We start from the raw sequence: 115,343 nt of genomic DNA on the forward strand, positions 1-115,343 counted from the left end.
TATAGTAGACATATAATAGATAACCTGTGAGCTTACGACGGCATAATGGCGATAGTAAATCGTGATAAATAAAAAATAAATGGACAGCCAAACTAGCAGTTAAAGCACTGTCGTTATGACCATTTTCATCATAGCATTATTACATAAAGCTGTACGGATACTGAATATGATTGGTGAATAAATTTGCGTGATGTTGGATATTTTCTAAAACATTAGTCGAATTTTTATAGTAATATCGTCTGCGAGCTTAGATATGAATGTATGATATATGGGTGTCTCGACAATATTTCTTACAATTTCGTGAGCAATAGCCCTGTTATGCCACCCATACAAGTTATCCATTTATAGTTCTATAACTCACTGAATATAATTGATTTATTTTCTATTTAGCCATTTATTAATCACACATTTTAAACCTTGCCCCTGTCGTGGTGTAGAAACAAAAATGTGTTACATTATATTCCCAGTTTGCGGCGGCAATAGGATGCTAGCCTGAGATGCATACGCATTACCTCATGAGCATGGATGCATAGCACTGTCAGAAATAGTAGCCCAAGTATAAACAAAATCGCCAATATACTTGCTTGATATGACCAGCATAGATATGGCTGATTTTTATTTACTCGACGGTTATCAACTTCATCAATTCCATATAATAATGACATCATGTCTCAGTGACCTTTACTACAGCAGTTGAGATATCAGCGATGTAGTATTTGATGATAATAAAACAGGACGTGGCAATAGACGTCTTTTTTGTATCGAACCAACGATATAATTGATTTGCCCTTTATAAAAACCAATCTAAGGATAGAGTATGAGCGCCAACCTAAGTACCACTTTTGATGATAAGAACAGTGAAACATCAACCCTAACTAGCCCCACTTTAGTCCTCAACTGCGGTTCGTCTTCTATCAAATACGCGTTGATCAGCGATGACAACTCTACTCGTATCACCGGTCTTGCCGAAAACTTAGGTCTCGATACAGCCCGTATCAAACACACCACGCTAAATGGCGATAAGTTAGAGATCTCTATTCCTGGTGGTAGTCACAAACTCGCCTTACAAAAAATTCTAGAGCTACTAGAGCAATATCACTTTATCGCAGTCGGGCACCGCGTGGTACATGGCGGCCGTGAGTACTCTGAAGCGGTTCGCGTTGATCAGCATGCGCTAGAAGAAGTAAAACGCTTAAAGATACTAGCTCCACTACATAACCCTGCAAATGCTTTGGGTATTGAAGCGGTTCAAGCTATTTATCCTGATATCCCACAAGTTGTGGTATTTGATACCGCCTTTCACCAAACTATGCCACCCGTCGCCTTTCGCTATGCGTTACCAAAATATCTATACGAAGAGCACAAAATCCGTCGTTATGGCTTCCATGGTACGTCTCATGCCTACGTCTCAGAACGTGCTAGCCAGGTTACTGAAGCAAAAGGTCCTCATGGCTGGATAACCGCTCATCTAGGTAATGGTTGCTCAGCAACTGCCGTATATGATGGCAAAAGTCTCGATACCAGCATGGGTCTGACTCCACTCGAAGGACTGATGATGGGCACACGTAGCGGCGATGTCGACCCAAGCTTACATATGCATCTGAAACGTCAGCTCGGTATTAGTTTGGAAGAAACGGATAAGATGCTAAATAGCGAAAGCGGTCTGCTTGGTATCTCTGGTCTATCAAATGATTTGCGTACTATTGAGCAAGCCGCGAGCGAAGGCCATAAAGATGCGCAGCTCGCCATTGAGATGTTCTGCTACCGCGCCGGTAAATACCTCGCCAGCTTAAGCTGTGCACTGCCTGAGTTTACCGGTATTGTTTTCACTGGTGGTATCGGCGAAAACTCTGTCACCACGCGCGCAAGTATTTTAGCCGTCATGCGTCATTTCGGTATCAAGATGGACGCTGAAAAGAACGCTGGATTGTACGGTGGCCAAGAAGGCAGCTTCCAAGCAGAAGGTAGTAGTGTCGAGCTGTGGGTTATTCCTACAGATGAAGAATACCGCATCGCTCAAGAGACTCGTCAAGCATTGAACTTAGTATAAGCCTATTGATTATAATGCCTAGCGCTTATCGTTCTAGAGGCTTATAAAAAGCCGAGAACAAATAAAATAAAGCGCTTCGTGTTTTTATACTGCACTGCTTATACTGCTCAAAACGACTCGACGTCTAAAATAAAATAAATTGTAGGACACATTATGCAAACCATTTTACTTGTTCCCATTAGTCGCGGTATCGGTGTAACATCAGCCGCGCTAGGGCTAATCCGTGCCTTTGATTACAACGGTATCAAAGCGGGCTTTATGAAGCCGTTTTTGCAAGATGATACGCTAGACAAACAGCACAGCTTAGACAGCTCAAGCGCATTGACCATGCACGCATTTGGCCTAAATCCGCCTGATTCTATCAGCCGTCAACACGTCGAGCGTATGCTAGGCGATGACAATCTTGATGACTTGATGGAAGAAGTGATTGCCAATTTTCATACGATCGATGATGGTCATGACGTGATTATCTGTGAAGGTCTGGTGCCAACCACTGAGACCTCTTATGCTTCACAAATCAACCGTGCACTTGCTCACGCGCTAGACGCCAAAATTATATTTGTCAGTACCGCTGATATCAGTAAACCTGCTTATTTAGCGGATAAACTGGATGTCCATGCCCGTGAGTTTGGCGGTGTCATCGATTCACGGACACTAGGCGTGATATTGATGCGGGTACAAGACGTGCCGAACACCTTTGATAATCAACCTGTCGCGCCTGGTGAGGCCGTTGTCAGCTTAGATCCAATTTTTCTACAAGAGGTTCAACGCTTATCGCCTTCGTTCAATACCGAAGTGTTCCGCCTTATTGGAGTGGTGCCTTTTAGTGACTCTCTATCTGTGCCCCGCACATGGGATATCGCAACAGAGCTTGATGCGACTTGGCTAAATGTTGGCGAAGCAAAGACACGTCGTATCAATCGTATCAGCCTAACCGCTCGTTCAGTGGCACGTGTCAACGAAGTCTTTAAGCGTGGTACGTTAATGGTCGTGCCCGGCGACCGTGATGACTTGCTGTTAGCTGCTGGATTGGCCTGTATCAATGGAATTCCATTGGCAGGTCTAGTGTTGACAGGTGGTATCACTCCAAGTGAGACAGTTGCTGAGCTTTGGCAATCAGCGCTCAAAACTGGCATCCCTGTCATGAGTGTCGAAAGCGACAGCTACGAGACAGTACAGAGCCTGATGCATATGAGTTCTGAGATTCCAAGTGATGATACAGAACGTGCTGATGAGGTGGCTCGTTATGTGGCGGCGCATTTGGATCTGAGCTGGATTAAAGAATACTTCAGCCGTAATCATGAGCCGCGTCTGTCACCATCAGCGTTTCGCCATCAGTTGGTCAAAAAATCACAGCACGCCAAAAAACGTATTGTGCTGCCAGAAGGCGCGGAACCACGTACGGTCGAAGCAGCCTGTATCTGTCAGAGTCGCAGTATCGCCAACTGCGTGTTACTTGCTAAGCGTAGTGACGTTGAGCAAGTGGCCAAAAACCGTGATTTGACGTTGCCTGAAGGGTTAGAGATCATTGACCCTGACAACCTCGATATGAGCAAATATATCGCTGCTGTCGTAGATCGTCGTAAAGGCAAAACCACTGCAGAAGTTGCTGCTGAATATCTAAAAGACACGGTCTATCTAGGTACTATCATGCTCCAACTAGATGAAGTCGATGGTCTGGTCTCAGGTGCGATTCATACCACTGCCAACACAGTACGTCCGGCATTCCAGCTGATTAAGACCGCGCCGCAATACTCACTCGTGTCATCAGTGTTCTTTATGCTGTTGCCTGAGCAAGTGGTCGTCTATGGTGACTGTGCGATCAACCCAGATCCTAACGCTGAAGAGCTGGCAGAGATTGCCATTCAATCCGCACAGTCTGCTGCTGCCTTTGGTATCGATCCAAAAGTTGCGATGATCAGCTACTCTACTGGCTCATCAGGCGCAGGCGCGGATGTCGAAAAAGTCGCCCGTGCCACACAAATCGTTCGCGAGCGCGCACCAGACCTCAAGGTCGACGGCCCACTACAGTATGATGCGGCGTCTGTCATGAGCGTCGGTAAGCAAAAAGCACCTGACTCACCTGTCGCTGGACAAGCCAACGTCTTTATCTTCCCTGACCTTAATACTGGTAACACGACGTATAAAGCGGTACAGCGTAGTGCCAACGTCGTCAGTGTCGGCCCTATGCTACAAGGCTTGAATAAACCCGTTAATGATTTATCACGTGGTGCCTTGGTCGACGATATCGTTTATACCATCGCGTTAACCGCTATCCAAGCGTATAGCGATTTGATTTAATCGCTGTAAGACTCGCTAATTAAAGTCCTATACAAAGCCGACTATCATTATGATGGTCGGTTTTTTATTGGGGCTCTGTGACAGACAGTGGTGACAGATGCTCGTCTGCCCTCTACAATAGCGCTATCATCAAATCATTTAATCTAAAAAGGCCAGCCAGTAAAAGAGCAAGGTGCATCAATGTTAACGTGCACCCTATCTACTTTTATACATTTATTTATGCCAAATACGAGCAACAGCCCTCAAGAGAAAACACCTGCACCTGCCATTCGTGCCTATCTTGGTGGCTCGTTCGATCCCGTACATAATGGTCATCTAGAAGTAGCAATGTTTGTCTATCAGCACCTACTACCAATCGCAACGCGGCTACATCGTACACTGCATGTGTCCTTATTACCCAATGCACGCTCGCCATTTAAGACCCAAAGTACAGACCCTAACCATCGTTTAGCGATGCTAAAGCTAGCGACGGAGAGTACGCCGATACAGATCAATGAGTTAGAGCTATGGCAAGCGCCGCCTGTCTATACGATCGACAGTGTACGCACATTAAGACAACAATATCCTAATGACAGTTTGATATTTATCATGGGTATGGACAGCGCCCATAGTTTAGATAAATGGAAAGATGGCTTGCGTCTCACTGACCATGTCAATTTATGGGTGTTTAATCGTCAGAGCAGTACCGATGTGAGTGATGGTATTAGCGAAAAATTTACTGACCGCACTATCTCTTCTAAAAATAATACAGCGACTACCCAAGATGTTAATTTCTTAAAAACGCAATTGCCGTTGTCATTGCAGCCCCATATAACGGACTCACCTATCGAGCTATTAACTCCAACCATTCAGCAATCGTCAGATAGCTTAAACTCAAATAGTACTAATCCAAATAACACTGATCCGACTAGCACTGACTTGAAAAGCCCTGACTTGAAAAACGCCAATCAAGGACGCATTTATATAGATTCGCGACCTATTACTGCGGTATCGAGTACGCAAATACGTGAACAACTACAGAAATTAGACGATCAAACAAATAAAATGCCAGTCGCTCAACGGCAAATCGCATCTATAGCATCAATAAATGATATCATTAGCAATACTGAATCTAATCCATTAGCTAAATGGCTAAATCCTGCTGTTTATCAATATATTATCGCCCATCAGCTATATTCTGCTGCTCAATTCCGTTAAAATCGCCTTATCTATGTCATTTTGCCTATCCTGTCTCTATGCGTGACTGACAATATATGATCAGTCGGATAAGACAAATTGACGTTTTACCCCTTTATTTTACATATTTACGATTCAAGAGATTAAAATTTATGACCAACACCATGACTGCAGAACGCCTAACAGAATGCTTGACCCTAGTACAAAGCGCTCTAGATGATATGAAAGCAAAGAACATCACTGTAATGAATGTAGAAGAGTTGACTGACGTAACAGAGCGCATTATCATCGCTGATGGTACCTCAAAGCGTCATGTACGTGCGATGGCTGATAGCGTCGGCGCTGAAGCTAAGCAAGCGGGCTTTATGCCACTTGGCCGTGAAGGTGGCATCGACTCTGACTGGACGTTGATTGATTTGGGCGCAGTTGTCGTCCACATGATGACGCCGCAAGCACGTGAGTTTTATGACTTAGAAGGCCTATGGTCATCACCTGAGCAGTTGGCTGAGCTGGTTGCTACGCCGCGCGAAAAGAAAACTGCAGGTCGTCGTAACAAAAACAAATAAGCTTGTCAGTGACGATACTCGTTACTCGTTCAAAATTAAGAAACGCTCCATCAAAAAGACCAGAATACTTATTCTGGTCTTTTTTTATGTAAATTTTATGGTTGTGAACCAGTATAATCAGATACATCATTGAGTACAGATAAGCTCATTTCGTATTAGTATTTATTAGCCACTAAAATTAAACCGCCAAAATTAAGCCGCCTTAGCCTATTCATTCTACTTATTAGGAAACCATATGAGCGCAGAATCGATTACGTCACCACCTGAGCAAACCTTAACAGATTTTAACCAAGACTTGCCCCTACATATCGCTACCCTCACTTGTGTTCGCGCTGGTAAGTCTATGCCATTCGCCCGTGAAGAAATGAGCGCCATTGATAAAGCACCTATCAAATCTCCTGTCGCCGTCTACTTTATGGGCTTAACCACTGATGAACAGGCTGACCGCAAACATCATGGTGGCCCATTAAAAGCCGTGCATCAGCTAGCGCCTGCGACGTATGAAAAAATCAATGGCGAGTTTGGCCTGAAAGTGCGCGTCGGTACGCTAGGAGAAAACCTTACGACTGAAGCTATCAATGGTTTGCCTGAAATGACCGAATCTACCGTTTGTATTGGCGATGTTTTTCAATATGGTGGACATTTTGAAAATGGCCAAGATAACAGTAATGATGGTGATAGCGTTCAACTACGTATCGTCCAACCACGCCGCCCCTGCTACAAAATTAATGATCAAATTGGCCAATTTACCAAAGTACCAAATATCGCGGCATGGGTCAGCAAGCAAGGTATCTCTGGTTGGTATTTCCAAGTTGTACGCGATGGCATTATAGACGCTGATTTGCCCGTATATTTGGTTGAGCGCCCTTATCCGTTTGCGACATTAGAGACGCTATGGCAACTGTCCAACTCAAAAGAAAAGTTTGATGCTAATGTGATTGAACCGTGGCTCGCGATTGACTGTTTAGAGGACAGTTGGAAAAAGGTTCTGGCTAAAAAAATCCAACAGGATTGAAAAGGTAACACTCAACAAAAACCTTTAATATGACTTTTCTATTTATAAAAGATAGCCACTACCCTGCGTAATGGCGTCACAAGGTTTTTCATGTTCTATGTCAGCTCCATAATAAACATTCTATCCTTCTCCATCTTTGATCGTGAAGGAGCACTTTATGAGTGAAAAGACAGAAAGTATCAGCTACCTACAAGCGATAGCGATTAGCGTCGGTGCGATTATCGGCTGGGGCGCTTATGTCATGCCAGGTGATTTGTTTTTGCCGCAGTCACAGCTATTAGGCTCTTCTGTTGCTATTATTATTGGTACTTTAGCCATCTATATGGTTGCGCGTGCCTATATTAATTTGCTGACCCAAACGCCAGAGAACGAGTCAGGCGGTATCTATTGGATTGAAAAATACATTAATCGCAAGCATGCCTATATTTATGGTTGGGGCGTCACGATAGGCTATATTTCTATTATCGCGCTCAATATATCAGCCGTCGCTTTGCTACTGCGCTATCTGCTACCTAGTGGCTTACAATTAAGCTATCTGTATACGATTGCTGGTTGGGAAGTCTACGCCAGTGAAGTGTTCCTATGCAGCGCGGCTATTATTCTGTTCAGTTATATCAACCTAAAAGGCGTACGAGTCGGCGCAAAAATCCAACTCTATATCGCCCTCTTTATGATTCTATCAGTCACTGCGCTGTTTTTTGCCTCGCTTTGGATGACACCAACTACCCAAGCATTTTTGCCAACTGATATGTCTAGCGGCTCTATCACCAGTCTGGCATGGTTACCTATCTTGGCCGTTATGCCGTGGGCGTATGTTGGTTTTGAGACCACACCGCAGATTTCAAAAGCCATCAGCGATTCAAAAACCAAGACCAAAAGTATTATCCTAATTTCACTCATAGCTGGCGTGTTGTTTTACTTTTTGATCAACTACTTTACCGCGCTGAATATGAGCTTTGACTATCAAGCAATTAAAGACAGCCACTGGGCGACAGGTGAAGGCATAGACAATCGGATTGGTAGCATCGGCATTTGGCTGCTATCGATCGCTATGATTGGCTCGATAATGAGCGGTATCAACGGCTTTATATTGTCATCGGTTAAGCTCTTAGAATCTATGGGCGACACGTCATTACTGCCCAGTATATTTACAGATAAACACAACCAATTCAGTAAGCAAAAAACCGTTATATTGATATGCTTGGTGTGCCTACTCTCTCCTTGGCTAGGTAGAAACTACCTACTCGATATCGTGACAATGGCGTCCTTGGGCATTACAGTTGGCTTCGCTTATGTCACGACCGCCGACCTTATCAATGAGCGAAAAAAGAAACAGGCAAGTCCGTTAAATTATCTCTCTGTATTAATCAGTATGGTCTTTATATCGCTGTTACTGCTACCATTTTCACCAGCAGCGCTGTCATTCAATGCTTATGTCTTGCTAGGATTCTTTATTCTGCTCGGGGCAATTGGTTATAAAAAAATCGCAGTCAATTCCAACGTTAATTAACCGCAACTATTCCCACACAGAGCATTTCATGGTAAAAAACATTTCCTCGATTGCATTGGCATCAGTACTAGTATCATCCTCTATACTATCGCTCGTGGGCTGCGTATCAACGTCAGAGCCGCAATATGTAATCGACAGCGATAGCTACCAAGCTACTGGCAAAAGCGAGCGCATCAAAACCATCGTATTGCACTATACGGTTTCAGATAATGAGCGCTCGATAAAGACATTGACCACGGGCAATGTGAGCGCGCACTATCTAGTATTAGACAACGACGACAATAAAATCTACAACTTAGTACCAGAGAGCGAGCGCGCATGGCATGCAGGTGATGGCGGTTTTGCAGGACGAACGATATTAAACGATACTTCTATCGGTATAGAAATCGTCAATGCAGGGATTACGCCTGAGTATCAAAATGCACTGAAAGACGGCCAGCTGGCATATCATCCTTATGACCATTATGTGGCTTTTGACGAGTTACAGATTAAAAAGGTCGCGGAGTTAGTACAAGACATCACTGCGAGATATGACATCTCACCAAAGAATATTATCGGTCACTCGGACATGGCACCCTCGCGCAAGATAGACCCCGGTGCCAAATTCCCGTGGGAGCGACTGTATTTCGATTACGGTATTGGCGCTTGGTATGATGAATTTGATAAGCAGTTCTTTATGAATCAAAATGGATTTGCGTCGGCAACGATACCTGAGATTAAGCAAGCGTTTCGCAAGTATGGCTATCAAATCAACGATACTGATACGTGGGACAAAGCCAGTCGCGATGTCGTCTATGCGTTTCAGCTGCACTTTAGAGCGCAGCAGCCAACGGGTAATATGGATAGCGAGACCTATGCGATATTGCAGGCACTAAATAAGAAGTATGCTGGTCGGGATGATTTTTATTAAAGAATACAGGCTATTAGGAGACATAAACCATGAATAACTCTCAAAAAAATGAGCAAGACGATCTGCAAAAGTATTTAGAAGAAAAAGCCAAACAAGAGCAAGAGCAGGAAAAGAAAGAGGAGCAAGAACCTGAGCCACTTTCTGCCTATGATGCTTGTGTGCTAAAGGAAAGTACCAAGATTCATGAGTTGATCGCTGAGGCTCAGAAGCGTCCCAAAGATGACTAACTGGATAGACGGTAGTTAACGATCAAGATTATAAAGATGCGCAAGTTGATGTCTTATGTTTTGAGACATAGCTAAGCCGCTATGAGACCAACACTACAACTAAACAGTACTATATAGCTTTATAAAAGAAGGCCTATCTACCGACTATTTAGGCTATTTATTGCGATAGGCTAATGATAAAATCACCGCTCACAGGGTTATAGATAGTATCACTGCTCGCACCATCTCGTTGGCTTCCCGCCTCTTTAGTTTTATCGTTGATTTTAATGATAGCTTGGCTTTGATAACTTGATTCTATTACCAGTCCCAATATCTCTATTATCAAACGAACACCAATAATACTAAAAAAGGAATATTTATGTATCAAGCCTTTCAAAAACACCTACAACAAGAAATCAGTGATATACGCGCGGCAGGACTGTATAAAAACGAGCGCGTTATTACCTCTCCGCAAGATGCGCTCATCAAGATTGCCGATGGCCGTGAGATGCTTAACTTCTGTGCCAATAATTACCTTGGATTGTCTGACCACCCTGAGATTAAAAAGGCGGCGATCCAAGCCATCGAAAACTCAGGTTACGGCATGTCATCGGTGCGGTTTATTTGTGGTACGCAAAATTTGCATAAGCAATTAGAAGCAGCGATCTCTAAGTTTTTTAATACCGAAGATACCATTCTTTATGCGGCCTGTTTCGATGCCAATGGCGGTGCCTTTGAACCACTGCTGACTAGCGAAGACGCCATTATTTCTGATTCGTTAAATCATGCCTCAATCATCGATGGTGTACGCCTGTGTAAAGCCGCGCGTTATCGCTATGCCAATGCAGATATGCAAGATTTAGAAACGCAATTGCAAGCGGCGCAAGCACAGCGTTTTCGTTTGATTGTCACTGATGGTGTGTTTTCAATGGATGGTAATGTAGCGCCGATGGATGAGATTTATGCGTTGGCACAAAAATATGATGCCATGGTCATGATTGACGAATCACATTCAGCAGGCGTGGTCGGTCGCACTGGTGGCGGCGTGACTGAATTGTTTGATCTACGTGGCGATATTGAGCTGATCACTGGCACTTTGGGCAAGGCATTTGGCGGTGCTATTGGCGGCTTTACCACGGGTAAAAAAGAAATGATTGAGATGCTGCGTCAACGCTCACGCCCGTATCTATTTTCAAATTCTATTCCTCCTATGGTGGCTGCCGCTGGGGTAAAAGCGTTTGAAATGCTATCGCAAGACAATACTCTACAAGACCAATTGCATGAAAATACTGCCTATTTTGTGAAGCAAATGCAAGACGCGGGCTTCGACATCAAGCCCACCGAATCGGCCATTTGTGCAGTGATGCTGTATGACGCCAATGTCTCGCAGCAAATGGCAAATGCACTGCTTGAAGAAGGCATTTATGTGATTGGCTTCTTTTACCCTGTCGTACCCAAAAACGAGGCTCGCATTCGTGTCCAGCTCTCTGCCGCCCATACTCGCGAGCAGCTCGACCAGTGTATCGCCGCCTTTATCAAAGTCGCCAAGCAAATGAAAGTGATTGATTAAGCGTCGTTCGATATTTATCTAGGGCGTGCCCTCAATTCAAACGAGCGTTCTCTAAATGGGCTAAAAATAGCTAAATTTTGCCAAACATCGTCAAATAGTTGGTCAATATCTCGATATTATCTGCACTATTTTCCTCGTTTGACGGCAATTTATCTCATTTTTATCACCATTTTTAAAATGAGGACACCCCAGATTCAACCATAAAATATAATGCAGCTAAATAAGAGAAAACTATGAAAGCACTGGTTAAAGCTCATGCCGAAAAAGGCATCTGGATGCAAGACATGCCAGAACCAACGGTCGGCATCAATGACGTTAAAATAAAAATTAAAAAAACCGCCATCTGTGGCACAGATTTGCACATTTATAAGTGGGATGAGTGGTCACAAAAAACCATAAACACGCCGATGATTATCGGACATGAATACGTCGGTGTCATTAGTGAAATGGGCGATGGCGTCAAGCATCTTGAAGTAGGTGACCGAGTCACAGGCGAAGGCCATATCGCTTGCGGGCATTGCCGTAACTGCCGCCGTGGTAAGCTACATGTGTGCGAAAATACCATCGGCGTGGGCGTTGACCGCGATGGCGCGTTTGCCGAATATTTGGTGATACCTGCCGACAATGTCATCAAACTCGATGAGCGTATCAGCGATGAGATGGCCGCCATTATGGATCCCTTTGGCAACGCCACTCATACCGCTTTATCATTTCCTGTCCTTGGTGAAGATGTGCTAATCACGGGTGCAGGATTGATTGGTTCAATGGCAACGGCGATTTGCCGATTTGCCGGAGCACGTAACATTGTGGTCAGTGATATCAGTGATTATCGTCTAGAGCTTGCCAAAAAAATGGGCGCGACGATGACCATCAACCCAGCCAAGGGTGAAACCATCGAAGGTGCTATTGCTGAGTTAAAAATGCACGGTTTTGATATTGGGCTTGAGATGTCAGGCTCGCCTCAGGCCTTTGATTCGATGATTAGTAACATGTATAACGGCTCTAAAATTGCGCTCTTGGGCATTTTGCCTAACACTACCACGGTGGATTGGAGCAAGATTATTTTTAAGGCGTTAACCCTAAAAGGTATTTATGGGCGCGAGATGTGGGAGACGTGGTATCAGATGGAGCAAATGCTGATTAGCGGTATTGATTTGACACCAATCATTACCCATCGCATGCACATTGATGATTTTCAAGAAGGCTTTGATATCATGGAAAGTGGGCAATGCGGTAAGGTGATTTTAAGCTGGGATTGATTTTGGCGATTTAGTATTTGACGAGTCGTGATTAGGGTTTACATTGTCATGACTGATAAAACGGCACTGATTTCAGCGCCGTTTTTTTTGGATAATGAAAAGTAATGAGAAGGATAAAGTATAAATAGTTAGGTGAAAATATTTTTTATCCGTTAATCGTGCGTTTACGGTAAAATCAACCTATGTTGATAAATGATACAAAACTAAAACGTCTTACTTAAAAGATAATAAAAAGGACTTACCATGAGCGCAGGATTAATCAAACATCTAAGAAAGAAAACTGATGAAGACAGCAATACTAAAATATTGATGTCGCAATGGGAGTTTGATGAAAAGCTCGTCGGTAAGTCGCTCGAAAATGTGGGCAGTTATTACCCACACTTTAGTAGTCATAATGAATCCCACTCTCAGCAAATCCTCGTCAATATCGAGCGTCTGTTAGGTAGCAATATTGAAAAGCTGACAGCGACAGATACATGGTTAATTCTAGAAGCGGCGTACTGGCACGATATCGGTATGTTATTTAGTGCTGATGAAGTTCAAAAAGTTTTTGATGAAGATGACTTTAAAGAATATGTCGAAAGCCTAGCTAATGATAATACGCAAGACTTACATGAATTTGCCAAAGTCTGGCATAAAAATGGTTGGAACAAAGCTCTTGTTAATCATTCAGACCCACATACGGGCGTTGAAAAATATCGTCAAATGATAGCTGAATGGTATCGTCGTGGTCATGCCAAAAACTCAAATTCAGTGGTTTTAGATCCTTTTGAGAAACTTGGTATTAGCTCTCCTCGCACTGAACTACTTCCCAAACGTATTTATCGTTATCTTGGTCAAATATGCTGGGCGCATGGGCTTGGTTTTGAAGATTATGTGATGAAAACACTACCCTTCCGTCAAACGGGAATGGGTACAGAAAACTGTCACCCTCGTTTTGTCGCTTGCTTACTACGCTTAGGTGACTTATTTGATATTGATGACAACCGCTTTTGCCCTGTCATGTCTAAGCAAGCAGGGAATAATATGCCATCTCTTAGCAAAACACATGAACAGAAGCATCAAGCTATCCGTGAATTTCAGTTAGATAACGAAACTGTTAGCGTGACTGCTATCTGTAGTACAGAAATGGCATATATTGAATGTCGTAGATGGTTTGATATGATTCAGAGCGAAATTCAAGATCAAATGTCACAATGGAAAAATATCGTACCGCATCGTGATTTTGGCTTATTACCAACAATCAATAAACTCGATGTTGAAATGGATGGCTCAAAAATTTTGCTTAATGATAAACCAATGAGATTTTCATTGGATGAACGTAGCGCTATTGAGTTATTGCAAGGAAAAAACTTGTATGACGATGAAATTAACATTTACAGGGAGTTGTTTCAGAACGCTATCGATGCAACTTATATTAGAGTTTGGACTGAATTCGGAGATAACTCTCCTAAACCTAAGCTGAATAAACAGTCAAATCCATACAGTGAAGAGTTTTCGAATGTAATTCGAGATTATCCTATTTCTGTAAATTTCACTAAAATTAAAGATGAAGATAATTCAGATTATAGTATTTGGAAGTTTAGCATTAGCGATATGGGTACTGGAATTAGTATTAAAGATCTCGAATATATGCAAAAGATTGCTGGTTCTAGCAAAAATCTAGAAAGAAAGAAAATTATTAATGACATGCCATTGTCCATACGCCCTTCTGGTACATTTGGTATTGGTTTACATAGTGCTTTTCTCCTTTTAGAAGGGAACGAATCTCCATACAATAAGGTCTATATTGAAACGAGAAGTATTTTCGATAGTAATTCCTATAATATTGAAATGACTTCTCCAATTTCTAACAATCAAGGGTATTGCTTCATCGAGAAAATGGACAGCAATACTTCTAGAAATTTTGGTACTACATTATCTTTATATCTTAGGCTTAAAAGAAGAGGAATGAGATACAATTCGCATCTTTTTAATCCAAACGACGAAGAAAAATTAGTTGATGAAGTTCAAAACTCATATGATCCAATTGAGCAACCTATATTTGACTATTTACAAATAATAACTAAAATAGGTGATATTAAAGAGAAAATTATAAAAAATATTCCTGTATCAGTTAGTTTGAACAAGGATTTTAATAATTATGAAAGCATATCCCGTCATAAAGACGAATTGATATGGGATAGTAAATATAATTTATTTTTTGGAGTATTTAATTGTGAGAAAGTCAGTTTCCTAAAGGGTCCAAGTTATCGTCTAAATAATTTATTTAAAGGACAAAGTGTTGAGTCTTTAGCTAGTTTCTTCATAATGCCAATATTTATTGATTTTTACGGGTTCGACGCTAGAGATGCTCTACAGTTAGACAGAAATACGTGGAGAAAAGAGTTTCAGAAAAAAATGAATAGGAATGAGTATTTTGAAGATCTTATCGAGCATCTTTTAAAGAATCATTTAGAAGCTATTAGAAATCAGCTTAAAAACGATAAGTTTCTTAGCTCTATACTATCTATATTCAGTATAGAAGATCCTAGGATTAATAATGACTTATGGACTGAGCTATCTTTATTCGATGATTCAGAGGTTAAGTTCTCATCTGATCTCAAAGATAAGCACTCATTTAAGGAGCTATTAAAACTTTCTAAACTTGACATAATTAAAGTTAATTCCAAAAACAACCATAATTATATCAAGTTCAATGCTGATGGTTATAAAGAAACAATTATGACAACTGAGTTTAAAAAAGATTCAATTTGGACTAATAAGTTTTTAGAAAAATGGTATTTAAATTCAGGATATATGGTTAGCGACGAATCTAATAAAGACATGATTACATATAGCTTTAAAAAATCATCTAGAGTAGAAAATAATTTATTAATGCTATTATGCCAAAAATTTTTGAGTGATGACAACTCAAGAATGTCATTATCTAAGTCCAGTCTAAAACGTGTAAATTTGGACAAATTTATTTACCTCTGTTGCTTTAGTAAGGCTCACAAAAATATCTTTGGTAAAGATAATACAAGCGTTTCAGAGGAGTGCCTTCTACTACCTTTTACCAAGCTTTTCAAGAACGATAACAAATATCTTAATACTTACAATTTAGAGACTCTTATTGATTTAGTGTTTGAAGACTTGAAACAAGAAAACCTCTCATTGAAAAGAGATCAAGTCGAGAAATCTTATAAAGAAATTATAGTTTTAGTTGATGAAACGATGAAAGATGATATGTTATGGAAAGAGGCTCGCAAACGTGGGGAGGGTTTTGAACCACATAATATTTCTGAGCTACAAAAGAGGTATAATTTTAAATAGTGGCCTTAGTGTGGAAAATAACGTCCCTTACTTTTTAAAACTCCAAACACAAAGAAGGTGAGCATTACGCCCACCTTTTTTCATACCTAAAACAATTGTCTAAACTAACTCAGTTGATCCTAAAGAAGCAATTGAGAACGTCAAAAACTTTATATATTACTCAGCTCTTTTAACGCTGATAGCGCCTGCTCCGCTTTATCATTCGATACAAATATATGGTCATGATAATAGGCAGCGATCACATTGGCACTGATACCTTTTGAGGTCAGTTTGGTTGACACTGCTGCGGTTAGACCTACCGCTTCTAAACTTGAATGCACCGTCAGAGTGATTTGTCGAAACACGCCTTCGTAATGCAAACCCGCTTCGTCAGCTTTGTCTTTTGTCAAAACCAAAGTCAGCCCTTCTGTCTCCATAAACGTCGCTATTGGCGCTAGGTTTACGTATTCTGCTAGCTCCCCTTTTACAGTACAAAATACAAATAATTCATCAACCAGTGCTGGCTGCATCGAACTCAATAGCTCATTGATATCCGTAATTCCTGACATGTTATTAATCCTTATTTTGCTTAATACTAGTCTTTATTCACCGCAATTTTAACATGGGTGTCACCACCTATACTCGTGAAAGCACGGTATAAACGCTAGTCTTTATTTCCAAACACTCAACTCTTAAACACAAAAAAGGTGAGCCTAAGCCCACCTTTTTATTTTAAACAACAGCTATCTCAAACTATAAGCAATTGCTAGAGGTTTGAGTAGCGACTAGCGCAACCAAGCGCGAGCATTACGGAACATACGCATCCACGCGCCGTCTTCGTCCCACTCTTCTGGTTTCCAGCTATGGTTATAAGCTTTTAGGTTACGCTCAGGATGCGGCATCATGATAGTGACGCGACCATCAGTGCTACATAGACCCGTGACACCGCCGAGCGAACCGTTTGGATTGAGCGGATACGTCTCGGTTGGATGACCTTGGCTGTCGACATAACGCATCGCCAGCTGACCGTGTTTTGCCATACCGTCGATTTCGTTGTTGTCTAGTGTGGCATAGCCTTCACCATGCGCCACAGCGATTGGCAAGATACTGTCTTGCATGCCTTTGAACAGGATCGACTTGGTACGCTCAACTTTTACGTTGACCGTACGCGCTTCAAAACGAGCTGATTTGTTCGCGACGAAACGTGGGAAGTTTTCTGCACCTGGGATGAGGTCTTTTAACTGAGCCATCATCTGACAACCGTTACAGACACCCAAGCTAAAGGTATCAGGACGGGCAAAGAAGCGGACAAACTGCATGCGTAGCTCGTCATGGAACAAGATAGAGTTCGCCCAGCCAGAGCCAGCGCCCAGTACATCACCATAACTAAAGCCACCACAAGCGACCAGACCGTCGAAGTCACGTAGATTGATGCGACCATTTAGTAGATCACTCATGTGTACATCGACTGCTTCAAAGCCAGCTTGGGTAAAGCCTGCTGCCATCTCTGTCTGACCGTTGACGCCTTGCTCGCGGAGGATAGCGACTCTTGGCTTATTCTCGCGGCTTGCCAAGTATGGCTCTTCAACCTTTTGATTCAGATCAAAGTTCGGCGCAGCGATCAGACCTTTATGGCTCGCATTAGCAATCAAGTCATACTCTTGCTGTACGCACGCTGGATTGTCACGGCGACGCGCGATTTGATAGCTGACCTGCGTCCATGCTTGCTGTAATTCAGCACGGCTAAAGCGTAGAGTGTCGTCACCCATGAGCGTTGGCGTTTGGATCAGTAGGCTGTCTTCTTCCGAGCTTTGACCAACAAGGCTCAGCATATCAGCAACGTTAAACTCTTCTGCCAATTGCATGAGAGCAGCGACATTTTCTGGTAATACTTGAATCACCGCGCCCAGCTCTTCACTGAACAGCTGACCGAGTAAATTGTCGTCATTTAATGACAGCTTGATACCCTGACGGCTAGTGAACTGCATCTCAGCGATGGTTGCTAGTAAACCACCATCACCGATATCGTGATAAGCGCTGATGACGCCTTGCGCGTTACCCGCTTGGATAAAGTTAAAGAAGTCGATCAAGTCGCTCGGCTGCGCTAAATCTGGGCAGTCGTTGCCTAGTTGACTCAGCGTTTGCGCAAGGATTGAACCACCTAGACGCAATTTACCTTTTGACAAGTCAATACGATAGAACGCGCTGTCGCCATTGATTAGCTCAGGGGTTAGCGTTTTTGCGACGTCAACGACAGGGGCAAACGCAGTCACGACCAAGCTCATTGGCGACACAACGGACTTATCTTTATTTTCACTATTCTCGTTGGCATTGTCAGTCCAGTTAGCACGCATCGATAGCGAGTCTTTACCGACTGGGATAGCGATACCCAGTGCTGGGCAAAGCTCTTCACCAACGGCATGGACAGCATCGAACAATGCAGCATCTTCTACGTCATCACCACACGCTGCCATCCAGTTCGCTGACATCGTGATATCAGACAATTGAGCGATACGCGCACCAGCGATGTTGGTAATCGCTTCACCGACCGCTAGACGCGCCGAGGCTTTTGGACTGATAAGCGCAACAGGCGTACGCTCACCGACACTCATTGCTTCGCCAGTCATTGGCTGACCATCTAATGCCACTAAGCCAGAAGCCGTCACTGCACAATCTGATACAGGCACTTGATAGCGACCCACATATTGATCACGCACGACCATACCAGTGATAGAACGGTCACCGATACTAATCAAGAATGATTTGCTCGCCACGGTTGGGTGACGCAATACATCGGTGATTGATTCAGCTAGATTCACATCATCAAGCTCTAATGCTGGTAACGTGCTATCAGTACGCTCAAAGCTGCGTTGCATTTTCGGTGTACCGCCGAGCAGTACTTGCATCGGCATATCGACTGGTTGCTCTTCCAACAGCTCATCATCAACGATTAGCTGACGGATATCCGTCGCCTCGCCCAAGATAGCATATGGGCAGCGCTCACGGGCACAGATCGCATCGAACTGATCTTTGCTCTCTGGGCGAATCGCTAGCACATAACGCTCTTGCGCTTCGTTTGACCAGATGGCCATTGGTGACATGCCAGCTTCTAATGATGGAATCTTACGCAAGTTCAGATGCGCGCCCATTTCATGGTCATTGACCAGTTCTGGCATCGCATTAGACAGACCACCTGCCCCTACGTCATGTAGTGAAACGATTGGGTTGCCGTCTTTACTGTTATTGCTTACATCGACATCATCGCCCGCTAGTGCCCAGCAGCGATCAAGGACTTCTTGGCAACGACGCTCCATTTCAGCGTTATCGCGCTGAACTGAGGCAAAGTCTAAACCTTCATCAAGGTCACCACTATCGACTGACGATGCGGCACCGCCGCCCAGACCGATTTGCATCGCAGGGCCACCAAGGACGATTAGCAAATCGCCTTTTGTGATTGCATTTTTTTCAATCAGATTGCGTTTGATATTACCGTAACCACCTGCCAACATGATTGGCTTATGATAGCCGCGCATCTCGCTACCGTCTTTTTCCGCAGAGGTATCTAGCTGAAAACTACGGAAGTAACCGCATAGATTTGGACGACCAAATTCGTTTGAAAAATTGGCACTGCCTAACGGCGCTTCGGTCATAATCTCAAGGCTGGTTGCCATACGATCTGGCGTACCATAATCCTGTGTGCTCAATTGACCTGACTGCTCCCACTTTTCGCTAAGCTCTGGGATATGCAAATGTGACACGTGGAACCCTGTTAGACCCGCTTTTGGCTTACCGCCGCGGCCTGTCGCACCTTCGTCACGAATCTCACCGCCAGCACCTGTTGCCGCACCCGAATACGGAGCAATCGCTGTGGGGTGATTGTGCGTCTCAACTTTCATTAAGATATCGATGTTTTCTTGATGAAAGTCGTAAGGATGGATTGAGTTGGCATCCATCGCGTCAGTTGAGATAGGATAAAAACGCATGCCATCAGACCCTGCCATCACCGCAGCGTTGTCTTTATAGGCTGACAAGATACCTTGTGGATTCGACTGGTACGTGTTTTTAATCATTTGGAACAGTGACTTTGGCTGTATTTCGCCATCGACTGTCCACTGAGCATTAAAGATCTTATGACGGCAATGCTCTGAGTTGGCCTGTGCAAACATCATCAGCTCAACGTCAGTTGGGTTGCGTTTCAACTCATTGACATAGGCATTCATTAGATAGTCGATATCTTCACTTGATAACGCAAAGCCGAATTCTGTATTGGCTGATTCTAGCGCTGCCTGACCTTGTCCTATTACATCGATATGGTTCAATGAGGCTGGCGCTTGATCATCAAATAATTTGCTGACATCGCTCAAGTCATAAACCAAGCTCTGAGTCATACGGTCAAACAATAACTGCTCAGCGTCTACTGGTAGTTTTTCGCCTGCGTCACCGTCTGTTTTTTCATCGAGGGTTAACGTATAAACGACAACACGTTCAACACGATTGATCTCGATTTCACAGTTATTAAAGATATCTGTCGCTTTACTTGCCCATGGCGATATCGTACCAAAACGTGGCCCAACGATGACTTGTAATTGGTTGTCTTGCGGCGCATTTAGCGTTGCTGACTGGTCAACCGCCAGTAAATCTAGCGCTTTTTTATGTTCATCACCAGATAGCTCTCGTGATAGCACATACACTTGCTGTGTACTTATTTGACTGACATTTAGCTCGGTTTTTTGCTGAAACTGACTGATGAGTTGCTGCGTCTGAAAATCGGTAAGAAACGGTTGTCCGGCGATGGTCATCATAAAGGCATAATCCGTAAGATCAAGGCATCTCTGCCATGCTAAGTAAATGGTCTGGGTATTATAACAAGAAGACCTGTAATAAGCAGGTCTAAACCGAGATAAATTGCTGATAAGTTGCGTTCTATCGCGACTTACTATTTGCGAATCGATAATTCAAAAAATTATCTTTTATAAGTCGTTTTTGAATTATCCATCGAAAAATAGAACGCTCAAATCTACGCTGTCACAATTTTTACCTAACCTTCATATTCCTTACAAACACTCACATCGCATTACTGGGAACCTATATAAATCTAGGGTGACAACTCGGTATTCTAGTCTCAGTTGTTAAGGCGACGATGACGTTTAACTTTTAGATTTATTTAATGGTTAGACATATCTAGCCTAAAGAAAAATTACTATAAATAATCAACTGTTCAATTCGGCTAATTAAAACAACGCTATATAAGCCCAATTAAATCACTATAAAAAAGGAAATTTATTATGAGTAGACAAGACCATATCGATAAAGTACAAGAACTGGTAAAAGAAGTGAAATTTGCCATGATGACCACTCGTACTCACGAAGGCCATTTACATGCCTGCCCGATGACTACTAGTGAGACGAGCATTGGCGCAAAAGAGATTTGGTTCATTGGCGATAAGACTACCGAAACCATCAAAGATATCGAAAAAGACCCACAAGTAAACTTGGCCTATGTCAGTCAAGACTCGAAAGATTATGTCTCAATTAACGGTAAAGCAGAATTGGTAGAAGACCAAGAAAAGTTAGATGAACTATGGTCGCCAATTTATAATGCGTTTTATGAGCAAGGTAAAGAAGATCCAAACGTCCAGTTAATCAAAGTCGTCCCACATGGTGCAGAGTACTGGCTAAGCGGTAGCTCAGTAGTTAATATGTTCAAGATGACTACTGCTGCAGTAATGGATGGCAAAAAAGCGACCAACCTAGGTGAAAATAACTCAGTGACACTATAAGTCGTCTGATTTGTAGGCAGTAGAAAAAAAACGCCAGTGGCTAATGCGACTGGCGTTTTTTATTATCTAAATTTCGGGCTAATTACTTTCGTCTTATGCAGTTAACCGCTTTGCTTTAAATAAGGCCAAGCAGCTTTTAGATAAATCATCATCGACCATAGGGTAAGTATTACAGCGGCGACCATCAATACATAACCGATGGTTTCAAGCGACTGCCAGTTAAGGAGTAGTACGGTAATCGCTACCATCTGAAACGTGGTCTTTAATTTGCCAACATAAGATACCGCGACGCTAGTGCTTTTACCCAGCTCCGCCATCCATTCGCGTAATGCAGATACAGCGATTTCACGCGAGATAATGACGATAGCCGCTATCGCCATGATGATATTGGGATGCCACTGTACAAGGACAATGAGTGCGACAGCTACCATTAATTTGTCAGCGACAGGGTCCAAAAAGCGACCAAAGGCTGACATGACATTTAGTTTACGAGCAAAATAGCCATCGAGCCAATCGGTAATCGCGGCAATAATAAAGACGCCAGTCAATAATAAATGGCGCAACAAACTATCGCTAAACTCGCTCATCCCAACGCGCGCAATAACATTGTCTGAAATCGCAGGCATACCAATACCCATGGCTGGCGGCCAATAGGCAATCGCGACGAATAGCGGAATCATCAAGATACGCGCAATCGTAAGGTTGTTAGGCAAGTTAAAAATACTCTTGGTATTTTGCGAACTTGGCGGTTCTTCCTGCGTATGCAAATGCGTGCTGTCAGTCATGGCAAACCCAGTTTAATATGAACATAATAATGGCAGATAGCTTAGCATTTTTCGGACAAGGCGTCATGCCATCTCTGCAGCGATTAAGTTATCAAAGATATCAAGAAAGGTATCAAGGCTGACTAGATGACCTTCTATCGACATAAGGTATTGAAATTATTGAGAGCCTTTATGAATGATTTCACCATAAAGCTCCGCTACTTACTCTAAATATCAGTGCTTCATACCAGTCTTTGCGTCTTTTGGATTTTTACAACGTAATATACTGTAACCAAAACCGCCAGACAGCACTCAATTGCGCTATCATAGCGACTGTACCAGAACACTTGTACACTTAAATCAGTAGATGTAAATAGCTAAGTAAATATCTCCACCTATTGTATTGATAATTATTACCCTTATAAATAACAGTAGAGAGCACCAATAATTACAACAACTCTTGACCACGGCCTGTGTAGCTAATACATGACCCGTTTTCCTCAGCCCACAGTACCTCCTCTGTGGGCTTTTTTTTGGCTGGTAAACCATTGATTTATATATACTTATTATTTTTAATTAGTAAATTGACCACCAATTTGACCACCATTTGCTCAAAATTTTAATGTTTTGACCACCAATATTAATATAGTCATGACTGCCATTTACTTGACTGTGTTTTGAGTTTCAACATTTCTCGACACGGTAGGGCGGTGTAATTGTTCAGGACTTCGCAAGCGGTGACCGCAGCCATCTACATATTTTTACGACCGCGTAATTAAAAGTTTAGCCCCTTGACTTTCTGTTTTAACCTTACTTAACTTTTTAACCTGCTCACTTTAATCTGTTGTACGCTTTAGGGTATATGCTGCCAGTGTTCGGCGGTGGTGATCGCTTTAACTTCTTTTTGAAACGGTTTTTATTTTGTGTGTGTGAATGGTGGCGGTGTCCTCTGTCGATACGCTCAACACTAAAAATAGCGCCCCCCCTCGATACCTGTCCGAAAAGTCCCTTATGCTGCCTCGCGATACTTGTCGCGAAACTATCCAGCATGGGCAAAATATGCCCCGTGCGCGTACTGTTCCATAAACTACCCCTTAACGTGTCCAACAATTCATTTTTATCCGCTGCTTAAGATGTCCAAAAAGTCCCTTACGATACCTGTGCATAAAGTCCTTTTTTATGGACTCCAAAAACTACCCTCTACGATGTCCAAAAACCCCCTTTTATGGTGTATGAAAGCCCTAAAACGTGCTGTTATTCTCTTTTAAAGCAGTCCGAAAAACCACCCCTTTATGGACTCCGAAAACTCCTTTTTTATATTGCTCAAAAACCCCTGTAATTGGTGTCTGCCTCGCGTGCGCGCGCGATACTTGTCCATTAATTAGCTAAGCCCTTATACTGCATAGCTTTGTGACATTGGCAATGATGATTGATTACCTTGCAAAATGTTAGCATTTGTCAACATTAGGCGGCGTGTGATTTGGTTTTGAATGTAAGGTTTTATCAGGTTTTGAATAACAAGTTTTGACAAGTCGGTGCCTGCATTAATCGGTTTTGAATGTGAGGTTTTGTGAGGTTCTAACCTTGTGGTGATCTTGGGGTGATCCTCACGCGCGTACTGTTCCATAAACTACCCCTAACGTGTCCGAAAACCTATGGAAAACCTTAGTTTCTTTACACTATAAAAAGGGCTTGGCAGTGATCGCCTACGTTGTCCGAAAATTCACACGCTATCATGAGATAGGCTCAAAACTGAGCGCATCAATTTAGGTTTACAGCCCCTTATTAATTTGACGCTAAAATCACCTCTTAAACCATACCTAGCAAGCGTTTGCGCTTCATTCGTGTTTTAGTGATCCGTAAACACTGGTAAACCTAAATCATGCTTAACGCCCCCAGCTTTGGGGTTATCTATTTTACTTTGACGGCTCTATGCTGTTTTAGTGAGTCTATAACGCTGTAGGCTAATATGGTCATGCTTTGGGCTTAACTTACCCCATTGGGGGTTGGGCAATCGGTAAAACGTGGTAAAAGTAATTGCACGTTTAAACCTTAACATTTATTAACATGCTGCCAGTGCTCAAACTGGTTTGAATGTAAACAAATGACAACATGCAGCCCGTGATTATTGAGCGCCTAACCTTAGGTTTCCCTAAGGTTTTTGCAGTCCATAAAAAAAGGCAGACGATAAACGCCTGCCAATATAGTTTTATACCTGTAAAAAGTCGCTAAAGTTGCTAAAGTTCCCGTAAGCCTTATCAGCTATAGCCTGTAGCTTAGATTGCACCTGCTAAGGTGCTGCTAAAGTTGCTAAAGTTCCGCTAAAGTTAGCCATTCTTAGCTAAAGTTTAGCAAGTTTAGCAATGCTTAGCAGCGCACTACCTAAAGTTAAGCCCTTGACTGGCAAGGGCTAGATGAAGTTTAGCAAGTTTAGCAGCTTTTTAGGGGTAGCTATGTTATAGCTAAGGTTAGCTATTCATTAATTAGCTTTGGATTAATACACACTAAACGCCTGCGCCCCTCACTTTCTAGCCGAACATGCCCCATACTTTCAAGATCATCAAGTAAGCTATTAAGTTTCTTACCTCTTAGGGTATTGGGTGCGTTCTGTGACACAAACGACTTATTCAAGATAGGCGGATTTTTACCCCTCGCTTTATCTACTAGCCAGCTGCTTAACTTCTCACTGTCGTTCTGCTCACCTGTAGGCGTTGCATCAAGGTAGCGTAGGCGCTCGCTGGTTGAGTATTCCACAAGCATAAACGCCCGTTTAATATCATCAGTGGTGATTGCCTTACGTCCATCAAAGAACGCCATTAATGACGCTATACGGCTGGCGTTTTCTGCCATACGTGACGCATACGCTTTTAGATACTCCAACGGCTGCCCCTGTGCTTGTCTATCCTCTATCGCCTGTTTGAAGTCGTTAAAGACTTGCCTAGTCTGATTGTCTGCCCATTGCATCTTAATGCGCTGCGGTGTGCCTGTGCTGTCATTGGGTAGGCTGGCTGGTAATGGATCAAGTAAGCTCTGACAGCGTGACCAGTAGTCTATTAAGTAAGGGTTATCATACGGGCTGTCGTTATTGCGCTGCTCATCGTTCCATACTCGATGACCGCGTAAGTCCTCAGGGCAAGCAATCAAGGCACGGGCTAAAAACCCCTGTCCATTCATCACGGGGTCGGCTAGTGCTGGCTCTAATATCACGCGCTGCCCTTGTAGTAATAGCGTCATACGCACGTTGTAAGCGTCTGTGTGCGGTGTTGCATAGGCAGACTTTTGCGAACGTAAACGGGACACTTCACCATCACTGTATAGCGTTGTTAATGATGATAAGGCATTGCCTGCGGTATCACCTTTCATGGTATGACCATTAAAGAATTGGGCTGCTTCGTCTGTCGTCCATGACGCATTACTGATACTACCATCAATAAATTTATCGAGTATCGGCTCAATGGTTGCTTCTTTAAACATGGTCTTAGGGTTTTGGGGCTTTGGGTTGGACTCTAAGAAGTCGGCTAGCTCTTTACCTTTTAGGCTTGTCTTATCATTCTCCCATGATGACAGTTCAATAAGATAATCAGCATATAACTGCTTTTCATACTCACGTATTTTGAAGTGAGTTAAGCCCATAGCCTGTGACTTACCGCTACCACTTTCGCCCTCTGTGATTAATATTAAACTGGTCGGCATGTGCCCATGTCCCATTGGTGCATCAATAAACCGCTGCCCCATGTGTGCCAGTGCCCCTAAAACGCACTGACCTGCAATAGCTGTCGGTGCTTGCGTGTAGTGTGCCACTGCCTTAACAACGTGCTGTAGTAAGCCTGTAAACGCATCTATAGGGTATGGCGTGGGCTTGTTTGGGCTATTGGCTAATGGCTCAGGTTCGCCCCATATCTCAGCCTGTAGATCAAGTATGGCTGTATCATCAAGGGCTAGTATGTCCCTATAGCTTAGATTGCCATATTCTAAATGCTCTAAGACGTTTCTATCACTGGTAACAATGGCTTTTACGTTCTCACCTTTGAACGGCTTACAAACTTTGTCTTTTTGATCTAAGGTAGTAAAGATAGTCACGGGGTAGGCTTCGGCAAAATGACTAACCATGCTATTAAATAGCAGCTTATCAAGGCTTACCAGTAGCGTGACATTATCGGCTATGAGGTAGTAAGACAGCTTTACTACGTCCTCCAGTGGGTCATCAATCGCTATAAGCTCATTAACACTGTCTAACGTACCAATGATTAAGGCAGACGGCTGCATACGGTCAATGATTAACGGCTTATGATTGCTGTTAGGCGTGACACTGGCAAGGGTTACGGGTTGATCTTGGTTATTACTCAATACTAGCCCTATCGTGCCAGCTGTGGGCACTATCGTGCCTGTATCAATTCCTGTGGTTATGGTAATATCACTATCAAGGTGCAATAGCTTGTCTTGTACGCCTAACTGCTCACATAGGTTATAAAGATTAAGCAATATATTGTCGTCTGCCAGCCCTTGCCGTGTGGCTGCATCAAAACTATTCAGCAATTCCGTAAAGCCTGTGCTAGATGCACGGGCTTTTTCATGGGTGGCGGTTTGTAGTGTGGTGGTCATCTATTCCCCCTTGCGTGTGACTGTTTAGGCTGGCGCGTGGCTCTGTACTTCTTGTAGTAGCTTTTGCGCTTGGCGTGCTTACGGCTTTGCTTTGGTGGGTAGGTTTTCATTATTTACCCTCCTTACCGTAACCTGTCAGTGCTAGGGTGTCGTTGATACGCTCTAATTTTTCATATAGTAGGCTTGCCCATGTGTCGGTGGCATCATGTGCAAGGCGTGCCATTGCTGGGACTGTGTGCGTTTCTATCTTGTCATAGTGAATGAGTGCCAGTAATTGACCAACATCATACAAGGCAGTAGCAGCCCCGTTAATGTCACAAGCAATATCCCTTAGATCAAAAGCTGATAATAAAACCGCTTCTTTGTCGTCTGCTTCGGTGGTGTCGATAACTTTACGCTGGTTTGATTGGCTGCCATTGTATAGCGTGGCTATCGCTTGGCGGTTGGCTGGCGTGTCGTGGAATAACTGGGGCAGTGCGTAGCAGTCATCATGATAAGCCCTACCATCAGCGCGATATAGGCATTCAACACTACCAATATTGATAGTAAGACAGTCTTTTGACTTTTGGACTAGGGTATAAGTGCCATTACCCACAGACGGGCATAGCACGCTATCACCTGCCTTGAATGTGGCTGGTGTGTGGTTGGTAGTGGTTTGGGTGTTTGAGGTCGTACGGATTGATTTAGGCATGATTATGCCCTCCTATTAGATTAGTTAGTTTGTTGTCACCCATAAAAATAGGGTGACGGGTCTTAACTACCGCTAATAGACGGTTGAGCTTATTTACCGTAAAGGCTTTTGTATTAGGCTCTATCAACCCGTCATAGATGTTCGCACCAATAAAGGCGCTAAATATATGACGTGCCTGTATAAAGACAGACGTATTTTTATTCATGCCCGTAGTAGCTTGCTGGTTAGTAGTCAGGCAAGTTTTAGGCACAAAAATAGCCAATGAATGACGGCTTGGCTTAACCGCTATTAGTTTAGTAGTGTGGCTATGATAACCGCTGTTATCATCACTTGCAATCGGTTTTGCTTGTACTGGCTGGCAAGCTACCAATGACAGTAGCAAGCCAATACCTATCACCCATGCCATAAAGATGATAAATCTCAGTAGTAAGCCTCGTTTGTGGGGCTGGCTGTCGCTGTGCTGCCCGTGGTCGGCTTTTAGATTGGTTTTGGTGTCATTATTACTCATGGCTTTTCACCTCCACTGGTGGCATCACAATAAGCTGATCTAGCATCTCGCTAATATCGCTAGCTGATTGGCTATTGTGGAATAAAGCGCCTTGTATTGCAGTTATAACGCCTTTGCTTGCGTCATCATCTGCAATGATTGTATTAAGCGCCATTGATAGGTGTTCGCTATTGCTTGATAGGTCTTGTATGCGGTCATTAATGACAGACAGATAATAGCTATCTACTGCCACTAGGCGCGGCTCTAAAATGTCGTTTGATTGGCTCATGATTGCACCCCACTAGCGTTGTTATCGGTATCGGCTGGCGTGTCTATCCAGTAAATTTTGAACGTCTTACCATTGCGTTTGACTGTCTTATCTTGAATAACTACGCCTTGCGCTCTTAGCTCACTGATCCGCTGTAAAAAGCATGTGATTTGCCATAGATCAAAAGCCTCATAAGTAGATAGGCTGTTACCTGCCAGCATGTGATTATGGATAATCTGCTTATAGCTCTTTTTTGGTTGCCGTGTGTTCATGTCTTACACCTCGCTTGCTGAATGCTGACGATCAAGCCATGCCAATAGGTCGGCATTTTTAAATAACAAAATGCCGTTAATGTCGGTTGGTTTTGGGAATTTGTCCGCTTTCCACCAGCGGCGTAACGTTTGGTGGTGAACGCCTATGAGATCGGCGGCGGCTTTGATGCGCGTCTGCCCTTGTGGGTGTAAGGTGCTAGGGGTTTGGGGATTGTCTGCAATGTTTAGCATGATTGCTAACTCCTATGTAATGCCAGTGATTGGCGTTAGTAAGTGTTAGCAATATAGCTTTTTGATTGTTGGGTCAGGTAAGTGGGGTAAACAAAAAAATACCTTAGGTAAGCTACCTAAGGTATATATAAATCAAAGACTTACGGATAAATTATTTTTTAACCTCCTTTGGTCTTTGTCCTCCAAAATCCTTTAAAGGCGTTGTGATCTCTCTTAATCTTTTAACTGGGCTGCTTTCCGTGCTACTTTCATATCCTGTATTGCCATATATCCAATTATTCGCCATAGCAGAATGCGAGCCGCCGCCTACACCTTTGTTAATATATAAATCAATCCATAAGTTAATGGCGTGCTTTAAATCGGGGGCGTGTTCATTATGGCTTTCATCTAAGATGGTTTGCAAGGTGAGGTCATCGGCTGGCGCGTCTATCTTATTGCTTAGCTGCTCGTTAAGGACTGCATTATCGGCGTTCACTTTCTTAAGCTGCGCTTTGAGTTCTTTAATCTCGCTTTGGTTCTGCCTGTAAATGTCACTAGCTTTGTTCAATCTAGCGTTAAGTTTGTCATTTTCAGTTTTTAAACTGTCTAACTGTTTGAGCTTATCGTCATTAACTAATTTCACATGCTCAATAAAGTAATCATCATTATCATTGTCAGGTTGGATTGAGGTTATATAACTTTCTAGTTCTCGCTTTGAAAACCTAATCTCATCAGCTTCCATATGTGTTAGCTTCAATTTCTCAGCATCATCTAGGTTTGATGGTTTTTCAAAAAATAAGAATAAACCATCATCATAATCTACATATTCTCCAGTTTGCTTTTCCAACAATCTATAGATTTTAACTCCGTCGTTTGGTAGCTTCATGTAGTCATCAGAATTATAAACTTCCTCAGTTAGCAGTCTATATGTGAAGTAACTCGTTATAATTTCTGTATGTAAAGAATTATCGTGGCCACCTGTAAAGCTGCCAACATAGCCACTAAAATAAAAGCATGGAGTTATGAGCTTTTTTCTTGCTAAATCTCTTAGCTTTTTATAATCATAACTTGAAATATTAATGTCAGTATTGTGATTAAGAAAATCTAAAGCTTCACTTGATGTTAGGTAGTCGTCCTCACGATTTTTCTTATACTGACTAATATCATAAGTCCGCCCATAAACATCGTTAACTAAAGGGGTTTGCTTGTCGTCAAAAATACCGTGCTTTGTGATTGGCTCAAACGCTACTATATCGGACATTCGAAAGTAAGTTGTGTTTGCGTCATTACCTACGTTTACTAGGAAGCCATTATATTGGTAGAAATTATAATTCTCACCCATATAAAACACGGTGAGATGTTCATCAACATCATGGGCATTAAGATACTTTACTACATCATTAGGTTTGCTATTAGTTGCATTTGCCATTGCTTCTATTACATCTGCTACTAAAATATAATCATTTTTACGCGCTTCTAGTTCATCAATTAAGATACTCACATTCACACCCCTACACCCTTAATCAAAATAGGTGCAAGGCGGTGACAGCATAAGGGTGTGAATAGCTGTCGTTCGGGTAATTAGTCCTAGCCTTGCATAGTTGGTGCTAAGCCTTAACCTAGCTTTTGTGATTGTTGTTTAAAGCTGGCGTGTATGACGTTATCAAACTTGCCAGCCTTAATATTATCTAAATAGTTCGCCCAGTCCGTCATCATGCGCGTGCGCTCAGGTATGGCTTGCATACGGTTATAAGCCTTGCCGTACTTGTTAAGCATTTGGTGCCCTAACTGTATCTCTGTTAGCAGTTCGTCATAGCCTAATCGTTCCATCAGCATAGTTTTTGCGCTGGCTCTAAAGCCGTGGGGCGTGTGAACTTCTTTATAGCCTCTACCCTCGTAATTGGCACCAATGCCGCCGCCGTTCATAGATGGGTCGTTTAAGACTTTGTTCACTGCCTGTGGGTCTTGGTAATTACCTTTCTTACGTTTAGGGTTATAAAACACATATTCATGCCCACCTGTCAGTGGCCGCAATCGCTCAAGCACTGCTATTGCTTGCGGTGCTAGTGGAATAACAAGGCTTTCTACCATGTCATCGCGCCTCTGCCCTTTTTGAGGGGTAAAAACCCATTGCTTAGCGTTCAGATCAATATCTGCCCATTTCATCGCGCATATATCGCCCACACGGGCAAAGGTTAAGGCTAGTAACTGCAATATAGGCTTATTGTATGGTTGGCTTGTACTGCTTAGCAGCTCAATATCGTTTAGTAGTACAGCAAAGTCTTTGGGGTCTGTCAGTGACGCATGGTGCTTGGTTCGTGTGGCCTTCAATGCTTTGGCACCTGATAGCTGCGTTACTGGGTTGTACTCAATGAAGCCTTTTAGCACAGCATGGGCAAAGATACGCTGCGCCATATGCTTCACACGGTTGCCTTTATGGACGTATTCCTTTTGTATTTCACGGCATAGGGCAAGCACTTGCTGACTTGTGATCTCACCAACTGGTAATTGACCGAAAGCAGTTACTAATGGCTTAAGGTAATTATTGATATTCCTTAGGGTGCTGGTCGCTGGCTGGTGGTCAGGGTTGCTTGTCAGCTCATAAAGCCAATCATCAGCCACCGCTTGAAAGGTGTTGGTTATAGCAGTAGCTTGTCTTGCACGTTCATTATCACGCTGGGTGATAGGGTCAATCATTTGGGCAAGCATTCGCATATTATCGGCGTGTGTCTGTCTTGCCTGCTCAAGCGTCAAAGCTGGGTATTGTCCTAGCGTCATCTCTTTACGCTTACCAGTGATAGGGTGCGTGTAGCGGTGCTGAAACTCTATACAGCCACCACGTAAGCGCAAACGTAAGCCAGCATAGCCACCAATGGTGTGATAAACGCGCTTTTGTCCCTGTGCGTCTTTGATCGCTCGCTTGATTTGGGTATCAGTTGTTAATGCCGCCATGACTACACGCCTCTATTGCTCATTTATCGCGTTAAAAATCTGACCACCACTTTGACCACCATTTATGTAACTAATTGGTGGTCACTTGTGATAACGCTAGATAATAGATATTAGCATGTAATGCACGTAATATATAGCTTTAAGCTAACAATAGATAACGTGAGATAGCCCCACAATAACCCCCTCTGTGGGCCTTTTTTTGCTTACGTTTTGCTAAACCTAAATATCGTTAAACGATGCAAAATAATGAGCATGGATATTACCCTTACTGTGTTTGCACGATGGCCTTAACAGTTTGCTGCGCTATTCGATAGCAGCTCTCAATATTACCTTTTGCACACCAGTCACCACTGACGATCCATTGCTTGGTTGCATCGATTAATATGCCTAGCTCTTCAGCATCCTTATTTACAATAGTAGCTGCATAGCGCCAACGATGACAATCTGTTTGGCTAGGTGCGCTGTCTTCATTCCAATTTAATGCTTGTTTTGCCGCCTGTAATAATTGTTTTTCGACTGACTCCATACCATCATCGACGTGGGCTTCTGACCAGTCATTACGTGCATGAATGGTGACACTTGGTAGTAGCTCATCATGAGCCGGTTTTTGATGTTCAATAAATACCCTATCGAGAATAGCGCTATTTAAATAAGCGACATCCCATTGCGGTGTTAGCTGACCCTTTAATGTTTCAGGTAACTTTTGTACATCATCCCAACCAAGCATCAGCGTATAGCAGGCTTGCATTTGCGGTTTAGTAATTTTGTCTTGTTGACTAAAGCCGCTATCTGCCATCAGCTCTACCGCCTGACCATTTGGCGCTGTGCAGATCACCCAATCAAACCAACCGAGACTGGCTCCAGTTTCGTCGAATAGCTCAGTTTTCTTGCTGTTTTGATTAAAAGTTTGGTGCTGAGACTGCTGCTGATTTTGATACTGTAAATACTGAGCGAGCGGTGCGACACGGGTCTTAAATACTATGGTCGTGTACTTAAGCGCGGCAGCCAATTCACGGCCCCAACTGGTCATTTTCGGTGTGCTGATATAGCGTGCATGCACCGCGTCCCATTGCTCTTTGCTTTGGATATTAGGCGGTTGCTCATTGTCACTTGATGGCGTTAACTCAACCACTTCGGCACACCACGGCTGTAGTAACCCTGTATCTAACCAAGGCGCGATAAATTGTTGAAAGTCAGCAGTTTTCGCAGTAAAAAACTGCGCACCGAACGACCATTGCCAGTTTTTATCAGTTTTACTATCGCTGCGATAGCGGGTCGCTAAACGGCCTACACTGCGTGATTTTTCAAAGATAGTGATTTGCGGGGTGTTAGATGACGAGCCTGTCTGGTTTGACGCGTGCTCTAATAGTGTTGCGGTAAGCAATCCCGTTAGGCCACCACCGATGATGGCGATTTTTGGGGCAGATAGAACAGTTGAGCACAAAGCATGATCAGTCATAATGACAGTAGACCTTATAAAGTATTTATGAGTCGCTACTATATTAATTAGTTAGCCTAGTAAGTACCGAGTGACTCGTCAATTAATCGTCAATTAAAATGGTAGCGATGTTGTCTTGTTAGCATTATTGAACCTTCAAAGTGACTCAATATCAATATCGTCTACGTAAAAAAGCCATGCTATTCTCGATAACATGGCTCTTATTCAACTTTGATATGTAAATATTAATGGCTAGTATTGAATAACTATCCTTAACACTACAGGTTCGTTATCAGACTGACTTACTCTCCACGACCCGCTTTTACTTCTTCGACTAAGTCATTAATTACCGAGCTATCGGCAAGCGTAGATAGGTCGCCCAGTCCCACATATTGCCCTGCTGCAAGGTTACGCAAGATACGGCGCATGATTTTTCCTGAGCGCGTTTTTGGTAGTGCATCGACCATATAGATGGCATCTAAAGTCGCAATTGGTCCAATCTCGGCACGCACATGACGTTTTAGTTCTGCTTTTAGATCGTCAGTTTTTTCTTCACCTGACTTTAGAATGATAAATGCACAGATACCTGTACCGCGTATCTCATGCGGCATACCGACGATCGCAGCTTCAGCAGTTGCAGGATGCGCAACCACGGCGCTTTCAATCTCTGCTGTGCCCAAGCGATGCCCTGCAACGTTAAGTACATCGTCGACACGACCGGTAATCCAGTAATGCCCATCTTCATCACGTTGAGCGCCATCACCTGTGAAATAATGACCCGGATAATCGCTAAAGTAAGTTTTCAAAAAGCGTGGATGGTCATTGTAGATAGTACGCATCTGCCCTGGCCAACCGCTACTGATCACCAAATTGCCTTCTGCAGGGCCTTCTAAAATCGCACCATCACTATCGACGACTTCTGGTTTTACCCCATATAGCGGTGTCATTGCCGCGCCCGGTTTGAGATCGACCGTACCTGGTATTGGCGCCATTAAGATACCACCAGTCTCGGTCTGCCACCATGTATCGACGATAGGACATTTACCATCGCCGACGACATTGTAATACCAGTCCCACGCTTCTGGGTTGATGGGCTCACCGACTGACCCTAGCAGACGCAAACTAGAACGATCCGACTCTCGAACGAAAGCATCGCCCTCTTTCATCATTGCACGAATGGCTGTCGGTGCAGTGTATAGGATAGTCACGTCATGCTTATCGATAATATGACCGATGCGCGCCCATGTTGGATGCTCTGGCACACCTTCGAACATTACCGTCGTCGTCCCATTGGCCAATGGTGCATAGGTTGAGTACGTGTGGCCAGTAATCCAGCCCACATCTGCCGTACACCAATAGACGTCATCTTCTTTAATATCAAACACATCACGGAACGTTGAGATAGCATAGGTGATATAGCCGCCTGTAGTATGCACTACACCTTTTGGCTTACCAGTAGAGCCAGACGTATATAATAAGAATAGCGGGTCTTCGGCATTCATGACTTCAGGCTCGCAGATCTCTGATTGACCATCGACCAAATTGTGATACCACACATCACGGCGACCACTCATCGGTATAGAGTTACCCGTACGATGAACGACGATGACTTTTTCGACACTCTCAGTGCCATCCATGTCGAGTGCGTGATCAACATTGGCTTTAAGCGGTGTGTGCTTGCCGCCGCGTAAACCTTCATCAGCGGTAATAACAACTTTTGAGCGACTGTCTATCAAGCGATTACCCAAACTCTCGGCAGAAAAACCACCAAACACCACTGAATGCACCGCACCGATACGCGCACATGCCAGCATCGCTACCATGGCTTCCGGTATCATCGGCATATATAACGTTACGCGGTCACCTTTTACAACGCCAAGCTTGCGCAATGAATTACCTAAGCGGCAGACAGCTTCATGTAACTCTTTAAAAGAAATGATTTTGTGCAATGAAGGGTGATCACCTTCCCAGATGATAGCCGGCTTGTATGGGTTTTCTTCAAGGTGACGATCAAGACAGTTGACTGAAATGTTCAGCTCACCATCTTCAAACCATTTGATGCGAAAATCATCTAAGTCATAATTGACGTTACTGACCTTGGTTGGTTTTTTTATCCAGTCGATTAGCTCAGCACGCTTCGCCCAAAAAGCATCAATGGCTTCGGCTGATTCGATAGATTGCTGGTAGTCTGTAAGGTACTTATCAGGTGTGGTATTGGCAGCAGCCATAAACTCGGCTGAGATAGGAAATGATTTCTGAGTCATAGTATTGGGTCCCTTTTAATTATTATGACCTACACGGATAAACGTCTATGACGCGCCCCATGTAAGCGATAAGAGTCATCTTCCATAATGTGTGACACTCATCGTTAGTTTGACAAATAAGCGTGACGGTTGCAAGACATCAAAAGCCAAACATAACAATTTCACTGTACATCTGTATGTTTAGGCACAAATAATCTAGTCGCTATAAGGAAATTGACTCATTATTCCAGTCAATTTTTATTGTCTATGACTTATGGCTTATTTTTATTGAGAAGGGTTTTGGACTTATAAATAATCGTAAAACAGTTAACATATAAAATGAAATTATTGCCAAACCCAAAGCGTATAAACGACACAAGCCATACTTATGTATGGCTTGCTGCTATCGAAAATTCACTAAACACCTAGGACGTATTATTTAAGCTGCGTCACCGTTTTCCATTGACCATTTTGTACTTGCGACAAGTAGATGTCATTGATCGCGACATGGCTCTCAGGCGTGATGGCAACTGTAGATCCTGTAACCCCATCGACAAAGCTGACGGTCTCTAGACCCTTATTGAAAGTGTCGGCATTTAAGTCAGGACCTGCTGCGCTTAGACCATCAACGGTTACTTTAGCGGCTAGATAACCAAGAATAGCACCTGCTGATACTTCCTCTCCTGTGGCTTTTTCAAACTTCTCAACCCAAGCTTTAGTCTCAGGTTCATTCGCTCTTAGTGCCAAATCATTATAGTAAGACACAGAGTATAGGCCTTCACTTGCGCCACCTGGCGCCGCTGCAACTGCAGGATGGAAACCCGTTACAGGAGCGATAAATTTCACGTCACTCCAGCCCATAGCATTTGCCGTACCGACCGCTGTGATAGCGCCTCGGATGGTTAGAGATAAGGCAATAAGCTCACATTTAGCGTCTTTTAACTTGGCCATTGCGCCAGCAAAGTCTGTTTCATCAGGACGATGTGAGCTGGACTGAACTAGGGTGACGTTAGGATTGCTATCGCTGATATCTTTAGCCGCCTCATTGGTCTCTTCACCATAGTCTGATGGGATATACATGACACATAAACTGCTAACTTTGTTCTCGGCAATAAGATACTCCATACCTAGCTTTATTGAATCATAATAAGTACTACCAGCGGTATAACGACGATTGAAATCTCCTTCTTCTTGCATAGCCCGAGCAAAAGTGAGCGGCATGATGCTAGGAACATTGGCACGATCCATAATAGGGAAACTTGCTAAGTTGTGCGGTGTGCCAAGCGACATCAGCATAGCAAACACTTTATCACGGCTGACCAGTTTGTTCGCAGACTGTACGGCCTTTGGTACTTGATAAGAATGGTCCTCAACGATATAGCGAATCTTTCGTCCATTGACGCCGCCTGCCGCATTCACCTCATCAAAATACATATTGGCTGCGGCGACTGCAGGATTACCAAATCCAGCAAACGGACCGGATAGATCGTTTGCACCGCCTAAGATAATCTCAGTATCGGTCACGCCTTGTACTGGCATATCGCTTGTAGAAGTAGATGTAGCAGCCTCAGTATCAGTACCCGTCGCTGCGGTCGTTTCTGGATCACTACACCCTACTAGACCCATCGTACCGACTGTGAGTGCTAGTAGCGTCGTCTTGAATGTCCATTTCATTGCCTTTCTCCTTGCGACTCAGTCGCTGTTAGTTTGATGCTCTTGAGATTAATACTTTCGAGGTTGAGACGACTTCAAAAAAGCTGAACGGTGCTAAACTAAACTGTATTAGAGAGCTAGATCAGTACATAGAGTCGATGAGAGCATGATGCTTTTTCTCAACTAAGTTTCTTTTCAATTTCATCGTCGCGGTCAATTCGTCATCTTCAGGACTGAGCAGTACATCTATAAGCCTGAATTGCTTTATGGTTTCTACCTGAGCTAGGGTCTCGTTAGCAGACTGTACGACGTCATCTATCAAGGCAATGACTTCTGGCGCATGACACAACGAACGAAAATCAGAAAACATCACTTGATTGTCTTGTGCATATTTTTCGACGTTTTCTTGATCTATCATGATCAGACAAGTTAGATACTTTCGCTTATCGCCAATGACGACCGCATCTGAGATATAAGGTGAGAATTTAAGTTTGCTTTCAATCGCAGCTGGTGTGACGTTCTTGCCACCTGCGGTGATAATAATGTCCTTGATACGACCTGTGATGAATATATAACCATCTCTGATCTCGCCGACATCCCCCGTATGTAGCCAGCCATCACGTAAGTCCTCAGCCGTTTTTTCTGGCTTATTCCAGTAGCCTGCAAACACGTTAGCCCCTTTTACGAGTATCTCCCCGTTGTCGGCGATACGAACTTCAGAATCAGGTAATGCCTTGCCTACACTGCCGGCCATCTGCGCTTCAGGGGTATTAACCGATATCACGCCCGCACTTTCGGTCATGCCATAGCCTTCATAAATAGGCACCCCTATCGCATGAAACCAGCGGATAATATCTAGCGATATAGGCGCAGCACCAGTAGTAGCACGGCGAATATTACTCATACCTATCAGGTCACGAATTTTATATAGCACCAGTCGGTTCCAAAACTCGTAACGCAGTCGTTGACCTGTCGTAGGAGTATTGCCTGCCATCACGATATCAGCATAGTCATGACCTGCTTTTATGGCTTGATCAAATGCCCAGCCATTGAGTGCACTGGCGTCGCTACGCATATTACTGATAGAGGCATATATTTTTTCCCATAGTCTGGGCACAGCGGTAAAGGTATCAGGTGAGACTTCTTTCATATTCTCAAATACCGTTTCTGTGCTCTCAGCAAAATTGACGATACAGCCTCGATGGATAGGCAGATCTACTGACGTTAGACGTTCGAGCACATGGCATAGAGGCAGAAAGCAGAGCTGCTCATCAGTAGGCAAAATAGGGAGAATATCTATACTTGTTTTTAGCTCAAAGAGGACATTGGCATGCGTCAAAATCGCGCCTTTTGGGTTGCCTGTTGTGCCAGAGGTATAGATTAAAGTGCGTATGTCGTTAGGCGTACCTTGATCGATATAATCGCTAAAGCGCTCTCTTGCGTTATCAACACTTCGACCAATCGTATATAGCTCATCGAGGAAAATAACCTGATTATCCTCTAGACTCCGCAAGCCTTTACGGTCAAGGACAATGACTTTTTTGACATTAGGCGTCTGTTCACGAGTCTCTAAAAACTTGTGCAATTGCTCATCGTTTTCTACAATCAGAAACTTTGAGTGGCTGTCATTTAGAATATAAGCAAGCTGCTCGGGACTGTCGGTCGTATAGACACCATTAGGTATCCCGCCTACACCGCAGACACCCATATCAAAATAAAGCCATTCTTTATTGTCTTCACTCAAGATAGAGACAGTATCGCCTTTATTCAGACCAAGCTCGACAAGAGCCATGCCGATATCGCAGCTATGATGATAATAGTCTAGCCAACTATAACTCTGCCAAATACCAAAGCTCTTTTCGCGATGCGCAATCCTGTCCCCTCGGCTCAAGCAAACTTGTCGCCAAAGTTTGCTCAACGTATCGCATCCTTCTAGGATTTGAGGCGCATGATCAAAAGGTGCATTATGTATCTGTTGACCAGTATTGTCAGCATGACTTTTAGCATGGTCTTCAGAATGGTCTTGAGACGTTACTGGCGCGGCAGATGTTGCATTCATATCCACCGTATCCGCAGGAGAAAGTAGAGTATTGTTTTCAGTATTAACATCAATATCAATAGAGGTCGTCATGATTATTATCGCCAAGTCTTTTTGCGTTTCCACCGAGTGGCTTCCGCAGTGTTATCTTTGGTTTGTCCCAAATAGAACTCTTTAATATCATCAGAGTGCATCAGTTTGTCTGCTGAACCTGCCATGACAATACGCCCTGTTTCTAACACATAACCGTAATCCGCTGCTGCCAAGGCAACTCTGGCATTTTGTTCTACTAGTAGAATTGTGACGCCTTGCTCTTTATTTAATCGTCGAATAATGGCAAATATCTCTTGTACCAATAATGGAGACAGTCCAAGAGACGGCTCATCGAGTAGCATAAGAGAGGGTCGTGACATTAGCCCTCGACCGATAGCGAGCATCTGCTGCTGACCACCAGACATCGTGCCAGCTGCTTGTGTACGGCGATCTTTTAGAATAGGAAAATACTCATATATCATCTCGACATCACGCTGTATCTCAGACTTGTCACGCCGAGTATAAGCGCCCATCGCTAAGTTTTCGGCGACATTCAAAAAAGGAAATACCTCGCGTCCCTCGGGTACATGCGACAGTCCTTTTTTGACCAAGCGATCAGGTTCAGTGCCATCGATACGCTCACCGTGGAACCATACTGCGCCCTTACGAGGATTGATAACCCCCGAGATGGTTTTCATTAGCGTCGTCTTGCCCGCCCCATTCGCGCCCAAAATCGTGACCACTTTACCTTCGGGTACCTCTAGACTCACGCCTCTCAATGCCATCACTGGACCATAAGCGGATTCTAGATTTCGCACCTCTAGCACGTTATTCTTTACTTCAGAGTCGACCAAATTCATTTCAGTAGCTGGCGCGGCAGAGGATAGTGATTTTTTGATAGATGACATTACACACTCTCCTGTCCAAGATAGGCTTCAATAACCTGTGGATTGGCTTGCACCTCAGCTGCCGTGCCCTGAGCCAAAAACTTACCTTCAGCGACGGCCAATACTCGATCTGAAACCCGATTAACAAGACTCATGTCATGCTCTACCATCAAGATAGTCAAGCCAAGATCTTTTTGCATATCCTCAATCCACCATGCCATCTCGGACGTTTCCTCTACGCTGAGACCAGAGGCCGGCTCATCGAGCAAAATAAGTTTTGGATTAGCGGCTAGTGCGCGCGCAATCTCAACCACCTTTCTAATACCGTAAGGCAAACCTGCAATGAGTTTATCTCGATAAGGCGCTAACTCTAAAAAATCTATAATCTTCTCCACTTGTAGACGATGCTCACGCTCGCTACGGCGCACCTTTGGCAAAAACAGCAAGTCCTGTATCCACGACGTATTACGCTGTGAATGTCGACCGATAAGCAGGTTTTGAAGCACGCTTGAGTGATCAAACAACTCAATGTTTTGAAACGTACGGGCAATACCCAATTTTGCGATATCGTGAGCTGGGAGCTTAGTAATATCAGTGCCATCAAAAGTAATACGACCACTAAGCGGCTCGTATAAGCGACTGATTAAGTTGAAAATGGTTGATTTACCAGCACCATTAGGCCCTACGATAGTAAATACCTCGCCCTCGTTTACCTCAAAACTAATATTATCAACGGCTTTTACACCACCGAACGCGATAGATAAGGAGTCAACTTTTAATAAGCTCATCGCATACGCTCCGTTTTAAGATAAGTTTTAGAACGGCGAAACAGTCCTTTTCGATATAACGGAAACATCTGAAACCAAGTCCGTATCTTTATCCAAATGCCGTATATACCGCGTGGCTCATAGATGATCATGATGACAATGACTAAGGCAAACAGCGCCGTATCAATACCAGGAATACTGGTGATACTAGAGCCCGCACCTTGACCAACCATATCGCCTAATATAGCAATCACTTGTGGCAATAAGACAACGACGACAGCACCAAAAAACGCACCATGTATGGAGCCCAAACCGCCAATGACAATTTGCAGTAGGATGGTGATAGAGATGATAACGGTGAAGCTCTCATAATTGACCGCTTGCACAAAATGCCCGTACATAGCGCCGCCAATAGCGGTAATCGCGCAAGATATGCTAAAAGCTAGCGTTTTGGCTTGCGGTACATTGACGCCAAGCGCGCGGGCGGATACTTCGCTGTCTCTGATGGCTAAGAACGATCGTCCTGTGCCGCTTCTGAGTAAGTTGATATACCCTAAGGTAACTAGCACCACGAGCGCGAGGCATAAGTAATAAAATGCTTTTGGCGTGATATAACGATCGATGGTGTAGCCAAAGAGGTTAATGGGAGAAGCAAAGGTACCAGAGATGCCGCCAGTAATAGGCTCAGCTACGATAGCGATGTCCTCGACGATAATACTAAGCGCTAAGGTTGCGATGGCTAAGTAGATGCCGCTGGTTCTTAAGATTGGTCTGGCAATGATCGCACCGATAACCCCAGTGATGAGTGCACAGGCAATCAAAGCAGGGAAAAAATTCCACCCTCGAGCCATGAGTGCCATATGGCTAAATGCTCCTATCGCCATAAAGGCAGCATGCCCTAAGCTGACCTGTCCGGTATGCCCCGTCAAGAGCATCAGACCCAGTCCAGAGATAGACCAAATCAATATGGCGCTAAGCTCACTGATGTAATAGTTGCTCAATAACCAAGGCGCCATCAGTAATAGCAAGAGGAGCACGCCATACTTTATGAGTTGGCTTTTGTCATCGAAGATATTGATATCTTGATCATAGCTGTGTTTAAACTGAGCTTTCATGGGCAGTACTCATCCTTGAAAAGTTTTGGAGGCCGCTTTGTCATCCTTGAATCAAAGCTGCCTTGGATCAAAGCTTCTATACTTTTTTCTGTTTGACCTGAGAAAAAATACCGCCCGGACGTACGATTAGTACGATCAACATAACCACATAAGGCGCAATTTGACTAAGACCTAGCGGTAGATAACGACCAGCAAAGGGCTCTATCACCCCTACTAGCAATCCGCCTGCCAGCGCACCAGGCAAGGAGCCTAACCCACCGATTACCGCAGCGGCAAAGGCTTTGATACCAAACAGTAATCCGACAGAGGGTTCGATAGCGCCTTTGGCCGCAAATAGTATGCCAGCAAGTGCGGCAACCACCCCTGACAACGCCCAAACGATACCATTGACCCGCTTGACGGGAATACCCATATAATAGGCTGCCATCTGGTTTTGACTACTGGCTTGCATCGCAATACCAAGCCGCGTATGGGCAAAAAAGAAGTACAAAATAGAGGTTAATGCGATAGTAGATATGATGATAATGATGTCAACATAAGCGATACTCAGCGAGCCTAATGCCAACATCTTGCCTGAAAACGGTGTCTGTAATGAGACTGGGCTATGTCCCCAGATGACACCAGCGACAAAGCGCATCAAGAAACCAAGCGAGATGGTAAGGATGACCATCGCAAATTGCGGCTGACCAAAAATACCACGTAGGATAAAGCGATCGAGTAAGTAGCCAAATGCGCCCATGATGACAGCAGCAAAGGTGATGCCTAATAAGAAGGGAAGGTTTGCCTGATCGGCATTGATGAAAGATATGCCCAGAAAGGCACCGAGCATAAGCATGTCGCCTTGAGCGAAATTGACCGCTTCTGAGGCTTTGTAAATGAGTACAAAACCCAGCGCTAACAGCCCATATATACAACCATTAGCAATCCCGCTAATGAGCAGTTGTAGGATATCCATAAAGTCCCTTTTGTCTTAACATTATCATCCGTGACAATGTTTGAATAAGCGGTTCAATCGACTGACTTTTTCATCAACTACTTGTAAAGAAATTCATTTTCTTCATATCAAAACGACTAGCGTTTTAGGAAGTAATCAACATGGCAGCAGTAGTAGCGAATAATATTCATATATTCACATTATACCAACTACGAATTATTGTCTATAGAAAAATCAAAGTTATTCAATGATTTATAGCAAGCGGCAAAAGCTATTTATATTACTCACCTAAAAACACCGCCATTATTGCCATGGTATAATTAGCTACTTTATATCGTCTATCCAAAACTATTCTATAAGTCATCATCATGAGTCAAATGCCAAAACAAGCAAAGCCAAGCAATTCATCAGCGGGTAATCCATCGTCAGCCAAAAAGTCTACTGATAACCACTATGACGTCATTATCATCGGTGCTGGTGCTTCAGGATTGTATTGCGCACTGACTGCTGGTCGCCGTGGTCGCCGCGTATTGGTGTTAGATCATGCCAATAAAGCTGGCAAAAAGATTTTGATGTCGGGTGGTGGTCGCTGCAACTTTACCAATTACTTTGTAGAGCCTGAGCATTTTATCGGTGCCAATCCTCACTTCTGCAAATCAGCGCTAAGTCGTTACCCGAGTTGGGAGTTTATCGGCATGGTAGAGTCGCATAAGATTGCCTACCATGAGCGCGAACATGGTCAGCTATTCTGTGACGACTCGGCACAAGATATCTTATCTATGCTGCTAGATGAGTGCGCGGCCGTAGGCGTACAAGTAAAGCTTAATGCTCAAATTGATCATGTTAAAACTGCTGCTCATGATAACGGCGAACGCTTTTATCTAATGACGAGCAAAAAGCTTGGTAAAAAAGACATCGCGAGCGGCACTCAACCTTCTCAGACACGCTATAGCTGTGAGTCTTTAGTTGTCGCTACTGGCGGTCTGTCTATCCCGACCATGGGGGCAAGTGGTATCGGCTATGAGTTGGCACAGCAGTTCGGCCATACGCTCGTGCCTACTGATGCCAGTCTTGTGCCGTTTACTTTCACTGACAAAACAGGCGAGCTTATCCGTGCCTTGGCTGGTATTAGTTTGCCAGTTATTGCCAGTAACGAGCATATCTCTTTTAAACTACCTGTCCTATTTACCCATCGCGGTCTCTCTGGCCCTGCCATGCTACAGCTCTCCAACTATTGGCAGACTGGCGAAACCATCAGTATCAATCTGTTGCCTGAGATAGACGTCACTGAGCTTTTACTCACTCGCAAAAAATCACACCCACGCCAACTGATTCGTACCGTGTTGGCAGAAAATACAGATAACGCATTACCCAAGAAGCTATTGGCAGCGTTACAGACGCATCTGTGGGAAGACTTCAAAGATACTGAGCTTGCCAATATCAAAGACGAGCGACTTACAGTACTTGGTGCTACGCTCAATGGCTGGCAGCTCAAGCCCTCGGGTACAGAAGGTTACCGCACCGCTGAGGTCACACGCGGCGGCGTCACAACCGACGAAGTATCTTCCAAAACGATGCAAAGCAACTTACAAGATAACTTGTACTTTATCGGTGAGGTGCTTGACGTGACAGGCTGGCTTGGCGGCTATAACTTTCAATGGGCTTGGGCCAGTGGTTTTGTCAGTGGTGAAGTCGTTTAATCACCTTAATGGCTTCACTATTTATAGCGATAATAGTGGCTTTAGTGTCTGTTAGGATTTGAATAATTGATCAATGTTCAGATAATGGCTGACAGTATGTTTGATGATAGTTGAATGGTTTTAGACAGTAATCTTAGAGAACGATGAGAATAAACACAACATAAGTCTATTTTCATAGTAGAATTAACATAAGGCATTCATCCTATTGATAGCAATGCCACTTAGACTTATGAGGTAATCCATGCGTTCAATCAAGCATATTCATGGTGATAAAAAGCCGCATTGGGTAGGTGACGGTTTTTTTGTAAAAACCCTAATCAATCATCTCGATAATAATCCTGATTTTAACTATAGCCATACCGATCCCTTTTTATTATTTGACTACGGTAAGCCTACGACCTTTTCGCCCAATCCTGATTATAAGCTGCAACCGCATGGTGTTGGACTGCACCCACACAAAGGTTTTGAGACCGTAACCATCGCTTATTCAGGTGAGATTAGCCATGCAGACTCGACAGGTGGGCGCGGCGATATTTTAGAAGGTGATGTACAATGGATGACTGCTGGTCGCGGTATTCTGCACGAAGAGTTCCACTCTGAAGCCTTTGGGCAACGTGGCGGCGTCTTTAGTATGGTGCAGTTATGGGTCAACTTGCCAAGCGCCCACAAACTGACCGACCCCAAATATCAGTCTATCAAACGTGCTGACATGCCTATCGTTGATCTGATAGACAATAGCGATGGGCAAACTGTCATCGGCCAAGCTGCCATTATTGCTGGTGACTGGCATGGAATAACGGGAGCCGCAACGACATTTACGCCAGTCAATATGTGGGATATCGAGCTACATACAGCAGGTACAACCACGCTACAAGTACCGAAAACACACAACACCCTACTGCTGGTACAAGAAGGTCAAGTATTGGTCAACGGTACAGCCGTCAGCGCAGGCAGCCTGATTGAGTTTTCAGCGCCTATCCAAGCTCATGTAGACACACAAACTGAATATTCATCCTTACCTACGACCGATACTATCGAACTGACCTACCCTGCAACTACTGATGACGATACCCCTATCAAATTGCTACTGCTAAGCGGCGAGCCAATCGGTGAGCCAGTCGCAGGTCACGGTCCTTTTGTCATGAATACTCAAGAAGAACTACGTCAAACCTTTCGTGATTATCAGATAGGTATTTTCGGCAAATAATGAAAATTTATGCATAAAAAAAAGCCACTCAACTATTGATAGTTAAGCGGCTTTTTTATGTTGCGTTATTTAGTTAAAAATCTAACTATTACGCTTGGTCTAAAAATGGATAGTCGGTATAACCTTCAGCACCGCCACCATAGAAAGACTCTGGATGCTGCTCATTAAGAGGCGCGCCTTTTTGGATACGCTCAGCCAAATCAGGGTTGGCGATATAGTCACGGCCAAAGGCAACAGCATCAATATAGCCCGCTTTTACATTTTGCTCTGCTTTTTCGGCAGTATAGCCACCAGCTGCGATAATCATTTGATCAAAAGCAGCACGCACACGCTTACGGAAGTCTTCGCTATACGGCGTACCACCTGCCCAATCTGGCTCTGACAGATGCAGATACATGATTCCGCGTTTGTTAATCTGCTCAATCATCCAGATATTTTCGTCTTCGTTATATCCAGCTTCTACGTTGTTGAACGTACCAAGTGGTGAAATACGAATACCAACATGATCTGCATCCCAAGCGTCTACGCACGCATCGATAACATCAAGCGTCAAGCGCGCACGGTTTTCGCGGCTACCGCCGTATTCATCATCGCGTTGGTTGGTTTGCTCAACCCAGAACTGATGCAATAAATAACCATGAGCACCATGAATTTCTACACCGTCAAAACCCGCTTCTTTGGCGTTCTTAGTTGCTTGACCAAAGTCAGCGATAACTTGTTTGATTTCTTCAAGCGTGGCTGGACGTGGCGGCGTTGCATCTACGCGAATGGCTTGGTTGTCGCTGTCACGTAGTGAGGTACGTACACCAACATCAACGTTAGAAGCAGAGATAGGCGCTTTACCATCTGGCTGTACACTCTCATGAGAGACTAGGCCCGTGTGCCATAGCTGTACGACAATTTTGCCACCTTTAGCATGGACGTTATCTACGATGGTTTTCCACGCAGTGATTTGGTCTTTGGTATGAACGCCTGGCGCGCCAGCATAGCCTTTCGCTTGAAAAGATACTTGCGTCGCTTCAGTGATTACCAAGCCAGAACCTGCACGCTGTGAATAATATTCGCTTGCCAGTGCTGTTGGTACATCGCTTGGCTCAACCGAACGCAGACGCGTCAACGGTGCCATAATGATGCGGTTTTTTAGGGTTTGGGTACCCATCTTGACGGTTTCAAATAGATTATCATGTGCCATAAAAAGCCCTGTTTATTGTTTTAAACCTTACTATCAGGTTTAATATTATTGGTAATAAATAGCACTTATATTAGTAGGTAGCACTTAGCTGTCGTTCTATAATTTGCGAAGTACGCTACTCATAAGCCGAGTTCTTTATAGGGGGCAAATGCAATTATTCCAAGCAATATTTACAAACAGAAACACCAATATTTAGATATTCGAATCTTTATAATTAAAGGCTACGAAGACAGTTTACCGTAGCTTAAACTCACGTCGCCCGCGTGGAATTCTTTGGTTGTAGCATTTTTTTGATAGACAGCTCTAATGACAGATATGTACCAAACAATATTACTACTGAACCAATGATGGCTTGGATATTTAGGGCTTCACCAAGCAGTAGATACCCTAAAATGATGGCAAAAATCGGAATGACCAAGGTAATACTAGTGGCGCGCGTCGGGCCAATGTTTTTAATCAGCTGATTCATAAAAATAAGGGCAATGGCAGTCGAAAATACACCGATACAGATCACTGATACCCACGCCTTTATGCTGATATCTTTACCATATGGGAACTCATTAAAGGCTACAGGCAGCATAATGATACTACCGATAATGAGCGATCCTGCGGTGATAGCGACTGGCGATACCTCATACAGATAGTTTTTGGTGATGTTGGCCCCAAGCGCATAACCCACACAGGCCAGTAGCGCGTAGCCCATCGGTAGTAGACCTTCGACCAACCCTTTGCCTGGCTCACCGCCACCAAATAAGCTTTCGCTCATCAGTATGATTACCCCAATCACTCCGATGACCAAACCGAGTGCTTGTTTTTTTGATAGCCTATCTTTGAAGAAGACTCTAGCGATAAAACCACTCATCATCGGTACAGAAGCATTTAGCACGGCTAACACGCCTGCGTTCACTGATTGCGCGGAAAACGAGAACAACACAAAGGGCAGCGCTGCTGAAAACAAGCCAACGAGCGCTAGCATTTTCCAATGCTCCTTGATGCCGACTCTGTTTTTCTTATTGAGCAATACAAAGACCAACATGACCAATCCGGCGAATATCACACGCAAACTGGCGAATGCCAATGAGCCAAACTCAGGCACGCCAATGCGATAAAAAACGAAAGAGAGTGACCACATAAAAGAGAGCGTCACAAAGATGATGAGGTCACGGTTGGTCATTGGGTAATCCTATTAAGCGCTTAGACTGCGTTTGCCAACTCGTGTCGGTCATAAGCGTCTGATGCGTTGTAAAAACTATCATGTGATTAAAAACTCATGATGATAACTTTTTAATTGTTTGATGGGTAATTTTTTATAAAATTTATAGTGAGTTTTTATCCACTTATTAATTTTCCTAGCACAGTTTTAAGGTTTTCACCTTTTGATAATTTATAAATCTGGACAAATCCTTTTTATTAAGCAGCATATAGCAAGCAGCGCTGATCCTATATTTCTTATACTTTAGCCTATTCCAGCGCCTTTCTATTCACATACTAAAGAACTCGAAAGTCATCCTTAAGTAAGTCATCCATTCAATATCTACAAAAATAGATTCACGGTCATAGTAAATCCTGCTTATATCACTACCTTATAACAGCTACTCTTAATAATGCTAATGATAGAAGTAGCCTTTATAAATAAATTCAAGTTTTAATTAAAATATATTAGTTGATATTTGTTTACTAATTTTCTACTATCTAAAAGGTATTGGTTAGTATTTGGCAATACAAAAAATAGATGGCCAACATCATTATCAGGATTTATAAATTATTGAGGAATGGTTATGAAAAGGATAGCGTTATTTGTCGGTATGATATCAGTTGCAACGGCCGGTTTTTGCGGGGTTGGTCAGTTCTCAGATGAGACCACTTGCTATGTTTATAAACAAGATAAACTGCAAAAAAAGCTAAACTGTCAGTATGAGGGCGCTGAGGGTGCAGCGATGAGTTATAGTTTTAGACAGGTCTCCTATAACCTGCCAGGATTTGGCAAAATGGCAACCTCTACCAGTGCAAACTATAATGACCGTAATGAAGTGACTGGATGGACGACCACCGTCAATGACGAGCCAGCGATCATCAGATATCGTCTGCCAACCAATCAGCGTATCGTCAGTGATGCCTATGCGCAGTCTGGTAAAGCAGTTATGCAATGTTATCTTAGTACAAAATCGCAGTGGGAGATTTGTGCTAAATAGAACAAAGTACTCTGGCAATTCATAGTGCAATAAAGCTGAGCGTTTTGCTTGGCTTTTATTGCCGCCCGCTAAAAACTGAAGCATCAACCTTAGCACCATCCTCTATGAAATTTTTTCACCGTTTTCTCTATATGCTCAACGTCTTCACCACTGTCAAAGCCACTGATAAAATCAACCTCTCTGTTAGACAGCCATTGAATTACAAGCTTGCATCGGTAAGAATGATGCTACCTATTTATAAAACCTACTCACCAACCCAGTTTATTAAAGAGTCAAATACATGAAACTGCGCATCCTAAAATCTGCTGTGACCAATCCTTGGTTTAATCTTGCCACCGAGGATTGGATATTTAATACGCTTAACCCCGACTCACATACTCTATTTTTATGGCGTAACTCTGAGACCGTGGTTATTGGACGCTCACAAAATCCATGGGTAGAGTGCAAAACCGATAAGATGGAAGCAGACGATGTATTTTTAGCGCGGCGTCAGAGCGGCGGCGGCGCAGTATTCCATGACTTGGGTAACACTAACTTTACCTTTTTATCGCCTAGTGATGCTTACGATCAAGAAGCAAACTTCACCATCATCATCAATGCGCTTAAGAAACTCGGCATAGACGCCACGCTGTCTGGTCGTAACGATATGCAGGTCGGCGACCGCAAAATATCGGGCAGCGCATTTAGACATGCCGCCGATCGCAGCTTTCATCATGGCACATTGCTGGTCAATGCCAATATGCAAAAGCTTGGCGACTATCTAAACCCGCATCCGCTAAAGCTTAAAGCAAAAGGCATCAAATCTGTGCGCGCTCGCGTAGCAAACTTGGTAGATTTTAATGAGACTATCAATCACGAGTCATTGTCTGATGCGATTATCGAAGCGTTCTGTGAATATCATGAAGAGACTGCACAGGTTGAGCAACTAGATGAGGCTAGCCTTGCTAAGCAGCCGACGCTAAACGCTTACTATCAACAGATGGCAGACTGGGATTGGCGCTTTGGTAAAACACCTGAGTTTACTCATCATATCGAGACGCGCTTTGATTGGGGCATGATGGATTTGCATATGGATGTGAAGCAGGCAATGATTACCGAAGTTGTCATCTTCTCTGACGCGCTAAATGTTGAGCTTATTGATCTGCTTAAAAAGACATTGACTGGCGTTAAATATAATAAGAAAGAGATTCAAGATAAACTCAATGACCTAGCAAAAGCGCAACCTGAGTTGGCAGCGCAAATTAGTGATTTTGAGCAGTGGTTAGTTGGCGAGATGGAAGGTTAGATTTTGCGACGTCAGATTTAATCTAGCAAGTATTGCAGAGTGTGCCGCTTGCACTGCTTGATAAAAAGTTACTGACATAAATGCGCTGTATATAGTTAATGGTATTGAAATCGTACATACGCCATTTGAGATTTTATATATTAACGATGCATAAAAAGCACCCTGCCATTACTCCATTTTTTATGAATAATCAATATTAAGGTATTTTCATGAAGTACTTACATGCAATGATTAGAACCAACAAACTAGAAGAAACGTTATTTTTCTATTGTGACCTTATGGGCTTACAACTGCTAAGAAAGAGAGACTCTGAATCAGGCAGATTCAGCTTATATTTTTTAGCAACGCATGAGGGTGCGCCAGAGATTGAGGTGACACACAACTGGGATGAAAGAGAATATACCAATGGCGATAATTTTGGGCACTTTGCCTTTAGAGTCGACAACATATACGCACAGTGCGACACCTTTATACAGGCAGGGATCGAGATATTAAGACCGCCTAGAGATGGCCATATGGCTTTTGTTAAAGACCCTAATAATATCTCAATTGAGCTGCTACAAAATGGCGAAGACTTAGAACCTATTGAGCCTTGGATTTCGATGGAAAATATTGGCAGTTGGTAAATGAGTGAGGCTGGTTAGTTGGGCTAGGATGGATGGACTGATTCGTTTTTTGCAGATAGTGATGATGACACGTATATCACAGTTATAGCTTTCTTAAAATACAATCAAGCTCTAAAAAATGAGGGTAATATGAAAAAGTTATGCATCACTACAATCGGTATTTTAGGCACTTGCCTACTCTCCACTTATGCAAATTCAGCAAGTTTTGATTGCAACAAGGCTGCTACTTGGGTAGAAAAAACCGTCTGTGACAGTCCTGAGCTTTCTAAGCTTGATGACGCAATGGCGAAGAAATATAAAATCAATCTTGGCGCTGCTTCTGACTATGAAGACAGCAAAGCTTTTAAAGATAGGCTTATTGCTAACCAACGCACATGGCTTACGTTTCAGCGTAATACCTGTAAAAGTGAAGAATGTCTGATACGTGAATATAAAGAATATATCGAAGAGCAAAGCAGTTACGGTGTGGCTTGGAATTTTTCAGATGAGTTAAGTCCTTCTGATTTACCGAGAAAAAGTGCCTTTGGTAAGTTTTCTCAAACCTCTCAAATCTCAATATATAATTCAGGTACTCAGCGCTGGGAAGATACGGGAGAGGCAAAAAATACGGTATCGATTCATAGTGTCGCTAATAAACCTTATCTTTCTATTATCGATGGCGTTTTGATTTTTACCAATGCTCATACCTGTGATTTAGGAGAGAGTAAGGCCGTATGGTCACAGAATCATTGGGTCATCAACGATGATCAATCAGATAAAAACGTTGAGCTGCGTTTATATCCAGCACTTCATAAGGGTAAAACTCAATTATTATTAAGAGATATGGATGATCAATATAGAAGGCTGCATTGTGGTATGCGAGGGTATTTTGACGGGATTGTATTAGAGCGTGAGTAAGTAAACAACACCTCTCGATTCTCTCGAAATAAACATAAGCTGAACTGAATATCCAATTTAATAAGTCAAATTTTCATTCCAAATAAAAAAGGACGGCAAGAGATATCCCCTCACCGTCCATGATTTAACATTCATGCTAAAGAGTTTAGATCTGAGCAGCGACTTCAGCACCATCACGAATCGCACGTTTGGCATCTAGCTCAGCTGCTAGCTTAGCACCGCCGATTAGGTGATATTGCGCGTCTGGCGCATCACCCACATTTGGCATCAGCTCAACGACTGACTCTTGACCCGCACAGACGACGACGCTATCGACACGTAATAACTGGCTTTGACCTTGTGGGTTAGTTACCCAGATACCTTCGTTGGTGATTTTGTCATATTGCACGCCTGCGACTTGGATCACGCCGTGCGATTTGATATGCGCACGATGTACCCAGCCTGAGGTTTTGTTTAGACCACTGCCCAGACGGCCTTTGCTACGCTGCATGAGATAAACTTGGCGAATCGGCTTGATCGCTGCTGGTCTGACCAGACCACCATCACTTTGATAGTCGGTATCATTGGTCACGCCCCACTCTTCACGCCATTCGCTGATAGACTGTGGCTCAGGACGATAGCTTGGATCTTTTAGTCCATCAGGGCCAATTTCATCCAGCGACTTACCATGATTAGCCGTCAGATATTCACTGACATCAAAGCCGATACCACCAGCACCGATGACCGCTACTGTATTACCCACTGCTTTTTCGCCAGACAGCAGCTCAGCATAGCTCATTACTTGTGGCAGCTCAGCCCCTTCTAGCTTACCTTCTAGACTTCTCGGTACGACACCCGTTGCTACGATGACATGATGGAACTTAGCTTTTTCAAGCATTTCCTTATCGACTTTGGTATTCAGTTTAATCTCAACACCCAAATGCTCAAGCTCATTGATATAGTAGCGAATAGTCTCAAAGAACTCTTCTTTACCAGGGATGACTTTGGCGTAGTTAAACTGCCCGCCAAGCACGTCTTTTGCTTCAAACAGAGTTACGTCATGACCACGTAAAGCGGCCACATGAGCGGCTGACATACCAGCAACACCGCCACCGATGACGGCGACTTTCTTCGGTTTTTTGGTTTTCTTATAGACCAGTTCAGTCTCATAACAGGCTTGCGGATTGACCAAACAAGTCGAGCGTTTGTTTTCAAATGTGTGGTCGAGGCAGGCTTGGTTACAAGCGATACAGGTATTAATACGATCTGTCTGTCCGTTTTTGGCTTTATTAACCCAGTGTGCATCAGCCAAGAATGGACGTGCCATCTGAATCATATCTGCTTGACCAGTCGCAACGATTTCTTCTGCTGTTTCTGGCATGTTGATACGGTTAGCCGCCATCATCGGGATACTAATGTGCTTTTTGATTTCAGCAGTGAAATCAACGAAAGCGGCTCGTGGCACGCTAGTCACGATAGTCGGCACACGCGCTTCATGCCAGCCGATGCCCGTATTCATGATGGTCACGCCCGCTTCTTCTAGCGCTTTGGCCACGGTGATGACTTCATCCATGACGTTACCGTCTTTGACTAAATCAATCACTGACAAGCGGAATAGAATAATAAAGTCTTCGCCAGTCGCTTCACGAACGGCTTTGACCACGTCGACAGCGAACTTCATACGACCATGAATATCACCACCATAGATGTCTTTACGCTTATTCACATGACTTGATAAAAACTGGTTGAGCAAATAGCCCTCAGAACCCATGATTTCGACGCCATCATAGCCTGCTTGCTTGGCAAGTTTGGCTGAGCGAGCATAGTCTTTTACCGTTTGCTCGATGTTTTTGATGCTCATCTTGCGTGGCTTAAACGGTGAGATTGGAGATTTAATCGGGCTAGATGATACGGCAAAAGGATGATAGCCATAGCGGCCACTGTGCAATATCTGCATGATGATTTTGCTATCGTGCTTATGCACAGCACGGGTGACGCGCTGGTGGTTAATAACGTCAGCTTTGGTATTCATCGTTCCGCCAGCAGGCAACAACCAACCTTCGCGATTGGGCGAGATGCCGCCAGTGATCATCATTGCCACGCCGCCCTTGGCACGTTCTGCAAAATACGCCGCCAGCTTGCCATAATTATAAAAACGGTCTTCAAGCCCAGTATGCATTGAGCCCATAACCATACGGTTTTTTAGCGTAGTAAAGCCCAAATCTAGCGGCTCAAATAAATGCGGATAGTGTTCATTGGTGCTAGCGGTTTGGATCGTGTTGGCACTATGGCTGGCAGACATATCATTTTCCTTATGAATAGTTTATGAGGCTACTTCTTAAAAACGGCTTTTTAGAATTAGTGGGCCTAAAGGGTTTAGCATCTTCGATATCGTAACACACCGCGATTATTGTCAGCTATGCAGACAAGCGACTGATGAGTGAGCACTATATTAATTGATATAACGAGCGGGACGGTGTAGCAGGCTGTACTGTGGCATATGGTTAAGCAAACACCACAAAACCTAGCCAACTTTTGAGGTAGATTATATACCGTTAGCTTAATATCACGTAGAGATTAGACTAAGATATAAATCGATAAATATCGACTTATACCTATAATTTCTATGCTAGATTACTGTACTAAATAATATACTGACGTTAATGTATTGACGCATTATAGAAACACGATAAAGGACTATCATCATGACAGATTTCCATACAGGTCTTGGCAAAAATGCCGCCAACCATCAACCGCTCACCCCTATTGACTTTATCATTCGCAGCGCGCAAGTTTATCCTAATAAGACTGCCATCATTTATGACGATCTAGAACACAATAACCTCACTCAGACATGGCAACAGACCTATACTCGCTGTCGTCAACTGGCTGATGGTCTGCGCAAATTGGGTATCGATAAAAATGATACCGTAGCCGTGATGCTGCCAAACACGCCAGCAATGGTCGAATGCGCCTTTGGTGTGCCGATGTCAGGCGGTGTCCTCTGTACCCTCAACACCCGACTCGATATCAATGCGCTTACCTTTTGTTTGCAGCATTCCGAAGCGAAGGTTTTAATTTTAGATAGCGAATTTGCTGAACATGCTGAGATTATCGATGAGACTTTTCCAGACTTAATCGTCATTCACTCAACGGACAAGGCTGTCGATGTCGAGCGCTTTGGGCAGATGAGCTATGAGGATTTGGTTGCCAGTTCAGATAGCTTGGATAATTGGGAGATGCCGAAAGATGAATGGGATGCTATTGCGCTCAATTATACCTCTGGTACGACAGGCAAGCCCAAAGGCGTGGTCTATCACCATCGCGGCGCAACTCTCAATGCTGTCTCCAATATTTTAGATTGGGACATGCCCAAACACCCGATGTATCTATGGACGCTGCCACTGTTTCACTGCAACGGTTGGTGTTTTCCGTGGACCATCGCCGAGCGTGCTGGGGTCAATGTATGCTTGAGAAAAATTGATGCTGATTTGATATTGCAGCTGATTGCCAAGCATCAAGTTAGCCATTATTGCTCTGCGCCGGTCGTACATAATATGATTGCAGGCGGTAAGCCTGAGTATAAAGACGCTATCACCCATACCGTCAAAGGCTGGGTCGCTGGTGCACCACCGTCCGAAACCATGCTGGCTGCGATGGAAGCAATGGGCTTTCATATCTCGCATGTCTACGGTCTAACTGAAGTATATGGGCCAGTGACGGTCTGTGCTGAGCAGGAAGAATGGGATGAGCTTGATGTGGCCACCCGTGCTCAAAAGAAATCGCGCCAAGGCATGACTTCTCACTTGATGGCAGGGTTTGAAGTATTTAAGCAAGGTACTACCGAGCCAGTCGCCGCTGATGGCGAAGAGATGGGCGAGCTGGCGCTACGTGGCAATATGGTGATGAAAGGCTATCTAGAAAGCCGCAAGGCTACCGAAGAGGCATTCGCTGATGGCTGGTTCCGTACGGGCGATTTGGGCGTCAAATATCCTGATGGCTATATCAAAATTATGGACAGACTAAAAGATATCATCATATCAGGCGGTGAGAATATCTCTAGTATCGAGGTAGAAAACGTCTTGTATAAACTACCTGCGATTGAGAGCTGTGCTGTCGTCGCCGCGCCACATGATAAATGGGGTGAAGTGCCCGTCGCCTTTATCGAGATTCACGCCGGTAGCACTCTACAACGTGATACGGTGATGGAGCATTGCAGTCAGCATCTAGCAGGCTTTAAAGTGCCCAAATATATTGTCTTTGCAGAAATACCGAAGACCAGTACCGGTAAAGTGCAAAAATTTGAGCTACGCCAAGCAGCAAAATCATTGGCACACGAAACGCCGAAAGTAACTGCCAGTGCTAAATGATCTGACAATATATCAAATCCTGTCACAAATTAATATTCATAAAAAAGGTCAATCACGTATAAGTGACTGACCTTTTTTCGAGTGCTAGCCTATTTATACTATAGTTGGTTCAATATAATTTGGAGACAAGGAAGCCAAGTGAAAGTACTACAAATAGTAGACTAAGCGAGGCTGACACCGTATCCAATTTATAGAGAACTAACTATATCAGCCAAGCTTAGGCTCAAGCCATTGATAAACTAGCATTCCTATAATCATGGCAGGAATAAACACATAGGCTTGCCATTGGCCAGTACCGAGCAATACAATTCCAGGTCCTGGGCAGATACCAACCAACCCCCAGCCGATACCGAACAACATCGCACCGATAAGCAATTTTTTATTGATGACGGTTTTGCTTGGCATATCAATCGGTGTACCAATCCAACTACTCTGTTGACGCTTTGCCAATCGTACACCGAAAAACGCCACTATCAGGCCACCGCCCATCACAAGAGCAAGGGAGATATCCCATGCGCCAAATACGTCCAAAAACCCTTGTACTTTCACAGGATCGGTCATACCTGACACCAGTAATCCAAATCCAAACAGCAGTCCTGCCAGCAATCCGATTATATTTTTTAGCATCGTCGTATCTCGCTATTATTATCTTTTATTAACCATCATATGTCGTTCGCGCGTTAGCCCAGCTATCAACCTTCATCTGGCAATCTGCCATGAGTTCGCTATAGCAGGCCTAGTACGTGACGACCGATATAAACGGTCACAATCCCAAACAGCATAAAGGTGACGGTCGCTGCCAATGACCGTGGAGACAGCCGTGCATTACCGCAGATACCATGCCCACTCGTGCATCCTGAACCTAAACGCGTGCCAAAACCGACCAGTAACCCTGCACCAATCAATAATGGTAGAGAGCTACTGATAGCTACCTCAGGTAGTGGTCTTGCCAACTGATATAGCAGCGGTGAGATGACCAAACCCAGTATAAATAGCACCTGCCACATCTCTACACGCTTGGGTTTCAATAGGCTTGAAAAAATACCACTGATACCTGCTATACGGCCGATGCCTAGCAGTAAGATGACCGTCGCTACGCCTAGCATTAGACCTCCTACCAAGGAGATCGGCGTAAATGCTTGCCAGTCTATTTGTATGCTCATAACGGACTACCTAATTAAGTTTATTAAATACGTACTTGAGTATTAATTTATAAAAATACATTATATTATAAAATATAATAAAAAGGTAAAAAAATACTGAACCTAGCATGACACTAATGGTTCAGTATTTTTTATAACTGTTAGGACTATACTGTAAAGGCTTTAAAAAGGGCAATGAAAAAGGGCAGTGAAAAAGACTTAATAAGCTATCCTATTAATATCTTTATCAGCCCTCTTAATTGGTATCTTTACTGGCTCAGCACTTTATCGAGTGCCGTTTCAAAACGCTCTACTGTGCCATCGATATCAGTCAATTTATCCAAGCCAAATAGACCCAAACGGAAAGTTTTGAAATTATCAGGCTCGCCCACTTTCAATGGTACGCCAGCAGCGATTTGTACCCCGATTTCAGCGAAAGCGCTACCTTTATGCATGTCATCACGATCAGTATAAGAGACGACAACGCCAGGTGCTTTAAAACCTTCAGCAGCGACGCTCTCAACGCCCTTGGCTTCTAGTACTTCGCGGATACGTTTGCCAAGTGCCCATTGCGCGTCACACAATTTATCAAAACCGATTGCGTTGGCTTCATTCACGGCATCACGGAACTGACGTAAGCTGTCTGTCGGCATAGTCGCATGGTACGCATGACCGCCATTTTCGTAAGCACGCATGATGTTTAACCATTGTTTTAGGTCGATACTAAAACTATCAGATTCAGTACTGTCTACTTTTTTGACAGCAGCATCGCTTAGCATGACCAAACCAGCGCCCGGTGTACTGCTCCAGCCTTTTTGCGGTGCGCTAATCAGTATATCGATGCCCAATGATTTCATATCTAGCCATACACAACCTGAAGCGATGCAGTCAATGACTAATAATCCGCCAACGCTATGCACAGCCTCGCTCAACGCTTTGATATAGTCATCTGATAAGATGATGCCCGATGAGGTTTCAACGTGCGGCGCAAATACCACTGCTGGCTTTTCTTCTTTGATTTTGGCTACGGCAACGTCGATATCGACTGGAGCAAATGGCTTTGGCGACTCACTATCATCAGCACGATTGGCCGTAAGGACTGTAGATGATTTGGCGATTTTGCCTTTTTCTAGGATTTGCGTCCAACGATAGCTGAACCAGCCATTACGAATGATTAGGCAGTCTTCATCATTTGCCAATTGGCGAGCGACTGCTTCCATACCATAAGTACCAGAACCAGGCACGATCACCACGGCGTCCGCGTTATACACAGATTTTAGGTCACTAGATAGGTCGTTCATCACTTGCTGAAAGGCTTTTGACATATGGTTCAGCGCACGATCGGTGTAAACCACTGAATACTCTAATAAGCCGTTTGGATCGATATCTTGACGTAATGCAGGCATTGAACACTCCTAGTGTATGGTTAGATAATATGCGACATGGATTAGATAGCACTATAATCAAGTGCTATTATTTTTGATGGTGAGGTCTTGCGCTGTCTAGAGATGCGTTGTTTTTAAACAAACAAAAAACAAAGAACACTGGTGAGGTCTACTAACGTGAAGTTAATATATTTATAGTCATATTACGAGCAAACACCAGCACATATCTTGACCTAAGCCATCCATGAGAGCTTGATATTAGCACTGATACTGAAGGTTGACAACGATACGCTCAGGCAACGATATGACTTGCGCTATTGAGCATTTATTGGTAGGTATTGATTGATAAATTTTGATTTATAAAGCCACGATGAAAGCATCAATGCCCACGATGAGCATCTTGTAGTCCTGATACTACGAAGTCTAGCAACTCACTATCACCTTCGCGGGCGGCTTTGCGCATCAGTTTCGATGGTGCATGGGTCAATGTTTGAGTCAAACGTCGTGATAGCTCAGTGATGATATCTTCTGGACTGACATCGTCTTGTTGCAGCTTAGCAATAGACTCATGCAGCAGCTTATCCACCTGACCTTGAGTACACGCACGGTACTGCTGAATATCTTTGCCAACTTGGCGAACCTGAAAGCGGCGATCTATCTCAACCACCAATTGACTCACTAGCAGCTCAGCATCCACTGCGGCTTGGCGACGCTGTTCGATATTACCTGCAATCACATGCTGCAAATCATCGACAGAGTACAGATAAACATCATCAATGCGGCTAATGGTCGAATCGATATCGCGCGGTACGGCCAAATCTATCATAAGCATTGGCTGATAACGGCGACGTTTTAGCGCTTGTATGGTCATTGTCTTATCAATCAACAAATCCATACTACCACTGCAACTGCTAACGATATCGGCTTCTGCCAATACTTGCGGTAATTCCTGTAAGGGTCTAACGTCTACGCGGCGATTAGGGCCACGTAGCTCAGCCGCTAATGCTTCGGCGCGTTCGGGGTTACGGTTACAGATAATGACTCGTCCGACCCCTAGCCCTGCGATATGGGTGGCCACCAAGCGATTCATCTCACCTGCCGCAACGACCAAAAGCGTACGACTGGGTAAATCATCAAATATTTGTGTGACCAGTTTAGCTGCGGCAAAGCTAAGCGATACGGCCTGGGCGCCAACCTGAGTCTCGTTACGCACTCGTTTGGCAGCAGCGAATACTTGATCGATGATCCAGCCGAGCTGATTACTGAGTACTTTTTGGTCTTGAGCCAGATGCACAGAGTTTTTGATTTGACCGAGAATCTGCGGCTCACCCAGTATCATAGAGTCGAGACCAGCCGCTACTCTTAACCAATGAGTCAATGCATGGGTATCACGATGTACATAGAGATAAGGATCAATATCAACGAGTGGTAGTTGCTTGAAGTCAGCCAGCCACGTTTTGATTTTGGTAATATGTGCACTAATCGCAGCAGATGAGATATTCATGCTACTACTAAAAGTATTGTTGGATGATGATTGGCCAGCAGCTTTGACATCTTGCACATTGGATGATTGTGAGTCAGATATTTGGCTATTAGCGGGCTGCGACGTTGAAGTGTGCGGCACTAGCGCATAGATTTCGGTGCGGTTACAAGTAGAGACGATCACGCTACCATCAGTAAAGGCTTCTATTTGTTTGAGTGCGACATTTACATCGTCACCCACAAGCGCCAAGCGCTCTCGCAGAGCGACTGGTGCAGTTTTGTGATTGACCCCAATGACCACTAATCTCATTATCGATAGACCATAAACATGACGCTCAGTTGCCCCTTACGCTATCTTATTATTTTTAAAAGACAGTTTTTGACGACAGCGCTAAAAAGGAAGACCCTAAAAACCGCCTATTATATCATTATTGCGGGCTTTAATTAACACTCACCCATCTATGATAACCATATCTCTGTATCTGGTCGCAAATGTAACAAATCAACTACTCATACGATTTATAAAATCAATAGCTGGGTTTTGACTTATGGTCAATAATATAATGTTAAATCATTCGCTTACTCTATCTTAACTTGTTATATTTCTATAATATTCAGTTCGACAGACCTATCTATATTTAATCATCTTCAGTATCATTCTTTGGCAACGTACTCGCTACTAGTAGCACATTCATACAGTCAGACCTGCCAATATCTGAGTAACACGGATGCTATTGTTTATCTCATCGGTCTACTCTTATAATGTTTGTCATGGGTACATATTGCCAATATTTAACTTAAAATGATTAAAACAAACTTGCCTTATCTGTGTAGGTAAACCATGGGCGAATACGGCTATCTATGATTTTTTTTGGGTCATTACTTCGGTCACCACATCCCTATAGCGAATACTCTAGCTTCCGTGCTTTATTGCATGTCGCTATTGAGCGCCTGTGTCAACGGTATAAGTTAGCGTTGTCTCTAGCAGTGTGCCTGTGTTTGGCAGCCCCTGTTCATGCTAGCCATCCCGATGTATTGCTAGAAGCAAAAATTCCTAAAGTATCCGTTGCTACTGATAATAAGGTAACTGTCAATAAGGTAGCTGCCGATAAACCAAATGAAGATAGTGATGCGATTGATACACCTTATAATGAAGACACGCTCACCATAGAAAACGTAAAAAACATTAACGGCCTAGCGCCAACCAGTCTATGGCAGCCTGAGCTTAGTGAACCAAGCTTGTACGCTCTACTGGATGCCGAGTTTGCTGCTGATCGCGATGACAAACGACGTGCGGTCTCTATTTATAAGCAACAGTCTTTTAAAGAAGATGCGACAGCCGTGTTTGAGAGAGCGCTTAGCCTGTCTTTGCGTAACGAAAGGGTTGAAGACTCATTACAGTTTGCCAAGACATGGCAAGACCAAAACCCTGACCACGTGCCTGCTTGGTTTTATGTCGCGCATTTGGCCTTACGTGCCCACGACTATATATTAGCGGGTGAAACTTTAAACCGCATCTTGCGCTATGACCCACGCGCAGACTTAAGCGAAATTCTCATAGGTATTTATCCAAACAATGATGAAGACAAACGTGAACTTCTTGCTGCGTTGCAACCACTAGATAGCGAGCAAAATGCCTCATTGTCAGTATTAAAAGCGGGTTTACTCTATCAGTTTAACGAACCTGAAGTCGCTATCGTTCATATCAATCGAGCGCTAGAGCGTCAGCCAGACTACGTGCCCTTTATTACGTTAAAAGCGGACATATTGCGTAAAATCGTGACCGCAGAAACCGTCATCAATTATGTCAGTCAAGCTCGTCTACGTAATCCTGATAGCAAAAGCTTATATCTATATGAGATTCGCTATCTATTAGATTTAAAGCAAAGCGAACAAGCTTGGGAGTTACTGCTTGAAGCACATAGCCGTTTCAATGATGATTCTGAAATTACTCTGCTCGCAGCCTTAGTGAGCTTGGATATTGAAGAGTACGCTAGTGCCGATGAGCTACTCAATATGCTTGCTAAGAGTCCAGCTTATCTTGATCAAGCCTATTATTATCTGGGTATCAGTGCTGAGCGTCAGCAGTTGTTCGATCAAGCCAAATACTATCTCAATGGCGTCATGCAAGAGGATTTGGTATTAGAAGCGCGTAGAAAGGTAGTGGCGTTTGAATTACTCGATAACGATGTCGATGGGGCAATCGCGACTTTAGAGAAGCTGCGCAAAGACTTCACAGTATTCGCGCCTGACACTTTTGTCATGCAAGCCGATATCTTGTGGCAACAAAACGAGTCGGATGAAGCACTGCGCTTATTGACCCGTGCCGCTCGTAAATATCCTGATAATGAAATGCTACTTTTCGCGCGGGCTCAGCTTTTAGATGATAAAGAAGACTATGTCGTTAAGCGCACCCTGCTCAACCATTTGCAGGCTTTAGATCCTAGCAACTTATCCTATCAGTTAAGCTATGCACAGTTGCTACTCGCAAATGAGCGCAGCTCAGAGCAAGGTATAGCGCTAGCTACCGCAATTATTCAGATTCGCTATGATGACCCACGTTATGATAACGACCTACATCTGCAAGCCTTAAATGTCTTGGCGGGCAATGCATTGGCCAAAGAGAACTATCAGCAGGTCATCGACTACCTACAGACACCTTATGATGTGCTGCCAACTCTGCGCTCAGGCACGCTGTTATTGCGCGCCTATCAAGGCTTAGGTAACAATGACAAAGTTGAAGCATTACTCGCAGATTTGCAGCAGCGCTTTTCATTTGGACAGCACAATATCAATGACCGTATACAGCTATATTAATAGCGCTGATTTTGGATATTATTTTTGGACTTTGCAACCACAGAGATATGAGAATTGATAAGGTTTTTATAAATAGCGAAGCATTTATAAATTACAAGGTCGTTATAAGAAGCTAACAGCCGTGCATAACCGAGCAACAAATAACGCTTAAGCTAATATCTTTGTTCATCTTTCCATTTTGAGAAACTATTATGTCAGCATCCATCACTTCTTATAAACCAAATAAACTGGCTCTGTTTACTGCTATAACTGCAGCAATGGTCATTACCTCTGGTTGTCAGTCATTAAAAACGGCCAACGCGACCAACCAACCGACGACCACTGTACAAGGTCAAAACGCTGATCAACCCAAAAAGCTAGAGAGCTTCAATATCACGGGCAAGATTGGGGTAACGACACCTGCGAATGATTCGACAGGTACTCAAGGTGGTAGTGCATTTTATGCATGGGGTCAGCAAAATGACCGATTTGCCATTGAGCTGATTGGCGCACTTGGTATTGGTAAAACCAACATTGAATACAATGGTCAGACCGCTACTTTAGTTAGCGAAAAGACAGGTACATTGACTGCTGATGACCCCGAAACCTTGCTAAAGAAAGCCACTGGTTGGCAAGCACCAATTTCACAAATGCCTTATTGGATTTCTGGTCGCCCAGCACCTTCAGATAGTGCACCACAAATGGATGATCAGAGCCGCTTAGTTAGCTCAGTCAATGGTGAGTGGACAGCTAGCTTTACTTATAAAGGTACCGATAAGTTACCTAGTAAAATTAGTGCCGTACAACCACAAGGCAACAAAGTTGTAATGACGATCAATCATTAATCCATCTTTTATTAACAACAGAAAGCCTGCTAAAAACCATCATTGCTAATTAAGATAGCTGTTTATAACTGCACCTTATGATAAAAAAATATGACTGAAAATATAGCCGAACCATCTGCTTCTACGGTTACCCGCTTATCACCTGCAAAACTCAATCTGTTTTTGCACATCACGGGTAAACGTGCCGATGGCTATCATAATTTGCAAACGGTATTTCGTCTGCTTGACTGGGGCGATTACTTGCATTTTTCGGTCAGCGATAATGCCGTGATTTCTACTATAGATAGTGAATTAAGCGCCAATCAATTCTGTCATCAGCTACTGATATTGGCTGGTGCAGAGGCTATCACTATTAGTATAGAAGACAATTTAATTTTCAAAGCAGCACGCGCACTGCTAGCATTTGCCATACAGTCAAACACTTTACCTGCCCAATTAGCAAAAGTGCATATCACTTTAGATAAGCACTTGCCAATGGGCGCGGGTCTAGGCGGTGGCTCATCTAATGCAGCAACGACTATGCTAGTGCTCAATGAGATTTGGCAGCTTAACTTTACTTGTGCTGAGCTCATAAAGATTGGCGCGACTGTGGGTGCGGATGTACCTATATTTATCTTTGGGCAAGACGCTATTGCCATGGGTATTGGTGAAGAGTTAACTGCCATTAACTTACCTAACCAGCAGTATTTAGTACTGACGCCTAATGCCCATGTCAATACTGCCAAACTATTTGCGCATCCTAAACTACAGCGAGATATTGCACCGCTATCAATACAGACGATTCAAAGTCAGTCTAATTATTACGTTCAAGATTTACTTACGCCTTATCATAATGTCTTTACCCCAGTGGTCACGAGCCTCGCTCCTGCTGTTACAGATGCCTTGAATTATTTGCAGGGGTTAGAAGCGCAAACACTGAGCACAGCACGCATGACTGGCTCTGGTAGCGCAGTGTTTTTGCCGTTGGATGCGAGCGTGGCCACTAATGAAGAGCTTGTGGCGAAGTGGATTGCAGATGCGCCTTGTGCAGGGTATGTGGTGGGAAGTTTATAGCTGGCCATTTTTTACAATTCTGAGCTTGGCTTATATAATATAATTAATAATACCCAGCATATTACAGCTATACCAATACACAGTGCTGCTAGGCCAAATTCATGAACTGCAAGATATATGAGGCCTCCTAGCACAGCACAGATAGCGATAGTAATAATTACTAGACCTACAATTATTCCAACACAACCTACCTTGTTAGAGGCTAAGTCTTTAGCTTTACTTAACTCTTGTTCGACTGTCATTTTGGGCGTGTTTTTACGAAGCCGCTTATCTTGCCTGTAGAACCAAAAGCTAGGAATACCAAATAGCATAAACGTTAAAAACCATTGACGACGTTCTATACGCTGTTCTAACTTAAAATAAGCAAGCTGATCTTCATATCTGTATACCTTTTTGTCATCAACGCTGATCTCATATACAACATTGCCAATCCATGTATCTGTTTGATAGAGGATATCAGCGATCTGTCCAGAATAATCATAGGCTTTACTACAGCTATTTCTCTCATTATATTCACAGTGCAGACGGATCTCATTAATGAACAATGACGACGAGCTATTTTTACCTACTCGGCGGTTAAGTGGCTCGTTTGGAACAATTCCGTGTACTTGCTCAAGACCGCTCTTATTTTCGACAATCTCGGTGAAAGAAATCGTTGAGTGTAAGAAAAAAATTAGAATAATAAGAAATGGTACAGCACCAATGAGGTTAGTGTAGTATTGCCTTGGAACAATAGGTTTTAAATACTTCATCGTGCCAAAAGCAAAGAATATAAAAAATAGCAACATGAATGACGCCATTATGGGAGAAGCAATAAAAAGCCCTATCACTGGAAATACTCTTGCATAGATAAAGCTTGTATAAACAAACTGCTTCGGTGTTGGTTTAATGAACCACTGTTTTATACCAAAAAAAACATTCCTTACTGGCTATTTATATAACTATATTTAGTTACTTTCTATTGTAAGATATCTTGGAAATTATAGAACTTGCGTTTAGATGATTTCCTTAAATCATATTAAGGAAGACATTCCTAGAATGTTTCCATCACGCCAGAATTTCGCACTAGACTCACCCTGCTAGAACCCACTCACACAACCCAATAATAACTTTGATTAACACACCAATTTTCGGAACTTACCTACCAAAACCACCTCATTACGAATAAAAGCCATAAAAAGGCGCAAAGGACTTGCAAAATCTGAAAATTTACTTATAATAGGTCGCCACAATAGGGGTATAGCCAAGTTGGTAAGGCATCAGGTTTTGATCCTGACATCCGTTGGTTCGAGTCCAGCTACCCCTGCCATTTTTTAGTACGAAGCGTTAGAGATACATCGAGTATAAGCGGTTTATAGACAGCCACTTATCTTATTGTCATTGACAACGTTATCCCAGTTTCGGTATAGTTCGCAATGGACACCGCTAGGGAAAAGTTATGTTTTAAACGGATTATCCGTTTTTTAGATAACTGACAGGTCATGACACTATATTGAGAACGACTACTTAGTCGCTATTATATATCAGTTGTTCATAGCCTAGACATTACAGGGGTATAGCCAAGTTGGTAAGGCATCAGGTTTTGATCCTGACATCCGTTGGTTCGAGTCCAGCTACCCCTGCCATTTTTTACTGTAATAGTATACTTCAACACCTTCACCACTCTTTTCTTAATTTGAGCAGTTTGACACTGCTTAGCGGTCGCTGCTTGAGTCAATCAATAGGACTTCTGTCATGCCTTATTTGGCGATTTTTACGGGTAATGCCCACCCAGAATTAGCAAAAACCGTAGCCGATCATCTTCACATACCTCTTGGTAAAGCTGACATCACGCGTTTTTCTGATGGCGAAATTGCCGTGGAAATCAAAGAACACGTACGTGGTAAAGATGTGTTTATCATGCAGCCTACTTGTGCACCGACCAACGACAACTTGATGGAAATCATGATGATGGCTGACGCTTTGCGTCGCTCTAGTGCTGGCCGTATCACAGCTGTCATGCCGTATTTTGGTTATGCTCGTCAGGATCGTCGTCCACGCTCAGCTCGTGTACCTATCTCGGCTAAAGTGGTCGCTGACATGTTAAACATCGTTAGTATCGATCGCGTAATGACTGTTGATTTGCACTCAGATCAGATTCAGGGTTTCTTTGATATCCCTGTAGACAACATCTACGGCACACCTGTATTGCTAAACGACCTACAAAAGCAAGACTATGACAATATCATGGTTGTTTCACCTGACGTAGGCGGCGTGGTTCGTGCACGTGCGATGGCCAAGCAGTTAGGCGATACCGACATGGCAATTATTGATAAGCGCCGTGCTCGTGCCAATGAGTCACAAGTAATGCACATCATCGGTGATGTTCGTGACCGTGATTGCGTTATCGTTGATGATATGGTCGATACTGCAGGTACATTGTGTAAAGCTGCTGAAGCATTGAAAGAAAATGGTGCCCGTCGCGTTTTAGCTTATATCACGCACCCTGTCCTATCAGGTAACGCACTGAAAAACATCAGCGAATCTGCATTGGATGAAGTGGTTGTGACCGATACGATTCCACTATCTGCTGAAGCCAAAGCCTGTAGCAAAATCCGTCAGGTAAGTATTGCACCGATGCTGGCTGAAAGCTTACGCCGTATCAATAACGAAGAATCTATTAGCGCGATGTTTGACGCTTAATCTGATACAGTTATTTTTAAAACAGCTATTGCAGTAATTTTTAGTAGCAATGACTGTAGTAAGACATCTTAAATAGTTAAAAAACAGAGCGTCAAGTAACATTACTTGGCGCTTTGTTTTGTGTAGGCGTTTTGCGTAGGTCTTTATTATTGCTACAGAATCACGTATAATGCGCGCCTGTGCTGACCTTTTCATTGTTTTTATTAGGCTAGCACTATCAAAAGTGCTGATCATGCTTAACAGCAACCATCGTTATGGTAATTATTATAGCGAGCGCTGCTATAAGCAAATGGCTAAGCTTAGACATTACGAGGTTTATTCGTAACGATAATTTTAGCTATCATCACGTATTAGTGGATTGGTCGCAAATCCACTTTTTTATGACCAGACACTTCATCATTTTTTTTATAGGATTATATCCATGAGCATTAATCATTTTGAACTAAACGCCGTTGATCGTGCTGCTGAACTACAAGGTAAAGGTGCGAGCCGCCGCCTACGTAAGCAGAACCTAGTTCCTGCTATCATCTATGGTGGTAACGAAGAGCCAACAGCTATCTCTATCAAGCTTAACGAACTAGTAAAATCACTAGAATTCGAAGCGTTTTTCTCACACATCTTGACTATCAACGTTGACGGTGAAGAGCATCAAGCAGTTATCAAAGACTTGCAGCGCCATCCAGCTAAAGGCTTCCCAATGCATGCTGATTTCCAGCGCATTGTAAAAGGTCAGAAAATCCACATGAACGTTCCTGTTCATTTCACTGGTCGTGAAGATGCGCCTGGTACTGCTGCTGCTGGTGTACTATCTACTCTAGTATCTGACATCGAAGTTATCTGCTTACCATCACAACTTCCTGAATATCTAGAAGTAGATGTGTCTGGCATGGAAATTGGTGATTTGTTCCGTCTATCAGACATCAAACTTCCTGAAGGCGTTGTTATTCATGAGCTTGAGCTAGAAGACGGCCATGACCGTACTATCGTTAACATGCAGCCACCAACAGTAGAAGAAGTTGATGCTGACGTTGATGCTGATGAAGTACCAGCAACTGAGCAAAACGACGGTACTGAAGAAAACAAAGACAGCGAGTAATTACTATTTCTAACTAGTGCATTATTTTGTGCTAGTTAGTGATACATTCGTTTAGTCAATAAGACAGCAGGTGATTAAAATCTCCTGCTGTTTTTGTAAGTAAGGTTTGAAAATAAACTGGCTATCAGTACTTCACACCTTACCCCTATTTATCAAACTCAAGCAGGGTGTTTTTATGGCCATAAAGCTTATTGTCGGTCTTGGTAATCCTGGTCAGCAGTATATGTTTACGCGTCATAATGCAGGATTTTGGTTTGTCCATCATTTGGCTCAGCAGTTTAATATCACGCTCTCCCCTGATAAGAAATTTCATGGAGTGACAGGGCGTGGACAGATTCATGGGTCTGATGTGCGTTTACTTATGCCGCTGACGTTTATGAATAAATCTGGTCAGTCAGTGGTGCCTATGGTAAATTTCTATGGCATCAAAAATGATGAATTGTTGATTGCTCATGATGAGCTCGATATTCCAGCTGGTAGTATCAAACTCAAAACAGACGGTGGACATGGTGGTCACAACGGCCTACGTGATATCACGCCGCATATTGGCAATGGTTTTCATCGCCTGCGTGTGGGTATCGGCCATCCTGGTCACAAGTCTAAAGTTAGTGGACACGTTCTCTCTAAAGCATCTCCTGATGAGCAGATTGCGATTGATAGCGCGCTGACAGCTGCTTTTGAGGCGCTCCCATTATTGTTAGATGGTGATGTCGAAAAAGCACGTTCACAAATTAATGGCTTTAAATTACCAGAATAATATAGTCGTTCAATGATAATGACCTTTTATTTTGGTAATTTCATCCCCATTAACCTTTTGATTTAGTTAATTAATATCAGTTACGCCAAGGAACCAACCTATGCTACTTAATATGCTTAAATGCAAATTACACCGTGCCCGTGTTACCCATGCCGAGCTCCACTATGAAGGCTCTTGTGGTATCGACGGCGATCTATTAGATCTTGCTGGTCTACGCGAAAATGAATCTATTGATATCTATAACGTGACCAACGGTAAGCGCTTTCGCACCTATGCTATCCGTGCTGAGGCGGGCTCTGGTATTATCTCATTAAATGGTGCTGCGGCTCATATGGCAGATTTGGGCGATATCGTTATCATTTGTGCTTACGCGCATTTTGATGAAGTTGAAGCGTCAACGTATCAGCCAAAACTGGTCTATTGCAACGAAGACAACACCGTAAAAGACACAGCAAATATCATTCCTGTACAAGTTGCTTAATATGACAGGATGGTGAGGTTTTGGTAAATTTAAGATAAACACAAAGTTACATCTTTGAATTAGCTGCTATTATTACTAAAAATCTCGATGCTAAAAGGAAAGCTGAATCTAAATCAAGATTCAGCTTTTTTTATGCCATTTTTATTTATCAAATTCACATTTTTCATCATATAAAAGGAAACATACTGATGTGGTTGGCCGCGCTTGCAATATTGATTGGGTTAGCAATTTTAGTTTGGAGTGCCGATGTCTTTATTGATGGGGCGACAGCACTAGCCAAGAAATTTAGTGTGCCTAGCTTCTTAATTGGTGTCTTAATATTGGGTATAGGCACGTCAGCGCCTGAGATGGTGGTATCAGTGCTAGCAGCAATAGAAGGCAGCCCTGAGCTGGCTCTAGGTAACGCTTATGGCTCAAATATCATCAACATCGCATTGGTACTCGGTGCAACCGTATTGATTAGCCCTATTATTATCCGTAGAGGCATCGTAAAGCGCGACTTGCCCTTGCTGCTACTGATTACTGTCATCGCCGCTTGGCAGCTACGTGATGGGACATTGAGCCAAGCTGATGGGATCGTATTGTTGATTTTGTTGGTCGCCGTTTTAGGGCTACAGATCATAATGAGTATACGCGAAGGCTATCATGAGCACGAAGACGATATAGTCGTGGCTAATGCTGACTCAGCGCACTCAAATAACTTAGAGCACTTAAATAACTCAGAGAGCTTAGAAAAGCTAGAACCAAGCGTAACGCGTGGTCTTGTGAGTTTAATTATCGGTATGCTGATGCTCGTAGCCAGCTCACGCGCTATCGTTTGGGGTGCTGTCGAGTTAGCAACGCTATGGGGTCTTAGTGAGCTTATCATTGGTCTAACGATTGTCGCAGTTGGGACATCATTGCCTGAGCTGGTATCGAGCTTGTCAGCTGCTCGTAAAGGCGAGCATGATATGGCGCTCGGCAATATCATCGGCTCTAATATCTTCAATACTTTGGCAGTTGTCGGCTTGGCAACGGTCATTGCTCCTATAGCCGCTGACCCAGTGATTCTGTCGCGTGATGTGATGGCCATGGGACTCTTGACGGTATTGCTAGTGACACTATGCGTATTTGCCTTTAAAACAAAACGCCAGTTCGGTCGTACGTCAGGTGCCACGTTGGTACTGTTCTTTATGGGCTACACTGCATGGCTGATTCAAAGCGTTAGTATGTAACTTTTTAGGCTAAAGCAACTGAGCAATGATAAGACTAAATTATTACGTCGATAAGAGTTACTAGGTCAATAAAAATTGTTACGTCAATAAAATCAGACTACGGTTTTTTCTTACGATTTTTAAAACCGCGCCATAGCCCTTCATGTGCCACTTTCGGCATTTTTAGGGTGATGGTGTTGGACAGCATATCTTGTACTGCCAGACCGCGAGGGTTGAACAGACAGAACACATAGTTGAATACCAAACCAAGAAACGCGCTGGCCAATAAGGCGGCGCGTGATCCATCAATAAGACTGCCAATAATGCCGAAAATCAGCGGCATCAAACAAGCGGCCAAAATACGCTTAAACGATTGACCCCATGTTAGCCATTGACCTGCATCATTAATCGTTTTTAACCGCCACGTCTGCATCCCCAATGTCTGACCACCACGGCGCCAAAATATCCCATAGAATGCCACGAGTGTCAGTACAAATGACGGCGTCATAATGGCGTTCTGATACCAGAGCGGCAGTGACTGAGCTTGTGAGGATTCAGTACCCGTCTCCATAGTCAACAGCGTACCGACGACGGTTAGTATCGTCCCGACCAAAAACAATAACGCTAAAATCAGCATACCATCATAGAGAATCGCCACGACACGAATCATGGGCTTAGCAATGGTTGGCTCTTCGTTAGGATCTTGCTGTACAGGCGCACTCGATTGAGGCTTTGATTTGCGAGTCATTTTTGACGGACGTTTAGATGGACTTTTTGACATGGTACAAGCTCATAGCAAGCAGTGAATAGTAACGCTATTGTACCGTAAATGGTAGGGCTATCGTACATTATCCTAGATGACTGTCTAACATCGTAGATGGCCTAACATCGTAGATGGCCTAACATCGTAGATGGCCTAACATCGTAGATGGCTCTTTAATATTATTAGTTGGCTATCCGACCATGCTACATACAGGTCATGCTAAACACAGGAGATGGTCGTAGAATAAATAAGTAGAAGGGTAAAAGCTACAGACATAAAAAAACCGCCAATTGTCATAAGACAGGCGATTATTTTAATAATTTTTAGCTTAAATTAAGCTATTATGCAAATGGTGCGCCTGGAGAGATTCGAACTCCCGACCCCTTAGTTCGTAGCCAAGTGCTCTATCCAACTGAGCTACAGGCGCGTATTTTGCACTTTATCCACTGCGAAGATAATATCTTTTGCAGTAAATTAGGTTGGTCATTATATAGATAATATCGCTTGTGTCAACATCTTTTTTAATTAAAACAAATTATTTTTTGAATTAATTATTAAAATGTTTAACGCAGTATATTGCGTTATTACTCTAATAACAACTGAATAAATGGCGGTGAAGGAGGGATTCGAACCCTCGATACGCTTACACGTATGGTTCCTTAGCAGGGAACTGGTTTCAGCCACTCACCCACTTCACCTAACGATTCAAGACATTTATAAAAAATCTATAAACATAGTATTGATGCTAACAATACGTCTCATGTCGTGGGCGAGTATTATAACAAAGCCAAAACGAATTGCAAGCGTTGTCTACAGATTTAATGCGGCTTTTATCAAAATTATAGATATAAGTACTTATCTTGCATTTTTATAAGGAAAATTGCGGCATATTACCGCTAGATATGAATATTGAATTGCTTATTAATATTAAGTCTACTCACTCTACCGTCTTATACCTCATCCACAAGCATAAGCATAAGCATAAGCATAAGCATAAGCATAAGCATAAGCATAAGACTATGATAGATTTTTTAGTAGTAGGTGGCTATAGTATTTATCACTTACTTTAAAATATCTTAAAAGGAGCTGTTATGCGACCTGTCGTACTGTGTTTTTCAGGATTAGATCCTTCAGGCGGTGCTGGATTACAAGCGGATATCGAGGCCATCGGACAGTCAGGGGCACATGCAGCCATCGCGTGTACGGCGGTCACTATCCAAAGCTCACAGCAGGTATTTGGCTTTGAGCCTTGTGCGGCATCGTTGGTAAAAGCTCAAGCTACTGCGGTGCTTGATGACTTGCCTGTTAGTGCTATCAAATCAGGTATGCTCGGTACCACTGATAACATCGCAATGTTGACCGAACTATTTGCTGATCAAATCATCGATAATAATACGCCATTTGTCTTAGATCCTGTACTAGTCGCGAATAGCGGTGGCAGCTTGGGCGATGAGAAAACACTGGTTAGCGCCTTTAGACAATTGCTGCCCTATGCTACTTTAGTCACCCCAAATACTCATGAGCTACGTGCGCTTAGCGGAGAGCAAGACCTGCATGTCGGGGCACAAAAGCTATGTGCTCAAGGCGCTCATGCTGTACTGGTAAAAACCTCACATGATTTTAATAGCGGTGACATCGAGCAGTACTTATATATCCAAGGCGAGATGGTGCATAAAAGCACCTTACCGCGCTTAGATGGTGAGTTCCATGGCTCAGGATGTTCACTTGCCAGCTTTATCGCTGGACGCTTGGCAATAGGCGATGCTCTCATCGATGCTGTGCAAGCCTCAGACAGTTGGATTACCCAGACATTGCGGGCAGCTGATGCACCGCATCCTGATGATTCGCAAGCTCAACTCATACCCAATCGCTTTGTTCGTTTTTAGCATATCTAACAAGCCATAGCTTACCTAAATAGCAGACGCAAAAAAGGCGCTCTATATTTTTATAGAACGCCTTTTTTATGACAGTTTTTACATTTAATTAGGTTTAACCCAAGGTTGGCAACACACTCGCGGCCAAACCACCGATGAATATCTCCAGCAAATAGAACGCTAAGAAAGCCACCATTGGCGATAAGTCGAGCATACCTAAATTCGGCGTGATACGACGAAAAGGGGCCAAAATAGGCTCAGCCAAATTAATAATAATGCCAATAATCGGATGCTCAGATCTGGTAAACACCACAATCCAGCTAACGATGATAGAACCAATCACTAGATAGCGACACATGCGTAAAAAGTCTAACAATAAGCTAGTGGTACCCGTAAAGAATAGCGGTACAGGCGCAATACCTTTATGCGTCAATGCGGCCTTTCCAGAGATGTCGATTAGACGAATCAAAAACATTAGCACGATAGCAGCAATGCTAATACGACCCTGTGCAACAGTCGGAAAAATACGCCCGAATACATCGACGATATGCGTTGCTTTATAAGCAGGTGCAATCATCGGATTGCTTGCATCCATTCCTGCAAACTGCAACATAAAACGAATAAACACCAGCATCATAGCGAATGTGGTGACCAAATCAAAAATTTGAAATAACATGTTGTTCATGAAGTGCTACTCAATGTGACATTATTAACAGATTCTAGGATGACAAATGTCATTATCAGATGCTGATGATTACATAAATGTGTCGTCAGTGGTGACTCACAGCACACCTTGTCAGTGTTTACTTACTCATCTCTTCACTTAACGCTTGGCTACGATCATAGCAAGCTTGCATGGCCTCGCTGATTTGACGACCAATCTCATTGGCTTGCATTGACTCAACCGCTGCCTGAGTAGTACCGTTCGGTGAAGTAACTTTACGGCGTAACTCAGCTGGTGCATCATCACTATTCATCGCCATTTTTGCAGCACCTAACATGGTCTGCATAGCAAGCGCTGAGGCTTGTTCTTTATCTAACCCTAATGCAACTGCTCCATCGACCATCGATTCGATAAAGTAAAACATATACGCTGGCGCTGAACCTGATACGGCTGTAACGGCATGCATATGCTCTTCGTCATCGACCCACATGACCAAACCTGAGGCTTCCATAACAGCCGTTGCTAGCTGCTTCTGTTCCGCTGAGATATTGTCTGTACCGTAGAGGCCAGTCGCACCCATTTGAATCATAGAAGGCGTGTTTGGCATTGCACGGACGATATTGCTATAGCCGCCCAACATGTTTGATAAAAGATCAGTCGATAAACCTGCTGCCACTGAAATGACCAACTGATTATCTAGCACATCTGCAAAAGCACTTACCACTACTTTCATCATTTGTGGTTTGACTGCTAGCACCACGATATCTGCACCGATCACAGCAGATCTTGGATCAGCCATTGGATCAACAGTATTTAAACCTTTGGCGGCTAATTGCTCACGTGCATCGCTGCTAGGATCGGCGACCGTGATTAGATTTGGTTTGATGCCGCAACCCACAAGCCCGCTAATGAGCGCTTGTGCCATGTTTCCGCCACCAATAAAACTGATTTTTTTATTATCTAATACCGACATACTTGTCTCCTAGTCACAAAATTCAAAGGTATTCAACTTAACATACTGATATGTAAGACGACACTCAGTTTATCATACTGCCACTATCACCGTTTGATAAATTCAAAATGTCACGCCTGACATCAACCTGATAAAAATCAATGAGTCAGCCAACGGATATTAAACTTTTGACGCTTTCTATTCTAGTCTAAGCTCACTTTTGATGTGCTCGGCTAATTGATTGCTTTTAGCATCGCTATCTGTCTGCTCAGAACTCAAGAGCCAACTCTCAAATGGCGATGCTAGTAGTAGAGGAATATCAGTTTGAATGTCGCTTCCATTTTCAAATTTTTTTATAAGGGTGATGCTGACTACCGTCAGGCTTTCTCGTAGCCATAATGGAATCCCAAGGGTTTGATACAGTTTTTTGCCTGCTTGTGGGCGCGCAGCCATCTCAGTTTTCAACCGCTGTTTACGGCCTAACGGCGCAATTTTTAACACTGCCTGCTGTGCTATACCGTCCACACTATTATCTAACAATCGTACCAGCGCACCTGGCTTTACTTGCAACTGCCAAATGTAGTCATTACTGCTGCACAAGGTGACTAATTCGAAGCTATTATCAGCTGAATTATTCTTAGACAAACTCAGGCTAGATAGTGGCAGCACCTGCTCGGTCAGTGGTAGCTTCAGCCAAGACAGCCACTCGCTGCTCATACGATAGAGCTGCTGACGATAGCGGCGAATGGTATAAGACGCCTTACGACCTTGCCAAAACAGTTCTGTCTGATGGTCTTGGTCATCACGTAGGCTGAGAGTTAGCACATCATCGACGAGTTGCTTAGCAGGTGGTAGTGGCTCATCTTGACCGAGCCAATAATGTAATAATTGCCGCTGACGATACATGGGTAGCTTTTGCAACGCATCGATATTCAGCACGCGCTGTGCGGGTAAAAGTTGCAGGTCTGTACTTTCCGTCTGCTGCATATCCTGCATAGCTTGAGCATTGATTGTTTCCTGTGCATCACTTAACAGCTGTGCACTGCGAGCAATGTTATCAATGACATTGGGATTGTATGTAGCCAGTATTGGCATGATATCGCGGCGTAGCCCACTACGTACGTTGTCGCCGCTGTCATTCGTAGGATCATCTATATAAGGCAACTCTAAACGCTTAGCATAGGCGCTAATAGTGGCTCGTCGTATCGTGAGCCAAGGTCGCCACAGGACATTGCGCTGCCCGCCTTGTCTTCGTACACTCCACGGCTGTATACCAGACAGACCGTTGACTCCTGCTCCTTGAATCAATCGTATTAATACCGTTTCAGCTTGGTCATCAGCGTGATGCGCTAATAGCAATACATCATCTTGGTTAATATGAGCACGCATAATATTATAACGCGCTTGCCGAGCGGCCTGCTCATCATGCCCATTCACTTGTGCCTGTAAAATGCGACAAGGCAACTGCTGCGCTTGCGCCCAATTGGCAACATGCTTGGCCCAATGCTGACTATCCGATTGTAAGCCATGATCGACATGTAAAAGCTGCGGCAAACATGGCAACTTACCTTGTCGGTAGAGCTGCACACACAGCGCCGCAAGAGCTAATGAATCACGCCCACCACTACATGCTAGCCAAAGACGGCGACCATGCAACTGATCACTATACTCAGACATACTGCTCAAGAAAGCTGTCGCCAGAGTCTCATCAACTGGCAAATCGCCAATTGATTTAATAGGGTGTGAGATGATTGCGCTGCTGGTCATAGTCAGCCTTATTTTTCGTTATTTTAGATGCTTCATATAATAACAGCCAAAAAAAAACGCGCCATTAAATGACACGTTTTTATTTTAGCATTAAGACTTAGACTCTAATATGAAAAACCTATTATTGAATAATAGCGACTTAACAATAAAGGCGCCATCGCAACCAATTAAGCAGGCAACATCACTTCTGAGTTGAAAGATTTTAACTTTTCATAACGTAGCTCACAACGCTCTTGAGGATCTAAATCTTTGATCTCATCAAGCTGCTCAGTAATCAGTGCTTTTAAGGCATTCATCACAGGTTGTGGCTGCACATGTGCGCCTTCACCCTCTTCGATGACAGCGTCAATCAAACCCATTTGATAAAGGTTAATGGCGTTTAGTTTTAGCGCTTCACTAGCATCTTGTGCTTTTTCAGCGGTTTTCCAGAGGATAGAAGCACAACCTTCTGGCGAGATCACTGAGTAAATGCTATTTTGTAACATATTTACTTTATCACCAACACCAATTGCCAGAGCGCCGCCTGAGCCGCCTTCACCAATAATAGTCACAATTACAGGCACTTTCAGACTAGAAAATACAGCAATGCTTTCTGCAATCGCTTGCGCTTGTCCGCGCTCTTCTGCACCAATACCAGGATAAGCACCTTGGGTATCTACAAAGGTCATCACCGGAATGTTAAAGCGCTCGGCCATTTTGACCAAACGAATCACTTTGCGATAGCCTTCAGGATTGGCCATACCAAAGTTATGAGCAATACGCTCACGGGTGCTACGACCACGATGCTGACCAATTACCATCACAGGCTGACCATCAAAACGTGCAAGACCACCTAGAATGGCTTTGTCATCGGCAAAAGCACGGTCGCCATGCAACTCGTCAAATTCGGTAAAAAGCTGATTAACATAGTCCATAAATAATGGACGCTTGGCGTGTCGTGCAAGCTGCACACTATCCCAGACAGTGCTCATAGACGCTTCCCTTTAATAATTATACTTAATGTATTTATGTTTAAGAATAATATCGTTATCCGTATTCAGATAATGAAAGTACAGTTGTAAACTCAATAGGAGCTATAGTAGCACATCTTAAATAGCATGACATTATCGACAACGCCGCTTTTGTTACGTTAATCTTTAACTCAATACTTACAATGGTAACTGCTCAACCTCTGGAGTCTCAGCCTCTTGAGCTTCAATCACACTAAGCTGTACGCCCCATTTAGCAAACTGGTCAATCTCAGTACGCAAGTCTGCGAGCAAGAACGCATAATGTTCACTGCTATCCGCTAAGGTAATTTGCCAACTGTTTTCAGCGACTACCTTTAATTCTAGCTCTGGTAGCGCGTAATCACTGCGGCTATGATGTGCCAGTACGGCGAGGCGCAACAATAAGCAGAGATAAACCAACTGATCACCGCCAATCTGACAAGTCTGCTCTAGCATATCGGCTTTGAGCTTGCGGCGATGATTTAGCATCAACTGCGCCATGCGTTTTTGATCAACTTGCGAAAATCCTGGAATATCAGAGTATTCAAGTAAATATGCGCTGTGCTTGTGATAACTGCTATGACTGATTGCCAGCCCTATCTCATGCAAGAAAGCAGCACGTCTGAGCAAGTCGCAATCATCATTGGACAGCGCAAGCTTGTCTTTTACTTGTTCAAATAAATGGCGGCTAGTTTTTACCACTTGCTTGGCTTGCTTTTTATCCCCTGAATAACGCTTGATTAATGCCAATACACTGCGGTCACGCACATCTTCACTAGCAAAACGACCAAGCATATCGTACATAACGCCTTCGCGTAATGCACCATCTGAGTAGGTAATGGTCTCAACGCCTAGCACTTTCATCACCGCGCGCAATACTGCCACGCCAGCAGGAAATACAGCTTTACGATGTTCTTTGACGCCTTCTAACTCAATATAATCGATATTGCCAATCTTGATCAGCAATTTCTCTAATTTTTTGACACCTTTATAGGTAATTCGTTCTTGCTCATCGGCCCAACCTTTTGATACTAAAACATTACGCACCGCTTTGATTGTACCGCTTGAGCCGACTACGCTACTCCAGCCTGTCTTTTGATAACGACCGTTAATCGCTAAGACTTCTTTACGTGCACCTGAAATTGCACTATTAAAAGCTTCTTTAGTAATCAGGCCGTCAGCGAAGAATTTTTGGGTAAAAGAAACACAGCCCATTTGTAAGCTTTCAGTCAATAGTGGGTCGAAGTTTTGACCAATAATAAACTCTGTCGAACCGCCGCCAATATCCATAACCAAGCGCTTATCACTACTCTCATTGGTATGTGAGACGCCCAAATAAATCAATCGCGCTTCTTCGCGGCCCGCGATAATCTCAATAGGTCTTGGCAGGATTTTATTGGCACGGGAAATAAAGTCGTTGGCATTTTTGGCTTGACGCAAAGCATTGGTCGCCACCACACGAATACGCTCTGGCGGTACTGAATCCAAGCGCGCCACAAAGCGGCTTAAACAATCAAGACCGCGCTGCTCGGCGGCTGCGCTTAGAATATTATTTTCGTCCAAACCAGCGGCGAGCTGTACCTTTTCAGACATCGAGACTACTTTTCGCACTTCCCCATGGTCAAGACGAGCAATAGCTAAATGGAAACTGTTGGAACCAATATCGATGGCTGCCATCATTTCATCATCGCCAATTGGCGGATTCGTAAGGTAGTCAATAGGCATAGGACAAGTCGTCACCGTGTTAGAGAGAGTGGATAGTTTACCAAAATCACGTGCTATATAGTTATAAAATCACATGTATAGAAAAAAGTCATAACCACAAAAATCAGGGCAATTTTGTCATTAAAGCATTTATGCCAAACACTCGCAAGCAATGCAAAGTTGCAGCAGGGATATCGACGACCACCTTATAAGCTGACAGGTATCGGCTCAGCATCTAGCGCTTGTGTTACTCATATCGGTTTGCTACATTGAAAGCTATCAATATCATGATAAAAAACCGTTATTTACAGAATTTTTATCCGTATAATTTACTTCAAAAGTCACCAGCTAATCGGTTAAAAATCATCTGTAATTAATAGTTATTAAACTCACCAGCAAGGAAGCTAGTCACATGAATCAGACCACAACAAAAGACGCTACTCAAAATACTGAGACCCCTATCAGTAACGCCAAAAAAGACATGGTAAAAACTGAAAGTTCGCCTAAACAGGCATTTTATGATTTTTACTTAGATGAGCATCAAAACATGGCCTGTCGCCGTCTACATTTTGCAGGTAGTAGCTTTGGCTTATTAGGACTGGCAAAGTCTGTCAAAACTGGCTCAGCCAAACCTTTGGTAAAGGGCATTGCCGCCGGATATGCCTGTGCATGGGTTGGACACTTTTTCTTTGAAAAGAACAAGCCCGCTTCTTTTAAGTTTCCATTGAAAAGCTTTGTCAGTGATTTTCGTATGTATAGCGATGTGCTACGAGGCAATCTGAGCTTGAGAGATCGTAAGTTTGATAAAGCACGATAAAGTTTAGTCGCCATATAAATTAAGTGACAAAAAAACTGGGCTATTATTTTTAGCGGCCCAGTTTTCAATTATATTGATAGCTTCGTTGATGTCAGCTAATTTCTATAAGCGAAACGACACATTTCTTATCGTAAGGATTTGCGTAATATTTTGCCAACAGCAGTCTTAGGTAGCTCATCGATAAACTCATAGGACTGTGGACGCTTATAACCAGTTAAACGCTTGCCCGCAAAGTCTTGTAGCTCCTCTACGGTGAGAGCCGCGTCTTTTTTGACCACAAACGCTTTTGGCACTTCCCCGCTATGGTCATCTGCCACCCCGACTACAGCGACTTCGAGCACTTTAGGATGTTCAGTCAGCGCAGCCTCTACTTCATTGGGATATACGTTAAATCCTGATACCAGTATCATGTCCTTTTTACGGTCGACGAGTGTCAAAAACCCCTCATCATTCATAACGCCAATATCACCTGATCTAAAGTAGCCATTTGGGGTAAAAGTATCTGCATTGTCTCGCTGCCAATAACCGCGCATGACCTGAGGCCCTTTGATACAGACCTCACCCCTTGTACCTGTTGGGCACGTATTCCCATTCTCATCAATGATATGGATATCTGTCAAAGCCAGTGGTAGTCCGACGCTACCATTGAACTCTGTAATGCCAGACGGATTGAAAGAAATAACAGGCGCCGTCTCAGACATTCCATAGCCTTCGCTAATAATCATACCTGTCACTTGCTGCCATTGATCAGAGACCGCTTTAATAATCGCTGTGCCGCCGCCGATAGATAGTGCCAAACGACTAAAATCTAGACTGGCGAATTTTGGATGATGCAGCATGCCAATGAATAATGTATTCACTGAAGGGATAACATGAGGTCGGTGCTGTTCAATGGTATTCACTAAACCATCGATATCACGTGGATTGGTGACCAATATATCTTCCCAGCCGCCATAAAGACCTAGCAAGCCGCAGACCGTAAACGAAAAAATATGATAAAGCGGTAAGGGATTAAGTATTTTAATCTGCTCGCTACGATTGGCTTCAATCGTTTTACCAAACATCGCGTAGCACTGGCAGACATTGGCCATGACATTATAATGAGTTAGCATGGCACCTTTTGGCTTGCCAGTCGTACCGCCTGTATATTGCAGTAGCGCCAAATCTTCACGTTCAATCGTAACTGTTTTGAACGCTTCTGCACCATAGGCCTGCATAATATGTGCAAACATTATGTTGTGCTGTGATGATTCATTTGATAATTCGGTCGAGGAATGTGTTTGCTCATCTGTGTTCGCAGATTGTGCTGTGCCAATTTGACTGAGCAAGGCAATGTCGTTATCAGCAATGCTAGGATCAATGAAACATCTGACCACCCATTTTAGCTGCGCTTTGACTGTGTCATCTAATTGCTCGTAAGCAGTGCTCATACCATCTAGCACAATTAGACCACAGGCTTGAGCGTCAGTGAGCTGATGTGCCAATTCATATTGGGTATACATGGGATTGACATTGACCAATACCACACCTGCACGTAGGCAACCCAACAGTACCACGGCATACTGCAGTATATTTGGCAGTTGTACCGCTATGCGATCGCCCTTCTCAACACCTTGCGCTTGTAAAAAAGTAGCAAAACGTCGACTGGCAATATCTAGCTGCCTAAAAGTGAGCGATGCCGCACCCATACTAAAAGCTGGAAATTCACTATTCTGTTCAATCTTTGGTTGCAGTAAGTCAATTAGATTTTGCTTACCTTCCAATACATTCAAATGATTGTCTAGGCCGCATTGGTCGTAAGTGGCTTGCCATAATGGCGCGGTATTGGTAGAAGTACTGGTACTCATTCGTTTGCATCCTTGCTTAATTGGCTGGGTTTACCTCAGAATATCATAACTTATTGTCTGTTTTTCGGATGCGCAGGCAAGAACTGTATAAGCATCAGTCACGTTAACGGCTATACAAACAATCTTCAAAAATACTTTGTATTCTTCCCAATACGATTATAAATAAGATATCGATAAACAAAAAAACCAGCAAAGATCACGGGATGATCTTGCTGGTTTTTTTAAGCTTCAACTTTTTAGTTAGCTAATAACTTACATGGCTAAACTATGCTTTTGCCATTTCTGCAAATATCTCATCAGCCGCTTTGATTGACGCATCAATGTCTTCATCGCTATGTTTGATAGACATAAAGCCTGCTTCATAAGCTGATGGTGCCAAGTAAATACCGCGATCTAGCATACCGTGGAAGAAAGTATTGAATACGTCCATATCGCACTCTGTCACGTCATCGAAGTTTTTTGGCGTTTCGGTTGCGTTATCTTTGACAAAGAACATGCCAAACATACCGCCCAACTTGTTGGTACGTAGATGGATGCCATGTTTATCAGCTGCTGCTTGGAAACCATCCATTAGGTGATCAACTTTCGCTGCTAATTCGTCATAAAAACCCTCTGCCGTTAAGTCTTCAAACATAGCGATACCAGCGCGCATCGCTAGTGGATTGCCTGATAACGTGCCAGCTTGATAGACGCCGCCAAGTGGCGCGATGCAAGACATGACTTCTTTTTTACCACCGAAAGCACCAACGGGTAAGCCAGCACCGATGATTTTACCGAAACAGGTCAAGTCTGGGTCAATACCGAAATGGGCTTGCGCGCCGCCAAGACCGACGCGGAAGCCCGTCATGACTTCATCAAAAATCAATACTGCGCCATTATCCGTACATTCTGCACGCAACGTATCATGAAATTCTTGTATTGGGATAACCATGTTCATGTTGCCAGCGATAGGCTCTAAGATAACGCAGGCAATTTCTTCACCCCATTTCTCAAAGCAGTCCTTAATCGCTTGCGGATCATTATAAGGAATCGTAATGGTATGCTTAGCAAAGTCTGCTGGCACGCCTTTCGACGTTGGCTCACCAATATCAAGCATGCCAGAGCCAGCTTTTACCAACAAGCTGTCTGAATGCCCATGGTAGCAACCTTCGAACTTAACGATTTTGTCACGCTGAGTATAACCACGTGCCAAGCGAATCGCACTCATGGTCGCTTCGGTACCAGAGCTGGTCATACGAATCATTTCAACACTCGGTACGATGTCACAAATCTTGTCAGCAACTGTTGTCTCGAACGGCGTTGGTGTACCAAAGCTCAAACCGTCATCGGCCGCTTTTTTAACCGCATCAATGACTTTTGGATGTGCATGACCCAAAATCATTGGGCCCCAAGAGCCGACATAATCGATATAAGCATTGTCTTCGGTATCATAAATTTTGCTGCCATTGGCACGGTGCATAAAGATTGGCGTACCACCAACTCCTGCAAAGGCGCGAACTGGCGAGTTAACACCACCTGGGATATGTTTACGTGCTTGTGCAAAGAGCTGTTCGTTTTTAGTACTCATAATTATTCTCTACTTATAGCGACATTTATAACGACAATGTTTTGTGATTGAGCGTCTATTTTATATTTGTTTATTATTGAATCTTTCAAGAAGTTTTTACAATTTAAGCTTTTTTGACCACAGAAGACTTAAGCTTCATTGGTCCGTAGCCATCAAGTTTGCAGTCGATATCATGACCGTCAGTAGCATCTGGCAACAGGCGAATACTTTTCGCTTTCGTCCCTACTTTAATCACGATTGAAGAGCCTTTGACTTTTAGGTCTTTAATAACCGTCACCGCATCGCCGTCCTGTAGCTCATTGCCAACAGCATCACGAATAACTGCGTCTTGGTCTTCAGCTTGCGCTGCATCAGTCTCAGCCGCCGTCCATTCATGAGCACACATAGGACATACCAGTAACGCACCATCTTCATACGTATATTCAGCATCACATTTAGGGCAATTTGGTAAGCTCATTATTTCCTCGGCAGCCATCGTACATTAGGTTAATTGTAGAGCTGATATTGTACCGTAACTCACCATCTTTAACCAATTTGTACGCTTGAAAATCAAACGCTATGCCCAATTTAACACTTAACTCATCGCTTACTGATGACGTTTTTTATGACAGGGTTTTTTGTGGTACTCTTCTTAGCCTCATTTAGATTTATGTGCACAGATGCTATCAATGACAAAAGCGCCCATATAATTTTTTATCACTTCGATTTACCCTCTATATTATTAATAAAAGCTCTCATCAGAAGGATAATAACAATGACTCAGTCTTCAAATTTATCAGCTGTACCGCAGTTTTCGCAATTAACTATCCAAGGCGAGGACGCCGAAAAATTCTTGCAAGGGCAATTAACTTGTGACGTTACCAAGCTCGGGCTTAGCTATCAGGCAGCCGCCATCGGTAACCTAAAAGGTCGTATTGAGTTCGGTATCTGGATTAAAAAACAAGCAGAAAAACATTATGATGTGGTCATAAGTAGCGATTGTGCTGAGTCTTTGCAGGCACACCTTAATAAGTACGGGGCGTTTTCTAAATTTGAAACCAGTGCACCAGCAGCGATATATCCTTGTGTGCTAGCAGATGAGCCAACTTTCAGCCATAAAGACGATCATAATACCGCTGAAGATACGCAGGCTTGGATGGCATGCAGCCTAGCTACTGGTAACTATTGGATTGTGGCCACGACTCAAGGTGAGTTTCAACCGCAAGAGCTGCGTCTACATCAGCGCGGCGGCATGGACTATGATAAAGGCTGCTACTTAGGTCAAGAAGTCATCGCTCGTATCTACTTTAAATCTGCACCTAAAGCATTTTTGCACTATGTACAAGGCACCGGTGCAGCGCCAAACGCAGGTGACAAGCTCGATAAAATCCAAGTGGTCAATGCGATGAAAAATGATAATGGCTTTACCGCTTTGGTCGTGGCACGTCCTGAACAATTGGCAGAGAGTGATTTGAGCATATTGGACTTGCCAGCTGCACTACAAGTAGATGTTGCGCGTCCAAAATAGAAATCGAATCATGCAGGCGGCGCAGCAAAGGTGATGGTCGTTTAATACAGCGCGACCGTCATGACTAACATGAGCATAGAGAATCCTATGACACACATTGCGGTACTCGGAGCAGGCGTGGTGGGCGTGACCACCGCATGGTATCTACGTCAAGCAGGCTATGATGTAACTGTGATTGAACGCGAATCGGCAGCAGGCATGCAGACATCATTTGCCAACGGCGGTCAAATATCTGTCTCACATGCCACGCCTTGGGCCAATCCTGCGACCCCGATGAAAGCACTCAAGTGGCTGTTTAAAGAGGATGCTCCACTACTCTATCGCTTGCGTGCGGATAAAGCGCAGCTCAAATGGGCGATGCAGTTTCTGCAAGAGTGCCGCGCCGATAGAGCCGATGCCAATCTAGTGCAAATGGTGCGCCTAGGTCTATATTCAAGAGATACCTTACAACAGCTGCGCGCAGATATCGGCATAAGCTACGAGCAGCAAACACGCGGTATCATGCATTTTTATACCAATCAGGCAGAGTTTGATGCGGCTATCGAACCAACTGAACGCATGCAAGCGCTCGGCTGTGAGCGCCATGTGATTGATATTAACAATGCTATCAACTTAGAACCTGCGCTCTACCCAATTGCGCATAAGCTCACTGGAGCGACATACACTAGTCGTGACGAGTCTGGCAATGCGCACCTATTTACCCAGCGCTTGGCGCAGCGTTGCATCGATGCTGGCGTACAGTTTTTATATGATACCGAAATTTTGGCACTCAATGCTGATGCTGACTCTGCCCGTCCGCATGTACACAGTATTACTATCCGTCCAAAAGGCGAAAATGCACAGACCTTTACGGCTGATAGTCATGTGGTCGCGCTTGGCAGCTATAGCGTACCTCTACTAAAACCATTGGGGATACACGCGCCAATATTTCCAGCAAAAGGTTATTCGGCTACCTATACGGTGAATCCGCGCGCACCCCACTTAGCGCCTTTTGTCAGTTTGATTGATGATGAATTCAAACTGGTTACCTCACGACTGGGTGACAAATTACGTGTTGCTGGCACCGCAGAATTTAATGGCTATAATTTAGAATTAAATGCTACGCGCTGTGAAGCTATCACTCGCCGCGTACAGCAATTATTCCCAAAAGGTATCATCGCAAACTCGGTACAATATTGGACAGGACTGCGCCCGATGACTCCATCAAATGTGCCCCTAATTGGACGCGCACACTGCGGACAAGTCAAACATGGTAGTCATAATACTTCAGCGACTTTTGACAACTTATGGCTCAATACGGGACATGGTACATTAGGGTGGACACATTCTTGTGGCTCTGCAAAAGCCCTTAGTTTATTAATCCAAGGCGAAACCCCTAATGTCGATTTTGACTTTATTGGCATGAGCGTTTAATCGGATCAGCGATATATTCAGATTGCAAAAAAAAGGCGCTCACTTTACGTGAACGCCTTTTTTTATTTCTACAAAGGTATGATTAACTTTATGCTAGTGCGCCTGCTGCTACAGTCTCTGTAGCAGCAGATAAACTGTCTACACCCATATCCAATGCTTCTAGTTGCACAGGTACACCATTAACGGCGGCATTACCACTCAACTGATCAATCAACGTCTCATCAGTCAAATCATTAACGCTGACACCTGCATGCGCTTGCGCAATCTTTTGCTTAACGCCTTTACGACCGTGTCCAAAACCATGCGGAATGCTGACCACTCCTGGCATCAGCTCATCTGTCACTTCTGCTACAATGACCACGCTACCTACTCGAGAAGTTACTCTGACGTCTTGACCGTCTGCAATGCCATGTTGCGCTGCCGTTTGCGGATGCAGCATCAATGTACAGCGAGACTTACCTTTTACCAGTCGATGGCTATTGTGCAACCATGAGTTGTTACTACGTACATGACGACGACCGATTAGCAAAATCTCATTACTGTTGTACTGCTGTACCATCTCTTTAACACGGGCCAAATCTGACTGATAAAAATCAACATGAAGATGAATTTGTTTATCAGCGTGTTTAATAGCCTCTGGCAACATACGATGCAGCGGACCCAAATCAATACCATGCGGATTCTCGACTAGCGCTTCAAATGTCACCTCTTTATGAGGTCCATACTTAAGACCTTGCTCTAACAAGAACTTGGGACCAAAGGCTTTTGTCGCGGCACGTTCTTTTTGCGTTGCTTCTGGCGCATCTTTGTCTAAGCGCTCTGCCAGTCCTAAATAAATCTCCCAGTCATGCTTGGTATCATCAGTTTTCTCAAACAAAGCAGGCGAATATTTGGCGACATTGTGCACGGCAAAACCATTGAAAGTAATGTCATAATGGTCGCGCTCTAATGGCGATACAGGCGGCAAAATAATATTGGCATGGCGACTGGTCTCAGTCACAAAGTAATCAAGCGAAACCATAAACTCTAACTGAGATAATGCTTCGTCCAACTTTTCACCATTTGGCGTACTCAGAACCGGATTGCCAGCGACCGTGACGAATCCTTTTAACTGGCCTTCCCCTTCGACTAACATCTCATCTGCCATCGCAACCACTGGATACTCACCATTAAAATCTGGCAAGTTGCTGACGCGGCTATGACGTTTACCTAAATAGCCCGGGCCTGAGCTGTTCACAACATCGACAGCAGGATTCGGGAACATCAATCCGCCCACCTCATCTAAACGACCTGTGACGATATTAATGACCATAGACAGATATTGGCTGAGCAAACCAAACTCTTGCACCGAGATGCCCATACGGCCATAACAAACTGAGCTTTCCGCTTCACAAAACTCTTTGACGATACGTTTTATTTCGGCTGCGGTAATACCCGTAATATCTGCCACTGACTCAGGCGTGTATTGTTCAGCAAACAAAGCAAGTCGATCGATCTCTGGTGCCAAGGTCGCCACTCTAGTATCGAGCTTGGCATAACCCTGCGTATAGATTTCATTTAGCATGGCCAATAGCAGCAATACATCCGTCGCTGGACGAATAAAGTGGTGTTCGCTGGCGATGTCGGCAGTTTCGGTACGTCTTGGATCAACCACTACTACCTTGCCATCGCGCGCTTTAATATCTTTTAGCTTTTGGCGCATGTTGGGCGCAGTCATGATACTGCCGTTAGAAGCCAGCGGATTGCCACCGATGATCAGCATGTATTGTGTGTTATTGACATCAGGAACTGGAATACGCAGCATATGACCAAATAGATGCATGCTAATAATATGATGTGGCAGCTGGTCGATAGAAGTGGCAGAAAAACGACTGCGCGTCTTTAAACTGGTAAGCAGTTGTTTGATGGTCAACATACCACCCATATTATGTACATTAGGATTACCCAAATAAACACCCAACGCATTTTGACCATACTTTTGCTGTATGGATTGAATACCTGCGGCGACTTTATCCAACGCTTCTGGCCAACTAATAGATTTCCAACCGTCTGCCGTTCTCTCTACCGGCTGACGCAAACGGTCAGGATCTTCATGCAAATCTTGCAAAGCGGTGGCTTTCGGACAAATATAGCCTTGTGAAAAGGGATCGTTTTTGTCCCCTTTAATCGACAAGACTTTTTCGCCATCATGTTTTATTTCGACGCCGCACATTGCCTCGCACAATGTACAAGTTCTAAAATGCGTTTGCGCTTCGCCTAACGTTGGTGCAGCCGTGGTTGTGGCCATAGTCACTCTCCCTGTTGTGTTTTTTGTTCTAGATTTCATGACAATAATTTTTGCTTATTATCACTACTGACTAGTCTTGCTTCCGTGCAAAAAATTGGCAAACAGTGCATCAAAGCTGATACTCAACGTGGCAATCGCTTGCTGCCTTGAGTAACGCTGCTGATGACAGCCCAATATCAACTCATGTACTTGTGCCGCCGCCATATCGACGCATAGATTGACAGCACTGCGCTCGCAAGAACGATTGGATAACTGCAATCCTTGAATAAATATCTCTGTCCATTCTTCTTGTATTTCGGTAATCAGATTGCCCAGTCCATTATTCAATGAAGACTGGTTTTCTATAGTGTCACTAAATCTAGGACGGTCTTCGAGCAAGTGTTGAAACAGTGCGATATTCTCAAATGCAGAATCAAAGATCATAATCAGACATTGTCGACATTGCTGATTAAACTGATCTTTACTCAACACATCATAATCTTTGAGCATATTGACCCATGCCAGTCGCATCGGGGATAGATAATTGTCTTTTAGTTGGGCGCTCAGCTCGTTTTGTAGCGCCTCTAGGCTTTCAAAATGATTGTAAAAACTGGGTTGGGCAATACCTGCACCTTTGGCAACTTTATTCATGCTCATGCCCTGAGCACCTTCCAAACTGTACAACCGCAAGGCACTTTTTAATAACGCACGCCGAGTCTTAGCTTTCGCCAGCTCACGTTTAGATTCTACTGGGCCTGTCAAATCTTGCGCTAATACATTCAATGCAGAGGTTTTCCTATTCAATAGATAATTATATCGACACACCAGTAATTTACCTTAGGTGCTATTGTGCCAAAAAAATGTGATGATAATGGTCAATTGCCGACAGCGAATATCTTAGCTATAAGGTTATAGTCATTTAAACCATATGTCTATAGCCAAACCAATAGTAGAACTCATGCTTCACAAAACAACCATTTCTAGGCCACCATCATGACATCACCTGTATTCTCCCCTTTAGTGCTGCCTTGTGGCGCTACCTTACCCAACCGCTTAGCGAAATCAGCCATGGAAGAAAACATGGCTGATGTCGGTCAAGTCCCTGGCTCTACTCTTCTCCGTCTATACAAAAACTGGGCCGAAGGCGGGACAGGGCTGTTAATCACGGGGAATGTGATGGTCGATGGCCGCGCTATGACAGGGCCCGGCGGTATCGTATTGGACAAACACAGTGAGATAGCGCCTTTTAGAGCGTGGGCAAATGCTGCCAAGCACAACAATACGCAGGTTTGGATGCAGCTCAACCATCCTGGCCGTCAAGTATATGCTGCCATGGGTGGCGATGTGCTATCACCTTCTGACGTGGCAATTGACTTGGGCAAGCACTCTCATCTATTTGGCAAACCTCGTGCGATGACGCAGCAAGATATCGAGCAACTGATACAGCGGTTCGCCGATAGTGCACTAAAAGCAGAACAGTCTGGCTTCGATGGTGTACAAATTCATGCCGCTCACGGCTATCTAATTTCTCAATTTTTATCACCGCTTACCAATAAACGTAAAGATAAATACGGTGGTTCGGTTGAGAATCGTATGCGACTATTGATCGAAGTAATCAAAGCCGTTCGTGCTAAAGTTGCGCCTACCTTCGCAGTCGCTGTTAAGATAAACTCGGCCGATTTCCAGCGCGGAGGATTTGATGCAGATGATGCTAAAGTGGTTATTTCAGCGATGAATGAATTGGCGGTAGATTTAGTTGAGCTATCAGGCGGCAGCTATGAAAGCCCAGCCATGCAAGGCAGCACAGCAGATGGTCGCGCGTTGCACCGAGAAGCTTACTTTTTAGACTTCGCAAAAGAGATTGCTCAAATTGCTACCATGCCTATCATGACGACAGGTGGCGTTAGGCGATTGGCTGTCGCAGAAGATGTACTGAAGCAAGGGATTGACGTGGTTGGTATGGGAACCGCATTAGCCATGAACCCTGCTCTACCAAATAACTGGAAAAGTGATAGTACGCTTAGTGCTCACAATCCTATGGTACGCTGGAAAGATAAGACCTTAAGTGCAGTTGCTACAATGGCGGTCATCAAGCGACAATTACAACGCATGGGACAAGGGAAGTCGCCCAAACCAAATGCTTCGCCAATTTTCTCATTGATTTCTGATCGTATACGAATAAAAAAACTCACCAAACGCTATCATCAGTATTTGAATAAATATTCGACGAAATAACTTTAAATCAATTCCAAAGATAATAAAAAAGCAGCTACTCTACTTTTGAGTATCTGCTTTTTTATTTGCATAAATATTCTAAATAAATAATATATTTTCTTAATATTTACATAAACAACAAGTTCATAGAAAAAATTATTATCACGCACAATAGACGCAATTTACGTGGCACTACTACAGCAGCCCTGTATATAACACTTAGTAAACGCTCACTATAATTAAGTAACACTATAAACATAGCATATACAGACAGCTGAATTGGAAAGTCCTATATTTAATCTTACAAGATATTTGGAACCAATCAATTATTCTTGTGCAATACAATTAAAATAAAAATTAAATAGTAGTATCAGTAATCGATATCGTGAAATAAAAATCAAAATGGTGATTAAGAAATAAATCAAACACAATAAGTTCAATAAAAGGAATAATACAATGAACGAACATACTCTAAAAGGCGAATGGAACCAAGTGAAAGGTTCAGTTAAACAAAAATGGGCTGAACTAACAGACGACGATCTTACCCATATCGAAGGTAGCCGTGACAAGCTAGTAGGCCGTGTACAAGAGCGCTATGGTCATGCCAAAGAAGACGCAGAGCGTGAAGTAGATGACTGGCGTTTAGAAAATAAATATTAATATATTTGTTGCATACTTATCCGCTGCATAATTACTGTACTAAATAAACCGAAAAACCGCATAGAAATATATGCGGTTTTTTTATAGCAAATTTATACTGTACAGATAAGCTATTGGAGAAATAAATTACCATTCTCCAGACACGATAAAACCGCATAGCAATCAATTGTTATGCGGTTTTATTGTTAACTATCCATGTTACCTATCACGACTGCTTTTCATGCATCCTTGCACAAATATTCAGTATATTGTGATACTGGGCATCCTGCCCTTTTTACTACACTACAGCTTCAGTATTACTTGCTGCTATCAGCAAAGGGTATGTGTCCTTACTTCAATCACTATTGTCATCCTGACGCTAGTTATTGAATCATTATCCTTAATGCGGTCAACTCAATCCTTGAGTCACATTCCCTAATGCCGTGTGACTATAATGCCTAACTCTCACTCGTATGTTAAGTCGCGTAAACGTCATTACGTGTAAGCATATGCTTACAACAATCTATTTTACTTGCCACAATTATTACAACTTATTAACGCAAATGACACCTACCGCAAAGTTTTGTACTCTATTATAGATAATGTAAGGAAATATTTCTAAAAACAAACTACCAGAGACACTTACTAACTACGAACTAATTTAACGCAAAAAAATACCTTTAAAATCTTATAGTTATATCAGATATAGACATTTCCAATCTACACTGCCTACTTAATACCATCATAGGACACTACTTCATGAAAACGATAAAACCTTTCTCTGTTAAGGCCACTTTGTCTATCGGTCTTGTCGCTGCCTTATTTGGTACGACAGTGGGTTGTACAGTTGTAGGCTCAGGATATGACAGTCAGCCTGTCTATCGTGGTGATAATAATAGCCAAAACAATAATTTTAATCGCGTAAGTCAGCAGCTTCGACAAGACTTGCGCCGCAAAGGCTATCAAGTTATAGACATCAGAGCTGATAGTTACCGTGGTGATCGAGCTCTTACGGCTTATGCTAAAAAGAACAGCCAAGCATACGAGCTAAAATATACTTACCCTGCACTAAGACTTATCAGCTCAAGCAAAAAAGCGTGGCCAGATAATTGGGATAATAATAAATCGCAAAATAATAATGGCCGCTATAAAGAAAACAAGCATCAAGATAATTATCAAAATGGTCAGCGCTATAAAAAAGGCGATGTCGAAGACGCTATTAAAAGAGAATCACGTTACCCAGCTATTAAACGCCGTGCTATCAACAAAGTAAGGGCTATGGGTTATCGTATCGAAGATATCGATCTTGAAGAGAAAAACAAGCGCGGCGTCTTTGAGATTGAGGCCAAACGCGGTTCACAGAAGTACGAGATACTATTAAGTTATCCAAATTTAGATGTGATCAAAGTCAGAAAAGATTGATTACTTTCAGCATTTTAGCTAATTACCTCGGTACATTTAACTTTTATCCATATTGAGCAACAATATACTATTAGGAGATCATTATGAAAACTCTATCATTTTCAACATTAAAAACAGTAGCGACTGGCAGCATAGTTGCAGCTTTATTGGCAGTGACCACAGGCTGTGTGACTGCACCGAATGGCTACAATGGCTATGACGACCTATACGAGCATACTCATAAGGACAATAAAGGCCATAAAAAACACAAAAATAAAAAGAACGATAAAGACAGCTATGTCTCCGTTGTCGAGCAACGAGCTGCTAGCAAAGTCCGTAGCATGGGATATCGCGTCAAAGACGTCAAATATAAAAACGGTGATCGTAAGATTAAGATAAAGGCTGAACGTGGACGCGACGATTATAAAATTGAGCTAGGCTATCCAAGCTACAACGTGATTAAGCTTAAGAAAGATTAATCGATCATTAAGATCTGATATTCACTGTTACTACTCAGTTGAAACTTTAAAAATTTTATAGCCAAATAAGTCATTAAATGGCTTATTTGGTTTTTTTATGAGAATTCTTACACTCAAGAATCTGGTACTTTTCTATATAAAACTAAAAATTCAAAACTTTTATCACATCATAAGCTGGCGTTTCATAGGGGTGTGCCTCTTTTAACGCGGCAATGGTAGCATCGATAAAAGCTTCATCTACCACCATTTCAACTCGCCACTCATCGACCATTTCTAAACTACCCTGTGTACCAATGTGCGGATTACTGCCTGACAATGGCATAAACTGACCGGCTCCTCGTACCTGCCAACAGCATTGCTCATAGTTTCCAATCTTCCCAGCGCCAGCAGCAAACAGAGCAGACTTTACTTGGTCTAACGCTGCATCAGGAATAAAAACGGTCAACTTATACATAGGTTTACCTCATAGAATGGTTTTGAGTCTCAATTTGCTAGTTCTTAGATAAAGAAGGGTGCTCGGTCCATATATAACGTAGCAGCCAGTCTTTGGCATCACCGGCATAATCAATACCAATACGCGGGCGTAGTGATACAGGTGGCTGGCAGTCATCATCTTCTATCCAAACGTCTGAAGCCGGCGAAATAGATTTGCCATATAAATCGCGATCAATTTGCAAGCGTTTGGTCAATTTGCCAGGGCCTGCAAACTGCTTAGGATGAGTAAACTGCTTATCTGAACTGAGTTGTTGCTCTTCAATCAGACGGTCACTATCATCAGTTAAAAACCCAGCGCGTATCAATACCGATTCAGGCGACTCTACAGAGCCGCTAATCAAATTTAGCATATGATGCACACCGTATGTCAAATAGACATAGAACACACCACCTTGCTCATACATAATCTCTGTGCGCGACGTTCGAGTACCTGCATGTGAATGGCAAGCGGGATCATCTTGACCAATATAGGCTTCGGTCTCAGAGATACGCATACGTAGCGTTTTTTGCTGTCCATCACTATCGGTTAGCTGTCGACATAAGACTTTACCAATCAGATCAGCAGCGACCACACAGGTCGGACGAGTGAACCAGTCAGGCTCCAAAACGGTTGATGAGGCAGTAGACATTAGCAAAACCTTTTATTATTTTTATGGTCCAATTGATATTAGTAGGTACTAACAAATTAGCATAAAAGTAAGATAAGGTATCGGGGACAGTGTTTGCACTATGTTTGATTTTTTATACGAGCTAAACTACAAGCCTATACCTAAAGAATGATACTGGTTGATAAATAGATAGGAATTGCAGTCTGTTTTAAGTGGTCTGTTAATAGATTTTAAGGGTAAAATAGCTGGTTCCCTTTGGGTATACTCTAATTAAAACCTCTTATCAGTTTTACTAAGTTATTTGATCAAGGTCTATGACCCAATTCTTTTTGAAATTTAAGCCAAGGTTCAATTTGCCCTTCAACGATACCTTCATAAGTTTCCCAATCATTTTTTAGAAAGTCGTAGAGTATAGGATGCATGCTATCATTCAGACCTGCTGATAAATCACCCGTTGTTAAGTCTAAGTAACTGTCTTCTAACACCTCTATGTTATAGACCTCATTTTCCCTATATACTATTAAGCCTTGGTAAGTACTACAGCTTGCTAAATAATAAGTTTCAACTTTATTCTCACTATAGTTTTTACCTTCATAAACACTATATATGTATATGAAGTCAATATCATTCTTACTCAATGCTCTAATCATAATTTAAAATTCTACCCATCTGTTGAATTGAGCTATGCTTTCAATTTTTTAGTCACTAAGTTCATATCTAGAACTAGCAGTTCGATGCCTGTATAGCGCACCGATCACGTATAGAATACGCAGATAAACCCTAAAAAAACGTACTCATTCTTAAGCCGGAGGGAGTACTTTCAATTACATTATTGTTTTTTGGGATGAATATCCATGTATCAAAACTTACAGCTGTAACGTCGTCAAAAGCATTTACTATCCTTTCAACAGTAGTCTCTAGAATCGGGTGTGCTGCATCATTCCAGATAATAAAACAGTTATCTGCTAGTGTGAGATTTATTTGATTTTTAATTTCTTCTATACAGTTTAGTAGCACTTTTTTATCAACCTTGTTCCAGTCAATTCCTCCGTTACCACTAGTTCGTATCGGAAATGAGCTAACAAACTGACTCATTACTTTCCTAGACTCTTCATCTGCTAACACTCTAACTTCTTTAAGAGCAACTGAAGCTTCATCGAATAAAACGTTCATACAAATGGCCTATTAAATTGTTTAAGATAATTAAGAACAATTCGATTGAATCTTGAAAAACTCACTTCGTGTACATTACCAAGTACATCGTGACTACCTAAATAGCTCAAGATACTAATACCATTAGCCTACAGCCTAAGTTTCGAGTCCTCACTAGGGTACCATCATAAATATAATGCCATAAAAAAACTGAGCACATGGCTCAGTTTTTTATTGTATGCTAAGTATCTGATACTTATTTTAATGGTACACCGATACGGTCAGCCACTTCTTCATAAGCTTCGATCACATCGCCTAATGACTGACGGAAACGGTCTTTATCGAGTTTCTTCTTAGTATTCTTATCCCAGATACGGCAGCCATCTGGTGAGAACTCATCACCTAACACGATACGGTCATGGAATACGCCAAACTCTAGTTTAAAATCCACTAAGATTAAATCACCCGCATCAAACAATGCCTTTAATACATCGTTGACTTGATAGGTTAGCTCTTCCATCTTAGCCAGTTGCTCTTTGGTCGCCCAACCAAGAGATACAGAAAGTGATTCATTAACCATCGGATCACCTAGCGCATCATCTTTATAAAAAAGCTCATAAGTCGGCGGCGTCAATGCCTGACCTTCTTCTAAGCCTAAACGACGTACCAAACTACCAGCTGCAAAGTTACGAACCACGCACTCTACAGGAATCATGTCCAAGCGTTTAACCAACACTTCATCATCAGACAACTGCTTCTCGAAATGTGTTTCGATACCAGCATCAGACAATTTTTGCATGATAAAAGCATTAAAGCGGTTATTAACCACACCTTTACGTGCTAATTGTTCGATACGCTTACCATCAAGCGCTGAGGTATCATCACGGAAGTGCAAAATCAGAAGATCATTATCCTCTGTTTCATAGACAGATTTGGCTTTACCTTTATACAGCAGTTGTTGCTTTTGCATTATGGGGGTTCCTGTTCGTTCAAGCTTATGTGGTAAAAACGCGCAGCTACCGCTGACTGATGTAAGATACATGGTTTGCGGCTATGATAAAAAACGCAACAGTCAGCGATATAGATAAGGGAGTAAGTTTAGTTCGAAGTGTTGCTAACAGCACGCTGAGGCTTTGGCAGCTGATACTGATTGCCTGACTCATTTTGTAGTTGGAGCGTGTTTGCCCCAGCGTTAGGTGTTGAATACAAAGGTACAAAAGGTGCCGTTTCTTGGGCGGCAGGTAGCTCTATCGGTGCAAGCTTTTTGCTTTGTTGATAATCTAAGCTGCCGTTATCACGTTTGCCAAGCAAGTTTTTAGTCGCTTGACAGCCGCTTAATACCAAAGTGCTACCCAAAACCAAGGTCAGCATTGCTGGAAATAATTTTTTCGTTGATGATGCTGTCTTTGATGTTACTGTCATCATGTTGTCTCTCTGAGTTAGCAGTTATTGCTCATGTAGGCGATTGACTTATCATGATAAGTTGACCTACTGCTAGCTCGAATATCAATTATCCAACTAGCAACAAATCTAAAATCGCCGAATATCAATTGGCTAAATATCAATTTATAGTATGTTTGCTCGAACCAATGCTTCATCGATAGTCGCATGATGCTGCTCGGCGAGCCAAACCAATGGCAGACGGATACCTTTATCGATAATACCCATTTTATGCAAGGCGTACTTCGCTGGGATAGGGCTTGATTCGATGAATAGGTCACGGTGCAAATGTTTGACCACGTCATGGATTTTACCAGCCGCTTCAAAGTCACCACGTAAACCCGCAGAAAAAGTTTCGCTCATGGCTTTTGGCGCTACATTAGCAGTGACTGAGATATTGCCTTTGCCACCTACTTTCATTAGATCAAGCGCAGTGCCGTCATCACCAGATAATACAACCATTCTGTCACCAACGGCTTTGATCAATTGCTCACCGCGACCGACAGATCCTGTCGCATCTTTTATAGCAACGATATTATCGATATCACACAAACGCTCGACCGTTTCTTGAGCGATATCAACCACTGTACGGCCAGGCACGTTATACAGCATTTGCGGTATATTTACGGCTTTGGCAATGGCTTGATAATGCTGAAACAAGCCTTCTTGTGGCGGCTTATTGTAGTAAGGAGCGACTAGCAAAGCACAGTCTGCGCCTGCATCTGCTGCATCTTGAGTCAGTTTGATCGCTTCCATCGTGTTGTTGGCACCAGTACCCGCGATGACCGGTACACGACCTTTGACATGCTGGACAAAATAGCGAATGACATCGCTATGCTCTTGCATAGATAGGGTCGCTGATTCGCCAGTAGTACCAACAGCCACAAGGCAGTGTGTGCCCTGCTCGATCTGCCAATCTATGAGATCTGCGAGACGTTTATAATCGACCTTACCGTCAGGGTGCATGGGCGTTACCAAAGCTACCATTGAGCCTTGTAGTCGGGTTTTGATCTCGTCGTATGCTGTGCTCATAACCGTGCCTTACTGTATTATCCTAGCTTTTATTAAAGCTGTCACATGATAGGTCGTTTGCAAGTGGCCATTGCTTTGTGTGCGTTGATAAACGCTGATGGCGTAACTTACTTGATGTTAATGCTGCGTCTCTACTTACTATAATAGCGTTTGTATCATAGATTATTATATCTACGATATCAGTGTCGTGATGGCAATCTACCAAGAGTAATGGGCGTACTTACTAACCGACAGAAATATAATAATAAGAGTGCTCGTTAGTGTAGCATATTTTGATTTGACCGCTATCAATCAATTGGCAGTCAGCACATAATTTTAGTACCAAAAAACGTGTATTATTTTTCGCTTAAATATATAAAGCTTGGCCTAAAACCTTGTAGATAAATAATCACATTACTACAGAAGCAGTTTAGCGCAAACAACGTACGCTGATAAGTCTCTTATGTAATATTAACGAATCGTCAACACATCGATAGTAGGTCGATAGAATCGAAAAGGCAACCCTCTCGTACCGATGCCGCTACTAACAAATATCTGTGCACTTGCATGTTGATATAAGCCGCGCTGCTTACCCATACGACTGTTATATAGCAATGTTGATTGCTCACTGCTGCGTCGAATATCGTTTTGTTTTTGAGCAAGCAGGATATTTTTTTGAATAGCCTTTGCAGCGCCGGTTATCAACAAAGGGCGTGGTTGTAAAGATTTTGGCAGATCACTGATACTATCAAATCGTGATGCCAAGATAATCACTGGACTGGTGGCATTGGCAATCTCCGATCCAAGTATTGCTTTATCAGTCGCCTCTGACGTTTCAATATCTGTAGATTGCTTAGGCACATCTTGCCAGCCGCAAAGCACCGCTACTAATGGATTTATATTCGAGTTTTCTTGCTCAACACTGTCTTGATTATTAGTTCGATAAGTCAACTGATTGACGACTGACTGCTTATTTGTTGTTCTTGCACATTTGAGTGGCAGCGACGTACATTGCTGACCGATATAGTTAATATCGAGTACATCAAAAGTACTGGCCAATGTATCTTCTAGTAGCGGCTGACCTTGCTTGGTCGTATTCATAGATTGATAACGCAAGTCCGAGGTGCTCATGACTGTATAAACAGGTTTATTCACCCCTTTAAACAGCATTAATTGACCTACTAGATCCGCACTTGGATAGTATAGCCAGTCGCCAGTAATCAGTACGGCATCTGCTGATAAGGCGTTGATAGTAGAGACTAGCTTTCGGATATGACGCGGCTTACCACCGTATATTCCTATACGTAAATCTGCTAATACAGCGACTTTAAGCGGTGTAGACAAGTCTAAGTCAATAGAATGATGCTCTAATCGTAAGCGGTTGGGTTGTACAATAACAGTAAAAAAGTATAAACCCATCATCAATATTGCCATCAGTACGGCAGGTAATGATAGCTGCGCTAACATCGGTATCAGGTCCTGTGACCAAACCATGATAAGCAATATTACCCAAACAGGCATCGTGTAAGCGGCATAATATAATGCGAGCTTCACCCAAATACGCATAAAGCGCTTGGTAGGATTAGCATTAAACGTTTGTAGCCCTGACCACAGTGCAATGTACGCTAGCAATGCTGCTGACGTCGTTGTAATAAGCGTATGTAGAGCGGGGTCAGTCATAATTACCTAGCGGTTGTATAATGGTACGAGCCTACTAAGCGACTCGGCCCACCTTAGAGCCTATTGATCGATCAATAACTCATTTAACGAATGAATTACTGTTGAGGTCTTACTCTTAGCTGTTTGATAAAAAACCAAACATTATAGAGGTCGACCTCCATGATAGACAAGCACAATTATTGACGTGCGCGCTGCCTTTATACTCTGCACCGTAATCTGAGTTACATTATTAGTCACATTAACAGTGACATTCACAGTCACGCTTTAATCATGACACCTACTCAATACGTAGACCAATAATAGCAGGAATGCCTTGGCGTATAACTTCTATAGTGACCACGCCTTTTTTAGGAAGAGATGAGATAGCACCTGAAAAGTCTGCCACTGTTTCGATCGGCTTTTGATGAAAGTTAGTGATGACATCACCTGCCAGAATACCTGAGCGCGCGGCCAATCCAGTAGGATCCACCGTGGTAACCAATATGCCCGTTTTATTATCGACGGCGATTTCTGCTTGTTCATCCGCCGTCAAATCTCGTAAACGCAAGCCCAACTGTACATCATCATTTTGCTCATTACCGCTCTGTGCTCTTACATCATTAGGCGCATAAGCGAGCTTGCCGTTAATCACCATCTGCTTACCGCTACGCTGAATCCGTGCACGGAAGGGATCGCTTGGACGCGCTCGATTAAGCAAGTTCAGCAAATCTGATGCCTCCATGATTTGTACGTCATTGTATTGCAAAATGATGTCACCAGGTTTTAGGCCTGATTTTTGTGCTGGTGAGTCTGGTGATACACGAGTAAGTAAGGCACCTTGAGGACGTTCTAAATTGTAAGCCTCGGCCAGATTGCGATCGATATCTTGTGGATAGATTCCTAGATATGCACGCGCCACTTCACCATCATTTTTTAGCTGCTCATAAATATCCATGGCAGCGTCAATAGGAATCGAGAATGACAGACCCATATAACCTCCAGTACCACTGAAAATGCGCGAATTGATTCCAATCACTTCGCCGCGCTGGTTAAATAGTGGCCCGCCAGAGTTACCCGGGTTTAATGCTACATCCGTTTGGATAAATGGTACGCTGGTCTCACGCGAAAAACTACGTGACTTGGCACTGACAATACCAGCAGAGGCTGAGTAGTCAAAACCAAATGGCGAACCGATTGCCAATACTGGTTCCCCTACTTTTAGACCACTTGAGTCGCCAATAGGCAGGGCTGGAAATTGACTGCCCTCAACTTTTAACACGGCCACATCTGAGCGCTCGTCACTACCGACCAAGGTTGCATCAAGCTCGGTTCTGTCATTGAGCGTTACAGTGATTTTGTCCGCACCTGCGATGACATGATGGTTGGTTAGCATATATCCATTGGAGGTAATAAAAAAGGCCGTACCATAAGCGTGTTCAATCGCTGGCGTCGCAACTCGATCAGGAATACGTAGACGATCACCAAAGAACTGACGTAACACTTCAGCAGTCTGAGCCTTAGCGAGCTCAGCTTCACTAATCGTTTTGGTGACATTGACGCGTGCCACTGCTGGCGTGACTTGTTGCACCAAACCAGAGAAATCAGCTGTAGTGACTGCAGCCTGAGCACTGTTTATCGTCGTGACATTAATACTAGCGAACATCGCGGTACTAACAGCGAGTGCCAGCGCACTACGTTGTAACCAGCGCTGCATATTGGCAGTGGTCTGTCCTTTGAACATATTGATAGGCATTTTGTGTCCTCCATATGAGTAATCGCTGTTGTTAACAGCCACGTTATGATTGTCAGCGATAGTGACTACACCAAGCGGCATGCCCCTATTCGTTACTATTTGGTGAATTATATTCTTTTATCTATTTATCTTGTCTATTTATGCGGCGCAGCACTTTTATTCGAACTTATTGTCATACCTATTTAGCCGTTACTTTACGCTTATTTTTATCATTACTCATTACTTGAATATTTATAGAGTGCCTGTCTTTAGAAGATGGTTAATAGTGTCGTATAAAAATAAATACTCTCAACGTTCAGTATATGACATTTCATGGCGCTAACACTATTATCCTGTGCGCGACGTGCATGCCCCACGCAGCTACTGTATGATAAATAAAAACTTAAAGTATTCTGCTAGCACCTTTTGCATAGTGCAGGATAACCCAAGGCAACGTTATTTCATATGGGCTTCGTATACTTTCGTGGCCGTGACATAGCTTTTTAGCAGGTACGGCTTACATCAGCTTGAAATAAAATCATGGTATGATGTCAAACCAAATATTTTACTAAACAAACAAAAGTTAGCTTGTATATAAGACTGTTTATTGCAGGTTTATAAACTGGCTATCATCACTCTTGTTTTCCATCTTTTGCATTTCTAGCGTATTGTGATTTATCTAGAAACGCTTTTGTCTTTGCTACTTTATAGTAGTTATATCATATCTAGCTTATGTTGTGATTCATGATGGCTATCAGTGCGATGGCTTAGCTACAACAGAAACGGATAACAACTTATTGTTAAATAAACGGTAGCGACTATCTTATAACAGCTATCAATAGATATAAAATATGACAAGATTATAAAAGGATTAATTTATGGATACCGCCCTTTTGCTATCCGGCGTGGTTGGGATTGGCATTGCCGCCCAATGGTTGGCTTGGTATTTAAAGCAACCATCCATTTTATTTTTATTACTGATTGGTATTATCGTCGGCCCAGTGCTGGGTGTATTTGACCCAGACTTGGTGTTGGGCGAGCTGATGTTTCCTTTCATCTCTTTGGGCGTAGCGATTATCCTATTTGAAGGATCGTTAACGCTAGAGTTCGATGAGATTAAGCAACATGGTACCGTGGTACAGATGCTGGTATCGGTCGGTGTACTGATTACCATTGCTATCGTGGCCCTATCGACTTATTTACTATTCGATGTCGACCCATTGATTGCTCTACTCTTCGGTGCACTGGTCTGTGTGACTGGCCCGACGGTTATTATGCCGCTGCTGCGCAGTGTACGCCCTAACAAAACCATTTCCAATATCTTGAAATGGGAAGGTATTATCATTGACCCAATCGGCGCTATTGCTGTGGTATTGGTCTATGAGTACATTATCTCAGGCGGCGAAGCCAGTAGTATTCTACTGTTTGCTAAGATTGTCGTATTGGCTACTGCAATGGGTATGGCGGGGGCTTGGCTACTTGCGTTCCTTATGCGCCGTCATATGATTCCTGAGTTCTTGCGTAATGTTTTTACCTTAGCATTTGTACTGGTGTTATTTTCGATATCGAACCATCTAGAGCATGAATCAGGTCTATTGACCGTCACAGTATTGGGCGTAGCACTGGCAAACTGGCCAAAATTCCCCCGTGAGACGATTTTAGAGTTTAATGAATCGTTGACCATTCTGCTTATTTCAGTGCTATTCATCATTCTGGCGGCACGTGTAGAGTTGGCAAGCTTGCTCAGCGTTGGTTTTGCAGGGCTAGTGCTGCTCGCTATCGTGATGTTTGTCGCACGTCCACTATCGGTCTGGGCATCGGCTATCGGCTCGAACCTTAAGACCAATGAAAAGCTGATGATTAGCTGGATTGGCCCACGTGGTATCGTTGCTGCTGCTATTTCATCACTGTTTGCGATTCGTTTGCAAGAGTATGATATTCAGGGCGTTGAACTGCTTGTACCGCTCGTATTTATGGTCATTATCGGTACGGTCATGATTCAGGGTCTAGGTGCAAAAGTCGTCGGTAATCTACTAGGCGTACGTGAGCCTGAGACCAACGGTATCCTTATCGTTGGCTCAAACCCAATTGCACTATTGATTGCTACCTCTCTCAAAGACCAAGGCTTTGACGTCATCGTTGCGCACAATAACTACACCAATATTGCACGCGCACGCATGAGCGGTCTGCGTACTTACTTTGGTAACCCCATCTCTGATCACGCAGATCATCATCTGGATCTAATCGGTATTGGTCGTTTGTTTGCGATGAGTATGGACAAAGAAATGAATACATTGTCCGAGATTCACTATCGTCATGAATTTGGTGAGCGTAAGCTATACCGTCTTAAATTCAGTGATGAAAAAGTCAAAAGCGAGCGTGATGACAAGCAATCGAACTTCCATTCACAGTGGTTATTTGGCAAAGATGTAACCTATACCAAGCTTGCCAGTATGCTGTCCAAAAAAGCTCGAATTAAGATTACCAACATCACGGATAGCTACAGCTTTGAGCAATATAAAGCGGATAATAAGCAATTCGTACCGCTATATACCGTCGACAAAGAAGGCAAACTGCACGTCATCACTGATAAGTTCGATGGTACTGTCCCTCGTGACCGTAAGCTTATATCGCTAGTGGTAGACGATGAAGTACAGCCGAAGCCAGTCGATGTAACGCCTAAGCAAGAGCAGGCTCGCATGGCAGCTGATGCTAACTTTGAGTCCAACTCAAAAGCCCCTGAAAAGCGCAAAGAACAGGAGCCTAGCTCTGATGACAGTCAGACAGTAGCGCCAGAGCCTGCGGTAGATAGTGACAAAAGTGATGAGCAAAACACTGCTAATCAGTCATCAGCTACCCAAAGCAGTAACACCGAGACTAAGTCACCTTCTAGCACTACTGTAGAGAAAAGTGAGCCAGTAGAAGAGCCAAAAACGTCTGCTACTAATGTGGATAATAAAGGCGTCATGTCTGCAAACTCGACCGCGACTTCGAAGACCAAAACCTCTACGAATAGTAATGGTAATGGTAGTGCGCCTAAAAACAAAAAAGGCGCGCTTGACCCAAATCGTCTACCTGACTCTGCTCAGGATAGCGATGCCTCTATCGCTACTACTGATGGTGTAAAAATAGATAAAATAGATGACAAATAACGTGCATAGTTATCTGCTTTATTGACTTAAAAATAAAATATTTACCTTAACAAAAAGCCCCAGCATATTGCTGGGGCTTTTTATTGGTGCTAACTGTCTAACTAACTAACTGTCTAACTGTCTAACTGTCTAACTGTCTAACTGTCTAACTGTCTAACTGTCTAACTAACTAACTAACTGGCTAACTGGCTAACTGGCTATCGATACATCTAACTGCCGTATGAATCTATAAATCTACTTGGCAAAATTTAATTATTTGATATCGAATCTGTCCATAATAGTCTGCCATATACGTGCACTCACATCATCCGTACTGCCCGATGCATCGATACGCTGTATGCGCTCAGGGTATTCGCTCGCTAGCTGGCTAAAACCAGTATGTACCCAAGTAAAAAACTCGGTAGCCTGCTGCTCAAAACGATCTGCCGCACTGCGCTTGTTGGCACGCTTCATGCCTTCTGCTACTGGCAAATCCAACCACAATGTCAGCTCAGGAAGCTGCGTCACAAATTGTTTGATAAGCATATCTATTTTGCCGCGTACCAGCTCGTCGCCATACGCACGCCCAAACCCCTGATAAGCGATGGTAGAATCGGTAAACCTATCACATATCACCCAAGTACCATTTTGAAGCGCTGGTAGAATGACCTGCTGCATGTGATCACAGCGCGCCGCAAACAGTAGCAGCAGCTCGGTATCGTCTTCGATATCAGTCGCTGGATCTAATAATATATCACGTAACTGTTCGGCAAATGGACTACCACCCGGCTCACGAGTACGCAGATATGGAATGCCATTAGCTTCTAAGCGCAAACACAGCTGTTCAATCGCGGTGGTTTTTCCCACACCTTCGGTTCCTTCAAAACTAATAAAGCGGCCTAACGTCGGTGCCGTTTCCTTATTTGAAGTACTTGATTCAGGTAGATTCGATGCTGGTGTGCTGCTATGTGATGGTGTTGCGCTGGTGTGCATAGATACTGACATGATATGACCTTATGTCATTGATGAGCGCTACCTCTACTTTGTAGCACTCAATAAACGATAAGTTTTATAAGAAGATTAAGAAGGAATATTACTGCGGCGGCGTTTGAGATTTTTTCTCACGCATGACACTGAGATAGTCTTTTACCGCTTGATTATGCTCAGCCAAGCTATTGGTAAATTTGTGCCCACCATTGCCCGTTGCCACAAAATACAACGCTTCACTATCAGCAGGATGTAAGGTCGCTTCGATAGATGCCGCTGATGGTAGCGCAATTGGCGTTGGCGGTAAACCATCAATTTGGTAGGTGTTGTAAGACGTTTTTTCATTGATGTCTTTGCGGCGGATATTGCCATCATAACGACTGCCCATACCATAGATAATAGTCGGGTCCGTCTGCATACGCATGTTTTTATTCAAGCGATTTCTAAATACGGCAGAGACTAAAGGACGTTCATCAGCAACGCTGGTCTCTTTTTCAATAATAGACGCCATGACTAACGCTTCATATGGACTCTTATAAGGGAGGTTCGGGGCACGATTTTCCCACGCATCAGTCAGTACCTGCTGCTGACGCTTATACAAGTCAGTCAATACTTTTTTATCGCTGGTTCCTTCACCATAATAATAGGTATCAGGCGCGAACCAACCTTCAAGATTATAGTTAACAATCGGGTCACTGCTATTAGCTACACTATCTGGCAGTACACCCGTTAAGTCCAATGCTTGGGCGATACTGGCATTGTCACTATCTGCGGTCAGTACTTCTTTTTCGATTTTGTCATTATCACGCAGCGCTTGATAAAGGTCTTTAGATGTCTTACCTTCGATAATCTGTACCTTGACCATGGCCGCTTTTGCGCCTTGACCTAGTATTTGTAGCGCCTCAGCGATAGTCGGGTTTTCGGGCAGTTGATAAGTCCCAGCATGCAACGGCGCATCGACTTGCGACTTGATATACAGCTTGGCTACGCCTGCTGAGAACAGCGGAATCTGCTGCTGCCACTGCGGTAGTAGACCATAATACGTCTGACCTGGTTCAATCGTGACCATTTGCTGCGGCTGCTCGATACGACCAAACAACGTCTGATAAACCATGACCAAGAAAAATGCAGCAATAAGCCCTAGCACTAGCAGCACTTGATAGCCGCGTTGCATAAAAAACGATGGGTTATTAACTTTATATTGACGCGGTTTACTGTTGCCGCTGATGAGCGAGACGTTGGTTGCTGGCGTGTCTTCCACCTCATCTACCACTGGTTGCGCGTCCGGCAGCGTGGTATCGACACGCTCCTCGACTGTGCCATCTTGTTTGTTTGACGGCGACTCGTTGGGACGTTCAGGTGGTATATTGGGTGTAGGCTTGCTCATGGCAACTCGCGAGGCAGATGTTTGCTAGAATTTAGCACTGAACTGTGCGATTTTCAATGGTATTTGCTTAGCTTATGAATTATCTTGCTATTGATAGCAGTTTATATGGCTTAATACTTAGGTGTTTTTTTCAGTATTCTCAGCTTATCTATTAATAATGAAAATATCTTATGAACCTACATTTTAACCAAAGTCTTGCTAAAAACTATCACTCTGAACCTCAAAAAGTTCGTGTACTCAGTGAAGCATGGGTAAAAGAAAATAGTTACTGCACCAATTGTAGCGCTCAATCGCTAGCTGAGTTTGCTAATAACAAACCTGTCGCTGATTTTTATTGCGAAAATTGTAATGAGCAATATGAGCTAAAAAGTAAAAAAGCCAAGTTAAGCAATGTTGTCAATGATGGCGCTTACAAGACGATGATTGAGCGTATCAATAGTAAGGACAATCCCAGCTTTTTCTTTTTAACCTACTCAAAAGAATACACCGTCAATAATTTTCTAATTATTCCCAAGCATTTCTTTACACCCGATATTATTGTTAAGCGTAAACCCTTATCAGTGAATGCCAAACGAGCAGGTTGGGTTGGTTGCAATATTGACTTACGCCAAGTACCCGAATCTGGCAAAGTATTTTTGGTCAAAGACCAACAAGTTATACCGCGTGAAAATGTCACTCAACAGTTCCAAAAGACTTTGTTTTTACGCAAGCAATCTATGGCTTCACGAGGTTGGACACTCGACGTCTGGCAATGTATCGACCGACTCGATGACAGTTTTTCTCTCAATCAAGTTTATGCTTTTGCTGAGGAGTTGCAGCTCAAACATCCTGAAAACAACCACGTAAAAGATAAAATTCGCCAACAGTTACAAGTATTACGAGATAAAGGCATCATTGAATTTGTGAGCCGTGGTCATTATCGAAAGTTATACTAAGAACACTTATCATCCCATAATGGTAAACCTTTGGCAGCAACCAAACGACCGTAAAACTTATGAGGAGGGTAATCTAGCTCTAGCTCATCATTTACTTTGAAAAAGTGTTTCACATTGCCATCGAGACAGGTATAAGCTCGATTTTTCACCTGTTTATTCCAGCTCATTAGCAGCCCTAACGGAGTGCGATAAGCTTTAGTAAAAGCTTGTCTTTCGGTTGTGATTGCACACATCACAGTATCTTCATGAAACTGTTTATCTAAACCTTGTTCAATGACTTCTTGACGGGTATGCGCATACTTAAACACACTCCCAAATGCTGTGTATTTTTTATCTTTCTTAGAATAAACAATACTAAATGCTATCTGTGAATAACAAGGTAAGTGAATTATTTCATCAGGGTCTCTTTTCGCTGCACAGCAAACTTTATTAAATATCATCAATCTACGAACTTGTAGTAGAATTCGTTGATCTTCATAGGTAGTTCGCATTTATTATCCCCTGTTAGATAGTATTGGATAGAATGCAATCATTGATCGATTAACATCAGTACGCAATACTCATTAACAAAAGACGATCAATTATGAAGAACGTTATTGGAGATATGCATCACTCAATAGACTTCTTGCGAAAGTACCAGTGCATTAACTTCGATTGACGGAGCCACAAAGGCTAGTGATGATTTATGTAAGAAGGCTGATAAGTCATATAAACACAGTATCAAGATCATAATATTACAGCCGCTAAAATTTATTAGCAGCTATAACTATAAGTAGTAACTTAATTATGAGTTTCGTATAACATAGTAATTATTTCGAATTATAACAGACGCCTTTCATTATAACGTTCAGGTCTAGGTTCGCCTTGATTGTCACGGTATACATCTGCAATTAACTCATCTCTATCATCCCATAGTGGCAGACGAGCTGTCGCAACTAGACGGTCATGAAACTTATGCGGTGGATAATCCGAATCAATTTCATCATTTATCCGAAAAAAAACTTCTTCACGATAGTCAATATAAGCATGCATTCTATTCTTTACATATTTATTCCAATACCACACTAACTGTATAGGTGTACTAGCTGGGCGAGTAAACTGCTTTAGATTAACAGTCAGCGCACACTTTACTGGCTCGTCGTTAGGAAAAATGCGAATACGTTGCTCAATAACTTCTTCGGGTGTTTGTGCATACTCAAACACACCACCAAAGGCTATAAATTTCTTAAAATCCTTTAGATACATAACTCCAAGTGATAACTGAGTAAATTTTGATAAATGAATAATTTCATCAGGTTCTTTCTTCGCTAATTTACAGATTTCATCAAAAACCATCAAACGACGGATTTGTAGCGGGATACTTTCATCTTCATAAACTTCGTACATTGGCTTATCTCCTTATTAGATAAGCAGCATTGATCGATTTGCTTTAAGACACAAGACCACGTAACAAAAGACGATCACTTCTTTTGAGGGCTTTTGCTAATCTACTTGCTATAAATGACTGAAGTGATATATGAGAATCGAGTGTGAATATAATAAGAAAAGATAAAAAGGCAGCACAAACCTTTCAAGTTGAAATTGTCGAAACATTAAGCACTATCGTGGATGTTGTCGCAGAAGATGAGCAAAGTGCGCTTTTGAAAGCGCAAGAGATGTATAGAAATGAGCAAGTGGTTTTATATCCAGATGATTTTATTGATACCAAATTTATTGTTTTTCAATAATAACTAAACGGATTCAAAATCCACAACATCACCTGACAATAACATCAGACTGCTCATTGGCATGATACCGCGCAGTGCATTGCAAAAAAATAACTGCGTTAATTTAGGCAAATCTTCATCTTGTAGCGACCTGATTATGACTGGATATTGTGTCGTCGATAGTGCATCTATAATTACCTGACGCATGACGCCAGCGACACCCGATTGAGCCATAGAAGGCGTGTACCACTGACCGATGGTTAGGTATTTTTCGTCATTTTTATGAATACTAGAGGCAGTTTTGGATTCTGATAGTGGTGCTTCTGCCAATTGATAGAATACGTTACTCATCGTACCCTCAACCCACTGCCCGCTCATATCGCGTAGCAGACCTTCACCAAGTGTTGAAGCAAGCTTTGATGCCAATGGCTCAGCTTTTATCTGTTGTAGCTCACCACTAGCGAGGACGTTGTCTAAACGATTAAGGCTTTTGAGACCTGCCAACGGTGGCGGCAGGCAAGCAATCTGAGAAGACAAGCAGATTGCCGAAGCATAAGGTTGGATAGGTACCAAGTTTCCATCAGGCAAAGACAGTTGTAGCGCAGTAGAAACTCTTATTGCGGTAGCCTTTAGCCATATCTCACAGTCGCTACCATTTGCATTAGGTGTATAACCATAACCGCGTACATTCTGCGCCGCGCGAGTGACTACTAGCTTGAGCATACCCTGCTCTAACTGCTGGGCATACAGTTGCAGTACGGCTAATAGCTCTTCGCTGTTTATATTGAGCTGCAAGGCTTCAGCATGAGAGACAAGCCGCCGATAATGATAATCTGACCATAGTATCAATCCATCAATGACGCCCATGGTGGTAAAAAACCCATCAGCGTATGCCAGTCCGCGATTATCTAGAGACATCGTTACCGTTTGGCTGGTCGCCCTGTTATCTTCGGTCACACTATTGTCTTCGGTCACCCTGTCGCCTTGTGGGTACAGACACACCCAACCGTTTGGCACTGACGTCGTATCGGTCATGATTTAGCTATTGTCTGTTTGAGCAGCGGCTTTATTGATAACTAGCATGCAACTGTAGAACTCACATTTTGCTAGCTCTATTTTTTGTCCACCGACGATTCTATTTTTGATGATTTGACTATTGAGCATATCAGCCACCATTTTTCCGCCATCATCGCCCATCAGTTGACGCGATAGCTGATAGGCTTTTTTGGCGTGGTTTTGGCTCAGCTCTTTTTCTTTGTCTGTATCAGTAGGATTGGCATAGTACCAACCCAGCTCTAGATATTTTTCAGAGTCGATGATATCTAGATAAGGCGCATCCGTTTTCATAAAGCGATATTTTGCCGCTGGATTACTGGCGTAGTCTAGGCTGTTTTCGTCCGTGCTCATCACTTCGCCAAACATGGATTTTATACTATCTAACTCATCCACCGCGAGTGACTCAACCTTATCAGTACCCCATGCTGCGACATCATATCTCACTGGTGTGCCTTGCTGAGCAGTGGCACCGTCTAGGTCAGGATTGTTTGCGCTGTCCTGTACTGGCTCATTCGTTGTTGCCTGCTCAGTAGTCTCCGCATCTGGATTTGGAGGATCTTCTTTGGTGCTGTCACAGCCACTGAGCGTCACACCAACTGCCATTATCGTACCGACTAGAAGGGTCTGTAGGTTAGGATTCCACATGGATAATTTACTCACACTTTTAGATTGATCTCGAAATAGTATTAACGAGCTGGCAGGAACGCCGCTGATAACGAATAGTTTTCAATAAAGAGCATATTTCACAAACATTATAATCTAGCAGTCATTACAGCATATTGATATAGGTTTCCATATTTTATAGTTTACCCAACTGCTCAGCACTTGACTACCTTTTACGTTACGCGGAGCACTCCCCGAGAGTACAGATTTGTTAAATATATAACGTACCAAAACGACCTTCTCTTTAATAGAAAGTACAAAACTGCTTGCGCGTGTTTTGCGTATGTTTGCCTCAATGTCAGAATTTATTTTCAAAAGCGATAAGGCAACCTCTAATTAACGCTGTCACTTTCTAATCATTGATTGGTGATAGCCTCTTAGTTTGTCAATTCTAGCGTTATCCCTTATGATGATTGAGCGCCACTTATTACTTCTTTGATAGTATGTTTATTTTCTAGCCAGCGGACTATTTATGACCCAACACTTTATCGTTATTGGCAATCCAATCGCCCATAGTAAATCTCCTGAGATTCATGAGCAGTTTGCTATCCAAGCAGGGATTGATATTAGCTATCAGCGTCAGTACTGCCCTGATGATGCCGCCAGTTTTACAGCTGTCGTTGAGGCGTTTTTTTGCGGTGGCGGTGTGGGCGCTAACGTGACAGTTCCTTTTAAACAAGTCGCTTATGATTGCTGTGCGGCGCGTGGTGGTTTATCAGATCATGCCAAGACGGCAGGCGCGGTCAATACGTTACTGTTGAACAAAGCACTACTAGAAAGCGGCGCACCAATCACAGAGGCACTCTACGGTGATAATACGGATGGGCAAGGACTTATCAATCACATTATGAATATGGACTGGCCGCTGACCGATGCTTGTGTGGCGCTAATAGGCGCAGGCGGTGCAGCTCGTGGCGTGATACTACCATTATTTGAAGCAGGTATTGGCTCTCTCACAATTGCCAATCGCACCGTGTCTAAGGCAGCTGATTTGGTAAATGAGCTCAGTGCGGCCAGCTCAATAATCGACGACCAAAATATCGAGGTTTGTGCCACCAATGAACTCAGTGGCTCTTTTGACATTATCATTAATGCCACTTCTATTGGTTTATCAGGTGATACGTTGCCGTTGGATGATGCTCTAAACTGTCAATACGCTTACGACATGATGTATGGTCGTCCACTACCGTTTTTGCAGCATTTTGCCGCTCGTGGCGCACAGACCTCAGAAGGCTACGGTATGCTTATCGGTCAGGCTACTTTAAGTTTTGAGTGTTGGACTGGGCATACTATCGATGTAGCACAAGCGACAACAGCGCTAAATAAAGACAGTTGATCAAAGAGAAATCTTTGTAAAGCTCTACCCTATTAACTAAAACGTAGTAACAGCCAATTTTCAAAACGGCGTAGCGGTACACGCAATCGCGTAGAGTGTATCGCTAGACCACCGCTCAATCCAATCACGCAGCCGAGCACCGTATCAATCATACGCGCTTGGATAATGTCTCCAACGACTGGAGGCACTGACATCGTACTACCATACTCGGCGATAAATATCGTCAGCGGCGTGATGAATATCACCGCCAGTCCATAATGCCGATCGACAAACGATTCAATCAAAAACATCATACACAGTATCCCGATAGCGATGCCCCATCCTGATAGTCCCCAAGACAGCATCCAACCTGCCACGCCCATGCCAGCCAACGTACCCAATAATCGATGCAACTGTTTGATCCACATGGTTCGTAGCTGCATACCTTGGATGATAATAAAGCAGCTCATCGCTGCCCAATATGGATAAGGCAGCTCTAACAGAACGGCAACGACCAACGCCAAACTAACAAAACTTACCACGATAAGACTATCGCTAATCATATCAGGCTGATAGTCATAGACAGGTATAGAAGCAACAGGACGCGTCGCCAATAAGAACAAACTATAGAGTAGCGCTAGCAACATCGAGGAGCCACTACCCAATATCACAAGCCCTATCGCTGAGAGCACTTGATCAGTCGGCACAGGGATAAACAACGCAATCGCACCCGCCATCAACACAAACAGTCCGGCTGGTGGTGGTTGCCGATAGTAACGACCTAGCATCACTACGCTAATACCAATCAGCATAAACACGGGTAGCCGCAGCACTGGCAACAGCTGTGCGATCAGACCCAGTGCAAAGCTGAGTATCATCGCAAATCCCCAAGCCATGACTGTCACTAGCCGATGTGGTAGCCCGCCTACAAATGGTAGGTTTAGAATAATCATCGAGCCTAGCGATGCTTTGATACCTGAAGACAAGTCACCAAAATAAGCCCCTACAAACACCGGAAAGCTAATCGCAATCGCCGCGATGATTGGCATATGCCATGGTCGCTGACTACGATTGACTGTGAGTAAGTGATTCAGCTCACCATCGACTAGCCACTTAATACGAGTTAATAGTGTGCTCAACCAAGAGGCTCGCTGTTGCTTTTTTGAGGTGCTCATAAATGGCTTTTCCTATTTGATAAGTCCATTTGTCTTTGAATTTAGATGAGTCTACATAGCCCTTTATAGAATAATTTCAAGCGAAGATACAATTTACCTATACAAACTAAAATGAATTAATAACATAATTAATCATGAATAATAGTTATTAGTTGTATATTTGTCGCTGTAGAAGATTTATAATCATATCAACGCCATAACAGCTGTCCGTCGCTAAAGACGTTCTAATAACTAATACACTGGAAAGCTGTCCACTAATAATTCACTTGATGACTAATATAACGTCTAGCTCATCTAAAATAAGTAAATATCGCTTACATAAGTTGTGACTCAAATATTGCGCCATAAGTCTATGATAGCGAACTAACCAAAGAGAGCGATTATGTTAACTTACAAAGCCCCCTTACGTGATATCAAATTTTTGATTAATGATGTATTTGACTATCAAACGCATTACAAAAGCTTAGACAACGGCGAAAACGCTGATCCTGAAACTGTAGACATGATTCTACAAGGCATGGCTGATTTTGCTGAAAACGTCATTGCTCCGCTCTATCAATCAGGTGGTGAAGAAGGCTGTCATTTCGAAGATGGCGTCGTGACCACGCCAAAGGGCTTCAAAGAGGCTTATGACCAGTTTGTAGAAGGCGGCTGGCAAGGTATCTCATATCCTGAAG

The 115,343-nt window shown here is 43.2% G+C and carries 96 protein-coding genes and 4 tRNA genes (2 of these 100 running past the window's edge); 42 read left to right on the forward strand and 58 right to left on the reverse strand.

Translation table 11 applies throughout. From position 1 onward, the window contains the following. Positions 1–12, reverse strand: partial view of a lipoprotein gene (locus ACIGBM_RS01980; protein WP_397476578.1) — the 5' end (the start) only. Its footprint begins 303 nt before the window's first position; the window shows 12 of its 315 coding nt (coding positions 1–12); it begins with the start codon at positions 10–12; its stop codon lies beyond the left edge, outside the window. Between the two features lie 805 nt (positions 13–817). Between ACIGBM_RS01980 and ACIGBM_RS01985 the strand changes: the two genes are divergently transcribed. From ACIGBM_RS01985 to ACIGBM_RS02035, 11 genes are all read left to right on the forward strand, one after another. After that, positions 818–2,050 (forward strand): acetate/propionate family kinase, encoded by a 1,233-nt coding sequence (locus tag ACIGBM_RS01985; protein ID WP_394124538.1) that lies wholly within the window; start codon positions 818–820, stop codon positions 2,048–2,050. Positions 2,051–2,203: 153 nt separating this feature from the next. Beyond that, entirely contained in the window at positions 2,204–4,351 is a 2,148-nt protein-coding gene (gene pta / locus ACIGBM_RS01990; RefSeq protein ID WP_397476579.1) for a phosphate acetyltransferase, read from the forward strand. 180 nt (positions 4,352–4,531) lie between these two features. Next, positions 4,532–5,548 carry a nicotinate-nicotinamide nucleotide adenylyltransferase gene (locus tag ACIGBM_RS01995; RefSeq protein ID WP_228706773.1) on the forward strand — a complete coding sequence of 339 codons (1,017 nt, stop codon included), beginning with the start codon at positions 4,532–4,534 and terminating at the stop codon, positions 5,546–5,548. A 131-nt stretch (positions 5,549–5,679) separates the two neighbouring features. Beyond that, a complete protein-coding gene (gene rsfS / locus ACIGBM_RS02000; protein ID WP_057758112.1) occupies positions 5,680–6,093 on the forward strand; it encodes a ribosome silencing factor in 414 nt (137 codons plus the stop codon). 235 nt (positions 6,094–6,328) lie between these two features. Then, complete coding sequence (locus ACIGBM_RS02005; protein WP_102078027.1) at positions 6,329–7,108, forward strand: MOSC domain-containing protein; 780 nt, start codon at positions 6,329–6,331, stop codon at positions 7,106–7,108. Positions 7,109–7,265: 157 nt separating this feature from the next. Next, positions 7,266–8,618: an APC family permease gene (locus ACIGBM_RS02010; protein WP_102078026.1), complete on the forward strand. Its 1,353-nt coding sequence runs from the start codon at positions 7,266–7,268 to the stop codon at positions 8,616–8,618. A 28-nt stretch (positions 8,619–8,646) separates the two neighbouring features. Beyond that, positions 8,647–9,528, forward strand: coding sequence for an N-acetylmuramoyl-L-alanine amidase (locus ACIGBM_RS02015; RefSeq protein ID WP_102078025.1), 882 nt, complete (start codon positions 8,647–8,649; stop codon positions 9,526–9,528). A gap of 29 nt (positions 9,529–9,557) precedes the next feature. Continuing rightward, positions 9,558–9,755 (forward strand): hypothetical protein, encoded by a 198-nt coding sequence (locus ACIGBM_RS02020; RefSeq protein WP_102078024.1) that lies wholly within the window; start codon positions 9,558–9,560, stop codon positions 9,753–9,755. A 358-nt stretch (positions 9,756–10,113) separates the two neighbouring features. After that, a complete protein-coding gene (gene kbl / locus ACIGBM_RS02025) occupies positions 10,114–11,304 on the forward strand; it encodes a glycine C-acetyltransferase (RefSeq protein ID WP_102078023.1) in 1,191 nt (396 codons plus the stop codon). A gap of 233 nt (positions 11,305–11,537) precedes the next feature. After that, positions 11,538–12,563 (forward strand): L-threonine 3-dehydrogenase, encoded by a 1,026-nt coding sequence (gene tdh / locus ACIGBM_RS02030; protein ID WP_296135314.1) that lies wholly within the window; start codon positions 11,538–11,540, stop codon positions 12,561–12,563. Between the two features lie 243 nt (positions 12,564–12,806). After that, positions 12,807–15,878 (forward strand): ATP-binding protein, encoded by a 3,072-nt coding sequence (locus ACIGBM_RS02035; protein ID WP_102083179.1) that lies wholly within the window; start codon positions 12,807–12,809, stop codon positions 15,876–15,878. Between the two features lie 149 nt (positions 15,879–16,027). Here ACIGBM_RS02035 and ACIGBM_RS02040 read toward each other — a convergent pair whose 3' ends face one another. Further along, on the reverse strand, positions 16,028–16,426 hold the full coding sequence (locus ACIGBM_RS02040; RefSeq protein ID WP_102083178.1) for an ACT domain-containing protein: 399 nt from the start codon (positions 16,424–16,426) through the stop codon (positions 16,028–16,030). 216 nt (positions 16,427–16,642) lie between these two features. Then, the gene (gene purL, locus ACIGBM_RS02045) at positions 16,643–20,659 is read right to left on the reverse strand and encodes a phosphoribosylformylglycinamidine synthase (protein ID WP_397476580.1); all 4,017 of its coding nucleotides are present in this window, start codon (positions 20,657–20,659) and stop codon (positions 16,643–16,645) included. A gap of 483 nt (positions 20,660–21,142) precedes the next feature. Between purL and ACIGBM_RS02050 the strand changes: the two genes are divergently transcribed. Continuing rightward, positions 21,143–21,637: a pyridoxamine 5'-phosphate oxidase family protein gene (locus ACIGBM_RS02050; protein WP_057758090.1), complete on the forward strand. Its 495-nt coding sequence runs from the start codon at positions 21,143–21,145 to the stop codon at positions 21,635–21,637. 101 nt (positions 21,638–21,738) lie between these two features. Here ACIGBM_RS02050 and pgsA read toward each other — a convergent pair whose 3' ends face one another. The 18 genes from pgsA to ACIGBM_RS02140 all read right to left on the reverse strand — a co-directional run bounded on the left by pgsA (position 21,739) and on the right by ACIGBM_RS02140 (position 43,012). Next, complete coding sequence (gene pgsA, locus ACIGBM_RS02055) at positions 21,739–22,422, reverse strand: CDP-diacylglycerol--glycerol-3-phosphate 3-phosphatidyltransferase (RefSeq protein WP_057758088.1); 684 nt, start codon at positions 22,420–22,422, stop codon at positions 21,739–21,741. A 1,372-nt stretch (positions 22,423–23,794) separates the two neighbouring features. Next, the gene (locus ACIGBM_RS02060; RefSeq protein WP_397476581.1) at positions 23,795–24,028 is read right to left on the reverse strand and encodes a hypothetical protein; all 234 of its coding nucleotides are present in this window, start codon (positions 24,026–24,028) and stop codon (positions 23,795–23,797) included. 845 nt (positions 24,029–24,873) lie between these two features. Next, positions 24,874–27,003, reverse strand: coding sequence for a DUF3987 domain-containing protein (locus ACIGBM_RS02065; protein ID WP_397476582.1), 2,130 nt, complete (start codon positions 27,001–27,003; stop codon positions 24,874–24,876). Positions 27,004–27,112: 109 nt separating this feature from the next. Next, positions 27,113–27,694 carry a hypothetical protein gene (locus ACIGBM_RS02070; protein ID WP_397476583.1) on the reverse strand — a complete coding sequence of 194 codons (582 nt, stop codon included), beginning with the start codon at positions 27,692–27,694 and terminating at the stop codon, positions 27,113–27,115. After that, positions 27,687–28,202 (reverse strand): hypothetical protein, encoded by a 516-nt coding sequence (locus tag ACIGBM_RS02075; protein ID WP_397476584.1) that lies wholly within the window; start codon positions 28,200–28,202, stop codon positions 27,687–27,689. The genes ACIGBM_RS02070 and ACIGBM_RS02075 overlap by 8 nt, the downstream gene beginning before the upstream one ends. Continuing rightward, positions 28,195–28,470 carry a hypothetical protein gene (locus ACIGBM_RS02080; RefSeq protein WP_397476585.1) on the reverse strand — a complete coding sequence of 92 codons (276 nt, stop codon included), beginning with the start codon at positions 28,468–28,470 and terminating at the stop codon, positions 28,195–28,197. The genes ACIGBM_RS02075 and ACIGBM_RS02080 overlap by 8 nt, the downstream gene beginning before the upstream one ends. Beyond that, positions 28,467–28,721, reverse strand: coding sequence for a helix-turn-helix domain-containing protein (locus tag ACIGBM_RS02085; protein WP_186475235.1), 255 nt, complete (start codon positions 28,719–28,721; stop codon positions 28,467–28,469). The genes ACIGBM_RS02080 and ACIGBM_RS02085 overlap by 4 nt, the downstream gene beginning before the upstream one ends. A gap of 3 nt (positions 28,722–28,724) precedes the next feature. After that, complete coding sequence (locus tag ACIGBM_RS02090) at positions 28,725–28,952, reverse strand: AlpA family transcriptional regulator (protein ID WP_186475236.1); 228 nt, start codon at positions 28,950–28,952, stop codon at positions 28,725–28,727. A gap of 151 nt (positions 28,953–29,103) precedes the next feature. Next, entirely contained in the window at positions 29,104–30,432 is a 1,329-nt protein-coding gene (locus ACIGBM_RS02095) for a coiled-coil domain-containing protein (RefSeq protein ID WP_397476586.1), read from the reverse strand. A gap of 113 nt (positions 30,433–30,545) precedes the next feature. Continuing rightward, complete coding sequence (locus ACIGBM_RS02100) at positions 30,546–31,883, reverse strand: integrase arm-type DNA-binding domain-containing protein (RefSeq protein ID WP_186475238.1); 1,338 nt, start codon at positions 31,881–31,883, stop codon at positions 30,546–30,548. A gap of 265 nt (positions 31,884–32,148) precedes the next feature. Further along, entirely contained in the window at positions 32,149–33,342 is a 1,194-nt protein-coding gene (locus ACIGBM_RS02105) for an NAD(P)/FAD-dependent oxidoreductase (protein WP_397476587.1), read from the reverse strand. A 281-nt stretch (positions 33,343–33,623) separates the two neighbouring features. Next, the gene (gene acs / locus ACIGBM_RS02110; protein WP_394124552.1) at positions 33,624–35,585 is read right to left on the reverse strand and encodes an acetate--CoA ligase; all 1,962 of its coding nucleotides are present in this window, start codon (positions 35,583–35,585) and stop codon (positions 33,624–33,626) included. Between the two features lie 414 nt (positions 35,586–35,999). Beyond that, on the reverse strand, positions 36,000–37,238 hold the full coding sequence (locus ACIGBM_RS02115) for an ABC transporter substrate-binding protein (RefSeq protein ID WP_397476588.1): 1,239 nt from the start codon (positions 37,236–37,238) through the stop codon (positions 36,000–36,002). Positions 37,239–37,359: 121 nt separating this feature from the next. Next, the gene (locus ACIGBM_RS02120) at positions 37,360–39,348 is read right to left on the reverse strand and encodes an AMP-dependent synthetase/ligase (protein ID WP_397476589.1); all 1,989 of its coding nucleotides are present in this window, start codon (positions 39,346–39,348) and stop codon (positions 37,360–37,362) included. A 5-nt stretch (positions 39,349–39,353) separates the two neighbouring features. Beyond that, positions 39,354–40,148 carry an ABC transporter ATP-binding protein gene (locus tag ACIGBM_RS02125; protein WP_037032897.1) on the reverse strand — a complete coding sequence of 265 codons (795 nt, stop codon included), beginning with the start codon at positions 40,146–40,148 and terminating at the stop codon, positions 39,354–39,356. Positions 40,149–40,195: 47 nt separating this feature from the next. Next, the gene (locus ACIGBM_RS02130; RefSeq protein WP_010196014.1) at positions 40,196–40,963 is read right to left on the reverse strand and encodes an ABC transporter ATP-binding protein; all 768 of its coding nucleotides are present in this window, start codon (positions 40,961–40,963) and stop codon (positions 40,196–40,198) included. Continuing rightward, a complete protein-coding gene (locus tag ACIGBM_RS02135; RefSeq protein ID WP_057758081.1) occupies positions 40,960–42,057 on the reverse strand; it encodes a branched-chain amino acid ABC transporter permease in 1,098 nt (365 codons plus the stop codon). The genes ACIGBM_RS02130 and ACIGBM_RS02135 overlap by 4 nt, the downstream gene beginning before the upstream one ends. A 76-nt stretch (positions 42,058–42,133) precedes the next feature. Further along, complete coding sequence (locus ACIGBM_RS02140; protein ID WP_057758078.1) at positions 42,134–43,012, reverse strand: branched-chain amino acid ABC transporter permease; 879 nt, start codon at positions 43,010–43,012, stop codon at positions 42,134–42,136. Positions 43,013–43,359: 347 nt separating this feature from the next. Between ACIGBM_RS02140 and ACIGBM_RS02145 the strand changes: the two genes are divergently transcribed. Next, positions 43,360–44,691 (forward strand): NAD(P)/FAD-dependent oxidoreductase, encoded by a 1,332-nt coding sequence (locus ACIGBM_RS02145; RefSeq protein ID WP_397476590.1) that lies wholly within the window; start codon positions 43,360–43,362, stop codon positions 44,689–44,691. A 241-nt stretch (positions 44,692–44,932) separates the two neighbouring features. Further along, positions 44,933–45,898, forward strand: coding sequence for a pirin family protein (locus tag ACIGBM_RS02150; protein ID WP_397476591.1), 966 nt, complete (start codon positions 44,933–44,935; stop codon positions 45,896–45,898). An 88-nt stretch (positions 45,899–45,986) separates the two neighbouring features. On the opposite strand, the gene ACIGBM_RS02155 is transcribed toward ACIGBM_RS02150, so the two are convergent. Together ACIGBM_RS02155 and ACIGBM_RS02160 are read right to left on the reverse strand one after the other, a co-directional pair. Continuing rightward, on the reverse strand, positions 45,987–47,090 hold the full coding sequence (locus ACIGBM_RS02155; RefSeq protein ID WP_201568238.1) for an alkene reductase: 1,104 nt from the start codon (positions 47,088–47,090) through the stop codon (positions 45,987–45,989). A gap of 250 nt (positions 47,091–47,340) precedes the next feature. Next, positions 47,341–48,264, reverse strand: coding sequence for a DMT family transporter (locus ACIGBM_RS02160; RefSeq protein WP_397476592.1), 924 nt, complete (start codon positions 48,262–48,264; stop codon positions 47,341–47,343). 604 nt (positions 48,265–48,868) lie between these two features. Here ACIGBM_RS02160 and ACIGBM_RS02165 point away from each other — a divergent pair. From ACIGBM_RS02165 to ACIGBM_RS02180, 4 genes are all read left to right on the forward strand, one after another. Next, positions 48,869–49,282: a hypothetical protein gene (locus tag ACIGBM_RS02165; RefSeq protein ID WP_238051353.1), complete on the forward strand. Its 414-nt coding sequence runs from the start codon at positions 48,869–48,871 to the stop codon at positions 49,280–49,282. A gap of 280 nt (positions 49,283–49,562) precedes the next feature. After that, positions 49,563–50,567: a lipoate--protein ligase gene (locus ACIGBM_RS02170; protein WP_397476593.1), complete on the forward strand. Its 1,005-nt coding sequence runs from the start codon at positions 49,563–49,565 to the stop codon at positions 50,565–50,567. A 209-nt stretch (positions 50,568–50,776) separates the two neighbouring features. Then, positions 50,777–51,193: a VOC family protein gene (locus ACIGBM_RS02175; protein WP_238036164.1), complete on the forward strand. Its 417-nt coding sequence runs from the start codon at positions 50,777–50,779 to the stop codon at positions 51,191–51,193. 129 nt (positions 51,194–51,322) lie between these two features. Then, positions 51,323–52,090, forward strand: a complete 768-nt coding sequence (locus ACIGBM_RS02180) for a lysozyme inhibitor LprI family protein (RefSeq protein WP_397476594.1) — start codon at positions 51,323–51,325, stop codon at positions 52,088–52,090. Positions 52,091–52,235: 145 nt separating this feature from the next. On the opposite strand, the gene ACIGBM_RS02185 is transcribed toward ACIGBM_RS02180, so the two are convergent. Then, positions 52,236–54,371, reverse strand: a complete 2,136-nt coding sequence (locus tag ACIGBM_RS02185) for an FAD-dependent oxidoreductase (RefSeq protein ID WP_397476595.1) — start codon at positions 54,369–54,371, stop codon at positions 52,236–52,238. Positions 54,372–54,774: 403 nt separating this feature from the next. Here ACIGBM_RS02185 and ACIGBM_RS02190 point away from each other — a divergent pair, with 403 nt between their 5' ends. Then, a complete protein-coding gene (locus tag ACIGBM_RS02190) occupies positions 54,775–56,439 on the forward strand; it encodes an AMP-binding protein (RefSeq protein WP_397476596.1) in 1,665 nt (554 codons plus the stop codon). Positions 56,440–56,646: 207 nt separating this feature from the next. Here the strand turns inward: ACIGBM_RS02190 and ACIGBM_RS02195 are convergent, their stop codons facing one another. From ACIGBM_RS02195 to hemA, 4 genes are all read right to left on the reverse strand, one after another. Beyond that, positions 56,647–57,066, reverse strand: coding sequence for a DUF6691 family protein (locus ACIGBM_RS02195; protein ID WP_397476597.1), 420 nt, complete (start codon positions 57,064–57,066; stop codon positions 56,647–56,649). Between the two features lie 98 nt (positions 57,067–57,164). Next, complete coding sequence (locus ACIGBM_RS02200) at positions 57,165–57,602, reverse strand: YeeE/YedE family protein (RefSeq protein ID WP_290175651.1); 438 nt, start codon at positions 57,600–57,602, stop codon at positions 57,165–57,167. 248 nt (positions 57,603–57,850) lie between these two features. Further along, positions 57,851–58,987, reverse strand: coding sequence for an aminotransferase class V-fold PLP-dependent enzyme (locus tag ACIGBM_RS02205; protein WP_397476598.1), 1,137 nt, complete (start codon positions 58,985–58,987; stop codon positions 57,851–57,853). 358 nt (positions 58,988–59,345) lie between these two features. Continuing rightward, positions 59,346–60,758: a glutamyl-tRNA reductase gene (gene hemA / locus ACIGBM_RS02210; RefSeq protein WP_397476599.1), complete on the reverse strand. Its 1,413-nt coding sequence runs from the start codon at positions 60,756–60,758 to the stop codon at positions 59,346–59,348. Positions 60,759–61,309: 551 nt separating this feature from the next. Here hemA and ACIGBM_RS02215 point away from each other — a divergent pair. The 3 genes from ACIGBM_RS02215 (at position 61,310) to ispE (ending at position 65,142) form a co-directional block, all read left to right on the forward strand. Beyond that, positions 61,310–63,265: a hypothetical protein gene (locus ACIGBM_RS02215; protein WP_397476600.1), complete on the forward strand. Its 1,956-nt coding sequence runs from the start codon at positions 61,310–61,312 to the stop codon at positions 63,263–63,265. Between the two features lie 191 nt (positions 63,266–63,456). Further along, positions 63,457–64,089: a lipoprotein insertase outer membrane protein LolB gene (lolB, locus tag ACIGBM_RS02220; protein ID WP_397476601.1), complete on the forward strand. Its 633-nt coding sequence runs from the start codon at positions 63,457–63,459 to the stop codon at positions 64,087–64,089. A gap of 90 nt (positions 64,090–64,179) precedes the next feature. Next, complete coding sequence (gene ispE, locus ACIGBM_RS02225; protein WP_397476602.1) at positions 64,180–65,142, forward strand: 4-(cytidine 5'-diphospho)-2-C-methyl-D-erythritol kinase; 963 nt, start codon at positions 64,180–64,182, stop codon at positions 65,140–65,142. A gap of 11 nt (positions 65,143–65,153) precedes the next feature. Here the strand turns inward: ispE and ACIGBM_RS02230 are convergent, their stop codons facing one another. Beyond that, positions 65,154–65,930 carry a hypothetical protein gene (locus tag ACIGBM_RS02230; protein ID WP_397476603.1) on the reverse strand — a complete coding sequence of 259 codons (777 nt, stop codon included), beginning with the start codon at positions 65,928–65,930 and terminating at the stop codon, positions 65,154–65,156. Between the two features lie 445 nt (positions 65,931–66,375). Between ACIGBM_RS02230 and ACIGBM_RS02235 the strand changes: the two genes are divergently transcribed. From ACIGBM_RS02235 to ACIGBM_RS02265, 7 genes are all read left to right on the forward strand, one after another. Further along, a tRNA-Gln gene (locus tag ACIGBM_RS02235) sits at positions 66,376–66,451 on the forward strand. Between the two features lie 240 nt (positions 66,452–66,691). After that, a tRNA-Gln gene (locus ACIGBM_RS02240) sits at positions 66,692–66,767 on the forward strand. 109 nt (positions 66,768–66,876) lie between these two features. Next, positions 66,877–67,824, forward strand: coding sequence for a ribose-phosphate pyrophosphokinase (locus ACIGBM_RS02245; protein ID WP_057758042.1), 948 nt, complete (start codon positions 66,877–66,879; stop codon positions 67,822–67,824). A 421-nt stretch (positions 67,825–68,245) separates the two neighbouring features. Next, on the forward strand, positions 68,246–68,920 hold the full coding sequence (locus tag ACIGBM_RS02250) for a 50S ribosomal protein L25/general stress protein Ctc (RefSeq protein WP_201606920.1): 675 nt from the start codon (positions 68,246–68,248) through the stop codon (positions 68,918–68,920). A gap of 175 nt (positions 68,921–69,095) precedes the next feature. Then, positions 69,096–69,677 (forward strand): aminoacyl-tRNA hydrolase, encoded by a 582-nt coding sequence (pth, locus tag ACIGBM_RS02255; RefSeq protein ID WP_397476604.1) that lies wholly within the window; start codon positions 69,096–69,098, stop codon positions 69,675–69,677. Positions 69,678–69,777: 100 nt separating this feature from the next. After that, positions 69,778–70,158 (forward strand): aspartate 1-decarboxylase, encoded by a 381-nt coding sequence (panD, locus tag ACIGBM_RS02260; protein ID WP_010196068.1) that lies wholly within the window; start codon positions 69,778–69,780, stop codon positions 70,156–70,158. Positions 70,159–70,346: 188 nt separating this feature from the next. After that, entirely contained in the window at positions 70,347–71,372 is a 1,026-nt protein-coding gene (locus ACIGBM_RS02265; RefSeq protein WP_397476605.1) for a calcium/sodium antiporter, read from the forward strand. A 97-nt stretch (positions 71,373–71,469) separates the two neighbouring features. Here the strand turns inward: ACIGBM_RS02265 and ACIGBM_RS02270 are convergent, their stop codons facing one another. The 3 genes from ACIGBM_RS02270 to ACIGBM_RS02280 form a co-directional block, all read right to left on the reverse strand. Beyond that, positions 71,470–72,132, reverse strand: a complete 663-nt coding sequence (locus ACIGBM_RS02270) for an RDD family protein (RefSeq protein WP_397476606.1) — start codon at positions 72,130–72,132, stop codon at positions 71,470–71,472. Positions 72,133–72,464: 332 nt separating this feature from the next. After that, positions 72,465–72,541: transfer RNA gene (locus ACIGBM_RS02275), tRNA-Arg, on the reverse strand. Positions 72,542–72,722: 181 nt separating this feature from the next. Further along, positions 72,723–72,812 (reverse strand) — tRNA-Ser (locus ACIGBM_RS02280). A gap of 393 nt (positions 72,813–73,205) precedes the next feature. Here ACIGBM_RS02280 and ACIGBM_RS02285 point away from each other — a divergent pair. Next, positions 73,206–74,000: a hydroxymethylpyrimidine/phosphomethylpyrimidine kinase gene (locus tag ACIGBM_RS02285; protein ID WP_397476607.1), complete on the forward strand. Its 795-nt coding sequence runs from the start codon at positions 73,206–73,208 to the stop codon at positions 73,998–74,000. Positions 74,001–74,103: 103 nt separating this feature from the next. On the opposite strand, the gene ACIGBM_RS02290 is transcribed toward ACIGBM_RS02285, so the two are convergent. The 5 genes from ACIGBM_RS02290 to ppx all read right to left on the reverse strand — a co-directional run bounded on the left by ACIGBM_RS02290 (position 74,104) and on the right by ppx (position 80,085). Then, positions 74,104–74,673, reverse strand: coding sequence for a YggT family protein (locus tag ACIGBM_RS02290; protein ID WP_101205146.1), 570 nt, complete (start codon positions 74,671–74,673; stop codon positions 74,104–74,106). A 118-nt stretch (positions 74,674–74,791) separates the two neighbouring features. Next, entirely contained in the window at positions 74,792–75,625 is an 834-nt protein-coding gene (gene proC / locus ACIGBM_RS02295) for a pyrroline-5-carboxylate reductase (RefSeq protein WP_397476608.1), read from the reverse strand. A 177-nt stretch (positions 75,626–75,802) separates the two neighbouring features. Continuing rightward, positions 75,803–77,371, reverse strand: a complete 1,569-nt coding sequence (gene tilS / locus ACIGBM_RS02300) for a tRNA lysidine(34) synthetase TilS (RefSeq protein ID WP_397476609.1) — start codon at positions 77,369–77,371, stop codon at positions 75,803–75,805. Positions 77,372–77,538: 167 nt separating this feature from the next. Beyond that, positions 77,539–78,342, reverse strand: coding sequence for an acetyl-CoA carboxylase carboxyltransferase subunit alpha (locus ACIGBM_RS02305; RefSeq protein WP_102078709.1), 804 nt, complete (start codon positions 78,340–78,342; stop codon positions 77,539–77,541). A 177-nt stretch (positions 78,343–78,519) separates the two neighbouring features. Further along, on the reverse strand, positions 78,520–80,085 hold the full coding sequence (gene ppx / locus ACIGBM_RS02310; protein ID WP_397476610.1) for an exopolyphosphatase: 1,566 nt from the start codon (positions 80,083–80,085) through the stop codon (positions 78,520–78,522). Between the two features lie 460 nt (positions 80,086–80,545). Here ppx and ACIGBM_RS02315 point away from each other — a divergent pair, with 460 nt between their 5' ends. Further along, positions 80,546–80,881: a DUF962 domain-containing protein gene (locus tag ACIGBM_RS02315; RefSeq protein WP_227511221.1), complete on the forward strand. Its 336-nt coding sequence runs from the start codon at positions 80,546–80,548 to the stop codon at positions 80,879–80,881. 125 nt (positions 80,882–81,006) lie between these two features. Here the strand turns inward: ACIGBM_RS02315 and ACIGBM_RS02320 are convergent, their stop codons facing one another. The 3 genes from ACIGBM_RS02320 to ACIGBM_RS02330 all read right to left on the reverse strand — a co-directional run bounded on the left by ACIGBM_RS02320 (position 81,007) and on the right by ACIGBM_RS02330 (position 84,752). Beyond that, positions 81,007–82,728, reverse strand: a complete 1,722-nt coding sequence (locus tag ACIGBM_RS02320) for an AMP-binding protein (protein WP_397476611.1) — start codon at positions 82,726–82,728, stop codon at positions 81,007–81,009. A gap of 265 nt (positions 82,729–82,993) precedes the next feature. Then, on the reverse strand, positions 82,994–84,295 hold the full coding sequence (gene hemL / locus ACIGBM_RS02325) for a glutamate-1-semialdehyde 2,1-aminomutase (protein ID WP_397476612.1): 1,302 nt from the start codon (positions 84,293–84,295) through the stop codon (positions 82,994–82,996). A gap of 103 nt (positions 84,296–84,398) precedes the next feature. Continuing rightward, positions 84,399–84,752 carry a zinc ribbon domain-containing protein YjdM gene (locus tag ACIGBM_RS02330; RefSeq protein WP_057758016.1) on the reverse strand — a complete coding sequence of 118 codons (354 nt, stop codon included), beginning with the start codon at positions 84,750–84,752 and terminating at the stop codon, positions 84,399–84,401. 297 nt (positions 84,753–85,049) lie between these two features. Here ACIGBM_RS02330 and ACIGBM_RS02335 point away from each other — a divergent pair, with 297 nt between their 5' ends. Next, positions 85,050–85,802: a YgfZ/GcvT domain-containing protein gene (locus ACIGBM_RS02335; protein WP_397476613.1), complete on the forward strand. Its 753-nt coding sequence runs from the start codon at positions 85,050–85,052 to the stop codon at positions 85,800–85,802. Positions 85,803–85,889: 87 nt separating this feature from the next. Then, the gene (locus ACIGBM_RS02340; protein WP_397476614.1) at positions 85,890–87,215 is read left to right on the forward strand and encodes a D-amino acid dehydrogenase; all 1,326 of its coding nucleotides are present in this window, start codon (positions 85,890–85,892) and stop codon (positions 87,213–87,215) included. 88 nt (positions 87,216–87,303) lie between these two features. Here the strand turns inward: ACIGBM_RS02340 and ACIGBM_RS02345 are convergent, their stop codons facing one another. Both ACIGBM_RS02345 and ACIGBM_RS02350 read right to left on the reverse strand, forming a co-directional pair. After that, a complete protein-coding gene (locus ACIGBM_RS02345; RefSeq protein ID WP_397476615.1) occupies positions 87,304–89,502 on the reverse strand; it encodes a molybdopterin oxidoreductase family protein in 2,199 nt (732 codons plus the stop codon). 63 nt (positions 89,503–89,565) lie between these two features. Further along, positions 89,566–90,264 (reverse strand): TetR/AcrR family transcriptional regulator, encoded by a 699-nt coding sequence (locus ACIGBM_RS02350; RefSeq protein ID WP_397476616.1) that lies wholly within the window; start codon positions 90,262–90,264, stop codon positions 89,566–89,568. A gap of 210 nt (positions 90,265–90,474) precedes the next feature. On the opposite strand from ACIGBM_RS02350, the gene ACIGBM_RS02355 reads away from it, so the two are divergent. The 4 genes from ACIGBM_RS02355 (at position 90,475) to ACIGBM_RS02370 (ending at position 94,214) form a co-directional block, all read left to right on the forward strand. Further along, complete coding sequence (locus tag ACIGBM_RS02355) at positions 90,475–91,716, forward strand: NADH:flavin oxidoreductase/NADH oxidase family protein (RefSeq protein ID WP_397476617.1); 1,242 nt, start codon at positions 90,475–90,477, stop codon at positions 91,714–91,716. Between the two features lie 435 nt (positions 91,717–92,151). Next, positions 92,152–92,355 (forward strand): CsbD family protein, encoded by a 204-nt coding sequence (locus tag ACIGBM_RS02360; RefSeq protein WP_379543576.1) that lies wholly within the window; start codon positions 92,152–92,154, stop codon positions 92,353–92,355. 738 nt (positions 92,356–93,093) lie between these two features. Beyond that, complete coding sequence (locus ACIGBM_RS02365; RefSeq protein WP_397476618.1) at positions 93,094–93,756, forward strand: hypothetical protein; 663 nt, start codon at positions 93,094–93,096, stop codon at positions 93,754–93,756. An 83-nt stretch (positions 93,757–93,839) separates the two neighbouring features. After that, complete coding sequence (locus ACIGBM_RS02370; protein ID WP_397476619.1) at positions 93,840–94,214, forward strand: hypothetical protein; 375 nt, start codon at positions 93,840–93,842, stop codon at positions 94,212–94,214. Positions 94,215–94,356: 142 nt separating this feature from the next. Here ACIGBM_RS02370 and ACIGBM_RS02375 read toward each other — a convergent pair whose 3' ends face one another. The 9 genes from ACIGBM_RS02375 to ACIGBM_RS02415 all read right to left on the reverse strand — a co-directional run bounded on the left by ACIGBM_RS02375 (position 94,357) and on the right by ACIGBM_RS02415 (position 102,242). Continuing rightward, the gene (locus ACIGBM_RS02375; protein WP_397476620.1) at positions 94,357–94,668 is read right to left on the reverse strand and encodes an NGG1p interacting factor NIF3; all 312 of its coding nucleotides are present in this window, start codon (positions 94,666–94,668) and stop codon (positions 94,357–94,359) included. Between the two features lie 37 nt (positions 94,669–94,705). Beyond that, positions 94,706–95,338, reverse strand: a complete 633-nt coding sequence (locus tag ACIGBM_RS02380; protein WP_397476621.1) for a DNA-3-methyladenine glycosylase — start codon at positions 95,336–95,338, stop codon at positions 94,706–94,708. A gap of 284 nt (positions 95,339–95,622) precedes the next feature. Beyond that, the gene (locus tag ACIGBM_RS02385; protein ID WP_397476622.1) at positions 95,623–95,955 is read right to left on the reverse strand and encodes a hypothetical protein; all 333 of its coding nucleotides are present in this window, start codon (positions 95,953–95,955) and stop codon (positions 95,623–95,625) included. A 142-nt stretch (positions 95,956–96,097) separates the two neighbouring features. Next, a complete protein-coding gene (locus ACIGBM_RS02390) occupies positions 96,098–96,490 on the reverse strand; it encodes a hypothetical protein (protein ID WP_397476623.1) in 393 nt (130 codons plus the stop codon). 235 nt (positions 96,491–96,725) lie between these two features. Further along, entirely contained in the window at positions 96,726–97,439 is a 714-nt protein-coding gene (gene purC / locus ACIGBM_RS02395; protein WP_057757995.1) for a phosphoribosylaminoimidazolesuccinocarboxamide synthase, read from the reverse strand. A 128-nt stretch (positions 97,440–97,567) separates the two neighbouring features. Next, the gene (locus ACIGBM_RS02400) at positions 97,568–97,894 is read right to left on the reverse strand and encodes a hypothetical protein (protein ID WP_296135154.1); all 327 of its coding nucleotides are present in this window, start codon (positions 97,892–97,894) and stop codon (positions 97,568–97,570) included. 141 nt (positions 97,895–98,035) lie between these two features. Next, the gene (gene dapA / locus ACIGBM_RS02405; protein ID WP_397476624.1) at positions 98,036–98,941 is read right to left on the reverse strand and encodes a 4-hydroxy-tetrahydrodipicolinate synthase; all 906 of its coding nucleotides are present in this window, start codon (positions 98,939–98,941) and stop codon (positions 98,036–98,038) included. 450 nt (positions 98,942–99,391) lie between these two features. Then, positions 99,392–100,600 (reverse strand): hypothetical protein, encoded by a 1,209-nt coding sequence (locus tag ACIGBM_RS02410; RefSeq protein ID WP_379543567.1) that lies wholly within the window; start codon positions 100,598–100,600, stop codon positions 99,392–99,394. Positions 100,601–100,877: 277 nt separating this feature from the next. After that, on the reverse strand, positions 100,878–102,242 hold the full coding sequence (locus tag ACIGBM_RS02415) for a Do family serine endopeptidase (protein WP_379544919.1): 1,365 nt from the start codon (positions 102,240–102,242) through the stop codon (positions 100,878–100,880). A gap of 947 nt (positions 102,243–103,189) precedes the next feature. Between ACIGBM_RS02415 and ACIGBM_RS02420 the strand changes: the two genes are divergently transcribed. After that, a complete protein-coding gene (locus ACIGBM_RS02420; RefSeq protein ID WP_397476625.1) occupies positions 103,190–105,463 on the forward strand; it encodes a cation:proton antiporter in 2,274 nt (757 codons plus the stop codon). 252 nt (positions 105,464–105,715) lie between these two features. Here ACIGBM_RS02420 and tmk read toward each other — a convergent pair whose 3' ends face one another. Together tmk and mltG are read right to left on the reverse strand one after the other, a co-directional pair. Beyond that, positions 105,716–106,447, reverse strand: a complete 732-nt coding sequence (gene tmk, locus ACIGBM_RS02425) for a dTMP kinase (protein WP_397476626.1) — start codon at positions 106,445–106,447, stop codon at positions 105,716–105,718. Between the two features lie 88 nt (positions 106,448–106,535). Next, a complete protein-coding gene (gene mltG / locus ACIGBM_RS02430) occupies positions 106,536–107,816 on the reverse strand; it encodes an endolytic transglycosylase MltG (protein ID WP_397476627.1) in 1,281 nt (426 codons plus the stop codon). Positions 107,817–107,986: 170 nt separating this feature from the next. On the opposite strand from mltG, the gene ACIGBM_RS02435 reads away from it, so the two are divergent. After that, positions 107,987–108,751 carry a DpnI domain-containing protein gene (locus ACIGBM_RS02435; protein ID WP_397476628.1) on the forward strand — a complete coding sequence of 255 codons (765 nt, stop codon included), beginning with the start codon at positions 107,987–107,989 and terminating at the stop codon, positions 108,749–108,751. Here ACIGBM_RS02435 and ACIGBM_RS02440 read toward each other — a convergent pair. Next, positions 108,748–109,242, reverse strand: coding sequence for a hypothetical protein (locus ACIGBM_RS02440; RefSeq protein WP_397476629.1), 495 nt, complete (start codon positions 109,240–109,242; stop codon positions 108,748–108,750). The two genes, ACIGBM_RS02435 and ACIGBM_RS02440, sit on opposite strands and share 4 nt — an antisense overlap. 328 nt (positions 109,243–109,570) lie before the next feature. Beyond that, complete coding sequence (locus tag ACIGBM_RS02445) at positions 109,571–110,137, reverse strand: hypothetical protein (protein WP_397476630.1); 567 nt, start codon at positions 110,135–110,137, stop codon at positions 109,571–109,573. Positions 110,138–110,280: 143 nt separating this feature from the next. Here ACIGBM_RS02445 and ACIGBM_RS02450 point away from each other — a divergent pair, with 143 nt between their 5' ends. Then, on the forward strand, positions 110,281–110,478 hold the full coding sequence (locus ACIGBM_RS02450) for a DpnD/PcfM family protein (RefSeq protein ID WP_397476631.1): 198 nt from the start codon (positions 110,281–110,283) through the stop codon (positions 110,476–110,478). Positions 110,479–110,481: 3 nt separating this feature from the next. On the opposite strand, the gene ACIGBM_RS02455 is transcribed toward ACIGBM_RS02450, so the two are convergent. Together ACIGBM_RS02455 and ACIGBM_RS02460 are read right to left on the reverse strand one after the other, a co-directional pair. After that, positions 110,482–111,492, reverse strand: a complete 1,011-nt coding sequence (locus ACIGBM_RS02455) for an aminotransferase class IV (protein WP_397476632.1) — start codon at positions 111,490–111,492, stop codon at positions 110,482–110,484. Between the two features lie 3 nt (positions 111,493–111,495). Next, positions 111,496–112,158, reverse strand: coding sequence for a hypothetical protein (locus ACIGBM_RS02460; protein WP_397476633.1), 663 nt, complete (start codon positions 112,156–112,158; stop codon positions 111,496–111,498). A gap of 490 nt (positions 112,159–112,648) precedes the next feature. Here ACIGBM_RS02460 and aroE point away from each other — a divergent pair, with 490 nt between their 5' ends. Then, the gene (aroE, locus tag ACIGBM_RS02465) at positions 112,649–113,512 is read left to right on the forward strand and encodes a shikimate dehydrogenase (RefSeq protein WP_397476634.1); all 864 of its coding nucleotides are present in this window, start codon (positions 112,649–112,651) and stop codon (positions 113,510–113,512) included. A 32-nt stretch (positions 113,513–113,544) separates the two neighbouring features. On the opposite strand, the gene ACIGBM_RS02470 is transcribed toward aroE, so the two are convergent. Next, complete coding sequence (locus tag ACIGBM_RS02470) at positions 113,545–114,666, reverse strand: FUSC family protein (protein ID WP_397476635.1); 1,122 nt, start codon at positions 114,664–114,666, stop codon at positions 113,545–113,547. 382 nt (positions 114,667–115,048) lie between these two features. On the opposite strand from ACIGBM_RS02470, the gene ACIGBM_RS02475 reads away from it, so the two are divergent. Beyond that, positions 115,049–115,343, forward strand: the 5' end (the start) of a protein-coding gene (locus ACIGBM_RS02475; protein WP_347162624.1) for an acyl-CoA dehydrogenase C-terminal domain-containing protein. The gene runs 1,526 nt beyond the window's last position; the window shows 295 of its 1,821 coding nt (coding positions 1–295); it begins with the start codon at positions 115,049–115,051; the stop codon falls past the right edge of the window.

Source organism: Psychrobacter sp. NPDC077938 (assembly GCF_044542635.1).
In the GTDB taxonomy this organism is placed as follows: domain Bacteria; phylum Pseudomonadota; class Gammaproteobacteria; order Pseudomonadales; family Moraxellaceae; genus Psychrobacter.

Excerpts from the sequence above, each read along its gene's own strand:
- ACIGBM_RS01985 (WP_394124538.1), top strand. The coding sequence starts at position 818 with ATGAGCGCCAACCTAAGTACCACTTTTGATGATAAGAACAGTGAAACA.
- pta (WP_397476579.1), top strand. The coding sequence starts at position 2,204 with ATGCAAACCATTTTACTTGTTCCCATTAGTCGCGGTATCGGTGTAACA.
- ACIGBM_RS01995 (WP_228706773.1), top strand. The coding sequence starts at position 4,532 with ATGTTAACGTGCACCCTATCTACTTTTATACATTTATTTATGCCAAAT.
- rsfS (WP_057758112.1), top strand. The coding sequence starts at position 5,680 with ATGACCAACACCATGACTGCAGAACGCCTAACAGAATGCTTGACCCTA.
- ACIGBM_RS02005 (WP_102078027.1), top strand. The coding sequence starts at position 6,329 with ATGAGCGCAGAATCGATTACGTCACCACCTGAGCAAACCTTAACAGAT.
- ACIGBM_RS02010 (WP_102078026.1), top strand. The coding sequence starts at position 7,266 with ATGAGTGAAAAGACAGAAAGTATCAGCTACCTACAAGCGATAGCGATT.
- ACIGBM_RS02015 (WP_102078025.1), top strand. The coding sequence starts at position 8,647 with ATGGTAAAAAACATTTCCTCGATTGCATTGGCATCAGTACTAGTATCA.
- ACIGBM_RS02020 (WP_102078024.1), top strand. The coding sequence starts at position 9,558 with ATGAATAACTCTCAAAAAAATGAGCAAGACGATCTGCAAAAGTATTTA.
- kbl (WP_102078023.1), top strand. The coding sequence starts at position 10,114 with ATGTATCAAGCCTTTCAAAAACACCTACAACAAGAAATCAGTGATATA.
- tdh (WP_296135314.1), top strand. The coding sequence starts at position 11,538 with ATGAAAGCACTGGTTAAAGCTCATGCCGAAAAAGGCATCTGGATGCAA.
- ACIGBM_RS02035 (WP_102083179.1), top strand. The coding sequence starts at position 12,807 with ATGAGCGCAGGATTAATCAAACATCTAAGAAAGAAAACTGATGAAGAC.
- ACIGBM_RS02040 (WP_102083178.1), bottom strand. The coding sequence starts at position 16,426 with ATGTCAGGAATTACGGATATCAATGAGCTATTGAGTTCGATGCAGCCA.
- purL (WP_397476580.1), bottom strand. The coding sequence starts at position 20,659 with ATGATGACCATCGCCGGACAACCGTTTCTTACCGATTTTCAGACGCAG.
- ACIGBM_RS02050 (WP_057758090.1), top strand. The coding sequence starts at position 21,143 with ATGAGTAGACAAGACCATATCGATAAAGTACAAGAACTGGTAAAAGAA.
- pgsA (WP_057758088.1), bottom strand. The coding sequence starts at position 22,422 with ATGACTGACAGCACGCATTTGCATACGCAGGAAGAACCGCCAAGTTCG.
- ACIGBM_RS02060 (WP_397476581.1), bottom strand. The coding sequence starts at position 24,028 with ATGGAACAGTACGCGCGTGAGGATCACCCCAAGATCACCACAAGGTTA.
- ACIGBM_RS02065 (WP_397476582.1), bottom strand. The coding sequence starts at position 27,003 with ATGACCACCACACTACAAACCGCCACCCATGAAAAAGCCCGTGCATCT.
- ACIGBM_RS02070 (WP_397476583.1), bottom strand. The coding sequence starts at position 27,694 with ATGCCTAAATCAATCCGTACGACCTCAAACACCCAAACCACTACCAAC.
- ACIGBM_RS02075 (WP_397476584.1), bottom strand. The coding sequence starts at position 28,202 with ATGAGTAATAATGACACCAAAACCAATCTAAAAGCCGACCACGGGCAG.
- ACIGBM_RS02080 (WP_397476585.1), bottom strand. The coding sequence starts at position 28,470 with ATGAGCCAATCAAACGACATTTTAGAGCCGCGCCTAGTGGCAGTAGAT.
- ACIGBM_RS02085 (WP_186475235.1), bottom strand. The coding sequence starts at position 28,721 with ATGAACACACGGCAACCAAAAAAGAGCTATAAGCAGATTATCCATAAT.
- ACIGBM_RS02090 (WP_186475236.1), bottom strand. The coding sequence starts at position 28,952 with ATGCTAAACATTGCAGACAATCCCCAAACCCCTAGCACCTTACACCCA.
- ACIGBM_RS02100 (WP_186475238.1), bottom strand. The coding sequence starts at position 31,883 with ATGGCGGCATTAACAACTGATACCCAAATCAAGCGAGCGATCAAAGAC.
- ACIGBM_RS02105 (WP_397476587.1), bottom strand. The coding sequence starts at position 33,342 with ATGACTGATCATGCTTTGTGCTCAACTGTTCTATCTGCCCCAAAAATC.
- acs (WP_394124552.1), bottom strand. The coding sequence starts at position 35,585 with ATGACTCAGAAATCATTTCCTATCTCAGCCGAGTTTATGGCTGCTGCC.
- ACIGBM_RS02115 (WP_397476588.1), bottom strand. The coding sequence starts at position 37,238 with ATGAAATGGACATTCAAGACGACGCTACTAGCACTCACAGTCGGTACG.
- ACIGBM_RS02120 (WP_397476589.1), bottom strand. The coding sequence starts at position 39,348 with ATGACGACCTCTATTGATATTGATGTTAATACTGAAAACAATACTCTA.
- ACIGBM_RS02125 (WP_037032897.1), bottom strand. The coding sequence starts at position 40,148 with ATGAATTTGGTCGACTCTGAAGTAAAGAATAACGTGCTAGAGGTGCGA.
- ACIGBM_RS02130 (WP_010196014.1), bottom strand. The coding sequence starts at position 40,963 with ATGAGCTTATTAAAAGTTGACTCCTTATCTATCGCGTTCGGTGGTGTA.
- ACIGBM_RS02135 (WP_057758081.1), bottom strand. The coding sequence starts at position 42,057 with ATGAAAGCTCAGTTTAAACACAGCTATGATCAAGATATCAATATCTTC.
- ACIGBM_RS02140 (WP_057758078.1), bottom strand. The coding sequence starts at position 43,012 with ATGGATATCCTACAACTGCTCATTAGCGGGATTGCTAATGGTTGTATA.
- ACIGBM_RS02145 (WP_397476590.1), top strand. The coding sequence starts at position 43,360 with ATGAGTCAAATGCCAAAACAAGCAAAGCCAAGCAATTCATCAGCGGGT.
- ACIGBM_RS02150 (WP_397476591.1), top strand. The coding sequence starts at position 44,933 with ATGCGTTCAATCAAGCATATTCATGGTGATAAAAAGCCGCATTGGGTA.
- ACIGBM_RS02155 (WP_201568238.1), bottom strand. The coding sequence starts at position 47,090 with ATGGCACATGATAATCTATTTGAAACCGTCAAGATGGGTACCCAAACC.
- ACIGBM_RS02160 (WP_397476592.1), bottom strand. The coding sequence starts at position 48,264 with ATGACCAACCGTGACCTCATCATCTTTGTGACGCTCTCTTTTATGTGG.
- ACIGBM_RS02165 (WP_238051353.1), top strand. The coding sequence starts at position 48,869 with ATGAAAAGGATAGCGTTATTTGTCGGTATGATATCAGTTGCAACGGCC.
- ACIGBM_RS02170 (WP_397476593.1), top strand. The coding sequence starts at position 49,563 with ATGAAACTGCGCATCCTAAAATCTGCTGTGACCAATCCTTGGTTTAAT.
- ACIGBM_RS02175 (WP_238036164.1), top strand. The coding sequence starts at position 50,777 with ATGAAGTACTTACATGCAATGATTAGAACCAACAAACTAGAAGAAACG.
- ACIGBM_RS02180 (WP_397476594.1), top strand. The coding sequence starts at position 51,323 with ATGAAAAAGTTATGCATCACTACAATCGGTATTTTAGGCACTTGCCTA.
- ACIGBM_RS02185 (WP_397476595.1), bottom strand. The coding sequence starts at position 54,371 with ATGTCTGCCAGCCATAGTGCCAACACGATCCAAACCGCTAGCACCAAT.
- ACIGBM_RS02190 (WP_397476596.1), top strand. The coding sequence starts at position 54,775 with ATGACAGATTTCCATACAGGTCTTGGCAAAAATGCCGCCAACCATCAA.
- ACIGBM_RS02195 (WP_397476597.1), bottom strand. The coding sequence starts at position 57,066 with ATGCTAAAAAATATAATCGGATTGCTGGCAGGACTGCTGTTTGGATTT.
- ACIGBM_RS02200 (WP_290175651.1), bottom strand. The coding sequence starts at position 57,602 with ATGAGCATACAAATAGACTGGCAAGCATTTACGCCGATCTCCTTGGTA.
- ACIGBM_RS02205 (WP_397476598.1), bottom strand. The coding sequence starts at position 58,987 with ATGCCTGCATTACGTCAAGATATCGATCCAAACGGCTTATTAGAGTAT.
- hemA (WP_397476599.1), bottom strand. The coding sequence starts at position 60,758 with ATGAGATTAGTGGTCATTGGGGTCAATCACAAAACTGCACCAGTCGCT.
- ACIGBM_RS02215 (WP_397476600.1), top strand. The coding sequence starts at position 61,310 with ATGATTTTTTTTGGGTCATTACTTCGGTCACCACATCCCTATAGCGAA.
- lolB (WP_397476601.1), top strand. The coding sequence starts at position 63,457 with ATGTCAGCATCCATCACTTCTTATAAACCAAATAAACTGGCTCTGTTT.
- ispE (WP_397476602.1), top strand. The coding sequence starts at position 64,180 with ATGACTGAAAATATAGCCGAACCATCTGCTTCTACGGTTACCCGCTTA.
- ACIGBM_RS02230 (WP_397476603.1), bottom strand. The coding sequence starts at position 65,930 with ATGTTGCTATTTTTTATATTCTTTGCTTTTGGCACGATGAAGTATTTA.
- ACIGBM_RS02245 (WP_057758042.1), top strand. The coding sequence starts at position 66,877 with ATGCCTTATTTGGCGATTTTTACGGGTAATGCCCACCCAGAATTAGCA.
- ACIGBM_RS02250 (WP_201606920.1), top strand. The coding sequence starts at position 68,246 with ATGAGCATTAATCATTTTGAACTAAACGCCGTTGATCGTGCTGCTGAA.
- pth (WP_397476604.1), top strand. The coding sequence starts at position 69,096 with ATGGCCATAAAGCTTATTGTCGGTCTTGGTAATCCTGGTCAGCAGTAT.
- panD (WP_010196068.1), top strand. The coding sequence starts at position 69,778 with ATGCTACTTAATATGCTTAAATGCAAATTACACCGTGCCCGTGTTACC.
- ACIGBM_RS02265 (WP_397476605.1), top strand. The coding sequence starts at position 70,347 with ATGTGGTTGGCCGCGCTTGCAATATTGATTGGGTTAGCAATTTTAGTT.
- ACIGBM_RS02270 (WP_397476606.1), bottom strand. The coding sequence starts at position 72,132 with ATGTCAAAAAGTCCATCTAAACGTCCGTCAAAAATGACTCGCAAATCA.
- ACIGBM_RS02285 (WP_397476607.1), top strand. The coding sequence starts at position 73,206 with ATGCGACCTGTCGTACTGTGTTTTTCAGGATTAGATCCTTCAGGCGGT.
- ACIGBM_RS02290 (WP_101205146.1), bottom strand. The coding sequence starts at position 74,673 with ATGAACAACATGTTATTTCAAATTTTTGATTTGGTCACCACATTCGCT.
- proC (WP_397476608.1), bottom strand. The coding sequence starts at position 75,625 with ATGTCGGTATTAGATAATAAAAAAATCAGTTTTATTGGTGGCGGAAAC.
- tilS (WP_397476609.1), bottom strand. The coding sequence starts at position 77,371 with ATGACCAGCAGCGCAATCATCTCACACCCTATTAAATCAATTGGCGAT.
- ACIGBM_RS02305 (WP_102078709.1), bottom strand. The coding sequence starts at position 78,342 with ATGAGCACTGTCTGGGATAGTGTGCAGCTTGCACGACACGCCAAGCGT.
- ppx (WP_397476610.1), bottom strand. The coding sequence starts at position 80,085 with ATGCCTATTGACTACCTTACGAATCCGCCAATTGGCGATGATGAAATG.
- ACIGBM_RS02315 (WP_227511221.1), top strand. The coding sequence starts at position 80,546 with ATGGTAAAAACTGAAAGTTCGCCTAAACAGGCATTTTATGATTTTTAC.
- ACIGBM_RS02320 (WP_397476611.1), bottom strand. The coding sequence starts at position 82,728 with ATGAGTACCAGTACTTCTACCAATACCGCGCCATTATGGCAAGCCACT.
- hemL (WP_397476612.1), bottom strand. The coding sequence starts at position 84,295 with ATGAGTACTAAAAACGAACAGCTCTTTGCACAAGCACGTAAACATATC.
- ACIGBM_RS02330 (WP_057758016.1), bottom strand. The coding sequence starts at position 84,752 with ATGAGCTTACCAAATTGCCCTAAATGTGATGCTGAATATACGTATGAA.
- ACIGBM_RS02335 (WP_397476613.1), top strand. The coding sequence starts at position 85,050 with ATGACTCAGTCTTCAAATTTATCAGCTGTACCGCAGTTTTCGCAATTA.
- ACIGBM_RS02340 (WP_397476614.1), top strand. The coding sequence starts at position 85,890 with ATGACACACATTGCGGTACTCGGAGCAGGCGTGGTGGGCGTGACCACC.
- ACIGBM_RS02345 (WP_397476615.1), bottom strand. The coding sequence starts at position 89,502 with ATGGCCACAACCACGGCTGCACCAACGTTAGGCGAAGCGCAAACGCAT.
- ACIGBM_RS02355 (WP_397476617.1), top strand. The coding sequence starts at position 90,475 with ATGACATCACCTGTATTCTCCCCTTTAGTGCTGCCTTGTGGCGCTACC.
- ACIGBM_RS02360 (WP_379543576.1), top strand. The coding sequence starts at position 92,152 with ATGAACGAACATACTCTAAAAGGCGAATGGAACCAAGTGAAAGGTTCA.
- ACIGBM_RS02365 (WP_397476618.1), top strand. The coding sequence starts at position 93,094 with ATGAAAACGATAAAACCTTTCTCTGTTAAGGCCACTTTGTCTATCGGT.
- ACIGBM_RS02370 (WP_397476619.1), top strand. The coding sequence starts at position 93,840 with ATGAAAACTCTATCATTTTCAACATTAAAAACAGTAGCGACTGGCAGC.
- ACIGBM_RS02375 (WP_397476620.1), bottom strand. The coding sequence starts at position 94,668 with ATGTATAAGTTGACCGTTTTTATTCCTGATGCAGCGTTAGACCAAGTA.
- ACIGBM_RS02380 (WP_397476621.1), bottom strand. The coding sequence starts at position 95,338 with ATGTCTACTGCCTCATCAACCGTTTTGGAGCCTGACTGGTTCACTCGT.
- ACIGBM_RS02390 (WP_397476623.1), bottom strand. The coding sequence starts at position 96,490 with ATGAACGTTTTATTCGATGAAGCTTCAGTTGCTCTTAAAGAAGTTAGA.
- purC (WP_057757995.1), bottom strand. The coding sequence starts at position 97,439 with ATGCAAAAGCAACAACTGCTGTATAAAGGTAAAGCCAAATCTGTCTAT.
- ACIGBM_RS02400 (WP_296135154.1), bottom strand. The coding sequence starts at position 97,894 with ATGATGACAGTAACATCAAAGACAGCATCATCAACGAAAAAATTATTT.
- dapA (WP_397476624.1), bottom strand. The coding sequence starts at position 98,941 with ATGAGCACAGCATACGACGAGATCAAAACCCGACTACAAGGCTCAATG.
- ACIGBM_RS02410 (WP_379543567.1), bottom strand. The coding sequence starts at position 100,600 with ATGACTGACCCCGCTCTACATACGCTTATTACAACGACGTCAGCAGCA.
- ACIGBM_RS02415 (WP_379544919.1), bottom strand. The coding sequence starts at position 102,242 with ATGTTCGCTAGTATTAATGTCACGACGATAAACAGTGCTCAGGCTGCA.
- ACIGBM_RS02420 (WP_397476625.1), top strand. The coding sequence starts at position 103,190 with ATGGATACCGCCCTTTTGCTATCCGGCGTGGTTGGGATTGGCATTGCC.
- tmk (WP_397476626.1), bottom strand. The coding sequence starts at position 106,447 with ATGTCAGTATCTATGCACACCAGCGCAACACCATCACATAGCAGCACA.
- mltG (WP_397476627.1), bottom strand. The coding sequence starts at position 107,816 with ATGAGCAAGCCTACACCCAATATACCACCTGAACGTCCCAACGAGTCG.
- ACIGBM_RS02435 (WP_397476628.1), top strand. The coding sequence starts at position 107,987 with ATGAACCTACATTTTAACCAAAGTCTTGCTAAAAACTATCACTCTGAA.
- ACIGBM_RS02440 (WP_397476629.1), bottom strand. The coding sequence starts at position 109,242 with ATGCGAACTACCTATGAAGATCAACGAATTCTACTACAAGTTCGTAGA.
- ACIGBM_RS02445 (WP_397476630.1), bottom strand. The coding sequence starts at position 110,137 with ATGTACGAAGTTTATGAAGATGAAAGTATCCCGCTACAAATCCGTCGT.
- ACIGBM_RS02455 (WP_397476632.1), bottom strand. The coding sequence starts at position 111,492 with ATGACCGATACGACGTCAGTGCCAAACGGTTGGGTGTGTCTGTACCCA.
- ACIGBM_RS02460 (WP_397476633.1), bottom strand. The coding sequence starts at position 112,158 with ATGTGGAATCCTAACCTACAGACCCTTCTAGTCGGTACGATAATGGCA.
- aroE (WP_397476634.1), top strand. The coding sequence starts at position 112,649 with ATGACCCAACACTTTATCGTTATTGGCAATCCAATCGCCCATAGTAAA.
- ACIGBM_RS02470 (WP_397476635.1), bottom strand. The coding sequence starts at position 114,666 with ATGAGCACCTCAAAAAAGCAACAGCGAGCCTCTTGGTTGAGCACACTA.